Consider the following 115,343-nt stretch of genomic DNA (forward strand, 5'->3'; position numbering starts at 1 on the left):
GCGAATGGTCAGATGCAGGGAATGGCGCAGACTGGCGGACAGGATTCAACGCAATGGGCAGGACAGGCTGGACAGGCACATCAGGGGACAATGTCCAATCAAGGACAGACCAATTCGGGACAGAACTTTGGCCAGTCAATGCCAGCCAATGCGACGCAGGCGCAGCAGGAACAATTGGTTGGAGGACAGCAAAATAATTTTAGACAGGGCAATGTCAATGGTCAGATGCAACAGCCGGAGAATCTGTTTATCAACAATCAACCACATCGGTCTAGTGATTCGCGTATGTCACCGATTGAACAGCTGCAACGTCCGCAACAGGCTGCTATGCAACAAGCTAAAAATCAGCTGTTAAATCAGGTTATGGAAAATACGCCTCAAACTATGAATGTATTGCGGGATTTGGCGCAACTATTGCTTGATGATGGAAACGTCAATCAAAAAGATGCTTTGCTGTTAAAGAGTTTTGTTAATGGTAAGGAAGCACTACTTAATGCAAAGGAAGCTCAACAACTTCAGCAACTGATTCGTCTATGTCAGGCTAATGTACCTGCAACGATACAGCAGGCTGCTTTACAGCAAAATATTCCGGATCTTCCTCGGTTATGGGCTTTTATGCAGCTTTGCGATATCATCTATACACGAAATATGACTGCGCGACAGTTGAAAAAAGCCGGTAAAGATGTAGCTGCGTTTGTTCTTTCTATGCGTAATTCCATGGAAGGGGATAATCGTGCAGTTCCTGGACAACGCTCTTTGAACTTTATGATGCCCATGTATATGGGGGAAGAGAGCACGTATCCTTCTTATATCCATGTATATGATGAAAAACAGCCGGATCCGGAAACCGGTGAACTGAAAAAAGAAACCTGGTTGCGTTTGTGCGTGTTGACGGATAATATCGGAGCCGTGGAAATCACTTGCCGGGTCTATCAGGAAAATCAGTTGGATATGCGGCTGTTTTTCTCCAGCACGGAAATCGCAAATGAATTCCGGGCAGAGATGAATACTTTGCGTAACTCTTTAAGAGACAGCAAACTTAGATTGAAAGAAATAAAAGTCGGAGCTGCAGGTGAGCGTCGATTTATGTAATTTTACCATAACTGTCCTTGACACACGGACGATTGTGACATAAAATGATAGTGAAGGAACACTCAGGCAGGTGAACAGGAATGCAGAGACAACGGGTACCACTAAAAACAGAACCGGAAACAGATCCCAATGCCCCTCAGCAGGCGGTGGCGTTAAAATATGATATGGAGCAGGATTCTGCACCGCGAGTGGTAGCCAAAGGTCGCGGGCATGTAGCAGAAAATATAATGGCTGCTGCGCAGAAGAATGCGGTTCCTGTTTACCAGAACAAGACGTTGGTCAATATGCTTATGGCTTTAGAGATAGACCGTGAAATTCCACCGGAGCTTTATCGCACGATTGCCGAAGTTATGGCCTATGTATATCGTATTGACAAGAAAGCGAAAAAGAATCCGCCTGAGACGAACCGCTGATACAGTATGTTTGAAGAAGGGCAGACCATGAAGAATCAGATTCTGGGAAGTCAGGGAGAACAGGCTGCTGCAGATTTTTTGCAGCAGCAGGGTTATCGAATTTGTGCCCGTAATTTTCGCGTGCCTGTGGGAGAGATTGACATCATCGCCCGTCAGGGGGAAGTGTTGGCCTTTGTGGAGGTTAAGACCCGGCATAGTAATCGCTATGGAACTCCTGCGCAGGCAGTGAATTTTCGCAAACAAAAGAAAATAATTCAGACTGCTCAGTGGTTTTTACGGCAGAAACATTTAGAGGATAAGTGTTTCTGCCGTTTTGACGTGATAGAGGTTTATGCTTTGTCTACAGGAAAGTGGCAGGTAAGACATTTACCGGGAGCGTTTGAGTGCTGAAAAGTGGGGAGGGATTTGATGTTTGCACGGACTTTTGGGGCAACGACTTTGGGCGTAGACGGGCTGATTATTGACGTGGAAGTCGATTCAGCCGCGGGCTTGCCCGGCTTTGATATTGTAGGGCTGGCAGATGCCTTGGTAAAGGAAGCAAAAGAGCGGGTGCGTACGGCGATTCGCAATTCCGGGATTCAGCTGCGGCAGGAAAAGGTGACGATCAATCTGGCCCCAGCTGATGTGCGCAAAGACAGTTCTGGACTTGATTTGCCGATTGCTGTGGGGCTGCTCGCTGCTTACGGTCTGATTTCAGCAGAAACTTTGGATAAGTACCTTTTTGCAGCAGAACTTTCGCTAGAAGGAGAATGCCGTGGCATTCGGGGAATTCTGCCTATGGCGGTAAAGGCCAAGGAGGCAGGCTTTCAGGCGATGTTTGTCGCCCGTGATAATGCCAACGAAGCCCTGCTTGTAGATGGGCTGGAAGTTTATGCGGTAGACAATCTGGCACAACTGGTGGGCTTTTTGACTGGGCAGGAACGCTTGCTGCCGGTAAAGCCGCAAGCACCGATTCGGGAAGAACGGGAATTTGCCGATGATTTTGCTGATGTGCAGGGACAGTTTCAGGCGAAGCGGGCTTTGGAAATTGCCGCTGCTGGTGGGCACAATGTGCTGATGGTTGGTGCACCGGGCGCCGGCAAGACCATGCTGGCGCGGAGAATGGGGTCTATCCTGCCGCCAATGGGGACAGAGGAAAAATTGGAAGTTACCAAAATTTACAGTGTAGCGGGATTGCTGAAGGGCAGTGGCTTGATTGAGGAAAGGCCATTTCGCAGCCCGCATCATACGGCATCTATGGCGGCAATGATTGGTGGTGGCAGTGTGCCAAGACCGGGGGAGGTAACCCTGGCTCATCATGGTGTGTTGTTTTTGGATGAGCTTCCGGAATTCAATAAAAAAACATTAGAGGTACTCAGAGAACCAATAGAAGACCGAAAATTAACAATTTCCAGAGCAAATGCCTCCATAACATTTCCTTCCAGTTTTGTGTTAATTGCCTCGATGAATCCCTGTGTATGCGGATGGGCTCATGATGAAGAGCATGAATGTAAATGCACAGCCTATGAGATAAAACGGTATAAGCAGAAAATATCCGGGCCGCTGCTGGACAGAATGGATATACATCTTTGGGTGCCTCGCGTGAAATACGACGAACTTGCCGCAAGAAAACGGGCGGAATCTTCTGCGGAGATTCGTAAGCGGGTGGTTGCGGCGAGAAAAATCCAGTTGTCCAGGTTGAAAAAATATCATCTATTCTGTAATGCGCAGATGAATCATGCGCTTTTACAGAAACTCTGCGTATTGGAGCCGGCTGCTCAGCAGCTGTTGAAACAGGCTTTTCAGAAAATGGGCCTTTCCGCAAGGGCTTATGATCGGATTGTGAAGGTGGCTCGTACCATAGCGGATTTGGCCGGCGAGAAAAATATTCAGGCTGCACATATTGCGGAGGCCATACAACTGCGAAATGACCGATGTCTTGAGGTGTGAAAGACAAAAAATGCGTGACAAGGAGACAAGAACAGTGTACAATAAGTGTTGCTGTAAATTTATGCATTAAAAGTGAGGAAAAATACATGACATGGTTTAAGTTTGTAGCTGGTGCCTTGTTCGGCATGGGCATGTTCCTCTTTCCCGCAGGAGAAGGGGAGGGCTTTAGTACTCCGGTAGGCTTGCTGACGGAGTGGTTAGAGAAGCTGATTACCGCCAATGCACCGTGGTTCTTGTACCTGCTGGTGGCGTTTTCGGCACTGGGCGCGCTTGCCTGCCGGTTTTATACGCCGGAATTCATTGCCCGGCGCAAGTGGGCGGCAGGTTTGTTTGCTGTTTCCTGGCCATATCTTTTAACCCGCCTGGTGGCTTTAGCGGTGGTTATCTGTGTCGGTGGTGAAATCGGCCCGGAATGGATTCGGGGTGAGGATGTCGGCGGCAGCATGGTAGGGCTGTCGCGAACGCTGGTGGCGCTTGCCTTTTCCTTGAGTTTTGTCCTGCCGTTTTTGACGGACACGGGGATTATGGAGTTTACCGGCGTGCTCTTAAAGCCGGTTATCCGTCCGCTATTCCATGTGCCGGGACGGGCATCGGTTGACCTCATTGCCTCCTGGCTGGCTTCATCGAATACGGCGGTGCTCATCACGGCCGGTCAGTATAACAGCGGCTATTACAGTCGCCGGGAAGCGGCGACCATCATGACGAATTTTTCGCTGGTGTCCATTCCCTTCTGTATGGTAGTGGCCGGAACCCTGCATGTGGAAAAATATTTCCCGCTGCTGTATCTGACGGTAACGGCCGTAGGGCTGCTACTGGCGGTTATCGCGGTGCGCATTCCCCCGCTTTCAACGGTAGCGGAGGAATATCGCGGTGAACCGCAACTGCGGGAAGAAGTGCCGCAGGGCAATTCGCTCGTCAGTTGGGCCATTGCGGCGGCTTTGGAGCGGGCGGAGAAATTCCGTTTGTCGATTGCCGTAGGTGTGGGCCTGGAAATGGCTGTGGGGATTTTGTTTGACCTCATTCCCATCGTCATTGCCTGGGGAACCATCGGTACGCTGCTCGTCAATGAAACGCCCATTTTCCAATGGATAGCCTATCCCATGGGGCTTTATATGTGGGCAATTGGCATACCGGATGCATTCACATTGGCGCCGGCAACGCTGGTGGGCTTTATCGATATGTTTATCCCTGCCCTGATTACCAACCAGGATGCTGGCGAACAGATTCGTTTCTTTATTTCGGCACTGTCGCTCGTGCAGATTATCTATCTGACCGAGGTGGGCAGTATCATTGTCAAGAGTGATGTCGGGCTCGATATGAAACGGCTGTTCATTATCTTTTTGGAACGTACACTCATCGCCATTCCGCTGTTGTGGTTGGTGACGAAATTTTTTGTCGGTTAAAAGCATATTATAGAAGGAATTTTTTGTCTCCTTACAGAATACTACCATAATGGATTAAAGCATTACTGGAGGGAGCGCAAATGTTAGCCGACTGGAAAAAAAAATTTGCTAATATTGACGATGCTTTTGCGCCAGTTTTGGTTTGCCGGAGGCATGTTGACGATTTCGAAGTCCTGCATATTTCTGCAGGGCTTTGTCGTATGTTCAAAATGAGCCGCGAAGAACTCTATGACTTCTTTATGCTGCCGACAAATGAGCAGATACATCCGGACGATTTGGTACGCGTGTTGCGTATGGTGCAGCACGTTTTTCATCATCCGGAGGAGCTTATGCAGTTTACTTACCGCATGGTTCTGCCGCGCAAAAAAGATGAATATATCTGGCTTATGTCGACCATTTATGGCCGTAAATTAACCGATGGCTCGGTTTTGCAGTACATCGCGAGTATTGACATAACGGCTGAGCGGGAAGAACAGGAAAAACAGGCGGCGATTTTTACGCATACCAACGCCCTGTTGGAGCGGGTTTTGGCGACCACGCAGACGGCACTTTTTTGGAAAGATAAGGAAAGACGCTTTCAAGGGGCAAACAAAGCCTTTCTGGACTATTATGATTTTCCCTCGGAAGAGGTCATCCTGGGGAAGACCGATGAGGACATGGGCTGGCATGAGGACGAAGAACCCTTCAAAAGTGATGAGTGGCGTATCCTGCGGACGGGAGAATCGACTTACCGCGTCCGTGGAAAATGTATGAGTCATGGGGAAATGCGGGATATTGTCGCTAGTAAGAGCCCCTTGATTGAAAACGGTGAGATTGTCGGCCTGGTGGGCAGTTTTGAGGATGTGACCGATGAAACCCGCCATCAGGAGCAGGTCGAACAGCTCAATGAACAGCTGCGGCACGCACTCGACAAGGCGGAAAGTGCCAATCAGGCCAAGACGGCTTTTCTCTCCAATGTGAGTCATGATATGCGCACGCCGTTAAACGGCATTTTGGGCATTACCGAACTGGCGTTGAAGACCGACGATATCGAAAAGATACGGGGGTATCTGCAAAAAATCATGACGGCAGGTTCCCTGCTGAAGGATTTGATTAACGATACGTTGGAGCTTTCCCGGATTGGCAGCGGCAAGAAAAAGCTGGACTATGAGGTGGTGGAGGCAAGCTCCATGCTTGACCGCCTGATTACTTCCATTCGCTCGGCTGCTGAGCAGAATGGAGTCAATTTCCATGTGGATTTGCCCTTTGACGAACTGGGCTTTGTGCGCACAGACCGTTTGAAACTGTCCAAGGTACTGCTGAATCTCCTGTCCAATGCCGTAAAATTTACACCCAAGGGCGGTGATGTATGGCTCCTGGGCGAGGTGCTTTCCTGCGATGAGCACGAGGCGGCCTGTCGCTTTACGGTCAGGGACAATGGCGCAGGCATGAGCAAGGAATTTCTGCCCAAGATGTTTAATCCCTTTGAACAGGAAAATGCCCTGTCCGTGCAGGGCAAGCAGGGGACAGGACTGGGGCTTTCCATTGCGAAGGAGCTTTTGGATGTTTTGGGCGGTACGATTGCGGTGGAAAGTGAGAAGGGCAAGGGAACAACCTTTATCGTGGAGGTTCGTTTTGAGCGTACGGAACGTATTGGCGAGCAGACGGCTATAGAGACGGAAATGGTATGCCTGGATAATCGGCAGATTCTGGTCTGTGAGGATAATGAGCTGAATCGGGAAATCGTCACGACCATTTTGGAAATGCATAAATTAAAGGTAATCCATGCGGAAAATGGAGAACAGGGCGTTCAGCGCTTTATGGAATCCCCGGAATACAGCATTGAAGCAATCCTGATGGATATCCGGATGCCTGTGATGGATGGGCTGACGGCAGCGGCAAAGATACGGCAGTTAGAGCGGAAGGATGCCGCATTGGTGCCCATTATTGCCCTGTCGGCCAACGCCTTTCAGGAGGACGTGGAAGATTCGCGCAAAGCGGGTATGAATGACCATCTGACCAAGCCCATCGAGCCGGTTTTGCTTTTAAATTGCCTGCAGCGTCAAATCGGCAATTATGAAGCACAGCGAAGGGGGCGGTGATGATGGAGTTGAAACGTGAAGATATCAAAAGCTTGACGGCCATTTTCCCCGGCAACTGTGCTGTTTATAAGCTGAAGGAGAGGACGCTGGAATTTCTGATGTCCTCCGAGGGACTGGAAGAAGTAGGCCATCGTGTCGGCCGGGTGTTTTTAGCGGATGTGCAGCTCGATTTATGTGCGCGGATATTTCAGAACGACCGCCGTTTTTTGCGGGAGGCCGTGGAACAGGCATTAACGAAAGGTTCTGCCGAATGCGTTTACCGCATCGGGCATGAGGAGCGTGACGAATTTATCTGGGTGCATACTATTGTCAAATACATCGGTGAACTGGAGGATAGCCCTGTGCTGATTCTGACCTTCCGCGATGCGGCGGAAAGCAATCAGGCCCAGCTGGAACTCTTAGAGGATATGGACACCATTGTCTATGTCTGCGATGTGGAGACCCAGGAACTTTTATATGCCAATCGGTCGGCGGTCAGAAACAGCCAGCAGCAGAGCAGCTACAGCGGGCATAAATGCTATAATTACATGTTCGGCAAAAACTGTGTCTGTGAGGATTGCCAGTTAAAACATCTGCAAATGGACGGCAAGCAGGAACTCGTGCGTCACGACAGTGAAAATGACCGTTATCTGAATATCGAAAAGAAGGGCATCAGCTGGTATGGCCGCTTTGCCTGTGCGCATTTCATCAATGATGTGACGGAGAAAAAGCGCAATGAACGGATGCTCGCGATGGAGCGGGAAACAACCGCCAAGGCCGCCTTTGTGTCCAATGTGAGCCATGATATGCGCACGCCGCTCAACGGCATTTTGGGCTTTACGGAGCTGGCTATGCAGAGTACGGGCGATGATAAGCGCGCAGAATATCTGGAAAAAATCCGTACGACCGGCAAATTTATGCTGAATCTCATCAACGAAACGCTGGACTTAACGAAGATTACCAGCGGCAAACTCGAAGTCGAACCGGAAAACTGCAATATCCAGAACGTGTTGGACACCATTGTGGTGTCGGCCTATGCCAATGCGGAAGTCAAAGGCGTAGAATTCGTTACCGAACTGGAAGGTTTGCATTTTACGGATGTGTATGTGGATGTTTTGAAATTGCAGAAGGTCATCTTAAACCTGCTCTCCAATGCGGTGAAATACACGCCGGCAGGGGGAAAAGTTACGATGGTCATGGAAGGACCGCAGGATTTTGGCGAGGGCTATAACTGCCATATTGCCATTGTGGACACAGGGCTGGGCATGGAAAAAAGCTTTCTGCCCAAGTTGTTTGAGCCCTTTGCCCAGGAACGCAGCAAGCTCACGCGTAAGATAGAAGGGACAGGTTTAGGTATGTCAATTGTCAAGCAGCTGGTGGATTTATTGGGCGGTAAAATTACCGTGGACAGCGAACCGGGAAAGGGCACAAAGTTTGACCTTTGGCTGGATATCCCGCCGGGCAAGGAAGTGGATGCGGACGATACAGCTGCCAACAATTATCCGGAACTTGCCGGGATGAAGGTGCTGCTCTGTGAGGATAATGAAATCAACCGCGAATTGGTGTATAATCTGTTGGCGGTCTATGGCGTGGAAGTGCGCTGTGCTGCCGATGGGCAAAAAGGCGTGGCTATCTTTGCGGGTTCGCCAAAAGACAGCATTGATGTTATACTAATGGATGTGCGTATGCCCATTATGGATGGGCTGGAAGCCACCAGGGCTATCCGGGCCATGAGCCGCGAAGATGCCCGTTATGTGCCCATCTTTGGTTTGACCGGAGATGTGGATGAAGATTCGGTTGCAGAAGCCAAAGCGGCAGGTATGGATGACTGCTTGCCCAAGCCCGTGGATATTCCGCAATTGCTGGGAAAATTATCGGCGGCGCTGCATGCTAAGGGGGAAAAATAAAAAGTTCATGATTGTAATTGATAAACTGACCAAGAACTTTCCACATAAGGATAAACAGGGAAAGCAAACGGAAAAACTCGCTGTGGACGGACTGTCGCTTGCGGTTCGCCCCGGCGAGGTCTTTGGCCTGTTAGGACCAAATGGGGCAGGCAAGACCACGACTATCCGCATGCTGACCATGCAGCTAAAGCCCACCGCAGGCCGTATTGTCTATGGCGGGCGGGATATTTACAGCCCCGGTGAAGCCCAAAGGGTCAAGGATAGGATTGGGGTCGTACCTCAGCATGTGAATTTTGACCAGGATTTGACCGTGGGCGAAAATATGGAACTGCATGCCCGCCTGCACCATATGGAGCGGGCGGAGCGGCAGGCAAGGATTGCCGAGCTTCTAAATTATGTGGAACTTACCGATGTGATAAACGATAATGTGCGCCGCTTGTCCGGGGGAATGAAGCGGCGCTTGCTTATTGCCCGCGCACTTATCCATAAGCCGCAGATTCTCTTTATGGATGAACCAACGGTGGCCCTTGACCCACAAGTGCGGCGTCGTATCTGGGATTTGGTGCGTGGCCTTGCCCGCGATGGCGTGACGGTGTTTTTGACCACGCATTATATCGAGGAGGCCGAAAATCTCTGCCAGCGGGTGGCGATTCTCAATAAAGGCAAACTGTCTGCTTTAGACACTCCTGCGAATTTCAAAGAACAGCTGGGCAAATTCACGGTGGAATGGGATGGCGAAAATGGCCGGGAGTACCGCTTCTTTGGCGAAAAAGAAGCGGCGGCAGAGTTTGCCGGAAAGCAGGAGGCTTCAGGCGGCATCCTTATCCGGCCAACCAATTTGGAAGATGTTTTTATTGCCATTACCGGCTCTCGAATGTAATGGCAGTATTCCTATAATAGCGGAATGGGGAGTTTTAAACTCATAAGGCTTTATTCTTGACTAAGAGAAAAGGATGACGCCTTATGGGGTAAATTTATAATAGACTGAAAAATTGATAAAAATAAAAATTTTTTGCGTTAGGGGTGTATTTTTTTGAACAAATGTGGTACACTATAGATGTCGATAGGCAAGTGACCGGATATCCCACCGGTTTGCATTCGGAAACCTATCGGTCTCTTCTCTGGAAACATATCCCAGTTTCCAGTATCCCATTTCCTTACATCTTTTTAGAAAGAACCGGAGTCAGTGGAGTGATACCGGTTCTTTTGTTATGCAATTTTAGATAAATGTATAGCGGTGAAAAGGCTTCGACACCTTATGAAATAAGGTGGTTCGAGGCTTTTTGTTTTATAGTGAAGTGCTGCATTGGCTGTTCACATTCTCATGAATATTTTTCTCGCATGCAGGTATAATAAAGGCGAATGACGAAATAGTGCAAATAATGATATTGTTATGAGAAGAAGTCAGCATGGACATTCATGCTGACTTCTGTTGAAAGCAGAATGATAAGGCATAACATCGGGGAAAACTAAGGATTGGTGGAACGCAAGATTGGGAAGAAAGGAAGACTATCCATGAGTATGTACAGAAGATGGCTGCGGCATCGCCAGGCTGTAACGGCAGCTATGCTGGCAGGAATGTTGGCGGTTCCTGGGATAGTTTGCGCTACGGAAATAACTAAAAGTACCAATAGTAATACGGTGACACATGAGGGCAATGTCTATAAGGTGTTGGCAGATAAGATGCTGGATGCCAATACGGCCTTTAACCGTTTTTCGAAGTTCAATCTCAGTCAGGGGGATATTGCCAATCTCTATTTTGGTACCAATACCAGTGGGGCCGCTGCCCGGCTGATTAACATGGTGGATAATCCGGTGAATGTTGCTGGCATCGTCAATGCCCTGCAGGGGGGCAGGATTGGCGGTGATTTGCGCTTTATTGCTCCCGGTGGCATTGCCATTTCTTCTAGTGGTGTTATCAATGCGGGACAGGTAGGTCTTATTGTGCCCACGCAAGATTATTACAATAAGCTGCTTAACAATCCGTCGCTGATGACGGCAGCGAATTTCCTGAGTCCTGAGCATATAAAAAACGGTGAGGTGCCGCTGAATCTGGATGGTTCCATCACGGTAGCAGGTGCCATAAATACGGTGGATGGTATGACGTTGGCGGCGGCCAATATCGATTTGCAAAAGGACGCGAAACTGTACAGCAATAAAGTGGTGGACTATGCCGATTTGGTCAATGTGAAAGATGCAGCGGGCGAGGTTACCGTTAGTGCCGGATTGGATGGGAACCTTAAGTTGTCCAAGAGTGCGGCAGGAGATATTGTCATTGCCGCTGTGGCCGATGCCAAGAATACGGGGGAAGCCACCGAAGCATCACTGAATGACTCGTTGAAGTCCTGGCTGCAGACGACCGGGAAAAATATTTTTAAACCAGCCGGCTGGTCAGAGGAAAAGACTGTCAAAGCCCAGGTGACGATGAACAAAGGTGCAGACGTACACGCTGATGGTAATGTGGATGTTACGGCTACGGCTATGGCCAGCAATGTGAAACCGGAGGGGGAAGCAGCTGCTCCAGCAGCGAAGCCGTTGCTGGCCTTGCAGGCCAATATACAGCTGGATGGCGGGATAAGCGGTTCCCGGGTAAATATAGCGGCGGCTACTAAGGATCAGTATACCGTTGAAGTGGGGAAAGATGCGGATACGATTTTAGAGAAACTCAAAATCAATGAGATGCCTGTCTCTGCAGCCTATATGAGCCATAAAAACTCTGCCCGGGTGACGGTGGGCAAGGGGACAAACATCATCGCCAGCGGCGTTGATGTCACGAAACAGGTCGAAGGCGAGAATGTGACAACTAGTGCCCTTACCATCTCAGCCACAGGGGATTTCAATGCTCAGCTTACTGCCCAAGGAGAAAAGGAGAATGGAAATAATCAATTGGTGGCCCTTTCGGTGGCCAATTTTCAAAATACCGTTGAAGTCAGCGTAGATGGAAATCTGACAGCAGAAAACGGTTCGATAGCCATGTTTTCCACGGGTAATACCAATCTGACGGCCGCCAGCAGCAATAACGCCTCCGAACAGGATAAAAACGGCCTGAATCTAGCTGGCAATATGGTTGAAGGGGATACGTCTGCCCAGATGAATTTGGCCGCTTCTGCCCAGGTTAAAGCCGGTAATCTTGAGGCTGATGATGACGATGATGACGATGATGAGACACCGGGCCATATTACGGCAGCTGCTGAGGTCAACGAAAATCTGCATGTAACTGCCGACAGCAGTGTCAACGAAGGCGGTTTTGGCAGTTCGGCAATAAATTATGTGAAGGTCAGTGAAGATGCCCGGGTTATTGATGCTGCGCAACTGTCAGCTACGGGAGATATAACGATTAAAGCGACGGAAAATAATGATGAACGGGTGATTACGGCCAATGTTCCGCCGCAGGAGGATGAAGAAATCCAAATTTACAAACCGGTAGGTTTGGATTTTAATTTGAATATACAGGATAATCTGAAGTTGCCGGATTTGTACAGCAATTTAAATGTGGCTTTGACCGGGCTAGAGGTTCCCAATTCGGATTGGCCGTCTATCTTGTCTGTTTTGGGTAAGTATCTTACCGTAGGCGCCAGTGTCAATGTGGTGTCCGGTGACAGTCAGGCTTTGATTAAGATCACCAAGGACGCTTCCCTGAGTGCGAATGGGGAATTGTCGCTGCTGGCTCAGCAGTCTAATCCAGATGTACAGATAGGAGCTGCAGGTCTTATCAGTGCCGGCAGCAGCGGCCAGCAGAAAACAGCACTGCTCAATGCTGCCGTGTCCTATGTGGATATCACAAATAAGGCTGAGGTGAATATTGAAGATGGAACTGCTGGCAGTAATGATAACAATAAAAATGCCTACCTCAGGGGGGGCGATTCCATCAGTATTGATGCAGAGACCACCAGTGGCCATAGGCGGCTGGACAATACCATCGATAAAGTCAAGAAAATCAAGGATAGTCTGAAGGAGACTTTCTCGGCGAAAAAATGGGCAGACAGACGGCAGCATTTGGAAGATTTATATACGGCAATAGAGGAGCTGGAGCAGAATGATTGGGATCCCTTGGGGATTCAAACGGTGGTCAATCGGGCGGTGACCGTGTACAATGATTTGGGTGAAATGAAAACCGCTGGGGCAAATGTTGGCGTGGCCATGAGAGCCATCGCCGGCCTTACTACCCCTGCCAAGGTGGCCAATTATTTTGTGGACAGCGCTACCAGTTCCACAATGGAGCATGACCGGGAGAAAAAGACCTCCGAGGGAGGAAGTGCTGCGTCCTTGTCTCTGGCCGGGGCAGTTAATGTAAATCTATTGGCTGACCAGGCTGTTATAGGGATTGGCAAGGGTGCGAATATTGACGTAGATGGAGATTTAACGGCTCAGGCCAATATAAACAAGAAAGACATTGTGATGAACGGCCACCTTAAGCCTTCTGGAGCATCCTCCACGGCTGTGGGGGGCGTGGTGAATGTCTTCAATTCTCGTACCAGCAGCACTCTGGATTTGGCTGGAGCGCAGAATCTGCCAGTTAGTTTGATGGGAAAAAATGTGGCTCTGATGGCGACGAACGATACGGGACATTATTTGCTGAACGGCGGGGCAGGTTCAGCCGCCAATAAGTCCAATCAGACCGGGAATAACGATACTACTGCTGATACCAAGGCCTTGCAGGGCACCGTCAGCTATGTTGGCGGCGAGAGTGTGTCCAAGGTTTCCCTCAATAAAGATACGGTGGTAAAGGCAACCGGAAAGCAGACCAAGGCAGAAGTGCAGAAAGAAATTGACGCCGAATGGAAGAAAATGACCAAAAAGGAAAGAAAGGAAGAAGGTAAGAAGCAAGCCAAAGAACAGGGTGTAGTGGATATACAGGCGAAAAATACCGCTCAGGTTATCAATGCTGCAGGAGGCTTGGCTTATGGCAACGGTTCCATGGGGATTGGCGCTTCCGTGGCAGTGATGAATTTTGATACCAATACACTGGCTCAGGGCAGTGGGACGGTTGATGCACATGCTTTGAATCTGGCTGCACAGACGGATGGTTATGTACATGGCCTCAGTGTGGCTGGTGGTATTATTGAGCAGACGGATAATGGCAAATCCGGAGGCTCGTTGGCAAATTTTGCAGCGCAGGTCAGCGGCGGGTTCAGCAATTTCCTCCAATCCTATCAGTCCTTGTTCAATACCAATAATAATAACCTTTTGGGCGGCAGCCTGCAGACGCTGGAGAACAGCCAGGAAGATAAGGACGAGAAGGAGACGGGGCTGGGAAATCTGACTAGTGGTCAGACTATGCCCAGTTTTACGCTGGCTGGAGCCGGCAGTGTCTCCGTAAATCTAGGTAAAAATCAGACGCGTGCCCTGCTGGATACAGCCCAGGTCACCCTCAGGGATAACGGTAAGGACCGGAGTAAAAGTATGGATGCAGCCTGGCTTGATAACAAGGCGGCAGACAGTTTGTTCCACGGTGCCTGGAGCGGGGCAGCGGCTCTGGATTTCCAAAGCATCCGCCTGAAGAAAAACACCAAGGACTCTGCTGCCACAGTGGGCATTTCTGGGGCTGTGGCTGTCAATAAGGTAGACAGTGATGTGCTGGCACAGGTGAAAAACAGCAAAGTGTCCCTTTTGGATACAAAGGGGGACGTGGTTAATGCGGAAGGACAACTGTTGAATGTCGCGGAGAAGAAGGGTGCCTTGTTGGCTGGTGGTACGGCCATGGCGGTGTCTAAGGCCCGGAAAAACAGTTATAATTTCCAGGGGGCTGCATCCACTTCGGTAAATATTGCCACAAGTAATGTCAAGGCTGAGATGACGGGGAATAATGATATAACGGCGAAGAATGTGGAGAATACTGCTTTTGATACGGATACCCAGGTGACTGGGGGCGTCAATCTGTCCATTGCTGCCGGCGGCAAGGGGGCAACATCGGCTGGTGGGACGGTGTCCTTTGCCCAGCTCCAGAACAAAGTGGGGGCAGTTATCTCCGGCGGCACTTACAGCCTGACAGGGCGGCTGGCTAATGCTGCTGCTACCTCCATCACCCAGGTCGGGGGCGCAGTGGGCCTGTCTGTAGCCGCTCCTTCCGGTGGCAAGAGCTACGGCTTCCAGGGAGTAGTGTCCTATAATAAGCTGGTCAATAAGGACGAAGCCCTTATCGAAGGGGCCGATATCATGGCCAATGCCGTGGCGAATACGGCTCAGGATCAGGTAACGGGTGCATCTGAGGAATATAAGAAGTATGACCAGGAACTGGTCAATGCCAACGTAGATGTAAAAGGTGACAGCTACACCGATGAGATCAAACAGAAGAACAATGGCGATACCCTGACCGTCAACGAAAGCCTGAATAAGAGCAAATATGGCAACAAGATTATCACCGCCGCCTTTGGTCTGGCTACCTCCGGCAATGGTTCGGGATTGGCTTCCATGGTCATCAGCGATGTGGATAATGATTTTTCCGCTTTGGTCAAAGGCGGAAAACTTTCCGTGGGGAAGGATTCCAGCGGGGACAATGTGTTGGTGCGGGCATATTCCAATACGTTGGGGGTCAATACCGCTGCTGGGGCTGCAGGTTCCAGAAAGGGCTTTGGGGCCGCAGGTTCCCTGAGTCTCCAGCTCACGGATAATGATGTGACGGCTGGCATCGAGGGGACTGCGGTGCAGTCCCGTGGTGTTGCTGTTCAGTCAGGTACCGGGGCCAGCAATGTGAATGTGGCCGGACAGGTGAGCATTGCGGGTGGCACGGCTTTGGGCATGGCCATGGGCTATAATCTGTTGAATAATGATACTACGGCTTATACGAAGAATATCACTCTCAACGATGGGTTCAAGGTGGCGGCTCCTTTGGAGGTGACTGCTGACAATAAGGCCGCTGTCTATGCTGTTGGGGCAGGTGTGGGTATTTCCCGGGGACTGGGGATAAACGGTGCTTCCGCCATCAACCGGGGACATAACTCCACTGTGGCCAAGGTGGAAAATACCAAGACTTACCATACTTCCAGAGTCAATGTGAAGGCGGATGACAAGACCAGCAAGCTGGCCGTGGTGGGCAATGTCCAAGGGAGCGGCACGGCTGCTATTGGCGGTTCCTTCGTCTATAACGACATCGGTACGGCCAAGGAACGCCAAAAGACAATGGCGTCTTTGGTGAATTCCAATGTGGTTGGTGATACCACCGTCATGGCGAAAAACGACAGCGCGCTGACCACTGTGGGTGTAGGTGTTGGCTTGAGTACAGGTGTGGCCGCTGTTCAGGGGGCCGTTACGCTTACCAACATCAAACAGGATGTTGGGGCACTGGTATCCGGCTCTAATGTGAGTGGGGGAAATCTGGCTATTCAGGCGGCTAATAATGAGAAAATGCGCACGGTGGCAGCTGTCTTGTCGGCAAGCCGCAATGTGGCCATCGGTGCAGGTCTGGCCATCAATACGGACGATTCAACTGTGGCGGCTAAATTGTTGGGCGGCAAAGCTGAGGTCAAGAAACTGGATACAAGTGCTGCCAGCAATGCAGTCATCAATAATATTGCTGCCGGTGGTGGTGTGGCCCTGCAGGGGGCTGCTGTCGTGGGCTCGGTGGCCGTAAATACAATCAAGACCAGGACCAATGCGCTGGTAGGGGATAATGCCACGGTGACGGTTAACGGGGGCAGTGCCGTCGTAGCCGCCATGGGCGATGAGAGCATTAAAAATATCGTCGGTGTGGTTTCTGGTGCCGGGCAGGGAGCCGGTATCGGTGCAGCCGTGGCAAAGAACACCATTAGCAGCGATACCTCGGCCATTATCAGTGGTGATAACACAGTAGTCAAGGTGAGTAATGCCCAGGCAGTGAAGCTGAAGGACGGCCTTGCCAATACTGAGGGAGCCATTGCCGGAACATTGGCTTCGGCACCAAAGGATGGTAAAAACAAGAGCTCGGCAGCCGATGGTGAGAAGATTTTGGACTCTTATGCCAACTTGGCAGACAAGCGGATAGAAAATGCTTATAAGGGGCTGGTGGTATCTGCCTCTGGTACGCATACCATTAAATCCTTGTTGGCCAATGCCGGTTTAGCTGGTCAGGGTGTCGCGATAAATGGCACCTTTAATGTGAATGAAATTGGTGGCAGTACCCTGGCCAAAACGGATAAGGCCCGGCTGCTGGTAGAAGGGGATAATGATCTTGGTGTCATCGCACATGACTATACCAATGCTTATGGCATGGTGGGTACTGTAAGTGCTGCTGGTCAGGGCGTAGGCGCAGGTATGGGCAGTGATACGGCCACGGTCAACCGGAAGACAAAAGCGCAGATCAGCGGGCAGAAGCGTAGTGACGATGATATTCAGGCCAGAAGTCTGAGACTGGAAGCTGCGGCCTGGCAGGGGCTGGCTTCGCATGTGGCAGGACTTGGTTTTGCTGCTATGGGGGCTGGTATCATGAGCGGTACAGGGAGCTATACCCTTGCTTCGGAAACGGAAACCGCCATGGATAATGTCCGGGCAGGGCTCCGTGGAGCCTATTCCCAACAGGCAGAACATCATGGAAAATTGTACAGTGATGCCTATTCCCTGGGCCTGAGCGGACTAGGCGTGGGTGTAGGGGCAGGCGTAGCTGTAGTCAAGGAACAGAGCAAGGTGGATACGCTGGTCAACAATTCCATTTTATCCTTTACGTACAACGGAAACAGCACTATTCGAGCGCTGAATGACACGCGCTTGAACTATGAGCTCTATAATGCGGCTGTGGGCGGCATTGGCGGACTGGCTGGTTCCATTGGCGTGGCTAATGTAAACGATGATGTGACGACCAGATTTTTAAATAGCGAAATTGGCTGGAATAGTGAATTGGCTATTGCCGCCGAGAATAACATCAACTTCAACAATAAGGCCTTCACCGGCGCCGGCGGTTTGGCAGGCGTGGGAGTAGGTGCTGTGCTCAACACCATTGACAGCCGGGTGCAGACAGATATTGCGGGCAGCAGCTTGTATGCCCGGGGAACTTCTCTGACGGCAAAGGAAAACCGGAATATTGAACAGAGTGCCTATAATGCTTCAACCGGTGCTGCAGGTGCTTCGGCTAACGTGATGCTTACCAACGTAGGGCAGAAACTGGCCGATAGTTATGAATCGGCTGCCAACAAAGGAAAGGCCGCTGATGGTTCCAAGGTTGATGTCAAGGGGTTGCTGGACAGTGCAAATAAGGCTACGCAGGAAAACCAGCTGAAGGCGGAGGCTTCTCAGGGAAGGGCAGGAACTACTACTGCCGTTAAGGCAGCGACCGGCGGTCGGGATAGCGCAGGTGTAAGCCTTAAATTAGCCGATTCCTATGTGTATGGCCGTACGATATACAGTAGTTTGGGCAATATTAAGATGGCCAGCCAGGCCACGAACAATATCACCCAAAGCAATAAGGCGGTAAGTCTTGGTGGTGCAGTTATCAATGGTGCCGTGGGCATATTGAACAACGCTGGCCGCACGGCTGTAGATATCACCAATACCAGAGCAGTTGCGACGAGAAATATCGAAATCACGAATGGTGTTTCCGGGCAAAATACGCTGAATATTCGTCAGGGCAGTGCAGCTCTGACCGGGGCAGGTAGCATCGCCTATGCGGGTCTGGCGAATAATTCAGCCAATGGTATCAATATTGCAGGTAAGGAAAAACTGCTGGCAGAAAAAGGAAATATTAGCATAGAAAGCAAGGATGCGGTCAAATCCTCCGTGAACGCTATTGGCGTGACAGTAGGGGGGGCAGCAGTAGGCGCACTGGTAGCGGAAAACTCTGGCAAAGGCAGCAATACAGTTGCTATTAACAGCAATATGGAATCCATCGATAAGGAAGTAAGCATTCAGGCTCAGAGTGCGCCTGAGACGAAACTGACGGCCATGGCGGCCACGGGCAGCGGCTCCTTTGCCGGGCTGGGACTCAGCGCACAGTCTGAATACACGGGAAAGACCACTGTGGACGTTGGCCCAAAGACTTACCTTATAGGGGCCAATCTGAACATCAAAGCATACAGTGCTCCGAAGATTACTACCCAGGTGGGAACGGCTTCTTTAGGGCTTTTGACGGCACTATCGGGCACAGGCGTGAAGAATTCCATGGGTATCCAGAACAATCCTTATGTAACGCGGGTGAGTATTGGGGACAACAGTTCGTTGCTGGCATCAAAGGTGAACATTGAGAGCAACTGGCAGCCACAGCAGAAATTGGATCTCATATCGATGAGTGCCGGTATGGCAGCTGTCGGCGTAACCAAGGGGGTATTGGCGGCTTATGGGACAAATGATGTGCAGGTGGGCAAGTCTGCTTATGCGAATGACGCTGAACTATTGGTGAGTGGCAACACTGCGCTAAGCCAGGAAGGTCTGGTTGGTGGTATGTCGGCAGGCGGCCTGGCTTCCGGCAGCAATTTCCTGGAAACCGTGCGCAATGTCCGGAATACGGTGAATTTGGGCGGCATGAGCAATATGCAGAACAAAAAAATCCAGAATGTTATCGCTGGTTCGTACAACAGTCTGACGCAGACTCTTCGGGCTGTTGGCTATGGCGCCGGCTTTGCCACCATATCTCCGTTTACGGCGGTCATCAATGACCAGGAAAAACGGGAGACCAATATGGTTCTGAGCGGTGAATGGAATCTGTCTGGCTTTATGATGGCCAATGCACAGAATGCGGATGGCAATAACGCGCTGACTGTAGATGGCAAAAGTGCTGCTATGGTAGGGCTCAGCGGCGTGTCCATGACCCGTAATGCAGACAATACGGCTAAGGTACAGCTGAAGTCCGGCACCCGTGTCACCAGCGATAAGGAACAGTCCTATAACGCCAACAATGATCTGGCGGTCACGGAAACGCTGGAAGCTGCCGGTTATGGCGGTATCAATGGTTCGGGCAGCGAAATGAAGAATATAGGCAGCTATCGGACTAGCGTGGAAGTTGGGGAAGGTAACGGCAAAGGGGCTGTAGCTCTGACTGCCAATGGAGTAGAATCCGGTATCAGTATGGAAGCTTCCACCAACGGCACGGTAAATGCCAAAAATCAGCTGGAAGCAGGTGGCGCGGCCTCTTTGGTACGAGCCAGCAGCCAGCATGATTTCAATTATGATAACAACATCATTCTGCGCAATGCCAATCTGCTCAATAAAGGCAATTCTGCTAACATTGTCTTGGGGGCTGCAGACAATACAGCGCTGAATCTGATTACAGTGGGCAACATTCAGGGAGGTTTGGGCGGTAAGACTACGGCCATCACGGACAATAAACTGCAGCGCAGTGCCAAGGTTACCATCGTGGATAACAGCAGTCTTTTCAGCCAGGGCGAAATCAGCATGGCCGCAGGCGCCGATGCTGCTGGCCGGACGGGGAATCTTGACCTGTATGTTATGGCCGATGTGTACAATCGCACAGCCATACCCGTCAGCACCAAGCCGAGAATCACCAATAGCATGAAACAGGCCAATCAGGTGGATATTGGCAAAGGCAGCAAGGTTACTGCGGCCCGGGATATAAGTATTACGGCCAATACCGGCAAGGAAGGCCTGTTGGAATCTGCTTATGTCTATACGACTTATTCCAATAAGGCGAACAACAATCTCGTGTCCGTACTGCCCAATGAGAAGAACAGTGCGGAACAGCAGGATAATTTCGTGAATATCGCTGGGGAGGTCAATGCAGGTATCTATAATTCACTGGCTTTGGAAATCAACAGTGACCAGACGGTCGATATCATGGAAGGCAAAGACTGGTTTAAGGCTGATGGCGTTAAATTCGGCCAGCAGCAGACGGTCGATAATCCCTATTTCAAGGAATACAATGAACTGGTGAAGGCGCGCAAGACAGTTACAGACACTAATTTATCCAAATCCTATGATGCGGCGATAAATAGTCTCTTGCAGACTATGGCAGCCAAGGGCTATGCCCAGAAAAATGGCAGTGGCTATAACGTACTGGAGAAGGTTACGGTTAAGGCTACGGTGCTGCCCAATATCACCGTGTCCGGGGCCAATGTGGATGTCTATTCCCCCAGATTGACGGTGGGGGGCTCCCTTAAGGCCTTGGGGGCAAAGCGTATTTTCATTGTGGATAAAGGGAACAGCCGTCTGTTGGTAAATGATTTGGCATTGGCCAGTATAGGCGGTCAAGTAAGACTGAATGGCAAAAACTATAAGGCAGCCAATATCCAGTCATCTACCAATACCACTGCCCCCCTCCTTATGATTCAAAAGATAGCGGGTCAGGGCAATGAAGCTGACCTCCTGCTGCAGGGAAATCTGGTCAACAATGCCGGCAAGGTCAGCATTCGCAATGATGTTGGTGACATTCTGAACACAGGGACTATCTCTTCGGCCTATGCTACAGAAATCAGCGCGCCTAAGGGCAGCTATAGCCAGCAGGCCGGTAGTGCTAACCAGGTGATAGGGCTTGATCCGTTGGCCCCTTATACCTTTGGCAGTGAAATGTTTACTCGGGAACTCTATCTCTACCTGATGGAGCCTATAGCAAATAAGAGCGCGTATCGGGTGCTGAACCAGAGGGGGTACAGTGAGACCCACGATATTAGCAACTATGGCCAATATCTTATTGGTTGGGTGCATAACGTGTTCCAGCGTATGAAGAAGACGGAGGCTGGCCGGGCAGAGATTGCCAAGATTATGGGCCTCCCATATAGCCAGTTTGAGAAGAACTCCAAGGAACAGAATGCGGACATCCTTAGGAGAAAATATGCTTCCTTAACGAAGGAAGGCGCTATTGTGGCTGGCGGGGATGTGTCTATTGCGGCTGGTAATATCTTTGTGAACGGCCTTGTCCAAAGCGGTTACAGTTCCTATAGTACCGCCATTGATGCAGCAAAGGTGGCGGCTCTGGACAAACAGGTCCGCAAGGGCGTGTCCCTTACCGACAGCGATGTGTTGGGAAATGCCGACTATCTGGTAGATAGCGCCAGCGTCAAGGGCGGCAATGTCTGGAATGTTGATCTAAAGGCGTACGAAGGGATAATCAGTACTTATTACAATCCTTACACCGGTCATCTGTTGACGGCAGATACCGTGGTTAGGGGCGGTAATGTCTACCTTACCGGTAACGTCTACTCTACAATTCTGGGGGCAGGCCGGATTCTTTCCGCCAAAGGGGCGGCAGACCTGATGGTCAATGCGGAAAATCTGAACAAGGATCTCTATCTTGGTTCTATTGCCAATAACTATCGCAATGGCAATATCTTCATCAATGGAAAGCTGCAGACCGACAGATTCTATCGGCCAGAGAAAAATGCGGTGCTGCTCTGGGATATGAATGCGGGTGTTAACGTCAGACAAAATTATAGCTATAAGGTAGAGGTGAATTTCCATGATAAGAAGGTCGAAGACGGTAAGGAATCTGCCTTGCGGTACTTTGAGTTCCTGGGTAAGGGAGATGGATGGCCTGATGACAGGAAAAAGATAGAGAGTTTTTCTCTAACAGCATCCACAGATGTGAATCAACTTAAGAATATCAAGTCCTCTACTTTGCTGACAGATGATTGGAAGTGGACGCTCGGTAAGATGAGCATCGGTGAGGAGGAGGAACATAATTTAACCATTTCGCCGAACGATCCTAAGCCGTTCAAGGAAGTAAACCGTGGTTTTTGGAATGATGATTACCAGGTTTATAATTACAGCCGTACGCGTACGACTTCTTTAGAAAGCCGGTTTGGCATCAAGACAGACTATACAATTGATATGCAGACATTGACTTCTGCAAATGGTGGTTCTATCACCATCAAGGCTGGCGGCAATGTGGTTCTTACCAGCGACATTGCTGGGGCAGTAAAGGATGGCAAAGGGCTGGGCGATATTGGTATCCTTTCGCTGAATGGTGCCATCACGGCCGATGCGGGCAAGGTTATTACCGCCAATAAGCTGACCTTTAACAGCATGAAGGATATTGATGTGACCGTGAATGGTGCCAGCGGCAGTCCGATTGTCACAGGTGCTTCCCAGAACGGCAATGTTAGCATCACGGCCCAGGGCGGTCTGCTGGTGGATAATGTCATGGCCAAATCTGGTGGCAGGATAAACCTGACGGCAGAAGAGGACATCAAAGGAACAAATGATGGTTATCAGGGGGCCTTGACGGGAATGGAGATTAATCTCACCAGCAACAAAGGCACCATTGGCAGCGACAAGAAATATCTCAATGTAGAGTTGTTGGGCAATCAGGCTCGCGTCAATGCCGATGCCAGAGGCAATATCTATCTGGCGGCTCCGGAAGGTGACCTCAAAGTCGGCTATATCGTCAGTTCCGGCGGCGATGTGGGACTAAGAGCAAAAGGCAATATCATAGACGGTATTGGCACCAGCGGTGCTCTGTCTGACAGCCGGGATAAGGTGAATACCTGGCAGGCACTAGGAATTATCAGCGCCAAAGACCAGGACGACAGCAGTGTTGCAGCCGGCGCCGCCGAAAAGGCTGAACGCCTGGCCGGAGTCACTGGTCGATTGGAAACTCTGGGCTATGCCAACGGTAAGGACAAGGCGTACTATATCGGTATCGCCCGTATCTTTGCCAAGGATACTGAGGTGTTGAAACGCAAGGCTGCCTTTGAGGTCAAGGCGCAGAACATTACCGATGAGGCTGCCTATGAACGGCTTTTCCAGGAATACAGGCAGGAGCAGCAGGCTTGGTTTGATTCCGCTTATGCTGGTTTAAGCGAAGCGGAACGCGCGGCGGTCATGGAATATGGCCTTTTGGAAGCCAGCAGTGATTATGGGTTCTCCAAGAATCAGCTTCTCTATGCGATTCAGGACAGTATCGTAAACAGTACGCCGGGACAGATGGCAATCATTTCCAAGCCGAACATCAGTGCCCGGAATATCAGCCTCGATGCCGGCCAATCCGTGGGGTTCAAGGATAAGGCAGTTACTATTCAGGCCAAGGATATTGGCAACAAGGAAAACCTCCAAATCTTGTCGTTGGCCAAGGCTGGTGACCTTACCTGGGATGCAAATGGCAATGTAACGGTAGCACGTCACGTACCGCTGACGTTGGATATAAAGAAAGGCGGCAAACTCACCGTTAAAGATAGTCTTTCTACGTCGCTGGCAGGTACGGAGAACACCACCTTTGATTTTACTACAGGTTTTGGTCATAAAGATTACGATGTGAGCTTGATGACCGGCAATGGCATTTACCTGCCCTATGCAGATGCATCACGTATTATCGGGCGAAATGTTACGCTCTATGCTGGCTTGGGCAACATCGGCAGTCTGGACAATTACTTGCAGACCGGGATAGCGGGGGGCTTGGATGCCAATGCCGGTGGTTCGATCTTTATGAATAATGAAGGGGATTTGACCCTTGTTTCCGCTGTGGCAGGCGCCGACAGGCGCACGGTACTGGTGGGCTCCAATCAGGTTCAGCCTATTGCCGAAGATGAAACTGCAGGATTGTTCCTCAATACTACGGATAATATGTACATGAGTCAGGAGCGGGGCAAGGATATGGGGTACATCAGAGGTAACAGCATCAATCTCAGTGCTGGCAACAACCTGGGGACAGAGCAGGTTCCTCTTCGTATCTATACCAATGGTTCGGCTTTGAACCTGACCGGTAAGAATGCGTATTTCAGTGCGGTTGGGAATGGTGCTCCCTTGGCCATTAACCGTTATCGCCTGAGCAATCTGAATCTGAAGAATCCGGACCGCTTTATCTGGCAATTGGATCGTTCCGATACTTATTATACGGATATATACCGTTTTGAGCAGGCCGATTGGTGGCCGGATTCGGAATATGATCTGGATAGATGGGAAACGATGCTGGAAGCTGAAACGGACAATGGGGAACAAGCGGAAAAAATGAGGGAAAATAGTTATGTGAATATGGAGGAGGATGATAGTCAGCTGATTATCCAGCAGGAAAACGACGAAATGAAAATAACGAAAACAAAACAATCTTGATATATAATCTTTAATCTAAACCGCCCGAAGTCCTTCGCAGCTTAGCTGAGGGACTTCGGGCGAATTTATGTAAACGTTCACAAGGTTGAATTTTATAGACAATTATGATAAAATATGCAAGTCTTAAATGTTAAGGGAAATGCTTGGGGAGGGAGATAGTTTTTGCTATGGAGTGTTTCGAACGAATCAAAAAATTGAGCAATGCCTGGGAGCCGGAACTTTGCCGTCACTTTGTGGATAGAGATGAGCGGGTTTGCATGGAAATTTATCATACAGGCGCATTGGCACCGGAGAGGCATAGGATGTCAATGGCGCGGGCTACGGATTATATCAGTGGTATGGCTGCAGTTATGGATATCAAGAGTATGCTTAGAGATATTGACCATATCACCATTCGTAGTGCAGATGACAGCCGGATTATCTATCGTCTGACTACGCGGTTTGGTTATGCAGAAGAAGAATTCAAAGCAGTATAAATAGAAGCCTTTCCTTAGTGAAGGGCTTTTTCTTATGCAGGAATACTTTAGATTAGAACGAATATATTAGCACAGAATGAGTATTGGATGTGATTTTTTGCAGCTGACGGATGGAATACAATATGTAAAGGGAGTAGGTCCGAAGAAGAAGGCTGAGCTTAATCGCTTAGGTCTCTTTACGGTTTATGACTTGCTGACCTACTTTCCCCGTACTTATGAAGACCAGAGTGTACTGACGAAAATATCCGAGTTGCAGGCTGGTGAAAAAGCCACAGTGGCGGGCACCATCATGAATGTGTCAGAACGTCAGGGCGGACGGCGAGGAATGTCTATTCTTATGGCACTTATTGGCGATGGTACAGGAATTTTGCAGGTTACCTGGTTTAATCAGAAGTATCTTAAAAGTAAATTGAAAACAGGCAAAAAGGTCTTTGTTACGGGAAAGGCGGCGTATGCTTTTGGCGGGCGGGGGCAGTTTGCTATGAGCCAGTTGACGAGCTTTCAGATTCTCGATGAAGAGGATACACCGGAAAATATGACGGGGATTATGCCGGTTTATCCGGCTACGGAAAGGCTGAATCAGAAGTTTTTCCGCAAGCTGTTGCAGGGGCTGTTGGCAGCGGATTTGACGATAAATGAATTGATTCCCCAAAGCGTGGTTGCGCGCTATCGACTGCTATCCAGAAAGACAGCGTTGCACGATATTCATTTTCCGGCGGATTTTGCGGCGCTTAAGGCAGCTCGTAATCAGCTGGCCTTTGAGGAGCTTTATCTGATTCAGTGCGGACTTTTGCTCTTGAAGCGGCAGGCGCGGGAACACAGCCAGGGGATTCGCCATTTGCTTTCTAGTGAGTTAGTGGCAAAACTCCTAAAGTCCTTGCCATTTGCCCTGACCAATGACCAGCAGCGCACTTGGCAGGAAATTCAGCGGGATATGGAAAGCCCGTTGCCTATGCGTCGCCTGGTACAGGGCGATGTTGGCTCCGGCAAGACGGTTATTGCCATGCTGGCGCTCACTAAGACGGTGGAAAATGGCTATCAGGGAGCACTGATGGCACCAACGGAGATTTTGGCCAGCCAGCACTATGAAGGCTTTTGTCAGCAGTTAGCAAAGCTTGGGATTCGCGTTGGTTTTTTGTCGGGCAGGCTGACCAAGAAAAAGCGGGAGGAAATGTACGCGCAGATTGCCGGACATGAAGTGGATATTGTCATCGGCACCCATGCCTTGATTCAGGAAGGCGTGGAGTTTGCAAAACTCGGTCTGGTGGTAACGGACGAACAACATCGCTTTGGCATTGCCCAGCGGGCGGAGTTGGAGAAAAAGGGAAACCTTATGCCGGATGTGCTCGTTATGACGGCAACGCCGATTCCCCGCACGATGACGCTGACGGTCTATGGGGATTTGGATGTATCCCTTATCCAACAGTTGCCGCCGGGGCGTCAACCGATTCGCACCTTTGTGCGCAAACCGGACAGGCGAGAGCTGATCTATGACTATGTTCATCAGCAGTTAGCTGCAGGAAGACAGGCTTATGTGGTGTGCCCCCTAATTGAGCTGAATGAGGAAAGCGACTTGCCTTCGGCAGAGGAAGTCTATGATGAACTGCGCTATGGGATTTTCCACGATATGCCTTGCGGCCTTGTGCATGGGCGGATGAAGGCTGCTGACAAAGAGCAGGTCATGCAGGATTTCTACGACAATAAAATAAAGCTTTTGGTGTCGACTACGGTTATTGAAGTCGGTGTCAATGTGCCGAACGCCAGTATTATGGTGGTGGAGAATGCGGAGCGCTTTGGCCTGGCGCAGCTCCATCAGCTGCGCGGGCGCATTGGTCGTGGTCAGTATAAATCCTATTGTATCCTCGTGTCGGAAATGAAGACGGAAAATGCGCGGGAGCGTTTGAAAATCATGGCAGAAACCAGTGATGGTTTCAAACTCGCGGAGGAAGATTTGCGCCTGCGCGGGCCGGGGCAGTTCTTTGGCTCTATGCAGCATGGTTTGCCGGATTTAAAAGTGGCGGATGTTTTAAATGACATGGACATTCTGCTTAAAGCCCGGCAAGCAGCTCAGGAAACAGTGGCTAATCGCGAGGAACGACAGGATGTTTTGCCAATTTTGGCGTTGCAGTATAAGGAGCAGTTTGAAAATATTACAGATATCTAATGTATTTATGTCGAGAACATCTTGACATAACGCATAGACATAGTATACAATATTTCTAGCTTAAAACAGCATAGGAGGCGTGTGTTTTGGTAACAGTATTGGTGAATGGCGCATGCGGCCGTATGGGCCGGGCGGTATTGAAAGCCGTACAGGAAGCAGAGGATTTGCAGCTGGTTGGGGCTGTGGATATTGCCGGCGGCGCGGATTGTGGCGAGTTGGCTGGTCTGCCAAAAAGTGGTGTGCTGGTGGAGACGGATTTACAGGCGGCTCTGGAGCGTATTAAACCGGAGGTTATGATTGACTTTACCCGTCCGGATGTGGTCTTTGATAATGTTATGACCGCATTGAACGCGAAAGTCAGCCCGGTGGTTGGTACAACTGGCCTTAGTGATGAGCAGAAGGCAGAGATTAAGAAGCTGGCTGAAGAAAATGATACACCGGCCTTTATTGCGCCGAATTTTGCCATTGGGGCTGTGTTGATGATGGTTATGGCTAAGCAGGCGGCAAAGTATATGCCGGATGTGGAAATCATTGAACTTCACCACGACAATAAACTGGATGCTCCGTCTGGCACGGCTGTACAGACGGCGGCGATGATTGCCGAAGTCCGCGCCGAGCATAAGCAGGGGCATCCGGACGAAAAGGAAAAGATTGCCGGTGCCCGTGGTGCTGATTATGAGGGAATGCATATTCATAGTGTGCGTCTGCCCGGCTATGTAGCGCATCAGGAAGTTATCTTTGGTGGTCTGGGGCAGACCCTGACTATCCGCCATGATTCGTTGAATCGTGAGTCGTTTATGCCCGGCGTAGTGCTCGCGGCACAGAAGGTGCGCAGCCTTAAAGGGTTGACTGTAGGCTTGGATAAACTCTTGGAGTTTTAAGGCATAAAAAGAAAACGGCTTTTACAAGCGAAAGGAATGAATGTCGATGAAAAAGTATAATGTGGCAATTCTGGGCGCAACGGGTGCCGTAGGTCAGGAATTTTTAAATCTCATTGAGGAGCGCAATTTCCCGTTTGCTGATCTCAAAATGCTGGCTTCTAAGCGCAGCGCTGGCAAGAAAATCCAGTTTATGGGCAAGGAATATACCGTTGAGGAAGCCACGGTGGATTCCTTCAAGGATGTGGATATCGCCCTGTTCGCTGGTGGCAGTGCCAGCAAGGAATTTGCGCCTGCCGCTGTAAAAGCCGGTGCCGTGGTTATCGATAACTCCAGTACCTTCCGTATGGACCCGGAAGTTCCTCTGGTTGTGCCGGAAGTCAATCCGGAAGCCATTGCCCAGCACAAAGGCATTATCGCGAACCCGAACTGCTCGACCATCATCATGGTTATGGCGTTGAAGCCGCTTTATGATATCGCCAAGATTAAGCGTGTGGTCGTATCCACGTATCAGGCCGTATCCGGTGGCGGCAAGGAAGCTATGGCAGAACTCGAACAGCAAGTCGCGGATATCGTAGCAGGCAAGCCCGTTACAGCGAACATCCTGCCTGGTGCAGCCCTCAAGAAGCATTATCAGATTGCTTTCAACCTCCTGCCGCAGATTGATGTCTTCAAGGAAAACCTCTATACAAAAGAGGAAATGAAGATGATTGACGAGACAAAGAAAATCATGAGCGACAACGATATGCGCATTACGGCAACGACCATTCGTGTGCCGGTATACCGCAGCCATGCCGAGTCCGTCAATGTGGAATTCGAGGATGAAGTGAGCTTAGAGGCTGCCCGTAAGGCTCTCGAAGCATTCCCCGGCGTAGAAGTGGTGGATAACCCGGATGAACAGCTCTATCCGCAGCCGCTCGAAACCTCCGGCAAGAACGATGTTGCCGTTGGTCGTCTGCGTAAGGACTATTCCATCGAGCATGGTCTTAATATGTGGGTTTGCGGCGACCAGATTCGCAAAGGTGCCGCGCTCAATGCCCTGCAGATTGCTGAATACATGATTGAACACGATATGTTCTGATAAAAATTTCACAAATATGGCCAGCCGCCGTCAAGTCTTACTTGACGGCGGTTTCTTTTCGTGCTAACATAAGTCGTGGGGTATAATTGATACATAGTAGTACGATAAACTATGATTATAATTCATAATAACGATAACTTCATGTTATCATTGGCGATATAGGGTGTAATCATAGCTGTAGTTTATGAATAAGCATTACCCCATGTTAATAAAATCTGTTGCCGGAATCGAAGAAAGGAACTGGCAAGAAATAAGTTGGACATATTGCGCAGAATAAATTCATATATACAAGGCGGAGGAGGAAGACGTAGCGGTGCTACGCCGACCGACGACAACGCAGTATAGGTGAATTTAGGCAAGCAGGATGTCCGGGTTATTTCTGAACAGTTCCGCTGGTCGGCACTGATGAGGGAGGATTTTCCATGATTGATATTCTCGACCGCGTGCGCAACAAAGAGTTGCAGGAAAAGATTGTCACGGCGGAAGAAGCAGCAGCTTTTTTCAAAGAAGGCATGAATGTTGCAACCAGTGGTTTTACCGCTTCGGCCTATCCGAAGGCTATTCCGCTGGCACTGGCTGAACGGATGAAAAAAGAGCCGTTCACCATTAACCTCTGGACAGGCGCTTCTACTGGCCCTGAGCTGGATGAAGCATTGGCAAAGGTTCACGGTATCAAAAAACGCCTGCCTTACCAGACGGATAAGGACCTGCGCAATGAAATAAACGACGGTTCGGTGAATTATCTGGACTTGCATCTTTCCGAGTCGGCTCAGCTCAGCCGCTGCGGTTATCTCGGCAAAGTGGATGTGGCTATCGTTGAAGCTTGTGCGATTACGGAAGAAGGCAACATTATCCCGACGACTTCGCTGGGCAATGCGGCTTCCTATGTACAGAGCGCAGATACGGTTATCGTGGAAGTCAATACTTCTCAGCCGCTGGAACTGGAGGGTATGCATGATGTTTATACCCCGATGGACCCGCCCAATCGTCTGCCGATTCCCATCGTAAAGGCTACGGACCGTGTGGGTACGACATACATTCCCTGCACGCCGGACAAGATTAAATACATCGTTCCTTGCGATATTCCCGACCATACGCGTCCGCTCAAAGCAATCGATGATGATTCCCGCAAGATGAGCCAGTTCACACTGGATTTCCTCAAGAAGGAAGTAGAAGCTGGCCGCATGCCGAAGAACCTGCTGCCGCTGCAGTCTGGTGTAGGCAATGTAGCTAATGCTGTTATGGCTGGTTTCGTTGATTCGGACCTCAAGGATTTGACGGTTTACACCGAAGTTATTCAGGATGGCATGCTCGACCTCATTGATGCTGGCAAGCTCTTGATTGCTTCTGGTACGGCATTCAGCCCGTCTCCTGAAGGCATGGCCCGTTTCTATAAGGACGTAACCAAGTACAAGAAATACCTGTTGCTGCGTCCGGAAGAAATATCCAACAGCCCGGAAGTGGTGCACCGTCTGGGCGTTATCGCCATGAACACGGCCATCGAAGTGGACATTTACGGTAACGTAAACTCCACCCATATCACGGGTACCAAGATGATGAATGGTATCGGCGGCAGCGGCGACTTTGCCCGCAACGCTTATCTGACCATTTTCTATACGCCGTCTATTGCAAAAGACGGCAAGATTTCCGCAGTTGTTCCGATGTGCTCCCATATTGACCATACGGAACACGATGTGGATATCATCATTACGGAGCAGGGGATTGCAGATCTTCGTGGCAAGGCTCCTCGTGAGCGCGCGCTCGAAATCATCAATAACTGTGCCCATCCGGACTATCGTCCGATTCTGCTCGATTACTTCGAACGAGCAACCGAAGCAACCCATCATGCGAACACGCCACACATTCTTGAAGAGGCACTGTCCTTCCATGAACGCTTTGTGGCAACGGGCAGCATGAAAAAATAAGGTAGACTATATATAAAATATAAAAATAGAACTGTATGAATTGAATAGGAGGCAAATCCTAATGAGCACGGAAAAAATCCAGGCTGAGCTTGCAAAATACGAAGCCAGCGTAGAAAAAGCAGTAGCACGTTTCCCGGAACGCCCGCATCTTCCTGAGCAGCGCCTTTATACGCCGCTCGATATCAAGGGCGATGATTATGCGGATGAAATCAGCTTCCCAGGCGTTTATCCCTTCACCCGTGGCGTACAGCCCACGATGTACCGTGGCCGTTTCTGGACCATGCGTATGTATGCCGGCTTCTCCACGGCGGAAGAATCCAACAAGCGTTACCGCATGTTGATTGAAAATGGTGCTACGGGTCTTTCCTGTGCCTTCGACCTGCCGACTCAGATTGGTTACGATTCCACTGACCCAATTTCCGAAGGCGAAGTTGGTAAGGTTGGCGTAGCTATCGACTCTTTGGCCGATATGGAAACCCTCTTTGACCAGATTGACCTGGGCAAGGTTTCCACGTCCATGACGATCAATGCACCGGCATCTGTACTCCTTGCTATGTACATCGCTGTTGCTGAAAAGCAGGGCGTTCCTGCTGACCAGCTCCGTGGTACGATTCAGAATGATATTCTGAAGGAATACGCAGCCCGCGGCACGTATATCTTCCCTCCGCGCCCGTCCATGCGTCTGATTACGAATATCTTTGAATACTGCTCCCAGAATGTACCGAAATGGAACACCATTTCCATCTCCGGTTATCATATCCGTGAAGCAGGTTCCACGGCTGCACAGGAAATCGCTTTCACGATTGCCGATGGTATCGCATATTGCGAAGCTGCAATCAAAGCTGGCCTGAAGATTGATGATTTCGCCGGCCGTCTGTCCTTCTTCTGGAACGCACATAATAACGTGCTCGAAGAAGTGGCAAAATTCCGTGCTTCCCGCCGTATCTGGGCCAAGGTTATGAAGGAACGCTTCCATGCAGAAAAGGATAAATCCATGATGCTGCGTTTCCATACCCAGACCGCAGGTTCCATGCTGACGGCTCAGCAGCCCAACAACAACATCGTCCGTGTTGCTTTGCAGACGGCCGCAGCTGTTATGGGCGGCACGCAGTCCCTGCATACGAACTCCCGTGATGAAGCACTGGCTCTGCCGACGCAGGAATCCGTTACGATTGCTCTGCGTACGCAGCAGATTGTCGCTTACGAAAGCGGCTTGGCTGATGTTATCGACCCGCTGGCTGGTTCCTACTATGTAGAAGCTATGACGGACAAGATTGAAGCCGAAGCATGGGATTACATCAAGAAGATTGATGATATGGGCGGTGCTGTAGCTGCTATCGAAAAAGGCTATATCCAGAAAGAAATTCAGGATTCCGCTTATAAATGGCAGATGGATGTTGAATCCGGTGCCCGCACCATCGTTGGTGTCAACAAGTTCCAGATGGAAAACGAAGAACCTCCAAAAGACCTCCTGAAGGTTGATGAAGCTGTTGGCGAACGCCAGAAGGCCAAAGTCAATGCCATGAAGGAAAAACGCGACAACGAGGCTGTTAAAGCAGCTCTGGCTGACCTTAAGAAAGCCTGCCAGGACGAAAACGAAAACCTCATGCCGCACATTCTCGCCGCTGTTAAGACCTACGCAACGCTCGGTGAAATCTGCAATGTGATGCGTGAAGTCTTCGGTGAATACGAGGCACATGTAAGCCTGTAATCAACAGCGTAGTTTTAGCTTGGAGGAATACAAAATGGAAAAGAAAATCAGAGTTCTTGTTGCTAAACCGGGTCTTGATGGACATGACCGTGGTGCGAAAGTAGTTGCCCGCGCTCTGCGCGATGCTGGTTTTGAAGTTATCTATACGGGCCTGCGCCAGACTCCGGAACAGATTGCCGAAGCTGCCCTGCAGGAAGACGTCAATGTTGTTGCTATGAGCATCCTCTCCGGTGCACATGGCCATCTCTTCCCAAAAGTGGTTGACCTGGTACGCGGCAACGGCATGACCGATACCCTGATTATCGGCGGCGGTGTTATTCCCGATGGCGACATTCCGGCCCTCAAAGAAGCTGGTGTTGCTGAGGTATTTACGCCGGGCACGCCGACCAGCGATGTGGTCAACTTCATCAAGGAAAATGTAAAGCTCTAATCAATTAAGCAAGTAACTAGTGTTAGGAGGGGGAAGCTGCATAAGAAGGGCTTTCCTTCCTGACACTATTTTCTTGCAAAACAACCAAAACTACCGAGAGGTGGTGACAACTTGGATATAGCAAAAGAATTACTCAACGGCAATCGTCTGGCGTTATCCAAGGCGATTACAGCCATAGAAAACGAATATCCCGAAGCCACGGAAATCATGAAGGAAATCTATCCGCATACTGGCCATGCTTATGTTTTGGGCATCACCGGGCCACCGGGAGCCGGCAAGAGCACGCTTACGGATAAGATTACCCGTGCTTATCGGGCACAGGGCAAGACCGTAGGCATTGTAGCGGTAGACCCGACCAGCCCGTTTACTGGCGGCGCAATCCTTGGCGACCGTATCCGCATGAATGAACTGACACTTGACGCAGGAGTCTTTATCCGCAGTATGGGCACCCGTGGCAGTTTAGGGGGGCTTTCCCACAAGACTGCTGATGCTGTAAAGGCTATGGATGCTTTTGGAAAGGACATCATTATCGTTGAGACTGTCGGTGTAGGTCAGTCGGAAGTAGACATCGTCAAGGCTGCTGATACCACCATGGTGGTGCTTATCCCCGGTATGGGCGATGATATTCAGGCCATCAAGGCAGGGATCCTTGAAATCGGTGATTTGTACTGCATCAACAAGTCTGACCTCGACGGGGCAGATAAGCTGGTGCGGGAGATCAATATGATGCTGGATTTGGACAGCTTTATGACAGACTGGCGGCCGCCGATTACCAAGGTGATTGCCAGCCAGAATGAGGGCATCGAGGACTTAATCGGTACAGTAGAAAAGCACAGGGCGTATATCGAAGGCAATGGGGAACTGACCCGCCGCCGCACGAAGCGCACCCGAGATGAAATGCTCGATATCTTAAACAGCGGCATCAACAATTTTGTCAAAGGACAGATTGTGGACAGCGGCCGTTTAGATGAATACGTGGAAAAAATCCGTGCCCATGACACGGACCCCTATACCGTAGTAGGTGGTCTGATGGACGAGATGTTAAAAAAATAATTTACATATTTTAGGAGGTTGTGCATTATGTTTAAGGTATTAGGTGTAGACCATATTGGTATTGCTGTTGGTGACCTGAAAGAAGTCGGCTCCTTCTGGGGCGATATGCTCGGTCTGCCGAACAATGGTGAAGAAACTGTTGCAGAACAGAAAGTAACTACGGGCTTCTTCCCGACGCCGAACGGCAGTGAAATTGAACTCTTAGCTGCAACGGCTGATGATTCCCCGATTGCCAAGTTCATCGAAAAGAACGGCGGCCGCGGTGGCATTCAGCACATTGCCCTGCGTGTGGATAACCTCGAAGCAGCTTTGGCTGACCTCAAAGAAAAAGGCGTTCGTCTGATTGATGAAAAGCCGCGCAAAGGTGCTGGCGGCGCCAAGATTGCCTTCGTTCACCCGAAAGCCTCCCATGGTGTTCTGCTCGAACTTTGCCAGCGTGATTAATTGCAGCATTTACCAAAATTATTTATCACTAGGTAATAAAAACTTGCAATTTCCCGCCAAATAGTGCAAAATATATAGCGTAGAACACAAAAGCTAATTATATGAGGAGGTCTATAATGGCTACTGTTCAGGAAAAAATTGATTTAATGCATGCCAAAAAAGAACATATCATGCAGGGCGGCGGCGCAGCTCGTATAGCCAAGCAGCATGAAAAAGGCAAGCAGACAGCTCGTGAACGTATCGCAAAATTGTTTGATGAAGGTACTTTCGTTGAGCTGGATATGTTTATGAAACATCGTTGCACCAACTTCGGTCAGGAAAAGAAAGAACTGCCCGGCGAAGGTGTAGTAACTGGTTACGGTACGGTTGACGGCCGTCTGGTTTATGCTTATGCACAGGATTTCACCGTTGAAGGCGGTTCCCTGGGTGAAAAGCATGCACATAAAATTTGGAAGGTTATGGATCTGGCCATGAAGATGGGCGCTCCCTGTATCGGTATCAACGATTCCGGCGGTGCGCGCATTCAGGAAGCTGTAGATGCTCTGTCCGGTTATGGCGGTATCTTCTTCCGCAACACGGCAGCTTCCGGCGTTATCCCGCAGATTTCCGTAATCATGGGCCCCTGCGCAGGCGGCGCTGTTTACAGCCCGGCTATCACGGACTTTATCTACATGGTAAAGAACACGAGCCAGATGTTCATCACCGGTCCGGCCGTTATCAAATCCGTTACGGCAGAAGAAGTAACGGCTGAAGCTCTTGGCGGTGCTATGACTCACAACACCCGCAGCGGTGTGGCTCACTTTGCAGCTGAAGACGAAGATGACTGCATCAAGCAGATTCGTTACCTGCTGTCCTTCCTGCCGAGCAACAATATGGAAGATGCGCCAATTGTAGAGACTGGTGATGACCCAGATCGTCAGGATGAAAGCCTGAACACGGTTATCCCGGATAATCCGAATGCACCGTACGACATGAAGGACGTTATCCGTTCCATCGTCGATAATGGTGAATTCTACGAAGTGCATGAGCACTTTGCGACCAATATCATCTGCTGCTTTGCTCGTTTCGACGGCCGCAGCGTTGGTATTATCGCCAACCAGCCGAATGTCATGGCAGGCTGCCTGGATGTAGACGCTTCGGATAAATCCGCACGCTTCATCCGCTTCTGCGATGCCTTCAACATTCCGCTGGTCAACCTCGTTGACGTACCGGGCTTCCTGCCGGGCGTTGATCAGGAACACAATGGTATCATCCGCCATGGTGCCAAGATGCTGTACGCATACAGTGAAGCAACGGTTCCTAAGGTTACGGTTATTACCCGTAAGGCTTATGGTGGTTCCTACATCGCTATGTGCTGCCGTGAACTGGGCGCTGACCAGGTTATGGCTTGGCCGACTTCGGAAATTGCGGTTATGGGCCCGGCTGGTGCCGCGAACATCATCTTCCGCAAGGACCCGGACAAGGATGCCAAGACGGCAGAATATGTGGAAAACTTCGCTACGCCGTACGTTGCTGCTGAACGCGGCTATGTCGATATGGTTATCGAGCCGAAGGAAACCCGTCCGTACATCATTACGGCATTGAATGCACTGGCCAGCAAGCGTGAAGTTGGTCCGGCTAAGAAACACGGGTGCATTCCGCTCTAATTCGGAATTCGGAGGTTTTACCATGAAAACGGAAGCAAATGGCGCTTCGCCAGAAGTAGTGGCAGCAATTACCGCTGCTGTTCAGATGATGATGGGTAACAAGGTTGTCGCTGTGCGCATTAAGCGCAGCGATGTATGGGCACTGTCTGCCCGCGGCGGCCTGGCTCGTCCTTTCTAATCTTGTTACGAATATGATGGGGGAATAATTAATGAAAAAGTTCAATATCACCGTTAACGGCACGGCTTATGAAGTCGAAGTTGAAGAAGTAAAATCCGCTGTTGCAGCTCCGAAGGCAGCACCGGCTGCTCCGAAAGCAGCTCCGGCACCGGCTCCTGCAGCTCCCGCTGCACCGAAGAAGGCTGCTGTAGCCGCTGGCGCTGGTGAACATTCCATCGATGCTCCGATGCCGGGCAAAATCGTGAAGCTCGTTGCTTCCGAAGGCCAGGCTGTTAAAGCTGGCGAAACCCTGCTGATTCTCGAAGCCATGAAGATGCAGAATGAAATCGCCGCAGATGCTGACGGCGTTGTTAAGAGCTTCAACGTGGCTGCCGGCCAGAGCGTTAAAGCGCATGAATCCCTGGTTATCCTGGGCTAATCGCATACGTATAGACAAAAGAGCACTTCGGTGCTCTTTTGTATTGTTGCAAAATTTCACAAAAAACGTTATAATAAGACAGAGCAATAGTTTTCCGATTAAAACCAGGAGGCGATAATGATGAGCACTATTCTTTCTTATCAGGGGAAAACACCAACCATAGGTAAAGATGTATTCATGGCTCCTTCGGCTACGGTAGTAGGCGATGTGGAAATCGGCGAAGGCAGCAGAATCTGGTTTAATGCCGTGGTGCGCGGTGACTTCCAGAAAGTGACCATCGGCAAGAATTGTGATATTCAGGATAACAGCACCCTGCATGTGATGTTGGATGAACCGACAGAGATAGGCGATAATGTCATTATAGGTCACAATGCCGTGGTGCATGCCAGAAAAATCGGCAGCAACTGTCTTATTGGCATGGGCTCAATAATTTTAGGCCATACCGAGATTGGCGATAATGTGGTTATTGGTGCTGGCACCAAACTGACGCAGCATAAAAAGATTCCTTCCAATTCATTGGTTTACGGCAATCCGGCGGAGCTTATCCGTGCTCTGCGGGAAGATGAAATCGAAGCATTGAAGGCATCCGGGGAAAACTATCAGAAGGTTGCAGCTATCTATCAGGAAGAACTAGACAAAATAAAAGATAAATGAGCAAGGAGATACAGGAAACATGGAAAAGACTTTGGTACTGATTAAGCCGGACGCATTTGCCCTGCATTACAGCGGTGACATCATCAAGCGTTATGAACAGGAGGGCTTCCGCATTGTCGGCATGAAGCTCTTAAAGATGGACGAGCGGCTGGCATCCATTCATTATGCAGAGCATATCGGCCGTCCCTATTATGGGGATTTGGTGGGCTTTATGACGTCTGCTCCCTTGATTGCCCTTGTGCTGGAAGGGGAGAATGCTATTGCCCGCGTCCGTGAACTGCACGGCAAGACCAACCCGACAGAAGCTGCTGAAGGTACAATCCGCAAGCTCTATGCGACCAATGGCCGCCGCAATGCCGTACATGCTTCAGACAGCCCGGAAAGTGCCGAACGAGAGATTCATATTTTCTTCAATGAAACGGAAATTCTCGATGGTGAATACCATGTAATGGAATGATTTTTGGCATAGCCTCCATAAGGAGGCTATTTTCTTTGTGTAAATATGTATTTTCGTTTGAAATCCCCCCTGCATTTGTGGTATCATGGACAGTGACGGAATAAAGGGGGAGTGCGATCTTGCTGGTACTCACGCGAAAAGCAAATGAGGAAATAATGATTGGCGATAACATTATCGTAAATGTCGTCAAAGTCAGCGGAGGAAAAATCAAGTTTGGCATCACCGCACCACCGGAGGTTTCTATAAAACGCGAGGAAAACCCACAAAAATTTGCCGAGCGTGCTCAGGCGCGAGGTGCCGGTGAACATCATGGTGAAACCATTAAAGTTGACGGGCATGATTTTAGCAGACAGGCGGCTAAAGCTGCTTTAATATGAGGAGGAATTTTTCTTTATGAAGAGCGCAAAACCTATTTACACGATTGGTCATCGCAATCCGGATACGGATTCCATTTGTTCAGCGATTGGCTACGCGCATTTGAAACAGGCACTGGGGGAAAATGTTATTCCCGCCCGGGCTGGTAAGATCAATGCAGAAACTCGCTATGCCCTGGAGCATTTTCGGGTGGATAAGCCGTTGCTGCTGACGGATTTGTATCCGCGTGTAAAAGACGTTATGCTGGATAGCAAAATTGTAGTACGTCAGCATGATACCCTGCGCCGTTTGGGCGAGGTTATGCGTGAACATGATTTGCGATCTGTGCCCGTTACGGACAGCAAAGGCGTTATGGTCGGCATCGTGACGGTTTCTGACTTGGCAAAACGTTATTTCCAGGAACTGGGCATGCAGAATCTGGCCGATATGCGGGTTCGTTATCGTGATGTCATCGCCGCTACGGACAGCAAGGTATTGGTATCCGGCGAAGAAGGCGACTTCATTAAAGGCAATGTACGCATTGCCGCAGGTTCCATCAGCATGATAAAGAACATCATCGAAGAAAATGATGTGGTGCTCGTCGGCGATCGTCACGATGAAACCCTTATTGATATTGTAAATCAGGGCATTTCCTGCCTGGTAGTTACGGGCGATGGTCGTGTATCCGCTGATGTGATTGAAGCTGCAGAAGCCAAGGGCATGTTCGTGCTCTCCACGCCGTATGATACGTATACGGTTGCCCGCCTGATCAACCAGTGCGTGCCTATCCGCCGCATCATGCACGAAAATCCGGTATGCTTCAAGCCGCTCGATATGCTCTCCGATATCAAGGGCACGATGGATGAAACCAACTACCGCAATTATCCGGTTGTGGAAAATGGCAAGCTCGTTGGCGTTGTCAGCCGCGACAACCTGATGGTTCCGGAACGTGAACAGGTAATTCTTGTTGACCACAATGAACGCGGTCAGGCTGTTGAAGGTATCGAAGAAGCCAAGATTGTGGAAATCGTTGACCATCATCGTTTGGGCGGTATTCAGACCAGCGAACCGATTTTTACGCATGCTGAACCGGTGGGCTGCACGGCAACTATCGTGGCGAACATGCACTGGCAGAAGGATATCGACATTCCGGCATCTATTGCAGGTCTCCTGCTTTCCGCTATCATCTCCGATACGGTGCTCTTTAAGTCCCCGACTTGCACGGAATACGACAAGAAGACGGCACAGCGCCTGGCAGAAATCGCCGGCGTTGACATCAACGAATACGGCATGGAAATGCTCAAGGCCGGTTCCGGCATCGGTGATATGACGCCGTCGGAAATTGCCAAGAACGACCTCAAGGAATTCCAGATTGGCGATTATCGCATTATCGTCAGCCAGATTTCCGTAATGGATACCAAGGAAGTTATGGATCTCGAACCGCAGCTTATCGAAGCCATGACGAAAATCTGCGAACATGACGGCTTTGACATGAGCCTCGTCATGGTTACGGATATTCTCGAGGAAGCAACGTACCTGCTCTATGCCGGTTCGCCCAAGACCCTTATCGGCGAAGCCTTCAAGAAGGATGCCAGTGGTACGCATGTATATCTGCCCGGCGTCATGAGCCGCAAGAAGCAAATTATCCCGCCCCTTTCCGAAGCGGTTAAGTGCATTAGCAAATAAGCAGTAATGTGATTTTAGGATAGAAGCACCGTCCCTCAACGCAGTTGGGGGGCGGGCTTTCTGTCTTTGATGTAAGTAAGTGTGATATTTTTGGAGGTTATTTTGGATATTTTTGCAGGATTGAATCCCGCCCAAAAACAGGCGGTTGAACATACAGATGGGCCACTTCTCATCATGGCTGGTGCCGGTTCAGGCAAAACCAAGGTGCTGACTTGCAAGGTGGCAAATCTCTTGGCGAAAGGCGTATCGCCCTGGAGTATTTTGGCCATCACCTTTACCAACAAGGCCGCTACGGAAATGCGGGAGCGTGTCGACCGGATGATTGGTGAAGGAGCTAAGGATGTATGGCTTTCCACCTTCCATTCCTTCTGTGCGCGATTCCTGCGGCGGGAAGTAGAAGCTACGGGCATGTACAAGCGCAATTTTGTCATCTACGACAGCAGTGACAGTCAGGTGGTTATCAAGGATTGCTTGAAGGAACTTAACCTTGACCCGAAGCAGTATGCGCCCAGCTCCATTCAGAATGCCATTTCCAATGCCAAAAATCAGCTGATGGGCCCCAAGGCGATGGCCCGTGATGCGGATAATTTCTTCCAGCAGAAGGTGGCCGAGGTCTATGCGCTCTATGCCAAGAAATTGCGTACCAACAACGCTATGGACTTTGATGATTTGTTGATGGTATCGGTACTGTTGCTCGAAGAACATGAGGAAATCCGTGTCAAATATCAGAACCGCTTCAAGTACATTCTGGTGGACGAGTATCAGGATACCAACGGCGCGCAGTATCAACTGACCAAGATTCTCGCAGCCAAGCACCATAACCTCTGTGTCGTAGGTGATGCGGATCAGTCCATCTACGGCTGGCGTGGCGCAGATATCCGCAACATCATGGACTTTGAGGAAGATTATCCTGAAGCCCGCACCATCAAATTGGAGCAGAACTACCGTTCGACCAAAAACATTTTGGCGGCGGCCAATGCGGTGATTGAGCATAACATCAACCGCAAGAAGAAAGAGCTTTGGACGGAAAATGCCACGGGTGAAAAGCTCACTATCTATGAAGCAAGAGACGAACGTGATGAGGCGGAATTTATCGCCACAACCGTGATGAAGCAGAAGACCATCTTCAATGCTTCCTATGGCGATATGGCCGTGCTTTACCGCACCAATGCCCAGTCCCGCGTGGTCGAAGAAACCTTTATGCGCCGCGGCATTCCCTATACGATGGTGGGCGGCCTGAAATTCTATGACCGCAAGGAAATCAAGGATATTCTGGCCTATCTGCGGGTTATCTACAATCCGCTGGACACCGTAAGCCTGTTGCGCATCATCAATGTGCCCAAGCGCGGCTTGGGGGCTACGACCGTTGCCAAACTGGCAGATTATGCCGAGAATAACGGGCTGACGCTCTTTGACGTGATTTCGAGTGAAGAAACGTTGAGTCAGATTCCGGGCATTACAGCCAGAATCAAGAAACCCTTGGAACTGTTCTCCACGTTTATCTTCCAGTTTATGGGTTATCAGTCTAATATGCGCATTGATGACCTGATTGAGAAGGTGCTTGAAGAATCCGGTTATCTGCGGGAACTGCAGGAGGAAAAGAAGCCGGAGAACGAAAGCCGCATCGAAAACCTCAAGGAATTCGTAGGTGTGGCACGCGATTTCCAAAAGACGGAGGACAACCCCAATCTGGAAAACTTCCTGTCCACCCTGTCGCTGGTATCGGATATCGACAATGCAGAGATGGAAGATGACCGCATTACCTTGATGACCCTGCATTCGGCCAAAGGCTTGGAGTTCCCCACGGTGTTCATGGTCGGCATGGAGGAAGGACTCTTCCCGCATTCCCGCACATTGATGGACGATAATGAAATCGAGGAGGAGCGGCGCACCTGCTATGTGGGCATTACCCGCGCTCAGCGCAAGCTCTATCTGACCTGTGCCCATCAGCGCACGATTTATGGCAAGACGAGCATGTCCACGCCATCCCGTTTCCTGGACGAAATCCCTGAAGAATATACGGAACGGCTCGTGCCGCGTGTCAATGCCTACGGCTTTGCCAATGCCAACCATTATGGCGCCCAGCAGCGCAGCGGCACCATGACGTTCCGCCCGTCTGCCAGCCAGATGGGCAGTGGGGCAAACTTCTCCGATAAGGCGAAGTCGGCGCTCGAAGTCATGAACGCCATGCAGAAACGCGGAGTTAATGTTCAGCCTAAGACCGGTGTAATCCGTCCGGATACTTCCGTTAAGTGGAAGGTTGGCGATAAGGCCCAGCATGGTAAGTGGGGCGTAGGTACGGTGGTTTCTGTTAAAGGTGAAGGCGAAGAAGTCGAGCTGAAGATTGCGTTCCCGGGACAGGGCGTCAAAGGATTAATGCAGAAGTATGCGCCGATTAGTAAGGTTTGATATTTACATCGTTATGTAAAGGCGCCCGCCGCAGGGGGATAACTTTCCTTCGCTTAGACAGGCTTGTCAAACGCTGCGGAAAGCCATCCCCCTGCGGCGGGCTTATTGCTTATCATCAATTTGGATGTACAGCATTAAAAGCCTTCCCGAAAAATATTCAATTAAGAAGGTGATATCATGTCACAACAACTAACTCGTGAGGAGCATCTAGCTGCCATAAAAAAAGCTGACCGCGAGTACTATGAATTAGATGACCCCACGCTTGCCGATGAGGAATATGATGCCCTGCGCAGGGAGTATATCGACAAATATGGTGTCGAGGATTTGAACTATGTTCCTGGTTCGGCGGCGGGCGATTTTGATAAGTTCAACCATCCTAATCCGGTTACTTCGTTGAGTAAGTGGACAAAAGGTGTGGACAGTGAAGATGACTTAGCTAAGAAAGTGGAAGAACTCTGGCCGGTTATCATGCAGCCGAAGTTTGACGGACTTACGGTAGTGGCCTATCCGAATGCAGATGGTTCTTGCCGGTTTGTTACTCGCGGTTTGGGCGGGCGGATTGGTGAGGTTTTGCCGAACTTTATCAGCAAGTATGAGGGCAAAGGCGTTAACAATAGCGGTTTTGCAATTCGGGGCGAAGTGTATATTACACCGGAAAATTTCGCGAAGATGAATGACGTGCTAACGGCTGAAGGCAATGAGCCAATGAAGAATATGCGCAATGCGGCGGCCGGGATTTTGCGTCGCAAGGAGCGCAGCCCGTTTGTGGATTATTTGAGTTATGTCTGCTATGAGATTCCCGGGGAAGACATTACGCCGCTGGCGGCCAGGGAGATTATCAGTCGGGAAACGGCATTTACGGCTACGGATATGGTGCAATTAAAAGCGCCGGAAACGGCTTTGGCGGAAATTGAAGCCTATTACGAGAACCTAAAGACGGAAAATGCTGTACCCATTGACGGTATTGTCATCAAAAGCGGTCAGGAAAACAGTCTGGAAAAGTTTGGCTTTACGGCGCATCATCCCCGCAATGGTTTTGCTTATAAAGCGCTATCGGAGAAATTCGTCACTGTGGTGCGGGATGTCATCTGGCAGATGGGCCGACGTAAGGCTACGCCGGTAGCTATTGTAGACCCTGTGGAAATAGATGGGGCTACCGTTACGCGGGCATCACTTCACAATGCGGCCATGATTAAGGAGCTTGGGCTTACCATTGGCGCTACAGTGGAAATTCACAAGGCCAACGAAATCATTCCCCAGATTACCCGCGTTTTGGAACCGGGAACGGAGGAAATCACTCTGGCGGTTTGTCCGTCCTGCGGAGAGCCTTTGGAAGAAGTCAACGGTCAGCAGTTCTGCAACAATCCTGTCTGTGATGAGCGCATTGCGCAGGACATTGCTTTTGTGGGCGGTAAAGATGTGCTGAATATTGATGGCTTATCCATTGAAACGGCCCGCAAGATGGTGGCGTACTGGAAGGAAAATCATCCTGAAGAAAGACCTGCGTATACCATTATGTTTGCGTTTACCAAAGATATGCTCATGGACCTGGAAGGCTTTGCCGAAAAATCCGCGGAAAAACTCTATGGTGGTATTCAAGCGGCCAGTCGCAATGTGGAACTGCCTCGTTTTATCAAGGCGCTTTGCTTGCCGGGCATTGGTACGGATGTAGGCAAGATTCTGGCCGATGAATTTGGCAGCCTCGATAATGTACTGCAAAAACTGGCAGAAGAACCGTCCCCACAGGAAATGCTGCAGGAGATTAACGGCATTGGCCCCAAGACCGCAGAAGTGGTATCGTCAGCAGAATTTTCGCTGGCAGTAAAGAACCTGCAGCAGTATGTAAGCATTGCCGCTTACGAAAAGCAGGAAGTGCCGACTGGTGATTTTGCAGGCAAGATTTTTGTCCTGACCGGTAAAATGGCGCAGCCCCGCAGCTATTATGTGGAGCTTATCGAAAAGGCCGGCGGCAAGGAAGGAAAATCCGTCAGCGGCAAGACCGATTATCTGGTTATTCAGGATGTAAACAGCACAAGTTCTAAAGCCGTCAAAGCGCGGGAGATGGGAACAAAGCTAATAAGCCCGGAAGAATTGGTGAAACTCCTATCCTAAAAGAGAAAATTTTCCATACAATGCCAGTGGTTCACTCCATCTTATAAAAAAGCGATTTGACCAATCAGATTTTTGAATGGTCAAATCGCTTTTTTGTATGCAATGTTTATCCCTGGAGGCTTTTAGCAGATAAAATAAAGTTATAAATAATTATAAAATATTCTTGATCATATTACAACTTATTGATATAATAGTATTGAGGTGATGAACTTGGAATACTATACTATCAACAAGTTTGCTAAAATCATCGGAGTCACTCCGCAAACCCTGAGAAATTGGGACAGGAGTGGAAAACTCCATCCTCATCACACTTCGTCAAACGGCTACAGATATTACTCAGAAGACCAATTAAATGCTGTGACGGGCATTCAAACAGCTCCTAAAAAAGTTATCGGCTATTGCAGAGTATCAAGTCCCAAGCAAAAAGATGACCTTGAACGGCAGGTCGATAACTTGAGAACATATCTGTATGCCCAAGGGCAGCCCTTTGAAATAATCATTGACGTTGGTTCTGGAATCAATTACAAGAAGAAAGGTTTACAAGACCTTATTCGCAAGATTGAGTCTAATCAGGCCGAGAAGGTAGTTATCCTTTATAAGGACAGGCTTTTACGCTTGGGTTTTGAGCTTATCGAAACTATTGCCGCTATACATGGCTGCAAGATAGAAATAGTCGATACTACTCAAAAGAGCGAGCAACAAGAACTTGTCGAGGACTTGGTGCAAATAATTACAGTGTTTAGCTGTAAGCTCCAAGGAAAACAGGCACACAAGGCGAAGAAGATGATTCAGGAATTAGTGGGTGGTGATTCAGATGATAAAGTCGGTCAGGATACGGCTGTTGCCGAACAACAAACAGAAAACTAAACTGTTTCAGTTTGCGGGAGCTTCAAGATTTGCCTATAACTGGGCTTTAGATAAGCAAATGGATAATTTCAGGGAAGGTAGAAAACTTCAAAGTGATTATGACCTTCGTAAAGAATTCACTGTTCTGCGAAATTCAGGAGAAAAACCTTGGTTGCTGGACATATCCAACAATGTCACCAAGCAGGCTATCAAGGATTTGTGCATAGCATATAAGAACTTCTTTCGTAAACAAAAACAAGCTGGCTATGTCAAATATTCACCAAAGAAGCTGTCACATTTTGCTCGCATCGACAGGAAACCAACAGTCTACGATATGAACGGACACCCAAAATTCAGAAGCAAAAAGAATGGCGACTTCCGTTTCTATCAGGACAATGTAAAGATTCAGTTCACCAATACACATGTCAAACTGGAGAGTATTGCGGGCAGCAAGAAAAAGAACCGCCAACGGCTCAACTGGATAAGGCTTGCTGAAAAGGGCAGAATTCCTGTTGGTATGAAATACACCCAACCGCGAATAACTTTTGATGGTGAAAACTGGTGGCTGGGAATTGGCTTTGTAGTCAAGCATAAACTAAAGCCAATGCGAGGACTGAAATTTGTCCGCAAACAGCCGAAACGTTCCTATACCGAAGGCGTAGGCATAGACTTAGGCATCAAGGACTTAGCGATAATCTCGGACTCCACAGTAGTCAAAAATATCAATAAGTCCCATACAATAAGGAAACTCAAGAAGAAAAGACGCAGGTTGCAGCGTCAGATATCGCGAAAATACCAGATGAATAAGAAAGGAGATAGTTACTGTAAAACAAGCAACCTTATAAAAAGTGAAAAACGACTTTTACGAATCAACCACAGGCTGGCTAACATCAGGGCTAATCATGTACATCAGGCGACGAGAATAATTATAAACCGAAAGCCAAGGTTTATATGCCTTGAAGACCTGAATGTGCAGGGCATGATGAAGAATAAGCACCTGTCTGAAAAAGTTCAGGAACAGAATTTTTATGAATTCCGCAGGCAGATTGAATACAAGGCACAGTGGGCAAGAATTCCCGTGGTTATTGCTGACCGCTGGTACCCTAGTTCTAAGACTTGTATTGAATGCGGATATGTAAATAAAGACCTGAAGCTGTCAGACAGGACATATGTCTGTCCCGTCTGTGGCAATGTGATAGACCGTGACTTCCAAGCATCGTTGAATCTCAAACGCTATGGGGAAGCGGAGCTATCCAAATCTGCAAGCTGACACCAACAAGTCAATGCAGATATGTACCGATTCGTTAGTCGGGAATTTAAGCCTCTGGAGCGTTATATCAAACGTGAGTAGTCTGTTCTTCGGGACGGCAAAAGCGGACGCGGTGAATGAGGAATGGAACATAAAAGTTAACTTTCTACGGAAGGTTTATGGCTTTTTATAAGTTTTCAGTAACGGGAATCAAGGGCGGAAAACATCTTTATGCTGATTGATGATTTCCCCCATAAGCATTTTGCCCCATACATCCGGATGGAGCCCATCGATGGAAAATTTGGTATCCATAACTGTGTGGGTGGGGTCGTAGAAGTATGGTTCAAGGTCGATGAAATGGGGCTGGCTGCGTATCCAGTTGTTTACCTGTTGGAGTTTTGTCGCCCAGCGCTTGTCCGTGGGGGTATGAAAGGCAAACTGGATATTAGCAGGATTGATGGGCATCAGGGTGAGGAAAATTGGACGGATATCATTGGCTTCACATTTTTGCCGAATAGCGTCCAAATCGTTGATAATGATTTCCGGCTGGAGATTCGATGCCCGCAGGCTGTTGGTGCCGGTGAGGATCAAGAGATTTTTGGGCCTGAAGGGCAGAACATCCTGCTCAAAGCGCTGCAGGGTCATGGTGGAGGTATCGCCGCTGCGCCCTAAGTTCAGGCAGGGAAAGTCAAAATACGTGGTGTAACTGTATTCAAGTGCGGCGGGGGAGTTGGATACGGCACCGCCACCGTGGGTAATGCTGTCCCCAAGAACCGCAATGGGCACACGTTCCGGCTGCTGTTTGACGATAAAATGAGCGGTATCAGACCAGACGCCTACGGGATTGCCAGCCTTGTCCACTCCCCGTACCCGCCAGTAATAATCGCCGGCATAGGGACGAGCGTATTCATCATAACAGGCAGTGGAGGAATCAACTACTTTGCGCCAGGCGGCATCCGCAGTCGGCACAGTGTCGTTTTCGGCTGCTGGTGGATGAATCATCAGCTCTACCTCATAGCGTTCGATATTGTGCAAAGGTATCCATTGGTAGACCGGATAGATGGGCATTTCAAAATTGGGCATTTGATCATATTCATTCAACAGGGGATGGTTAGGCCATGGCAGGCTGACGTCAATATAGAGCTCTTCCGTGGGAGAAAACTCTCCAATAGGCTGATGATGAATATCCAGCGCGCGCACCCGCCAGTAAATAAATTTGCGATTGGCATATTTTTGCAGATCTGCCTGCCAGCCGTTGGTGAAAATCAGCTGTGTGCTTTCTAAATGGTTGTTTTTATCTGCAGCAGTGCCGCCTTCCTGTGCAGGTTTGCCTGCCAGCAGTTCCACTTCATAACAGACTGCGTTGGGAACAGAGTGCCAAACGAGGAACGGCATGAGACTGGCGGGATGTTCCTCACCGTAATGGGAAATTACAGACGGACTTACAGGCTGTTTGGTATGCAATGGATTCTGAATGGGCTGGGAAGGATTGGTAAGCTGACCAAATATGCCATAGGCAGTTATCCGGTAATTCATGGGAATGGCACTGGATGGCACATGGAAAGACGCATTCATGGTATATTCGCTACCCCAGAATTTTTGTGCTGGTTCTCCTTCGACCAAACCTGTGGTAGGAGAGTAGGATTCTACTTTGTAGAAACATGGATAAGGCAACGGGTCCCAGGAAAGGGTAAGCTTACCGTCCTGCTCGTCAAAGGAGGCTGTAAGCTCTTTTGAACGCAGGTCGAGAAGATCGGTTTTCTCTGCCATATAAGCTGACAAAATGGTAAAACCAAGTATAATCAGCGTAAACAACAAAAATTTCTTCATGAAAATAACACCAACATTAACAGGATTTTCTTGCATAATCTATAATATAATAATTAGTATAGCATACTTTTGAGGTGATGTGGAAATGAAAAAGCAAGGTTTGGTAATCGTACATACCGGAAATGGCAAGGGCAAGACCACTGCTGCACTAGGGCTGGCTATCCGTGCCTGGGGTGATGGCTTCCGGGTTTTGATCCTGCAATTCATCAAGGGCGGCTGCACTTATGGTGAGCTGAAAACGATAGAAACACTAAAAAATATCGATGACCGCATAGAAATTGACCAGGGCGGTTTGGGCTTTACCAACAAGGGGCCAACGACACAGGAAGAACATAAGGCCGCAGCACAGGAAACGCTCAAGCGTGCCAAAGAAGAAATTCAAAGCGGCAAATGGGATTTGATTATTTTGGATGAAATCAACTATGCTGTGAAATATGAGTTGATTGCAGAAAATGATATGCTTGAACTCCTTGACTTGCGTCCGGAAGATTTGCATTTGGTGATGACCGGCCGGGATGCAGCTGATTCTCTCGTGGAGCGGGCGGATCTGGTCACGGAGATGAAGGAGATAAAACATCCTTACCAAAAAGGCATTAAGGCACAGAAAGGAATCGAGTTTTAACATTTATCTTGCAAAAAGAGCTGTAAAGTTGTAAACTTGTAACTATATTCGTATCTTGATACTTAGGAGAGTGGAAGAATGATTAGCGATAATGTAAAAAAAGGCGCTACCCGTTGTGCGCATCGTTCCCTGTTTCATGCTAATGGCTATGGCCCGGAGGATTTGAATAAGCCCCTGATTGGTATTTGTAACTCCTTCAATGAGATAATTCCCGGCCATATTCATCTGCGGGAAATTGCAGAAGCTGCCAAACTGGGTGTAGCTGCCGCTGGCGGTACGCCGATTGAATTCCCGGCCATTGGCGTTTGCGATGGTATCGCCATGGGACATACGGGCATGAAATATTCGCTGGCGAGCCGCGAACTTATCGCTGATTCCGTGGAAGCGGTAACGATGGCTTCCGGCTTTGACGCGCTGATTCTGATTCCAAACTGCGATAAGGTTGTACCGGGTATGTTGATGGCAGCAGCCCGCCTGAATATCCCCGCTGTTGTGGTATCCGGCGGCCCCATGCTGCCGGGGCGTTATAAAGGCCATGATGTCAGCGTCAGCCAGGCCTTTGAAGCAGCCGGCAAATTTGCCGCTGGCGATATGACCGCTGAAGAAATGGAAGATTTGGAAGCAAAATGCTGCCCGGGCTGCGGCTCCTGCGCAGGGCTCTTTACCGCCAATACCATGAACTCCCTGTCGGAAGTGCTCGGCATGGCACTGCCGGGCAACGGCACGATTCCTGCCGCCTATACCGGCGGCCGCCGTCTGCTGGCCAAACGTGCCGGCGCTGTGGTGATGGAACTCTTGAAGAAAAACATTCGCCCCCGCGATATTCTGACTAAGAAGGCTTTTGAAAATGCCATCACCGTGGATATGGCGATTGGCGGTTCTTCCAATACGGTACTGCACCTCACGGCCATTGCCCATGAAGCAGGCATAGAGATTCCGGCACCGCTCTTTGATGAGATTTCCCGCCGTACGCCATATATTGCCAAACTCAGTCCGGCCGGCAAACATCATATGGTTGACCTCAACGAAGCGGGCGGCATTTCAGCCGTGATGAATGAATTATCCAAGAAAAATCTCATTCATTTGGATGCGCTGACCGTTACAGGCACTATGGGGGATCGAATCAAGAATACGCCGGTGGAAGACAACACGGTGATTCATTCCGTGGAAAGTCCATATCGTCCGGAAGGCGGCATTGCCGTGCTCAAGGGCAACTTGGCACCCGATTATGCCGTGGTCAAGGCATCGGCAGTGGCAGAAGATATGCTGACCTACACCGGCAAGGCAAAATGCTACAACTCGGAACCGGAAGCCTGCGATGCTATCATGAATGGTGAAATCCATGATGGGGATGTTGTGGTCATCCGCTACGAAGGCCCCAAGGGCGGCCCGGGGATGCAGGAAATGCTCAATCCGACCGCCGTTATCACAGGTCGTGGCCTTAAAGTCGGCCTCATTACCGACGGCCGTTTCAGCGGTGCCAGCCAGGGGGCCTGCGTAGGCCATGTATCCCCGGAAGCTATGGAAGGCGGGCCGATTGCGCTCATTGAAGATGGGGATGAAATCACCATCGATATTCCGAACCGCAAGCTCGAACTCAATGTCAGTGATGAAGTGCTCGCAGAGCGCCGCGCTAACTGGCAGAAGCCGGAACCCAAAATCAAGCATGGGTATTTGGCACGGTATGCGCGGATGACTACTTCGGCTAGTACTGGGGCAGTTGTGAAGTAATTTAAGTTAACATCGTTATATACAAGGCGCCCGGCGGCTGATAATACTTTTCCTTCGCCATAGACAAGCTTGTCAAAAGCTGCGGAAAAGCATCATCAGCCGCCGGGCTTAGTATTTGTATTACATGGTTTGTGGTTAACATCGATATGCATGGTCGCCCGGTGGGCTGGTAATATTTTTCCTTCGCCATAGACAAGCTTGTCTAAGCAGACGAAAGTTATTGCCTCTCCCTCCCTCCGCCTTTCTAGACGAATTTTCTCAATAAACAGGATGGCTCTGCGGTTGACAGGATTGGGTGCCCGTCATATAATAAATTAGTTACTATAAAAAGATGAAATAGCAAAGGGGCGTTTAACATGGCAGATAAAAAGGTCATGCTGACCGAAGATGGTTATAATAAACTGGTAGAAAAACTGAACTACTTGAAAAGTGTCCGCCGTATCGAAGTGGCAGAGCGTTTGAAAGCCGCTATCGCACTGGGGGACCTTTCGGAAAACTCCGAGTACGATGATGCGAAAAACGAACAGGCCTTCCTCGAAGGTGAAATTCAGGATTTGGAAGCCAAAATCCGCAACTCCGATATCATCAAGGCTGGTTCCGGTGATGTAGTGCAGATGGGTTCCAAAGTTACCGTAGTGGATTTGGAATTTGCTGAAGACGGCCCGGAGACCTTCATGCTCGTAGGTTCCACGGAAGCTGACCCGGATGAAGGCAAGATTTCCAACGAATCCCCGCTCGGTCAGGCGCTCCTCGGCCAGAAGGTTGGCGCTGTAGTAGATGTTCACGCTCCGGCTGGCATCATCAAATACGAAATCAAGGAAATTCTGATTTAATTTTAGATACATATAGATGGGAGATTTTGCATAAATGGCAGAAAACAAGCAGAATCAGCAGGCTCCTGTAGAGGACCTGAATGAGATGATGAAGGTTCGCCGCGAAAAGATGGAAGCCTTCAAGGAAATGGGCGTGGCTCCCTTTGGTCACCGCTTTGATGTGACGGCTTACGCGGCAGACATCAAGAAGGACAATGACCATCTCGAAGGGGACGAAGAAGGCCCGGAAGTATTCATCGCTGGCCGACTCATGGCTATCCGCGGCCACGGCAAGGCATCCTTCTGCACGCTGAATGACCGCACGGGCAATATTCAGGTGTATTTCAAGATTGATGTACTGGGCGAAGAAAAGTACAAAGGCCAGTTCCGCCGTCTCGATATTGGCGATATCATCGGTATCCGTGGCGTGGTGTTCAAGACCCATCGCGGTGAAGTTACCGTGCGCGTAGAAGATTTTGACCTGCTCTCCAAATCCCTGCGCCCGCTGCCGGAAAAATTCCATGGCCTGCAGGACGTGGATATCCGCTATCGTCAGCGTTACCTCGATCTGATTGTCAATCAGGATGTGCGTGAAACGTTCCGCCGTCGCACGAAGACCATCAACTCCATCCGTGAGTATCTGGATGAACGCGGCTATCTGGAAGTGGAAACGCCGGTTCTGTCCACCATCGCCGGTGGTGCAGCAGCCCGTCCGTTCATCACGCATCACAACACGCTGGACATTGACCTCTACCTGCGTATCGCTACGGAACTGAACCTCAAGCGCCTGATTGTCGGCGGCCTTGACCGCGTATACGAAATCGGTCGTATCTTCCGCAATGAGGGTATGGACGTACGTCACAATCCGGAATTCACTTCCATTGAATTCTATCAGGCTTTTGCGGATTACACGGATATGATGGATTTGACCGAAGGTATTGTCGTTAATGCTGCCCAGAAAGTGCTCGGTACTTCCGTAATCAATTATCAGGGCGTGGAAATCGACCTCTCCAAGGTTAAGCGCATCAGCATGAACGATGCCGTTAAGGAAGCTACAGGCAAGGACTTCATGGCTTGCGAAACCGTAGAAGAGGCCCGCAAACTAGCTGATGAAATTGGCGTTCCTTATGAAGAACGTCATGGCATCGGTGGCATCTTGAATCAGGCTTTCGAGGAAAAGGTTGAAGAAACCCTGATGCAGCCGACCTTCATCACGGGCCATCCGACGGAGATTTCTCCGCTGGCTAAGCGCAATGCAGAAGACCCGCGCATTACCGACCGTTTCGAATTCTTCATCTATGGCCGCGAACTGGCCAATGGCTTTACCGAGCTTAACGACCCCATCGACCAGAAGGGCCGTTTCGAAGACCAGCTCAAACAGCGTGAAGCCGGTGACGATGAAGCCCATGGCATGGACGAAGACTTCGTTATGGCTTTGGAATACGGTCTCCCGCCAACGGGTGGCGTAGGTATCGGTATCGACCGTCTGGTTATGTTCCTGACGGATGCCGCATCCATCCGCGATGTACTCCTGTTCCCGACCATGAAGCCGCTGGCTGACTGATGGTTAACTGAATAGAAAATAAAGTTGACGCTTTTTGTGAATCTGTCTATAATAAAGATGTATTCATAAAAAGCGTCTTTTTTTGAGGTGATTCTATGTTGAGAGAAAATGCAATAGACCTGCCGAAAGCTGGTTTTTCCGTACAGGATATGACCCGCATGGCCATCTGTCTAGCTTTTTGCTGTGTGACAGCTTTTATTACCTTTCCATTGCCCTTTACACCGGGGCTGGTTACGGCCTTGACCATCGGCATTTCTTTGACGGCTTTGGTGCTGCCGCCGAAATTGGCGTTTATCACCATTGCTGCGTATTTATTCCTCGGAGCAGTGGGACTGCCGATTTATCCCGGCGGTGTAGGTGGCTTAGGGCGTTTGATGGGCCCGACAGCCGGTTTTTACTTTGGCTGGCCAATCGTCTGCTTTTTGCAAAGTTATTTCAAGGGGCAGGAAGCAACCTTCCTCCGTTATGCCCTGGTAACGGTACTGATTGGTGTGCCGCTGACCTATGTGGGCGGTCTTATCTCCATGATGGTGGTACTGAAAGTGGGTTTCTACGAAGGACTGATGCTGGCTGTTGTCCCGTTCCTCTTTGGTGATGTGCTAAAAGCTCTGCTAGCAGCCTGGCTGGGCGTGAAGGTCAACCAGATAATAAAACGATAAATAAAAAGCGAATAGCAGCTTAAGGACTGCGATGAATGAGAAATCATTTGTCGCAGTCCTTTTTTTGTATACATAGTGCAAAATGCAACGTAAAATCCTATTTATAATTTTAGGTGCAAATTCTAAAATTATACTTGCTATTATATGGTGCAAATGATAATATAATAAAGTGTGTAAAGGAAAGGAAGAAAATGATGTTCAAAATCCAGCAGAATGAACAAACGGTAAACAAAACGTTTCGTCTGCCTGTGAGACTTATAGAGGAATTAACACAGGTGGCAGCAGAAGAAAAAATATCTGTAAATAATCTAGTGCGGCAATGCTGTGAATATGCACTAAATAATATGAATGCAGATAGCAGAAAGGAATTATATGACATTGACAGCGGAAAAGAGTAATCAATGTATACGTCAAAGACTACGTCCTTATTTGTCACCATTAATCTTTATGGCAGCCGATTATACAGCTGTCATATTGACCGGTCAGTTGTCCAACAGCATTTATGACCTGTCAATTGACCCTAGTTATATCTATCTGTGGTTGCCTGTGACATTTTTAATCTTTTTAGCGCAGGCGAGAGCATATGCTACCATGCAGCCCATTATCTATACCGTAAGAAATATTTTCTATGCGAGCACATACGGTCTTATCGCTTATATTGTTGCCTTGTACTTCTTCACGGACTGGATGGCGGCGCGTTCCTTCTTTGTTGTATTTTGGCTGGTTTTACTGATAACACTCTACATCGAACGGTTGCTGATCAGCCTATGGCTGAAACACAGCCATCATCTGTATGAAGATGTGATTTTCGTAGGGGCAGGCAAAACGGCTGAACGAGCTTTGCACTACTTTCAGGATGATTTGGGGTATCGGTACCATGTTATTGGCTTCTTGGACGATAATCCGATTTCTGACAAAATCCCCAATAAATACAAGCTGCTGGGAAAAATCAACGAAGCAGAGAAAATCGTGGAAAACAGCCATGTACAGAACGTAATCATCACGGCCCCGGGGATGGAGCGTGACAAACTACAGCAGCTCATAACCACCGTCCAGCCCCATGTACGCAATCTGTCCTATGTGCCGGATTTGATTGGCACACCAATGGCAGGAGTAGAAGCGCAGTCACTGTTCAGTGAAGAAATCCTTATGCTTCATATGAAAAACAATCTTGCCTTGCGGCGCAACCGGATTTATAAACGTTTATTTGATTTGATACTCAGTGTTGTCGGCGGCATTGCCATTAGTCCGATACTGCTGTTCCTGGCAATATGCATAAAACTGGATTCAAAAGGCGATATATTCTACAATGCAGACCGCATTGGTAAAGATGGCAAGAATTTCAAGTGCTATAAATTCCGTTCTATGTATATCAACGGTGATGAAATTCTCAACAATTATCTGGACAAGAATCCGGAAGCCGCTGCGGAATGGAAGGAATACGCCAAACTTCGTGATTATGATCCGCGGGTTACTAAGGCCGGCACATGGATGCGTAAATACAGCCTTGATGAACTGCCACAGATACTCAATGTCATAAAGGGCGATATGAGTCTTGTAGGGCCAAGACCATACTTGCCACGAGAAAAAGAAGATATTGGCGAGGAACTCAGTACCATAACCATGAGTATGCCCGGAATCACCGGTTATTGGCAGGTAAGCGGCAGAAACGATGTCAGCTTTCAGGAACGGGTTACCATGGACGCATGGTATGTAAGAAACTGGTCGGTATGGCTGGATATCATGTATTTGGCCAAAACATTCACAGCAGTAATATTCGGCAAAGGAGCTTATTGATTTGAATATAAAAATTATGGTCGCTGCGCATAAACCATACTGGATGCCGGAAGATTCTGTATATCTTCCTATTCATGTTGGCAAGGAAGGAAAAGCAGATATTGGTTATCAAGGGGATAACACAGGCGATAACATCAGCAAAAAAAATCCCAACTATTGTGAACTGACAGCAATTTATTGGGCGTGGAAGAATTTGGATGCGGATTATATTGGCTTAGTTCATTATCGTCGTTATTTTACCAAAAAAGAAGTTCGTAGTGTGGAAGGAAAGAGGAAACAGGTTTTATCGTCTAAGGATTGGGAAAGCATCTTAAAAAAGATGCCTGTAGTAGTACCGGGGAAACGTAAATATTATGTTGAGTCTAACCGTTCACATTATATCCATGCCCATCATGCTGAGGGATTGGAAGAATTAGAACGGATTATCCATGAACAATATCCGGAATATGTGCCTGCAATGGAAAAAGTGATGAACCGCACTTGGGCACATATGTTCAATATGTTCGTTATGGACAAGAAACACTACGATGCCTATTGTGAATGGATGTTTGCGATACTGGCAGAAATAGAGAAAAACGTAGACATTAGCACATACTCGGCCTATGAAGCCCGCATTTATGGCTTTGTCAGCGAACTGATGCTCGATATTTGGTTGGAGAAGAATCAGTTGGCTTATGTTGAGCAAAATGTATCTTTTATGGAAAAACAAAATTGGCTGAAAAAAGGCGGGAAATTCCTGGCTAGGAAAATCGGCCTCTGCCGTGCGTGAATAGTATAGACAATGGGAGATGAAACCTGTGGAAAAAGAAGAACAGATAGATATCGGTAAAATCTGGCAGATTATGAAAGACCGCAAGAAAGTCTGTGGAGTAATCATTGGCGGTTGTACGGCAATTTCGTTAGTAGCTGCGTTGGTTTGGCCGCCAATATACGAATCAACGACAACGGTACAGACTCGTGTAACTGGTGCAGGTGTAAGCGGGGCATCCGCAGCTGCGGCAGCCTTAGGTTTTGGAAGCAGTTCGCCATCACTATCCTATGTGGAATTGATGAAATCCAATACCGTTCTGCAACCGATTATTGATGAATTAGATTGGGATGAAGATGAAAAAAAATTTCTCACACCAGAAGGGTTTGCAAAAAAAAATCTGCAGATAGAAAACACTAAGCAGACAAACCTTATCAAGGTAACGGCTAAGGGCAAAACGCCGGAAGAAGCCCAAATGATATCGCAGCATGTTGTGGATAACTTCCTCGTCATGATGACCGATATGAACAAGGAAACCCAGAGCCTGTTGGTACAGTTCTTGAACGATCGTGTAGAGGTGGCAAAAAAAGAAGCCGAGGAGGCAAGAAATAAGTTTGCTATGTATCAGAAGGAACATGGCATTTACAGCCCAGATGAACAGGCCAAAATTGCCGTAAACAAAATGAATGCCTTTGACGAAGCTATTGGCAATATGCGCGTTCAGCAACAGGCTAATCAGGCCAAGGTGGACAGTGCGGCAGCACAATTAGGCGATATTAATGCCAACAGTCAGAGCCTAAAAATCAACGACAATGCCAACGTTCAAAACTTGCGGTCAAAGATTATTGCTGCTGAGGTAGATTTGGTCGGTTTGCGTCAGCAGTATACGGAAGAAAATCCGAATGTAATCAAGGCCGAGGAAAAACTGACAGCCTTGAAGCAGAATCTGACGCAGGAAGTAAATGCCTTGGTAGCATCCAAATATACAACGATTAATCCTACGCAGGAATCTCTGATAAAAGATCAGGTAAATGCACAGGTGGCCATAGAGGTATCCAAGGCCAGTGAACAGGCAGTTGCCAAACGTCGCGATGAAAAGGCAAAAGAACTGGATAACTTTCCGCAGGAAGTACAGGAATATATGAATCTCCAGCGCGACACGACCATTAAGGAAGGTATCTATACAGACCTAATTAAACAGATGGAAAACAACAAAATCCGACAGGCCATGGATTCCATGGATATTCAGGTGGTGGATAAAGCGAATTTACCTTTTAAAGAAATTCCTGTATGGCCGAGAAAGAAAGTTATAACAGCGACAGGTTTTGCTTTTGGCTGTTTGTTGACAATTGCCTATAGTCTACTGATTTACAGGCGGGAAAATTACTAAGTTAAAGGATATATAATGTCAAGAATAAAAAATGATAAAATTGCAGTATTTGATTTGGATGATACATTGTATCAAGGTAATTCTCATTTTCTATGCTTAAATGAATTTTATAAAACGAAGATATTTACATCTATTATTGCACGGTGCTTTTGTAAATTTTTTCCAATAGCATACTTACGGTTTGCCAATTATTTATACGATAAAATCCCCTATGAATATAGAAGTACATTCAAATTGCCTTATAGGAACGAAGTTATAAAGCTCTTTAAAAAGAAGCAGAAGACAGGCTATCAAATGTTGATTCTATCAAATGCACCTATTGAGTTATTGAAAACAGCAGCTAATGAACTGCATGTGGACTATTTGAAGGCTGGCATAGGAGAGAAATCACGCTGCTTACATGCTGAATTTGAATATCAAGAATTATTTGTTTGCACGGATAATATGACTGATATTGATCTGCTAAATATTGCCAATGAAGCAGTGATTACATGTCGTCCAAGTAAAAGGGGATTTTTTACTAAACGTGTAAAATGTAAAAACTATAAATTTATTGAGGATGTTTGTGATAATGAAGTGTAAAAATAGATGGCTAGACTACTATATACCACTTAGGTGGACGTTCGCCACAAGATACATAAATATCATAAATATCATAAACATCGCAACTTTTTTCATAATAGATGCATTTCCAAGTTTATATGTTGTGGCAATTTTTTCGAATGGTAAATGGGAAAATTTACTGTATTGGTGTTTGGCGTTCTTTACATTATTTTGTTTTTATGAGTGCGGTTATATTTTTAATGAAGGAGTGTGTGTACGCTTCGAGAAAAATCCAACGATACGCATACCAGAACCATTTTTTTCAGATATACTGCATCATTTAGAGAATTTGATTACGATTCGATTAGTAATAGGTACAGTTTTTAGTTGGATATTGCTTAATAAATTTCCAGAAAATACTAATCTATATATAGCTTTGGTATTGCTATTGTTGGTGGTATATAGTATCCATAACTTTTATCGTGGTATTATCAATATTGTCACAATGCCGTTGGAGGTGCTTTTGAAATATCTGATACCAATATCTGTATTTGTAAAAATAGATGAAATATGTCAAGCATTGATTATTGTTATGTTGGTTGTTGTGGTGGTTAGAACTGTTGAGTATGCATCTAAAAAGAAATATGTTTCTTGGATAAGAGTAACCAGGAATGTTGATGTATTTCGGATTAAGTATTATATAGTTATTAATATCATATTGGGAATGCTGGCATATAAAGATGTTGTACCAGTGGCAGCTTGTGGCCTATCACTGTTATTTTTACTTTATCGTATAGGATCATATATAGCTATAAAACGTTTGCAAAGTGTAATCACAGTGATAAATAACAGCAGAAAAATGCATGGAACAGATAAGTAGGGATTAGATTTATGATACGTGTATTGGAAGTAAATGTTGATGATAAAGGTTTTGGCGGTGTTTTTGCTTTTGTTATGAACGTGATGAGGACTATAGATAATAATAAATTTGTATTAGATATAGCTGCTTTTGAGCCTTTTGAAAAATATGAGCATAAGAACGAGATAAATTCATATGGTGGTAAAGTATATGAGTGTTACGGCAATGGAAATTTTATTGTCAAGCAGTGGAATACATGTTGTAATTTTTATGGTCTGCTAAGAAAGGAACAATATGCAGTTATACATATTCATTCTGATGTAGGCTATAAGCTTTTGTTATATGGCTTAATCGGAAAAGCTGCTGGTGTAAAAAATATTATTGTCCATTCACATTCTAGTGGGGTGGAAGGAAGATTACGTTGGCTTAAGAGTGGCCTGCAGAAAATAGCAAAACCACTTTTATCAAGACAGAATTTCAACAAGCTTGCATGCTCAAAATTGGCTTCGAAGTGGATGTATACAGATGATGCTCAATCTGGTGTGCAAATAATTACTAATGGTATTTGTTTGAATAAATATCGCTATAATCCTCAAAAACAACAGAAAATGAGAGAAAGTCTAGGAATAAAACCTGAAGATAAGGTGATTGGTACTGTAGCTAGATTTTCTTTTCAAAAAAATCCTGAAAAATTATTAGAAGTGTTTAATGAATTACTTAAAAAAGATAATAAATATAAACTGCTTTGGGTCGGAGAAGGTCCTTTGAAGGATGATATAGTAGAGCAGGCAAGAAAACTAGATATACATAATAGAATTATCTTTTATGGTACATCTGATAAAGTTTATGAATTGTATCAAGCTATAGATGTGTTTGTGATGACATCACGCTTTGAAGGTTTGGGGATTGTAGTAATAGAAGCTCAAGCTGCTGGTTGTCCATGTGTGTGTGCGGATACTATTCCGGCTGAGGCTGTTTTAAGCCATGAGTATTATTCAGTTCCATTAGATGCGGAAGTTGATGAATGGATAAAAAAAATAGCAATAGCTTGTGGAAATAGTAAAAATAGTAAGACTGAAAAGCATTGTTTGGAAAAATATGATATTAATCATACTGTAATGATGTTAGAAGATATATATGTAAATGGATAGGTGGTTAAATAATGCCTATTTTTTCTTTATTACTATTATTTGTTTTGTGTTGCATATTTAATAGCTCTAAATCAAAAATCGATAAATATTATGATCTCTTTACGTTGGCTTGTGTTTTTAGAATATATTGGTTCCAAGGATACTTTTTAAAAATAGGAGATAAAGAGATTGCTAATCTTGGAGCGGTAGTTGAAGTTGTTTTAACTATATATGCATTATATTTATTATTTATAAAGAATATAACAATAAAAGAATCGTATCTAAAAATTTTTATATTCTTTGCTGCAGTGAATATTTTGGGGATATTTTTGGAAATAGCGTTTCCTTATGATGGTTTATTACTGCCTGAACAGACTAAGGGGTTGGATTGGGATGCATTGGTTTCTGGTAAATGCAACATGTATCATTATTATCCTACAATTTCTGATTATATTAAACCATATGCGTCATTGATACAGTTCGGATTAAATGTAATAATATTTAAAAATGTATATAATGAAGAGAAGTTTATCTATTCATTTATGAGAGTTATTAAGCTTATAAAGTTTGGTGTATATTATGGCCTTTTTGAATTTTTTTGCAAAAATGTTATAGGAAATTTAACTTTAACATATGATATTTCCTCGATACTTGTTGGCGTAAATGAAGTTTCTGTGTATACGAAGGCATTTATGAAAAATGGTCTATATACATTGCAGGGATTAACACGTGAACCTTCGCATTTTAATTGTTTCTTGTTCTCTTTTTTACTTTTAACAATGTTGGGAGATGCAGTGTTAAAAAATAACAGTAAATATGTAAAAATGAAAACGTACGGGAGTGTTAGTACCTTTATTGCGGTATTCTTACTGCTGTTTTCAGGAGGTTTTTCGGCAGTTTGGTATTTGTGGGTATTATTCATGAGTTACATCGTATTGAAATTTAACAATAAGAAGATAAAAATAAATTATTTAGGAATGAAGTTTATTTTATCTTTTCTGTTACTACTTTCTTTGCTAGGAGTGTTGATTTATGTAATATTACAAAATGATTATTTTTACAATCGTATACAAGATGCGTTTGTCATATTTGACTATATCATTGATGCAGATAGTGCTGCTGGAATAGCTATTATGATGGGGAATAGTGAAGGGGCAGGTTCTACGGTAGCAAGGTTTTTTAGCTCGTATGTAGGTGTACTAGTTTTTCTTGATAGACCGTTGTTTGGCTTAGGGTATAGTTTGCAGTTTATGCATAATTTTTCCATTTATTTCTTAGCTAATATGGGGATTATAGGTGTTTTATCTATGTATAGATTAATGGCAAGTTCGGATTGTTGTTCTAGAAAATTTGACATGTTATTATTGTTCACTGTTTTTATTATTGGGGGGATTCCTATTACTATAGCTCCTTTAGGTCTTTCAATGCACTGGCTTCTTTTTTTTGAAGCTACGCCGTTGTATAAAAAACGATAATATGGATTGGTGTAGATTAAATGATATATGTGTGTGTGTTAAATTATAACAATGTGGAAGATACATTGGCGTGTTTGGATTCGTTACAAAAATTAACATATATTGAATATCGTATATTGATTGTAGATAATAATTCAAGAGATCGATCAAGTGAAATATTACAGCAATATGCGGATGAATATCCTGAATCTGTGAAATTCTTTTCATTGAATATTAATAGAGGATATGCTGCGGGAAATAATATGGCATTACGATATGCAATGAGTCAAGGCGATATGGAATATTGTTGGATACTAAATAATGATACATTGGTTGATCCGAATTCTTTGACTTGGTTAGTTGAGTATATGAAGAAGCATCAAGATGTAGGAATTTGTGGTTCTAAATTGATTTATTCATGGGACAGAACAAAAATACAAGGCTATGGAGGAAAGTATAATCCATGGCTTTCGATTTCTGATACGATTAAGGAGGAAGAGTGTATCGATAAAATTGATTTTGTGATAGGTGCTTCTGTTTTTGTGAGAAAATCTTTTTTAGAAGATATAGGACTAATGTGTGAAGATTATTTTTTGTATTTTGAAGAACTTGATTGGAAAAAGAGAGCTGAAGGAAAATATAAAATTTCATGTGAACCACGCAGTATAGTTTATCATAAGGAAGGCGCAACAATAGGCGTTGATAAAAAAAGCGGTTCGCAACGCAAATCTGAAATAGCAGATTACTTTGAGATGCGTAATCGATTATTATTTACATATCGTTTTTATCCATATTGTTTACCTACAGTATATGTAGTGTCTTTGATAAAGATATTAAATAGATTGCGTCGGCAACAATATAGACGTGCATTTTCATTTGTTAAATTGTTATTTGGTATTCGTGATAGCAAATTTGAATCGAATATATAATTTTTTATTTGTTATATTCTTAGGGGATTTTATATGTGTATGAAAAATAAAATTGTGGTATTAGGGCAACGTGGAGAACCAATACCAGCGGTGAATGGTGGTGCTGTTTCGACATTAATGCAGTTATTGATTGAAGAAAATGAGAAAGAAGGCTTTTTAGATTTAATAGTCATAAGTAGTTATAATTATGAAGCAAAAATTAAATCTAGTAAATATAAGCGAACTAAGTTCATCTATATTAATGAAGATAGTATTATACTCAAAATTGTTTTTCATTTATTAAGAGATTTGGGAAAGATAATCCCAAAATTAAGGAAGTGTATAAATACTAATTACTTATGGCAAGCATATTGCTATTTGAAAAAAATGAAAGATATTGATTGGGTGGTCGTGGAAGAAGGAAAACAGATTTTGGGATATTGGCAATTTAAACAGTTGCCTATGAAGACAGCTTATCATAGTCATTTATATGAAATCCCTGATGAATTTCCACTTTACGATCGTATTATTACAGTTAGCTCGTTTTGCAGTAAACCATGGCTTAGGTTTTTTTCTTCGAGCCAGGTAAAAGTGTGCTGTAATGCTATTCAAGAATATTTTTTTTCTGATTCGAAAAACGAGAAAAAAAGAGAAAGTTTACGAAGAGAGTTGGGCTATACAGATAATGATATTTTAGTGTTATATATAGGACGTATAAAAGCTATTAAAGGAGTTAGAGAACTATCGCAAGCTGTTTTGTTAAGTAAAGATAATCGTATAAAGTTATTGCTTATTGGTAGTTCGGAATTTGCTGGTTCTAAAATAACAGAGTATGAGGAATACATAGATAAGTTGGCGGAGGAATCAAATGGAAGAATTAGACATATAGGTTATTTACCTAATCAAGAAATATGTAATTTTTCTAAAATTTCTGATATACAATGCGTACCATCTATGGGAGAGGAAGCAGCGGGGTTAGTAGCGATTGAAGCTATGGCTATGGGCTTGCCATTGATTGTTACGAAATCTGGAGGATTGGTTGAATATGTTTCAAAAGAATGTGCTGTAATCCTAGAACGAAATGATGATATTGTAAATAATATTAAAAATGCTATTGAAGACCTTGCTGATGATACAGCGAAAAGGGAAAAAATGGGGAAAGTAGGAAAAGAAAGAGCAAAACAATTTACAAGGAAGGAATTTTATCGAAATTTTATAAAAACGTTGGAGGATTAGTAATTGTGAAAATTGGAACATTAACATTTCATCGTGCAAGAAATTATGGGGCGATTTTGCAGTGTTATGCATTGCAAAAAGCATTGGAGAAACTTGATTATGAATCAGAGGTGTTGGATTATGATTGTAGAGCAGTTTCTGCTGGGTATGATTTGGTTTTGATGAATTCAACAGTGGATTTCATAAAATCTATTCTTCGCTTACCAATGACTTATATAAAAAATAAAAAATTTAAACGTTTTAGCGAAAGGTATATAAATATTAGCAGACCTTTGCTGAAATCAGAATTAGTAAATGTCGCAGAAGAATATGATGCTGTCATAACAGGGAGTGATCAAGTATGGAACTATAGATTATCAGATAGTGATAGTGCATATTTTTTAGATTTTATACCAGATAAAAATAAAAGGTTATCCTATGGAGCAAGTTTTGGTATAAAAAATATTCCCAAGGAAAAAGAGTATTTTTATCGGAAAAATCTTGCGGGTATGGGAAAAATTCTTGTGCGAGAGAAAACTGGTGAAATGCTCGTAAAAAAGATTTCTGGATGTGATGCTTGTTCAGTATTAGACCCAGTGTTTTTATTGTCTGTTAGCGATTGGAAAAAGATTATGCCTCTAAATAAGAAGAGAGGATATATTTTTGTGTATATGCCAGGAGAACATACTCTGAAGGTAGCACAAAATTTAGCTTCAAAAAAAAATTTACAAATTGTTCACTGTGCTTATGATAAATCATTTCTTAATCCACAGCGAAATATAGGAGATATAAGATTGTCTTTGGGCCCAGATGAATTCTTATCTTTGATTAATGGTGCTGATTATGTAGTGACTGGAAGCTTTCATGCAACAGCTTTTTCTCTGATATTACAGAAGAAGTTCTTCGTGGAAATTCCGCAAAATGTTGGGTCACGCATTATAGATTTGTTGGATACTTTTGGTTTGCAGAATCGTGTTTTTAGTGCGGATGTATTGTTGGAGGATACAGATATACCGTGGGATGAAGTGATGCAAAAAATGTATAAGTTGCGAGAAGATTCTTTGTTATGCTTAAAGAAATCGATAGAGGAATCTGTGCATGATTAAGAAATGCTGTAGTCGATATAAACAGTTGCCTATTCCAGTAAAAGCCTCGTTATGGTTTGTAATATGCGCTATTCTACAAAAGGGAATAGGTACCATTACTACGCCAATTTTTACGCGAATTATGACACCAAATGAATTTGGACAATTTAATGTGTTTACTTCATGGCAAGGAATCATTAGTGTATTTGTGACAATGAACCTTTATGGTGGCGTTTTTGCACAAGGCGTGGTGAAATTTGCGAAGGAGCGAGCTGTATTTGTATCGACTTTACAGGGGTTATGCTTAGCTCTTTGCGTTTTATGGTCTGTTATATATCTGTTGGCAGAAAGTTTTTGGAATCAGATATTTGGTTTAACTACAGTGCAAATGATGTCTATGCTACTGATTATATGGCTAAGTGCGGTATGGGGATTTTGGTCTATGACACAAAGGGTTGATTTCCTTTATCGCAAGGTGGTAAAAATTTCTCTTATCATGTCGATTTTGACACCAGCGTTAGGAATATTCATGGTGCTCAATGCTGATGATAAGGTAACGGCAAGAATCCTCAGTATGGTAATTGTTCAACTGTTGTTATATACAGGGCTGTTTTTAAAACAGATGCACCAAGGGAAGACATTTTGTTCTAAACGGTATTGGCGGTATGCATTGGCATTTAATATTCCCTTGATTCCGCATTATTTATCAGGGGTGGTTTTATCTAGCTCAGACAGAATAATGATTCAGCAGATGGTAGGGGCTGCAGAAGCAGGTATTTATAGTCTAGGATGTTCGGTGGCTCTAGTGATGTCTTTGTTTAATAGTTCATTATTACAGACGTTAGAGCCTTGGTTGTATCGAAAAATAAGTGAGGGAAAAATCTTAGATATTCCTCCAGTGGCGTATACATCGTTTGTGTTGATTGCTGGCTTGAATATAATTTTGATTGCCTTTGCTCCGGAGCTAGTGGCTATTTTTGCTCCGCCAGCATATTATGAAGCCATTTGGATAATTCCGCCGGTGACAATAGGGGTGTATTTTACTTTTACCTATAGCTTTTTTGCGACGTTTGAATTCTATTTTGAGAAGACACGCTTTATCGCTATAGCTACAGTGGCGGGAGCAGTAGTGAATCTTGGATTGAACTATTTGTTGATTCCGTATTTTGGGTATGTAACGGCTGGTTATACAACGATGATATGCTATATTATTTATGCGGTTAGCCACTATATTTTTATGCAACGGGTGGTTCGTGAGAAGTTCGCTAGTGTAAAAATATATAACCTGCCGACTATAGCGGGAATAACAATATTTTTCATGGTTATGGCAGCAATATTTGCGTTTACCTATGAGAAAATGATAGTCCGGTATAGTTTTTTGCTGATAATATTGGCTTTCTGCTATATTAAGCGACAATTGGTCATAGATAAAGTACATGTAATTTTGTTGGCGAGAAAACAGGTTAAGGAGTAGTGTTATGCGTATAAAAGATTATTTGAAACGTGTTTTTAAATATATTGTTAAGGGCGTGCCAGTAATGCATACTACGGCTAAAATAGTGACGATTTCTCCAGATGAGCAATTAAAAGGGCGCCGTGTGTTAATTACTGGCGGTGCTACAGGAATTGGTCTTGCTATTGCGAAGAAGTGTGCAACGGAAGGTGCGCAGGTGCTAATTACTTCTCGCAATGAGGCAAAACTACAAACAGCTTGTAAACAAATTGGTGAAAAAGCACAATATCTTGTCTGGGATGTCCGCAATGTGGCTGCTTTTGAGAATTTGCTGAAAAAGACTGAGGATATGCTAGGAGGAAAAGTTGACTCGCTGATAAGCAATGCGGGGGTTTCTTTGCATGAAGGTGATTTCCGATATGTGACGGAGGCAGGCTGGAATCAGCAGATGGATACAAATCTCAAGGGAAATTACTTTCTGGTGAAGGAATTTATTGCCTACGTGGAGAAAGCGGGGACAAATTATGGCAATATTGTCGTGATTACCTCAGATCGTGGGATGCGCCCCGATGATATACCTTATGGTTTGACAAAAGTGGCATCGAACAGTTTTGTACGAGGCATTGGTCAGAAGGTGATTGAGAAAGGCATCCGTCTGAATGCCGTAGCTCCGGGGATAACCTGTTCTGAGTTAACGGGGTATAAAGATGATGAAAACTTATATCTGGATAGAGTTCCAGGAAAGCGATTGTTCTTGGGTGAAGAAGTAGCCAATGTGGTTCATTTCCTGCTGACAGATGCTTCTGCAGCAATTGCTGGAGAGATAATAAATTGTGATCAGGGATTTTACAATGGTCGTTGGTAAGGAGAGTTTTTCATGGAAAAGCACTATACAGTGGAACGTAACACACAAATGTTGATTTATTTGATGAAAAAATACGATATCAAAAAAGTGGTTGCTAGTCCGGGAACTACAAATCTCTGTCTAATGGGGAGCATACAGAATGACTCTTATTTCGAGATTTATTCAGCAGCAGATGAACGCTCTGCTGCCTATATGGCTGTCGGACTTGCAGAGGAAAGTGGTGAGATTGTAGCATTGTCCTGTACGGGAGCAACTGCTTCCCGTAATTATGTACCGGCATTAACAGAGGCATTTTATAGACATATTCCTGTATTGGCAATAACAGCTGCCCAGCCTATGATACGTGCAGGCCATTTGGTGCCACAATTCTTGGACAGGAGCATGCAGATGGAGGACCTTGTAAAGTATAGTCTGCAGCTTCAGCCTGTAAGTACGGATGAAGAAGAATGGGGCTATGGAGTGAAAATCAATGAAGCATTGATGGAACTTACACGTAATGGCGGTGGTCCTGTGCATATCAATCTGATTACCATGTATAGCACAGATTTCTCTGTCAAGGAGTTGCCCCCAGTTAAGCGCTTGTATCGTCATTTGCTGACAGATGAATTGCCGGAAATCAAGGCTAGACGCGTAGCAATTTTCGTTGGAGCACATTCTAGATGGTCAAAGGATTTGACTGAAGCTGTGGATGCCTTTTGTGAACATTACAATGCGGTGGTGTTCATGGATAGAAGCAGTAATTATAACGGCAAATATGGTTTTTTATACAATCTTGTTTCTGATCAGCAGATGTATAATTCATCGGTATTAAATGTGGAACTCGCTATTGATATAGGAAACATTTCAGGGGCTTATGGTCGTCTAAATCCAGCTGCGGTATGGCGTGTCCACCCGGATGGTGTACTGCGGGATAGATTTCGCAAATTGACGCGTGAATTTGCGATGGAAGAGTTAGATTTTTTTAAGGCTTATGTTGCTAAAAGGCTAGATATGCCTGAGAATGAATATTATCAGGCATGTTGTGCTGAAAATGAAATACTCAAAGAAAAGGCTCCTGATGTCCCTTTTTCGAATGTTTGGACGGCTCAGAAATTAAGCTCCATACTTCCAGCGCATAGTGTCTTACATTTAGGTATCCTGAATTCTCTAAGATCATGGAATTTAGTCATGTTAAATAAGGAAATCGATTGTTATGCTAATACTGGTGGGTTTGGTATTGATGGTTGCGTTTCGACTTTGATTGGCGCTTCACTGGCTAATCCGCAAAAAATTTATTTTGGTGTTGTGGGAGATTTGGCTTTTTTTTATGATATGAATTCTCTAGGGAATCGTCATGTGGGCAATAATGTGCGCCTGATGGTGGTTAATAATGGACGTGGCACGGAGTTTCGGAATTATTGGCATCCTGCTGAGCGTTTTGGTGACAGTGCTGACGCGTATATGGCGGCTGCTGGTCACTATGGTGCGAAGTCGCCAACTTTATTGAAGCACTATGCTAAAGATTTGGGTTTTAAATACCTTAGTGCAAGCAATAAAGAAGAATTCAAAGCATCTATGGATGAATTTGTTTCGTCGGTTATCGGTGATAAGCCGATACTATTGGAGATATTTACGGATAGTAAAGATGAGAGTGACGCGCTCTATCGAATGAGACATATTGAAAAATCAGCTAAACTAGCTGCAAAACAGGCTTTGCGTAATACCATCACAGATACAGTTGGTGAACATGGGGTGCACTTATTGAAAAAAATGCTGAGAAAAGAGTGAGCATTTTGAGATGGAAGAGTACGTTGAAAGCGGCGATAAAATATGTTATCTTAATGGCCAAAGAAGAGGAAATCCTGCTTGTGATTGAAAGAATACATTCCGGTCAGGAATTGAAAGGAAAAACAGCATTAGGGCGTGTTGAAAGATTACATAATCCAATATACATGTATTTCTAAAAACGAGAATCTTTTCTTTTTCCATAAAAAAAATAGGTAACCTCCCCTATAATGAATTTGACGAAATATCCAGAAAAGGGGGATTACCTATGTCAGATTCATTATATACAATCCATGAGTCATATGCAAGATACAGTTTAACTGATGAGGCATACGAGAAAATACAGGAATATTTGCCAAAAGAAAAAAACAACTGGCAGACCTAGTATGGATGAACGCCTTTTTCTAGATGCATTGATTTTTATTGTGCGTGAAGGATGCAGCTGGCAAAGTATCCTCGCAGCATATGGAAAATGGAATTCCATTTACAAGAAATTTAGGCCGTAGGAATCTCAAAAGATTTTCCAAAGAATTTATTTTTGCTTAATGGGATTATGTGACCCAAACGCAGATGGTCTTGTCCTTATCGAGCAGATTTACTATGCCATTTCCAGAGACAATACCTCGAACAAAGCCCATCAGCATGCTGCCGGAGCCCGTAAATTGGAAATGGTGACATTTGAGCTTACGGGTGGACAGGTTCATGATTCAAAAATGGCAATTTCGCTGTTAGAAGCAGCGAATTTAGCATTTGTGTACTTCAATGCAGACATGGCATATGGAAACAAGAAAATACGTGAATACATTAAATTTCTTGAAGCAGATATGGCGTGCTCCAACAAGTCCAATGCCAAAATTATTTACAAACTTAAATAAGGTGAGCCGTGCTTGCTGGTGTGAACGCTCTTCTGGGCATAATCACCGGACTCATTAACGCCAGGGTCTACACCTGCGAAAGCGGTCAATTGGCTGCGCTTGCTGAATTTATGTATATCGCCAATCTCGGCAATGAGCTGAGGGCCAAGGGTCGTTCCTACGCCGAACATTGACATAACAACAGGATATTCTGGCAGTTTGGAAGCTAGGCTATTCATTTGCTGACGAAGTTCCTCTACGGCCTTTGAAATAGCATTGAGCTGGGTTACAGCCTGCTGGACAAACAGCTTAGTCATGTCGTCCTTGGCTAGAATGGGAATCAGCTCCTGCGAGGCGTTATAGATTTCGGCAGGTTTGTCAGGCTGGAAAATGTAGCCGCGCTTTTTGCACCATTTCTGATATTTTTCCGTAAAGGATTTGAGGCTGATATTACAGACACAATCCACATGCCAGAATTTCTCAATGAAGTCAACCCATTTCTCGCTGCCGTCAGGACGCTTGGGACTGGTGAAAAACTTGTTGGCTCCCGGATAGGTTTCGTCCATCAAGGCTATAAGGTTATTTTTGTAGGCCGTCTGTTGCTTTTGGTAGAAGCTCATCTGACGGTTCATGATTTTTAGCTGTGCGCGTATATTATCCATAGCTGTATATTGACGCAGCATATACCATTTGTCAAGGGCGAAGCGGCTGATTTTCTTAGCATCTGCCTTGTCGGTTTTTACACGGCGTAAAGAGTTGTTATCGAAATCCTTGATGAGCTTGGGATTCACGGCACTGACGAACAAGCCGGCACCAGAAAGCCAGCGGATCATAGGTTCGTAGTAGCGTCCTGTGTGCTCCAAAACCACACGGCATTCTCCGTCTAAAGTATTTAAATAGTTTACGAGGTCGTTCATGCCGCTCTTGGTGTGACGCACCTCAAAAGGTTTGGCTACTGTCTTACCCAGAGGCTCTAACACGGCCACCGTGCTTCTGCCTTTCGAGACATCAATTCCTACTGCGTACATGTGCATCGCTCCTTAAGATAGAATCGCAATGGTTTACCATACACCTCATTGCCGATTCAATCTCCTGTGGGTTGACACGGACGCATCTGGAAAGATAGCCCAACCTGCATAAATCGAACAGCTGGAAATGAGAAGATGGAAGACAGACTTTCTAACGGACATGTAAGTCCTGGGACAATACCGTCTACTCCATTACCTCACTATTTTACCAGCTTAGACAACAAGGTGGTTAGGAACGGTAGCTACCCGTTACTAATCCATAACTATATTGTAGGAGGACAATATAAAGGGCGTAACGTTGTGGAAAGATACTTTCAAAAGCTAAAATATTATCGCCGAATCGCAACACGCTACGATAAATTGGCTTGCGTTTACCAAGCCTTTATATACATTGCATCAGTTTTGATAAAAATAGGAAACCAGACAAGAGAAAGCACTCTAAAGACAATGTGTGCCATAAATGTAAAAAAGTTTATTGGCAGGTTTTTCAACACACCCTAATAAAATGGAAGCATTTTTTATGACAAAAATAATGAGTCAAGATAAAAGGTTATTTGACCATTTATCTTGACTCGTTAGGTAATCAGCGGATTTGCTGAGCTAGTTCTGCGACACGTTCGGGGCTGAGATTAGTGTAGGTGATGATTTTTTCGATCGGTTCATTGAAGCGCAGCATTTTCATAGCTGTATCTGTTGCCATTTCATTACGACCAGTTGCTATGCCTTCGGCGCGTCCTTCGGCGCGTCCTTCATCCTGAAGTGTTTGCATTATTTTACACATGGTGTTAACCCCCTCTTTTTTATGCTTGAAAAAGTCGGCACGTTCAGCCAGTTCTAGATAGTGCATTTTGGCTGGGTCATGGCAGAAGAAGTCTTGCATGAGCAGACCAAATGCATCCGTGCCCCTGTAAGCACCATTTACATATGCCGTATGAGCGGCATCGTCAAAGGGCTGATTTACTTCTTTGATGATGTGGTCAATGTGGTACATGGGACACATTTTGCCGAAGATATCATTTTCGGTGATAAAGATAACCCAGACTTCGGGGAAGTCCTTGTACTTAGTGCCTTTGTTGATTTCCCGTGAATCGATAAGGCTGTGATTGAAGCGGGCACGTTTGGGATTAGCACCTTCGTCGGCACGCTGAATTTCCACGTTGTAGATTTTGCCGGTACTGTCTACAGCAATAACATCGAATCTTGCGCTGCGCCCATAAAGATTTTGCGCAGAACGCTGAGTGACAACTTCTTTCACAATGATGTCATCACGGTTGAAGAAAACACGGAGCAATAGTTGCATACATGTATTACTGCCGTCAAAACAGACATCGAAGAAAGTATCGTCAATTAAGCGGAATTGTTCAATGAGTTCCAGATACTTCTTGGGCGGATCGAATTCGAGCATGCCCATATCACATCATCCTTTCTATACATTATAACATGGGATGGGGTTGATAAGAACACTATTCTGAAAATATTTGTTTTCATGGATAGTATAACATAAATTTGAATTTTTGTACATTGAGAATGGATTCTACTGTTGGAGGTATGTATATGTATGATTATTTAATTGTAGGTAGCGGTCTGTTTGGTGCTGTATTTGCTTATGAAGCAAAAAAGGCTGGCAAATCTGTGTTGGTGCTTGAGCGCCGCAATCATGTTGGCGGCAATATTTATTGTGAGGAAAAGGACGGCATCAATGTGCACAAGTATGGTGCCCATATTTTCCATACGTCCTATAAGGATGTGTGGGAGTATGTGAATCAGTTTGTGGAATTCAATAACTATGTGAATTCGCCGGTGGCCAATTACAAGGGAGAACTATACAATCTTCCGTTTAATATGAACACCTTTGCCAAACTTTGGGGGATTGTAACACCGGCTGAGGCTGCGGCCAAGATTGCAGAGCAGCGTACGGCAATCAAGGGCGAACCGCATAATCTGGAAGAACAGGCGATATCGCTTGTGGGTACGGATATCTATACGAAGCTCATTAAAGGCTACACAGAAAAGCAGTGGGGGCGCAGTTGTACGGAACTGCCGGCGTTTATCATCAAGCGTCTGCCGGTGCGTTATACCTTTGACAATAACTATTTCAATGACCGCTATCAAGGGATTCCGGTTGGGGGCTATAACAAGTTGATTGATGCTCTCCTTGATGGGATTGAGGTACGTACTGGCGTAGATTATAATGAATCCCGCCCTGAATATGAAGGAATGGCACGTAAGGTCGTTTATACCGGCCCTGTGGATGCATATTTTGCTTACAAACTTGGACAGCTGGAATATCGTGGCCTGCGTTTTAAGACAGAACGGCTGGAAAAAGTCAATCATCAGGGCGTAGCCGTTATGAACTATACGGAACGCGAAATCCCTTATACCCGTGTGATTGAGCATAAGCACTTTGAGTTTGGCACGCAGCCGGTTACCTATATAACAAAGGAATATCCGGCAGATTGGCAGCCGGGAGAGGAAGCATACTATCCGGTGAACAATGAGCGCAATCAGAAGTTGTACCAGCAGTATGCAGAACTGGCCGCCAAGGAAGAAAATGTAATTTTCGGTGGGCGTTTGGCTGAATATAAGTATTATGACATGGATGATGTGATAAAAAGTGCCTTAGAGTGTGCAGGCAGAGAATTGCAGTAATTAAGAATTATGGGGGATAATCATGTTTAACATATTAAGGCCAGTAGTGCAGGAAATGCGCCCATGGCAATGGACGAAAAATATGCTGGTTTACGCAGCCTTGCTGTTTAGTGGAACTTTGTTTGCTGAAGATAAGTTTATATTAACTACTGCAGCGTTTATGGCTTTTTGCCTGGCTAGTAGTGGTGTATATTTTGTTAATGATATTGCTGATGTAGAGAAAGACAGACTGAATCCAAAAAAATGTAAACGTCCTATAGCAGCAGGGAAAATCAACATACCTGTAGCGTATTTTTTAGCGGTAATTTTATTTGCTGGAGGATGTTTGATTTCTTATGCTCTAAATGAAAATTGTTTTTTTCTTTTGGCAGCATATATATTGATAAATATTGGCTACACTTTTCGCCTAAAACATGTGGTTATAATTGATGTTATGATTATTGCTGCGGGCTTTGTTTTACGTGCGATAATGGGAGCAGTGGTAATTGGGCTGAATATGACGATATGGTTTTTACTGTGTGTTATGTTTTTATCCTTGTTCTTGGCATTGGGAAAAAGAAGGCACGAATTAGCTGCAGTGGAAGATAGTTCACTGGTTGAGGGACGCAAAGTTTTGCAATTTTATAGCCTTGAACTCATTGATCAGCTTATGACTATTGTAACGGCTGCGTTGTTGATATGCTATGCGTTATTTACGGTGGATAGCAACACCCAAAATCATGAGAGTATGGTAATAACCATACCGCTTGCATTGTATGGAATGTTTTATTACCTGTATGTTGTACGTGTAAAAAATGGTGGCGGCGCACCAGATGAAGCCTTATATAAGGAAAAACCAATTTTAATGATTGTCTTATTGTATTTTATAAGTATTGTTTTTATTCGTAATATGTGATGGTAAAACTATGAATTTGATTAATTTTATCCTTATATTGGTAAGTGTTTTGTTAAATTCTGCAGCCCAGCTATTGCTAAAACAGGGAATGAATCTTATTGGAAGTGTTCCTCTAGATGCTGGTAGTGTAATGCTCATGATTTTTAAGGCTGCTATAAATCCATATATATTGGTGGGGATTATTTGTTATGTAGCTAGCTTTCCTTTATGGCTGGTAGTATTATCAAAGGTGGAGGTTAGTGTTGCTTTTCCGTTTTTAAGCTTAGGATATATTGTTGCAGCTTTTGTGGGATATTTCTTTATGGGAGAAACATTAAGTGCTTATAAAATAGCAGGAATTTTAACTATTTGTTTAGGCATAGGCTTTATGTTTAAAGCATAGGAGAGATATAATGATATACATTTTTATGCCATTTATTGCCTGGGTAACAGCTGGCGGTATAAAATTTGCGATTAATTTTTTTCGCTTTGGCAGACAAGCTAAAAAAATGATTGGGTATGGAGGCTTTCCTAGTACACATACAACAATTATGTCATCTGTTGTTTTTCTGACGGGATTTAAGGAAGGTTTTTGTACACCTTTATTTTCATTAGGCTTGGGCGCGTTATTGATTTTAATCATAGATGCGCATGGTTTGAGACGTAAGGTAGGGGAACAGGCAAAAATATTAAATACAATACAGAAAAAACAAGTATTAAGGGAACGTATGGGGCATAGTTGGTTAGAGATTTGTGGTGGCTTAGTGCTTGGGGGATTATTGGCCTGTGGTGCAGAGGTTTTAACAGGAGGGTTTTAAGGGTGGATGTGAAAGAAAAATTAGGAAAAAGCGAATATATTATAGCTTTATATTTACTTTACGCAGTATGGCTTATATATAATATCTCCTTTATTACACCTATGGCAGATGATTGGCGTTGTGCGGCAGCTCCTTATCACAATGACGGTACATGGTATCGTGTATTGCCGTTTACATTTGGGAATCCTTTCTGGAGACCTTTTGAGGGACTTTTGGGATATTTTTTAGGTGAAAATCCTTTTTTGTTTCCATATCTTAATCAGGGATTGGTTGTTATTGGTCACTTATTGTTGATGGTTTTATTGTATAATGGATTAAAACAATATACGGGTAACAATAATGCTGCGTTAGGTGCAACCGCTATTTTTGCGTTATCACCAGCTACAGTAGGAACGACGTCACAAATGGATGCAATTAATCAATGCTGGACGTTGTTATGTGGCGTCATAGCGACGAAATTGTTTATAGAAGGGAATTATTATGGTAAAAAGAAGTATATAATGTTTTATCTCTTTTTCGCTATGTGTGCTGTTTTATTCAAAGAGAATGGTATTTGTTGGTTTTTGGTTCCTGTATTTTTGTGTATAATCAATGACTATATTAGTGGGGAAAATAGAATTTGGCATTTATTAAAAGGATATAAAGAGAAGATAGTATTAGGTATAGTAGGCTCTATAGCATATTTTGTTATTAGATTTTCCCTTCAAGGGAGTATTTCCTTGGGGGGAGGTGGTCGTTACGCCGTGCAAGTTTCAGTTATAGATATTATTAAAAATAATATAATTATATTTGGTTCATCAATGACAACGATAGATAGCTTGGCTGTGTTTATGAAGCCACATTCATGGGGGATTATAGTAATTACAACTATCGTGACAATTTTATCATGGAAATATCTTATAGAGGCGATTATAAAGTTCAAACGAGAATATAATCTAATGACGATAATATTGCTGTTTCTAGTTGCTATTTATATTAATCTGCCATTGACTATCATGCCACATGTATCAGAAATGAGTGCGTATCAAGCGGTTTTTGTATTTGCTTTTTTTATTGGAATGGTCTGGAAATATGTTCAAATTGATAAATGGTCGAAATTAACATTGGGAATGCTGTTGATATGCATGCTTTCTGTTAGTACACATAAATTTATGGTAACACAAGCTTATGCGGAAAACGTGCGGATTGGCAAACAGCAATATCAGGATTGTTTTATAAATATACCTCGAACTGTTTTAATATTTTACGTTGATGATGTTCCGCTAGAATATTCCACTTATATGCAACCATTGGGACATGGATTGGAACAGGGACGTGCTTTTCGTAGTGATTGGAATTGGCTGGATTTAGATAAGAATGGGAAAATTATCTATTGTAAATCTGTTGATGAAATAGATTATGAAATTAATAATTATGATGAGTATGATACTGTGTTTATACAATATCAATCGGGAAGAGTCGTATTATTAAGAAATTGATTTTATAAAAACATAAAATTGAATCTTATGAGGAGATAGATTATCATGTTTTATAAAGTTCGGAAAGCAGTAATTCCAGCGGCTGGTTTTGGCACAAGGTTTTTACCGGCTACTAAAGCTACGCCAAAAGAAATGTTGCCGATTGTGGATAAGCCGACGATTCAATATATCGTGGAGGAAGCACTGGCCAGTGGAATTGAGGAAATCCTGATTATCAGCGGCCATGCCAAGCGGGCGATTGAAGACCATTTTGATTCGGCACCAGCTTTGGAAATGGAACTGGAGCGTAAAGGGAAAGACGCATTATTGCAGGTCGTGCGGGAAACGGCAGCCATTAAGATTCATTACATCCGCCAGCGGGAAATGAAGGGATTAGGGGATGCTATTCTGTGCGCCAAGGCATTTATGGAAGGGGAACCCTTTGCTGTGCTGCTCGGGGATGATGTGGTCTATAACGAATCGGGCAGACCGGCACTGCGCCAGTTGATAGACGTTTATGAAGCAACTGGTGGTTCGGTGCTTGGCTGTCAGACGGTGCCGCAGGAAAAGGTTTCTTCCTATGGCATTGTGGATGGTTCTGCAACAGATAATCCGCGTATGCTTAAGGTGCTGGATATGGTGGAGAAGCCGACTGTAGAGGAAGCGCCCAGCCGGATGGCGGTATTGGGGCGTTATGTGATTACGCCGCAGATATTCTCCATTTTGGAAAATACCCTGCCGGGCAAGGGCGGTGAGATTCAGCTTACCGATGCCCTGCGGGTACTGGCACATCGTGAACCGGTTTATGCCTATGATTTCGAGGGCATCCGTTATGATGTAGGTGACAAGCTGGGCTTCCTGAAGGCTACAGTAGAATATGCTTTGCGTCGTCCAGATTTGGGACTAAGTTTTAAGAAATATCTTCAGGAACTCGATGTAGAAGACTAAAATCGAATCATGCTTATTAATTTTGCGAGTCGATTTGACTCGTCAAATGGCATTTGCAGACAATTCAATGTCATCAAGGAGTTGATAATTTCAATGAGACCAAAGATAAAAAAGGGGATTGTTCTGGCTGGTGGCTCAGGAACGCGTTTATATCCTTTGACAAAGGTAGTCTCCAAGCAACTGATGCCTGTCTACGACAAACCAATGATTTATTATCCACTGAGCACGTTGATGTTAGCGGGTATCAAGGACATCTTGATTATCACCACACCTCAGGACAATGAATCCTTTAAGAAATTGCTCGGAGATGGCAGTCAGCTGGGAATCAACATATCCTATGCTGTACAGCCTAGTCCGGACGGCTTGGCGCAGGCGTTTATCATTGGTGAGAAATTTATCAATGGGGAAGGCTGTGCGTTGGTGCTAGGAGATAATATTTACTATGGCTCGGATTTGGCACAGTCAGTACAGCGTGCCGCAGCAATGGAAGATGGTGCTACGGTCTTTGCTTATTATGTGTCCGACCCGGAACGCTATGGCGTAGTGGAGTTTGATGAACATGGCCACGCGTTGAGTTTGAAAGAAAAACCAGCACAGCCCAAGTCTAATTATGCGGTAACTGGTCTGTATTTTTACGACAAGGATATTGTCGATGTAGCAAAATCCATCAAACCTTCGGCTCGTGGTGAACTGGAAATCACGGATGTTAACAAGGTTTATCTGGAACGCGGCAAGTTGCAGGTGGAGAAGATGCGCCGCGGCTATGCATGGCTGGACACTGGCACGCATGAATCTTTGCTGGATGCGGCATCTTTTGTACGGACGATTCAGGCGCGGCAGGGGTTGAAGATTGCCTGTCTTGAGGAAATTGCTTATCGTATGGGCTATATTGATGCGGCACAGGTGGAGCGCTTGGCGCAGCCTTTGCTGAAGAATGAATATGGCAAATATCTTATCCGCATGATTCGGGAATAAAGGAGTTTTTGGTGGGCATGAAAGTTATTGAAACAAGTATACCGGGTGTGCTGATTATTGAGACGGATGTGTTTGGTGACCATCGCGGTTATTTTACGGAAACGTACAACAAGCCAAAGTATGAAGCGTTGGGCATTACGAATGATTTTGTGCAGGACAATATGAGTTTTTCGGCACAGAAAGGGACGTTGCGCGGCCTGCATTGGCAGAATCCGCCTTATGCGCAGGCGAAATTGGTTTCCTGCTCCAAGGGCAGAGTTATCGATGTGGCAGTGGATATCCGTAAGGGCAGCCCGACTTTTGGAAAATGGGTATCCGTAGAACTCAGTGCAGAAAATCATCGTCAGTTCCTGATTCCGCGTGGCTTTGCGCATGGTTTCCTGACGTTGACGGACGAGGTGGAATTTCGCTATAAATGCGATAATGTCTACAACAAAGCCTCGGAAGGCGGCATGCGTTATGATGCGCCGGAGGTAAATGTGGACTGGGGCTCTTTGTTGGCTGGCATTGACCCCGTGCTCAGTGAGAAAGATACGACCGGTCCGACTTTGTCCGACAGTGATAATCAGTTTGTATATGGGGAGAATTGTTGATATGAAAATTGTTGTAACAGGCGGTGCCGGTTTTATCGGTGGAAACTTTGTTTATTATATGCTGAAAAAACGTCCGGAAGATACGATTATCTGCCTGGATAAGTTGACCTATGCGGGTAATATGGAAACCATGGCTGAGGCTATGAAAAATGATCGGTTTATGTTTGTACGCGCAGATATCGCTGACCGCAAAGCGGTATATGAGCTGTTTGAAACGGAAAAGCCGGATGTTATCGTTAACTTTGCGGCGGAATCGCATGTAGACCGTTCGATTGAAAATCCGGAGATTTTCCTGCAGACCAATGTTATTGGCACGAGTGTACTGCTCGATGCCTGCCGCAAGTATGGGATTAAGCGGTATCATCAGGTTTCTACGGATGAAGTCTATGGTGATTTGCCGCTCGATAGACCGGATTTGTTCTTTACGGAGACAACGAATCTGCATACGTCCAGCCCGTATTCGGCATCCAAGGCTTCGGCGGATTTGTTGGTGATGGCTTATCACCGTACCTACAAGGTGCCGGTAACGATTTCCCGCTGCTCGAATAACTACGGCCCCTTCCATTTCCCGGAGAAGCTGATTCCTCTGATGATTATCAATGCGTTGGCGGATAAGAAGCTGCCGGTATATGGTGACGGCCTCAATGTTCGTGATTGGCTCTATGTGGAAGACCACTGTGCGGCCATCAATCTTATTTTAGAGAAGGGCAAAGTCGGTGAGGTTTATAACATTGGCGGCCATAATGAACGGGCTAATATCGATGTGGTCAAGACAATCCTCAAACAGCTGGGCAAGGGTGAAGATTTGATTGAATACGTTGGTGACCGCAAAGGCCATGACCGCCGTTACGCCATTGATCCGACTAAGATTCACAATGAACTGGGCTGGCTGCCGGAAACGAAATTCGAAGATGGCATAAAGGCTACGGTACAGTGGTATTTGGATAATCGCCAGTGGTGGGAGAACATCATCAGTGGTGATTACCAGGATTATTATGAACGTATGTATGGAATGGATTCCGAAAAATAAAGGTAAACGGAACACCACCTGAGGTATCCCATATACGAAAAGAACCTAGGATGATAATATTTTCTTATGGTAAAATTAGTATATATATGATAAAATGTTAGTCGTAAGTTGATTTATTCACATATTTTTAACTGCATAAGAGGGAACAGGTGCAAGCCGGCGCACATCCGGCTGCTGAAAAGAGAAGCTGGTTAAAGGCCAGCACGGTCCCGCCACTGTAAGGGGAGCGAACCTGCATAGTTAAGTCACTGGAAGTTATGCTTTTGGGAAGGCGCAGGCAAGCGATGAACCGAGTCAGGAGAACTGCCTGTTTGACAATCACCGTAGCAGCTGTTGGGAGGCTGCTGAACCTGCGAGCGATGGGAAGGGGATTTCGTCTGTTGAGATGGAAGCATCTTTCTGCGCTTTTTTGCAGAGAGGTGCTTTTTCTTATGCAGGGGAGTATTTAGGGAGGTTTTTTATTTATGAAAAACTGGCAGAAAATGTTAGCAGCAGCTATTGCCTGCGGGGCAGCGTTCTCCGCAAGCTATGTACCGGCAGAAGCAGCTTATCAGCTCAATGAGGAAGTCAAGGCTCCGACCAAGGCACTCAAGCAGGCTTCGGAAATCGGTGTGCTGAAGAATGAAAACCCGGCTATGGCTAACCTGGCCAACAAGGATGCCATTGTGGTGATGACCTTTGGTACGACGTTCAAGGATACCCGCGCTAAGACCATTGATGCTACGGTAAAGGCAATTCAGGCTAAGCATCCGAATACCAAGGTGGTAACGGCTTATACTTCCCATATCATCATTGATCGTGTAAAGAAGAACGAAGGCATCAGCTACCCGACGCCGGAAGAAGCTTTGGAACAGCTGAAAAAAGAAGGCTACACCCGCGTAGCTTTGGCAACGCTGGATGTAATTCCGGGCATGGAATACAATTATGACCTGGGTGTATACCACAATTACAAAGACCAGTTCAAGAAGATGACGCTGGGCACTTCCCTGATGTACTGGCAAGGGCAGGAAGAACAGGCTGACGATGTCGCAGAGACCATCAAGGCGCTGTCCACCCAGTTCCCCAAGCAGGGCAAGGAAGATGCTATCCTGATTATGGCTCATGGCACGCCGCAGGTTTCCAACGCTTACTATTCTGTAATTCAGGCTAAACTCGACGAAGCTGGTTACAAGAATGTTTACGTTTACACGGTAGAAGGCTGGCCGAACCTTGAAACGGTTATGCCGAAGCTCCAGAAGAACGGTATCAAGCATGTTACGCTCATGCCGATGATGATGGTTGCCGGTGACCATGCCAACAACGATATGGCTGGTGCTGAGGAAGATTCCCATAAATCCATTCTGGAAAAGGCTGGCTACAAGGTTGATGCCTACATTCATGGTATTGGCGAAAACAAGGCCATCCGTGACCTCTATGTAAAACGGGCTGAAGATGCCTGGAACGCTCTCGAAAAATAAGATTTTACCATATTCATCTATTTTTATCTATATTCATCGCTGTGTTAAGCCGTCTGCCCCGCCTGAACGTTTGGGGCGGGCGGCTTAAACATACTTAGGATTATTTGACAGGTGCTAGTCAGCATAGTATGATAGGCTAAGTAACTATTATATGGAGGTTTTGATTCATGAGTGGAATCTTTTATGGTATCGGCGTAGGCCCTGGCGACCCGGAACTTTTGACGGTAAAGGCAATCAAGGCCATTGAAAAGGTCGATGTGCTGATTGCGCCTAAGACGGAGAAGAAGGACGGCAGTGTGGCGCTGACGGTGGCCAAACCCTATCTCAAAAAAGATGTGGAAATCGTCTATCAGGTATTCCCTATGGTGAAGGGCTTTGCGGAAAACAGCACCGATGCCTGGGAATCCAACAAGCAGGAGATTTTGGAACTGCTGCGGGCAGGCAAAAACGTAGCTTTCCTGACCATCGGCGACCCCATGTTCTACAGTACCTATATCTATGTGTTCCGCCTGCTCGAAAATGAAGGCGTGGACATTCAGACCATTCCCGGCATTCCGGCTTTCGCCGCTATTGGCAGCCAGCTGGGCTATCCGATTGTGGAAGGGGACGATGTGCTCTCGATTATTCCGGCTACAGCCAGTCCGGAAAAGGTGGAAAAGGCCATGCAGGCAGCGGATAATGTGGTGCTCATGAAGGTCTACAAGAACTTCGAGGAAGTAGCCGATATGCTGGATAAGAATGAAATGGCTGAACAGGCGGTACTCGTAAGCCGTGCTGGACTCGATGATGAGAAAATCATCTACAATGTTCTGGCGCATAAGAAGGACAAGCTGAACTATCTCTCCACGATTTTGACGCGTAAAAAATAATAGGGGATGATATTATGAAGCGTCAGCTAAGTGTATTGCTGGCAGCTATGCTCGCAATGGTCATGCTGTTGGCTGGCTGCGGGCAGGAAAAGCCACAGGCGACTGATTCTGCGAACTTTGCTGTGGTGACGGATGATTTAGGCCGCACCGTGGAACTCAAGGCAAAGCCTGCCCGTATCGTGGTGACTTCTGCATCTTTTTTGGAACCTTTGGAAGCTGTGGGTGGTGCTGATTTAGTAGTGGGCCGTCCTGATTCTAAGACGAAGATGCCGGATTATGCCAAAGATATTGCCAGTGTGGGCAAGGTTTATCAGATTGATACGGAAAAGGTACTGGCCTGCCAGCCGGATTTGGTCATCATCAACAAGGGCATGAATGAAAAGCTTGTAGATGCCATGGAGAAGAGCGGCATTAAGACGCTGGTGCTGGATATGAAAAGCTATGAGGATGTAAAGAGGGAAGTCGTGACACTTGCTGAAGTAACCGGCAGCCCGGAAAAAGGCCAGCAGCTGGTTAAGGATATGGACGATAAAATTGCTGCAGTTAAGAACAGCATGCCGCAAGGCACGCGGCAGATTTCCATTATCCACAGTACTAGTCAGGGGCTGACGGTTCAGCTCGATGGCAGTATCGCAGGCTCCGTGGCTAAGATGCTGGGCTGGGAAAATGTTGCCAGTGGCAGCAAGCCTCTGGAGAAGAACCCTGATGCCGCACCTTACAGCATGGAAACGCTCGTAGCGCAGAATCCGGAAATCATCTTTGTGACCAGTATGGGCAAGCTGGAAGCCATCAAGGCCAGCATGGAAGAAACCATGCAAGGCCCGGCCTGGCAGAGTATCCCTGCCGTGAAGAACAAGCAGGTTTATTATCTGCCGCAGGAACTATTCCTGCTCAGCCCCGGTATTCACTATCCTGAGGCAGTGGCCACAATGGCTAAATGTGTTTATCCGGACGTGAAGTAAAGGACAAAATAATGGAACATGCAGATTTTTCTGCAGGCAGGAAACGGCGGACGCTGATGCTCATAGCGTTGGCCGCTTTTGCCTGTTTAGGGTTACTGATCAGTGTTGGGAAAGGGTCTGTGGATATTCCACTGGCGGAGATAACCGGTTTTCTGCTCGGGGCAGGCAATAGCCCGCATGGGCAGATTATCTATAATATCCGTCTGCCCCGCAGTATTGTGGCAGCATTGGTGGGGATAAATCTTGCTCTTTCCGGAGTGATTTTGCAGGCGGTGATGAAAAATCCGCTGGCAGACCCGCATATTATCGGTATATCTTCCGGGGCCGGGCTGCTGGGGATTCTCGTTATGCTGGCTTTCCCAGGTTTTGGTTATCTGGTGACGCCGGCTGCCTTTGTCGGCGCTATGGGTGCGGCCCTGCTTATTTACATATTGGCCTGGAAAAATGGGATTCGCCCTATTCGAATAATTTTGGCTGGTGTGGCCGTGTCGGCGTTTTTGAGTGCGGGAATTTCAGCACTGTTAATTTTCTATAGTGACCGTGTACATAGTGCTTTGATGTGGATGGTGGGCGGCCTGTCGGCCCGCAGCTGGCCACAGGTGGAAATGCTCTGGCCTTATACGTTACTCTGTACTGTGCTGGCACTGTTTGCTGCGCGGCATTTGAATATTCTGCAGCTGGGTGATGAACTGGCCAAGGGATTAGGCTTGCGGGTGGGATTGACGAGAATCCTGCTGTCGGCACTTGCGGCCTTACTTGCTGCCAGCGCGGTGTCCGTGGTGGGGCTGCTGGGCTTTGTGGGGCTTATCGTACCGCATACGGCACGGCTTCTGGTCGGCTCGGATTATCGTGTGCTGCTGCCTGCGACGCTTTTGCTCGGGGCAGGCACCGTGACATTCTGTGATACCATTGCCCGTACCATCGTAGCGCCTGTGGAACTGCCGGTGGGGATTATCATGGCAGTGATGGGAGCGCCCTTTTTCCTGTATCTCTTAAGGAGGGAGTTATGATGGAACTGGAAGTGCGTGCGCTGAAGGTTGCTATCGATGGCAAGGAAATTCTCCATGGCATATCAGCAGCATTTTCTGCTGGTCGTCGTACAGCCATCATCGGCCCGAATGGGGCAGGTAAGTCCACCCTGCTCAAGGCTTTGGCGGCAATCAATACCGATTATGAGGGTGAAGTTTTGCTGGCTGGTCAGGAAATCCGGACAATGGGTCGCAAGGAGATCGCCAAAAAAATCGGCATTCTGCCGCAAGGCGCTGCAGCTCCGCCGGATACTACAGTGCATCAGTTGGTAGACTATGGCAGATTTCCTTATCGCGGCTTATTTTCCCGTGATGCGAAGGCAGACCGGGAAGTGGTGGAATGGGCCATGACGGCTACCCATGTGGAGCAGCTAGCTAATCGACAGGTACAGACCTTATCCGGAGGGGAGCGGCAAAGGGTATTCCTCGCTATGGTGCTTGCCCAGCAACCGGAGATACTCTTGCTCGATGAACCGACTACTTATCTGGACATTGCCCATCAATTAGAGGTGATGGAGATTGTGGAGCGGCTGAATCGCGATTACCATATGACCATCATCATGGTGTTGCACGATATCAATCATGCCCTGCAATATGCCGATGAAATCATCATTGTAAAAGATGGTGCGCTAAAAGCACAGGGCTTGCCGGCTGAAGTAATGACGGTGGACAGCCTGGCTGCAACCTTCGGGGTAAAGGCCGATATTTTTGTCAACAGTCAGGGGAAAAAGGTGCTGTCACCAATAGAATTAGTCAAATAAAACAGCAGGCGGCTGGCTGGTCATTCGACCGGTCAGCCGCCTGCTGTTTAAATCATTTTTTCTACCTGCTCCTTGGGGATAAGGCCGATGGATTCACTGACTTTTTCGCCATTTTTGAATACCAGTAATGTTGGTATGCTCATGATGCCGAATTGGGCAGAGAGTTCCTGCTGTTCGTCTACATTGATCTTGCCGACTTTGATGTTGGGATTTTCATTTGCTACTTCATCGACAATCGGGGAGAGCATCCGGCAGGGGCCGCACCAGTCTGCCCAAAAGTCGACGAGTACAGTGCCTTTATAATCCAGCACTTCGGATTTGAAATTATCTTTGGTAATGATTGTTGTTGCCATTTTTATATTCCTCCTGCGTGAACGGTTTTCTTATTGCCTTTATTATAGCAGGGGAGGGGTAGCTTTTATGTGACTCGCTCACAGTGGATTTTTGGGCAGCAAAAAAGCCAGCAACCGAAGTTACTGGCTTGACCTTTCAATGGTCGGGATGACAGGATTCGAACCTGCGGCCTCTTCGTCCCGAACGAAGCGCGCTACCAAACTGTGCCACATCCCGCAATCACAAGAAATATTATACGCATTTAACCTGTGATTGTCAACACTTTTTTTTAAGATTTTTGAAAAAGAAGCGAAAAAGTTATTGAAAGGTTATTTGCGATGGTTTTTGAGGAAGTTTTCAATGCGGTTGAGGGCTTCCGAAATCTTGTCGATGGCCGTTGCATAGGAACAGCGTACATGTCCTTCACCGCAGGCACCAAAGGCGCTGCCGGGGACGAGGGCTACATGCTCGGTGGTGAGCAGTTTTTCGGCGAACTCGTCGGAGGTGTAGCCTGTGGATTTGATGGAGGGGAAGATGTAGAAAGCGCCTTTCGGCTCAAAGCATTCTAGCCCCATCTTGGTCAGACCGTCATAAATCAGACGGCGGCGGCGGTCATATTCGGCCACCATTTTCTTCATGTACTTTTCGCCATGGCGCAGGGCTTCTACGGCTGCAACCTGAGCCGTGATGGGCGCACAGAGCATAGTGTACTGATGGATCTTGGTCATGGCGGCAATCACTGTGGGATTGCCCAGGGCATAGCCGATGCGCCAGCCGGTCATGGCATAGGCTTTGGAAAAGCCGTTTAGGAGAATAGTGCGGTCCTTCATGCGGGGCAGGGAGGAGAAGCACACATGTTCTTCATCACCATAGGTCAAATCGCCATAGATTTCATCGGAAATCACGATGAGGTCGTGTTTTTCAGCAAAATCGGCAATGGCTTCCAAATCCTTGCGGGTCATAATGGCACCGGTGGGGTTGTTGGGATAGCCAATCAGCAGGGCTTTGGTTTTGCCGGTGACATGTTCTTCAAGCTCTGCCGGGGTGATGCGGAATTCGTTCTCGATTTTTGCCGGTACTGCCACGGGCACGCCGCCTGCCAAAATCGTGCAGGCCTGATAGGATACGTAGCAGGGTTCGGGAATCAGTACTTCATCACCGGGAGCGAGAATAGCGCGCATAGCGATATCTAATGCTTCACTGACACCGACAGTGACCAGGACTTCGGTGTTTGGTTCATAATCTACAGCATAACGGCGCTGGAAGAGGTTTACGATTTCCTGACGCAGCTCCGGCATACCACGGTTGGCGGTATAGGATGTGTAGCCCTGCTCCAGTCCATATACGCAGCTTTCGCGGATGGACCAGGGAGTGACGAAGTCCGGCTCGCCGACGCCGAGGGAGATAACATCGTCCATCTGGGCGGCAATGTCGAAGAATTTGCGGATGCCGGACGGGGCAATGGCGTTGACGCCGGGGGAGAGTCGTTTATCCCAGTTCATCGTATCGGCCATCAGGGGGACACCACCAATCTGCGGTCACGTTCTTCATCGTTGATGATGACGCCGTCTTTTTTGTAAGGTTTCAGCATGAAGTGGCTGCGGGTGGCCGTAACGCCCTCGATGGTGGCTAGTCGCGTGGCAACGAAGTTGGCTACATCGTTGAGGGACTTTCCTTCAATAATAACCAGAAGGTCAAAGCTGCCGCTCATGAGGTAGACGGTGCGTACTTCATCGAAGCGGTAAATGCGCTCGGCAATGGCATCAAAGCCAACTTCCCGCTGGGGAGTCAGGTTGATTTCGATAATGGCCGTTACGGTTTCATCACCGAATTTTTCCCAGTTGATCAATGTATTATAGGAAAGAATTATCTTGTTCTTCTCTAAATCCTTGATGTTCTTTTCGACTTCATACTCACTGCGTTTGAGCATAGATGCCAGCTCGCCTACAGGACGGCGTGCATCATGTTCCAGTAGTTCCAATAGTTCTCTCATGTATAAACCCCTTTCCATTGAATCATATGCAACAATTATATCATAATTCCTTGCATAATACAGCCGTTTTAGGTAAAATGTGTATGGAAGATATTTTTCTTTACAATGTATGATAGGGAGAGGGTTGCGTAATGATTATCGGCAGTATGGATACATTAGATGAAAATCATGTAGATTATCCGGCGATTATCAAGAAAGCGCTTGACTTTTTGCGAAGCAATGATTTTACGCAGATGGAGGATGGGAAGTACCCCATTGAAGGCGATAAATGTTTTGCCAATGTGCAGCGTTATCTTACTCGTCCGGAGGAAGACTGCAAACCGGAAACCCATTGTAAATATGTAGACATTCAGTTTATGGCTGAAGGTGAGGAGTTTATGGGATGGTGCCCATTAAGCCCTGACCTTGAGGAATGTGCTCCCTATGATGCTGAGCGTGATGTGACGTTTTATAAGGCCCTGGTTCCCGATAGCAGCATTGTGCTGTCGCCGGGGTGTTTTGCCGTGCTTTATCCTGAGGACGTTCACCGTCCGCAGGCGGCAGTAAATGGTGTGTCCGGCAAGGTGACGAAGGTTGTCGTTAAGGTGGCCGTTGACAGTTTGTGATATACAGGCATAGAGACCCTGATGGTATGGGTCTCTATGCCTGTTTGTCTATATAGCTTTATGTACTTATTATTTAGTGTCTGGAGGAAAAGAGAATTCATGACTGTAAGAAGAATTTTCGTGGAAAAGCGACAGGGGTATTTTGATATTCCCGCTCAGCAGCTGTGTGATGACCTTAAGGAGACATTTCGCCTGGACGAATTGAAAGCCGTCCGCATTATCCGGCGTTATGACATTGAGGGGCTTAGCGATGAGGAATATGCTGCGGTGAAGAATGTCGTTTTCTCCGAACCGCCGGTAGATGTTGTCTATGAGGAAAAGCTGCCCAAATTCACCAATTCCCGGGTTTTTGCTGTGGAATTCTTGCCGGGGCAGTATGATCAGACAGCGGATTCAGCTGCGCAGTGCGTGCAGCTGATCACGCAGAAGGAGCGTCCGGAAATCCGCGCAGCCAAGGTCATTGTCATTGTGGGCAATATTGATATGGAGACCTTTGAGAAAATCAAGGCTTATTGCATCAATAAGGTGGAAAGCCGGGAAGCAAGTCTCGCCAAACCGGAAACACTGGTCAGTGAATATGAAGAACCTGCTGATGTTGAAGTGCTGGAAACCTTCAACAGCTTGGATGCTGAATCTTTGCAGGATTTTTGGCAGTCCCATGGTTTTGCGATGAGCCTTGCGGATATGGCTTTTTGCCAGATCTATTTCCGGGATACGGAAAAGCGTCCTCCAACCATTACGGAATTAAGAGTTATTGACACGTATTGGTCTGATCATTGCCGTCATACAACGTTCACTACAGCAGTGGATGAGGTAAGTATTGAAGATGGCTATTATAAGCCCAGCATAGCTAAGGCTTATGATAAATACCTGCAGGACCGGGAAAAACTCTATGCCGGAGAAAATCGTGATGTTACGCTGATGGATATTGCCGTTATCGGCATGAAGGCCCTGCGCAAGGAAGGCAAACTGGACGATCTGGATAAGTCTGAAGAAATCAATGCTTGCAGTATTGTGGTCGAGGCGGATATCAATGGTAAGCCTGAGGAATGGCTGGTGATGTTCAAGAATGAGACGCACAATCACCCCACGGAAATTGAGCCTTTTGGCGGGGCAGCTACCTGTCTGGGCGGCGCTATCCGTGACCCGCTGTCTGGCCGTTCCTATGTCTATCAGGCTATGCGCGTGACTGGTGCGGCTGACCCGCGCCGCCTGTTGAAGGATACCCTGCCGGGAAAACTGCCGCAGAAGAAGATTACCCTGGGGGCTGCAGCAGGTTACAGCTCTTACGGCAACCAGATTGGTCTTGCTACAGGGCAGGTACGGGAAGTATACCATGAAGGTTACATGGCAAAGCGCATGGAAATCGGTGCGGTTATCGCGGCTGCACCCAAGGAAAATGTGGTGCGTGAGGTTCCTGCCGCTGGCGATATTGTGGTATTGGTCGGCGGCCGTACGGGTCGTGATGGCTGCGGCGGTGCAACGGGCTCTTCCAAGGAACATACGGAAGAATCTTTGACTTCCTGCGGTGCTGAAGTACAGAAGGGCAATCCGCCTACGGAGCGCAAGATTCAGCGGCTGTTCCGCAATCCTGTGGTCAGCCGTATGATCAAGCGGTGCAATGACTTTGGTGCTGGCGGTGTAGCGGTAGCTATCGGGGAATTGGCTCCGGGGCTTACCATCAATCTGGATGCAGTAAAGAAGAAGTACAAGGGACTTGATGGTACGGAACTGGCTATCTCCGAATCGCAGGAACGTATGGCCGTGGTTATCCGTCCTGAGCATTTGGAAAAATTTGCCAGACTGGCTGGTGAAGAAAATCTTGAGGCAACCAAGGTGGCTGTTATTACCGCAGAACCGCGTCTTATTATGAAGTGGCGGGGCAAGGCGATTGTGCAGATGAACCGGAAATTCCTGGATACCAATGGTGTACGTCAGCATGTAAAGGCAAAGATAACCTGCCCCGATGAATACAGCCGTTATCTGCGGCAGATGCCTGCTGCTATTGGTGTAGAGAAGAAGAGCTTGGAGCAAAGCTGGCTGGCCAATCTCAAGGATTTGAATGTTTGCAGCCAAAAGGGGCTGGCGGAGCGTTTTGACTCGACTATTGGCGGCAATACGGTTTTGATGCCTTTCGGTGGCCGTCGTCAGCTGACACCGGCGGAGGGCATGGTTGCCAAACTGCCCGTGGAAGGTGCAGAAACCACGACGGCAACGGCAATGACCTTTGGCCTGAATCCGGCGCTGACGGAATGGAGCCCGTTCCATGGTGCACTCTATGCCGTGGTGGAAGCTGCGGCCAAGATGGTAGCCTTAGGCGGCCGAGCAGATAAGATTCGCCTGACCTTCCAGGAATATTTCGAGAGTCTGGGCAAGGATGAAGAAAAATGGGGCAAGCCTTTTGCCGCACTCTTGGGGGCGCTTTGGGCACAGCATGAACTGGAAATTCCAGCCATTGGCGGCAAGGATTCCATGTCAGGAACTTTTGAGGATATTCATGTGCCGCCAACGCTGGCAGCCTTTGCGGTTACGACGATGAAAGCCGCAGATGCCGTTTCCCCGGAATTCAAATATCCCGGCAACAAGGTCTATTTGGTACCGGCTGTTAAGGACGAACAGGATTTGCCTGATTTTGCCAAGCTGCGGAAAAACTGGTCTTTGGTTACGGATTTGATCGAGAAACATCGTGTATTTGCTGCACAGAGTATCGGTGTGGGCGGTATCGCGGCGGCAGTATCCAAGATGGTTCTGGGAAATGGCGTTGGCTTTAAGTTCACGCAGCCCATGAAAAAGGAACAGCTCTTTGTTCCCGACTATGGTGCTTTGCTACTGGAGGTTGCTGAGTCTGAGAAATTGGATGAACTGCTGAAGAGTGCTGGCTGCCATTTGCTTGGTGAAACCACTGCTGGCCCTAGCGTAGTCTGCGATGAAACGGTTATCATGCTGGCCGATATTGAAACGGCATATACCCAGCCTTTGGAGAAGATTTTCCCCACGCAGGTGAAACAGTACAGCAAAGACCGGGCCATTGATATGACCTATAAGCAGGGCAATGTGATCAAGAATCAGATAAAAATTGCCAGACCCAAGGTGTTTATTCCGGTATTCCCGGGAACGAACTGTGAATACGATTCTGCACGTGCCTGGCAGCGGGCTGGTGCAGAGGCGGAAACATTGGTAGTCCGAAATCTTACGCCGAGCGCCGTTGAAGAATCGGTGGAAGCCATTGTCAAGGGCATCAAGAAAGCCAATATCATCATGCTGCCGGGGGGGTTCAGCGGCGGCGATGAACCGGACGGTTCCGGCAAGTTTATTGCGGCTATGTTCCGCAACCCACGCATCAAGGAGGAAGTGCATAAACTGCTCTTTAAACGGGATGGTTTGATGCTCGGTATCTGCAACGGATTCCAGGCTTTAATCAAACTGGGACTTGTTCCATACGGAGAAATTCGTGATTTGGTAGACAGTTCGCCAACTTTGACGTATAATAACATAGGTAGGCATGTTTCCTGCATGGTCAAGACCAAAGTGGTATCCAATCAGTCGCCCTGGTTCAACAACGTAGAGGTAGGCGATATTCATACCATTGCGGTTTCCCATGGTGAGGGACGTTTCGTGGCGGACAAGGAAATCCTTGCCCGGATGCGGGTGCGTGGTCAGATTGCTACGCAGTATGTGGATGACAACGAGAACCCGTCCCTGTATATTCCCTTTAATCCCAACGGTTCGGTGAGCGCGGTTGAGGGCATTACGAGTCCGGATGGTCGTGTACTCGGCAAGATGGGCCATTCGGAGCGCATCGGCAAAAATGTTGCCTGCAACGTGCCGGGCGAAAAAGACCAGCAGTTATTTGAAGCTGGCGTAGCTTATTACAGTTGATTATTAAATAAATAACAGGTATGCGGTCGGTCTATTTATAGCTGACCGCATTTACCTATTGAATAGGAGGTATTCATTTTGGTAGGGATTGTTGTGGTATCCCATAATGCCAAATTAGCAGAGGGCATTAAAGAAATGGCTGAGATGATGGCGCATGGCGTGCAGATTGCCGTGGCAGGAGGCCTGGATGGCGGCATCATGGGTACAAGTTATGAGAAAATCAGTGAAGCCGTGGAATTCGTCTGTGGCCGTGATGGGGCTGTCGTGATTATGGACATGGGCAGCGCGATTATGACGACGGAGCTCGTGTTGGAAAATCTCAAAGATGATGCTGTGCGCATGGCGGACTGCCCGCTTTTGGAAGGTACCATGCGGGCGGCTGTAGTAGCGGCCAATGGCGGCAGTTTGGAAGAAGTGGTCGAGGCTGCGGAATCGACCTGCGGTCAGAAGAAGTTAGCGTGACTTAGTTACGGCCAAGTATTGACAGGTCATCTATAATATTTAATAGAAAGCCATTTTCAATAGGAGGCTGGTATTATTCTGTTCAAAACGTTAACCAAAGAGGACAAAAATTTATTAGATAAGTATTATCGCGGCGGTTATTATGAAAACTCTCATTTTAACTTTACGAATCTCTTCATGTGGCGCAAGCCCTATCATGTGCAGATTTGTGAAGAAGAGGGCGTACTTTACCTGACCTGTGAATGGGATGGTGTATTGCAGGCACTGCAGCCGGTCTGTCCGCAGGAGAAGTGGAATGAGGCGGTAGAGAAGCTGCGTGCATATTTTGCGCAACAGGAAAAAACGCTGCTGTTCACCGGTGTGGAGAAGAATTTTGCCGATTTTTTGGCAGAAGCGTATGCCGGACAGTTTGCAATTGAGTCTGACCGGGATAATTATGATTATGTGTATTTGGCAGATAAGCTGATAACCCTTGCCGGACGCAAGCTGCATTCCAAGAAAAATCATTTGAATGCCTTTCGCAAGTTGTATCCGGAAGCGGAATATATGCAGATAACGCCGGAAATCCTGCCTGCCTGCCGCGCTGAGCTGGAAAAATGGTATGCCTCGCATATCGAAGCCATGCCGGATTCGCAGTTTATTCCCTGGGAACGGGATGCAATCTTGGAGCTTTTTGCGGATTGGGATTATTTCCAGCTCAAGGGTGGGGCTATCTGCTTAGATGGCCGTATCATTGCCTTTACCTTCGGTGAACAGCTCAACAGCGATTCTGTGGTAGTACATGTAGAAAAAGCTGACCCCAATATCCGGGGCGCATATCCGGCCATCAATCAGGGCTTTATTGAGCATGAATGGAGCGGCATGACCTATATCAACCGCGAGGAGGATATGGGGGAGGAAGGGCTGCGGAAGGCCAAGGAATCTTACAAGCCGGAGAAGATGATTGAAAAGTATAATGCGAAACTAATCGCAGGTTAATGGACCAGAGGTGAACAGTTCTTTTGCAGCAGGCATTAGAGAAAAAAATTATTTTTCAGGACAATCATGAAGCCTTCGCTCTTTTGGGCGAAGGCGATGAGTTTTTACAGGTGTTTCGCAGTGAATTCGACTGCCAGTTTATCAGCCGGGGCACGCAGATGGAAATCTTGGGCGAAGGTGCGCAGGTAGAGATGGCAGCCAAGGTGCTGGAGGAACTTTTGTACCTGCATCGTCAGGGCACGACCATCACCATGCATGAGGTGCGCTATGGTATTGGTCTTGTAAAGGGCGGCAAAGGGGAAGCCTTGCATACCCTGTTTGGCGATACGATTCTCGTCACGGCGCGGGGACGTCATGTGCGTCCCAAGACCTTGGGGCAGCGGCGTTATTTGGACACGATTCGTCATAATTCCATTACCTTCGGCATTGGTCCTGCCGGTACCGGCAAGACGTATTTGGCTGTGGTGATGGCGGTAGCTGCACTTAGAAATCGTGAAGTGCGCAAGATTATCCTGACGCGTCCAGCGGTGGAAGCCGGAGAACGATTGGGCTTTTTGCCCGGTGATCTGCAGGATAAGGTTGACCCCTACCTGCGGCCCCTCTATGATGCCCTGCAGGATATCTTGGGTCAGGATACCTATACCAAATTCATGGCCAAGGGCTTTATCGAGATTGCGCCGCTGGCGTACATGCGTGGGCGGACGTTGGAAGATGCCTTTATTATTTTGGACGAAGCACAGAATACCACGGACAAGCAGATGAAGATGTTTTTGACCCGTCTGGGCTTTGGTTCGCGTATGGTCGTAACCGGCGATTTGGGGCAGGTGGATTTGCCCCGCGGCGTGACCTCAGGTCTTAGGGAAGCGGCCAAGGTGCTGGAAGATGTCAAAGGTGTGGGGATTGTGCGTCTGGCACCGCTGGACGTAATTCGTCATGAAGTAGTCACCCGGATTGTCGAGGCTTATGGTGCTTACGAGGAAAAGCGCAAAGCCGAAAAAGAGAAAGCGAAGCAGGAAAAGTAACATGGAAATCATCATCAGCAATGAACCTGAGGAGCTCACCGTTCCGCAGGAATATATCGAGAATATCCGCACGGCCATTGAAACGGTGGGGCGGCTTTATGGCGTAGAGGACAGCGAAGTCAGCGTGACGCTCACCGATAATGAGCACATTCATGTGATTAACCGTGAGTACCGCGGCGTTGACCGCCCTACAGATGTCATCTCCTTTGCTTTCAACGAAAGTGAGGAGCCGGAAGTCGTGGGCGGAAGTTCCGTCAATATGCTTGGGGATTTGATTATCTCCCTGGAGCGGGCGGAAGAACAGGCTGCCGATTATGGTCATAGTGTACGCCGGGAAGTGGCGTTCCTGACGGTTCATGGCATGCTGCACCTTTTGGGCTATGACCATATGGAAGACGAAGAACGGGAAGAAATGGAAGCGGAACAGCGTTTCGTCATGGATAAATTAGGCATTAGCAGAGATTGAGGAAAGAGGCATATATGGAGCAGAAGATGAAATCCGGCTTTATCGCCGTTATTGGCAGACCGAATGTGGGAAAGTCCACGCTTATAAACACCCTGATTGGGCAGAAAATCGCCATCATGAGCGATAAGCCGCAGACGACCAGAAACCGTATCCTGTGCATTCTGACTCAGCCGGATGCTCAGATTGTCTTTTTGGACACGCCGGGCATTCATAAGCCCAAGCATAAACTCGGTGAGTATATGGTCAAGGCTGCCGAAGGCACCCTGCGGGAAGTGGACGCTATCTTCTTTGTGGTCGATGCTACGGAAAAGATGGGGCCGGGGGAACATTATATTTTAGAGCGCCTGCAGGCAACGAAACGGCCGGTAATTCTCGTCGTCAATAAGCTGGATCTGATTGAACGGGAGCAGGCCCTGCCCATCATCTCGAACTATACTTCCAAGTATGAGTTCGCCGGGGTGGTGCCCATTTCGGCTAAAGAAGAAATGAATCTGGACAGCCTGCTGACCGAAGCGAAAAAATATCTGCCGGAAGGGCCGCAGTATTATCCGGAGGATATGGTCACTGACCAGCCGGAACGTTTGATTGTGGCTGAACTTATCCGCGAAAAGGCCCTGCAGCTCACGCGTGATGAGATTCCGCACGCCATTGCCGTGGATGTGGATGAAATGACCACCCGTCCCAATGATGATGTCTATATCCGCGCGACCATCTATGTGGAACGCGATTCGCAGAAGGGCATTGTCATTGGTGCCAAGGGGGCTATGCTCAAGGAAATCGGCGCACTGGCCCGCACGGATATTCAGAATCTCTTAGGCTCCAAGGTATTCCTTGACCTTTGGGTTAAGGTCAAGAAGGATTGGCGTGACCGTGACGGTATCCTGCGCAATTTCGGCTTTGGTGATGAGCGATGAAGGAAAGCTTTTCCAAGCGCTTTTCACGCCGTTTTATCAACGGCCTGATTATTCTGGTGCCGCTGGCCATTACCATTTTTGTGGTGTTGGAGACGCTGCACTTTACCGAAGGGATTCTAGGCAAGCATCTGCCTTTTTATTTTCCCGGCATGGGGATTATCACCGTGTTACTGGTGATTTATCTGACGGGCTGGGCGTCCACCTATTGGGCAGCCCGCCGTCTGATTCATATTGGGGAGACACTGCTGGGCAAGATCCCGGTAATCAAGTTTATCTATAACAGCGTCAAGCACTTGTCCACGGCGGTATTTGAATCCAACAATATGTTTGACCATGTGGTGCTCGTGCCTTTTCATCAGTCACAGGCTTTGGGATTCATCATGGCGGATGTGCCTCAGACCTTGAAGGATAAGCTCGGTGATGATTACGTCTGTGTCTTTGTGCCCTGGAGTCTCAACATGACTTCAGGGACAAATCTATTTGTCAAAAAAAGCGATGTGACCTATTTGGATATCAGCAGTGAATCGGCCCTGCAGTACATGCTGACGGCAGGTGCTGTTATGCCTAAGCGCATCAGCGATACGCCGAAAGAAGAGGAGAAGAAGTAATGGCCAGTTATCAGACTGCCGCTGTTGTGCTCGGTTCCAAAAACTGGGGCGAAGCGGATAAGATGATGACCCTCTTTACCTATGACCGCGGCCTTGTAGAGGCCGCGGCTTTTGGCTGCCGCCGTCCGCGAAGTCCCTTGGCGGCTGGCATGCAGATGTTTTCAAGCATTGAGGTGCAGCTCTCCGAGGGTAAACGGGTGGATACGGTACGCCAGTGCACACTAAAGAAGCACTATAAAAAGCTTACCGAGGATTTGGAGGTCATGGCCTATGGCAGTTTTGTGGCCGAATTTTTGCGGGAGTTTTTACCCTTAGGGCAGCCTGAGCCGCAGATGTTTGCCCGCCTGCTCTATATCCTCGATTCCTTTGAAGTGCGCAATCCCCGCGTTACGGCCCTTATGGCGGTGATTCAGTTGCTCGAATTTACCGGCATGCAGCTCCATTTCGAGCATTGTCTGCATTGTGGGGCACCTGTGGACGGGGAGGCTTATTTAAGCTTTAATGCAGGCGGGGTTCTCTGCGCTGATTGCCGTGAACCAGGTGCAGAGCTTTTGCCGGATAGCTTGCGCAGGTTCATTCTTGAATTGCGGGATTATGACTGGGAAAATCCTCCGGAACTCAGGATAACAGGTGCGCAGCTGATGCAGGCGGAAAATCTTTTTTTGACGTATTTGCAGAATTTGTTGGGGAAGCCCTTGAAATCGCTGGCTTTTATTCAACAGTTGTAGGTTTATCAGGAGGTGTGACTTTTGGCTAAAATCCGTGATGTAGCGAAGGAAGCCGGGGTATCTGTAGGAACGGTTTCCATGGTGCTGAATCATGCGGACTACGGTTCACCGGCGATTCGGGAAAAGGTGCAGGCGGCAGTGAAGAAATTGCAGTATGTGCCTAGTGAGATGGCACGTAATTTGTCGCTTAAACGCACGATGACGGTGGGGATTATTGTACCTACTGTAGCCCATCCGTTCTTTGCTGAACTGGTGGAGGCATTAGAGGAATCCCTATATCATTTGGGCTACAAGACCATGCTTTGCTGTACGCGGCAAAAGGAAAATGCGGAACATGTATTTATTGATATGCTGCAGCGGCAGAATATGGATGGCATTATCATGGGGGCGCATTCGCTGGATACGTCCATCTATGAAGGGATAAAGCAGCCCATTATTGCTTTTGACCGTTACTTAAGTCCGGATATTCCCGTGGTACACGCTGACCATGTATTGGGGGGAAAACTGGCGGCACAAGCTTTTTTGCAGCATGACTGTCATCATATCGTGGAGATTTCCGGTTCGCAGAAGGTCAAGACACCGGCAGGGGAATACCATCAGGCCTTCAATGAAGTTATGCAGGCTCATGGGGTGCGCACGGATATTGTATCTCTGCCGTGGAATGCTTTTGGTTTCAAGGAATCGCTGGAACTGGCAGAGCAAATATTTGCCGATTACAGCGATGTGGACGGCATACTGGGGTCGGATATATCGGTGTCCAGTTGTCTGGAAGTGGCTGTGCGGCGTGGAATAAAGGTGCCGGAGCAGTTGAAATTAGTCGCTTATGATGGTACGTATATTACGCAGAACGGCATTTGCCGGCTTACGGCAGTGCGCCAGCCGATTTTGGCGTTAGCAGAAGCAGCTGCTAAAAAGATTGTTGCTATGATAAATGGCCAACAGGATAATCTGCCACTGGTGTTTCCGCCGTCATTGCTGCCTGGGGAAACCTGTTAGTATAGGCAGTCCAGCTGTTGAGAAACAGCGAAGATGTAGAATTGTCAGAATTAAATTATTAAAAAATATATTACAAACCCATTGACAATCGGCGCAAATAAGTCTAAAATACTTTTTGAACCGGTTCATTGAACCGGTTCAAAAAGAGAAAGCAAGATAATCTTGATGAAACAAGGGAGCGCATGTTTATGAAAAAGCCAATACCAATTACAAATCAGAGGTACCGTTTGGGATACCACTTAATGACTCCGGGTGGATGGATGAATGACCCGAATGGTTTTTCTTTTTTCAAAGGTTGGTATCATATATTTTATCAGTATTATCCGTATGAAGCCCAATGGGGGCCGATGCATTGGGGACATGCCCGCAGCCGTGATTTAATCCACTGGGAGACATTGCCTGTAGCATTGGAACCGGATGCGAATGAGAATGGCTGCTTCTCCGGCAGTGCTGTGGTTTATGATGATAAGTTATGGCTTATCTATACAGGCCATCATACGCCGAATGCTGTTGATCCGGAAGATTTCTATCAGGACCAGAGAGTTGCCTGGAGCGAGGATGGCATAAACTTCACGAAATATGGTGCTAATCCAGTATTGAAAACGCCGGCAGGCAATACCAAACACTTCCGTGACCCGAAGGTCTGGCAGGAAGGTGACACCTTCTACATGGTATTAGGAAGTCAGGATCTGGATGGTCTTGGCCGGGCACTGATTTACAGCTCCAAGGATTTACTACACTGGGAACTCACAACGGAATTGAGCAAGGCTAAGAGCAAGGAAACGGAAGGCTATATGTGGGAATGCCCTGATTTCTTCCATTTAGATGGCAAGGACATCCTGCTAATGTCTCCGCAAGGGCTGGAAGCCGACGGCGACCGCTTCCGTAATCTGAATCAGACGGGCTATCTGATGGGCAATGTTGTGGATAAGAAGCTGCAGCACGATGGCTTTGTGGAAATCGATAATGGTCATGATTTCTATGCAACGCAAACGATGTTGACGCCAGACGGGCGGCGCGTTATGATTGCATGGATGAACGCTTGGGATTCGCCCATGCCGGAAATTGAAGATGGCTGGGCCGGAGCCTTGACGCTGCCGCGTGAACTGTCGGTAAAAGATGGCCGGGTTCTGCAGAAACCAATCCGGGAACTTACGGGTCTGCGCCAGGAAGTGCTGCTTGATGGCGCGCTGGAAGTTGAACGTGATTACAAACTGGGCCATCTGGCAGAGCTGGAACTGACGTTCACGGAAAAGGCAGAAGGTGTATTGCTCCTGTTGACCGATGGCGATAAGAGCCTGCAGCTCAGTTTGGAGGCCGGCGGACGTTTCGTAATCAACCGCAACACGAAAGATGGCGAACGGGCAGCGGTATTACGCACCGGCGAACCGCTGAAACTGCAAATCTTCATCGACAGAAGTTCGGCAGAAATATTTGTTGCTGACGGAGAACTGACGTTTACCGAGCGCATCTACTGGGAAAATGATGTAAATTGCCGCTTGCTGACCAAGGCTGCTAATCAGGTTAAGGCTTGGCGGCTGGAGAGCGAATGTAATCAGTATTGATTGAAAGAAGCCTAAAGGGGACGATAATCATGCAGAACATTTTTACGAAAGCTTTACGGAATCCGTTTTATCGGACGGGTTCACTGGAAATTCTCTTATTCTTTGCCGGTTGGGGGATTTGGTGGTCCTTCTTCCAGATTTGGCTGACGACAAAACAGGGCTTTACGGGAGCCCAGGTCGGTACGATTTACACGTTTGGTTCGGCTGTAGCGTTAGTACTGATGTTTGTTTATGGTTCGCTGCAGGATAAGCTGGGGCTGAAAAAACACCTGCTGATTGCGATGGTTGCCTGCCAGGTCATGTTGGCACCGTTCTTTACCTGGGTATATGTGCCCATGCTGGAAAGCAATTTCTATGTCGGTGCCATGGTTGGTGCGGTGTATCTGGCCGTAGCATACCTCGCGGCCTGCCCGGTCTTTGAGGCCGTGACGGAACGACTCAGCCGCCGCTACAGCTTCGAGTATGGACAGGCCCGTGCCTGGGGTTCCTTTGGTTATGCAATGTCAGCTCTGGCCGCAGGTTTCCTCTTTACGATCAATCCATATCTGGTATTCTGGACTGGTTCGGCGGTATCGGCAGTCCTCTTGGCAGTGCTGCTGCTCATGAAGCCCGAAAACAAGGAAGCAAATATCGCTGCCTATGAGAACAGCGAGGAACGCGATAAGGCGGTAAAATCTCCCTCACTTAAGGAAATCATTCAGGTCTTCGGTATCTTTGATGTTTGGAAAATCATTATCTTTGTTATCCTGAGCTGGACGTTCTATACCGTATTTGACCAGCAGATGTTCCCTGAATTCTTCACGCGTTTCTTTGCTACCCCGGAAGAAGGTCAGCAGGCTTATGGTATCCTGAACTCTGTACAGGTATTTTTGGAATTCCTGATGATGGGACTGGTGCCGGTGCTGATGAAGAAAATCGGCGTGCGCAATGCATTGCTCTTGGGCTGCCTCATTATGATCTGCCGTATCGGCGGCTGCGGCTTGGCTTCGACTCCGCTGGGGATTGGTCTGATAAAACTTCTGCATGCTCCGGAAACGGCACTCTTTGTGCTGGCAATCTTCCGCTATTTCACTTTGCATTTTGATACCCGTGTATCTGCTACCCTCTATATGGTCGGCTTCCAAATTGCAGCATCTGTGGGCGGCATTATCTTCTCCGTACCGCTGGGCAGCCTGCGTGACAGCATTGGTTATCAGAGCACGTTCCTGACGATTGCCGGAATTGTCCTGGTGGCAACCGTATATGCCTTCTGTATTTTGAAAAAGGATGACCGCGATGTAGAAGGTCAGCCGTTGGAAGCGTAAATAATTGGTGATGAAGGAAGCGTTACTGAAATATGGAAAATCAGCAGCGCTTCCTTTTTTGGAGGGAGACAGCATAATGAAGAAGAAACTACTGATGGGCGGCTTGCTGCCGGCACTGGTAATGAGCACATGCGGCGTAGCCGGAGCACAGCCGGCAGCCATGGATACGCTGACGGCTATGGAACAGAATCCGGACGCGGGAAGTCAAATTAAAACTTCAACGGAACCGGTAACACAGGAATCTCTGCAGGAGATGCGCAGGCAGCTGGAGGAGCAGCTGAAGCAGGCGCAGGAACTGCAGAACAGACTGAATGCCCAGCTAAACAGTCTGGATCAACGGGTGAACAAGGTGGAGAAAAAGACCAATGACCCGCGGCTGAACCTCTATGGTTATGCACGGCTGAGATATAATAAGCATCAATTTGCTAACTATACGAAAAAAGCCGACCAGCAGCTGTATGTCAATTTCTACACGGATTATCATATCAATGACAAGTGGTCCATCAAAAGCGAGATGGAGATAAACAATAATGTCACAGATAATACAATTAACGGGGATTCGGATAGCTTAAAAGCCTGGCAGGCTTACGCTGAGGGACACTTTGGCGATGCTTCGGTGAAACTGGGCAAATTCTGGCTCGGTTCTCCCTATCTCATGACCATGGATGAAAAGGTGAACGGTTTCCAGGTGAACTGGGGAACACCGCTTAAGTGGGGCAGGGCGCAGTTAACCTTAAGTGCAGGCAATACCTTCACTAAGCAGGGAACTTTAGCCTATAAATCCGATGGTAATCTGCTTTCCTGGAATGATCCAGCCAATAGCAAGGATTTTCGCGTGGTATCCATGATGGGCACGATACCTGTAGCTAAAAATACAAATCTTGTATTCCATTATGGTGATACGAAGGATCGTAAGAACGACTATAGGATGAAGATGCGTTCAGTAGGCTTTGACACCAAGCTGAATCGTGACTTGAAGCTTTCAGCAGCTATAGCAAAGTCAGATGCAGACTTTGCCAATAAATCACATATGATTAAGCTCCAATATAAAGAGGCAAGGCCGGATATACCAGGTTCCTACGATATATATGTCAAAAAGTATCTGCAGCGGATACACACCGGTCTTGATAAACTGTTCTATGATGATATTGCCTATCCAACGGATATTACTTACGATGACGGCATGCCGGGAGGTTATTGGGACAATCGCGTCACTGAGTTTAATGGTCTGCGCGTAGGCGTCGACCTGGTACCGGTCAAGAATTCCAAATTGATGCTGAATTACACTTTTGGCGATATGGGGGGAACAATTCGTCCTGACGGAGACAAATATTCCTGGACCGGCAAGAAATATGACTATAGCTTCTTCCGCGCCGAGTGGCAGTTCTTCTTTTAAGTATGTCAGTGAAAGGATATGGTTTGGCAATGAAAAAGAAAAAAATCCTGGCTGCGGTATTGGCCGCAACCAGTATCTATTGGGGAGCAGGCACAGAGGATGCCAGCGCCTACCAGTCGATTTTCCCGAATACGGGCTACAGCTGGGTGGGAGATCCCATGCCCTTCTATGACGGTGAAAACTTCCGCATCTTTTATCTGGAGGATTTACGGGACGGCGATATGGGCTTCCATCCTTGGAGCCTCATGACCACCAAGGATTTCACGGACTATCACAATGACAGCCGTGTCATCCCCTATGTCAATGAGGAATTTGCCCCGGACGGAGCCTTGGGTACTGGCTCTGTGGTGCAGGATAAGGAGGGGCTCTACCATGCTTTCTACACCGGTTTTAACTGGCGCACCACCCCTAGAGAGCATATCATGCATGCCATCAGCCGGGATTTGGTCAGCTGGCAGAAAATACCGGAGGATTCCTTTCAGGGCAGTAAACCCTATATCTATGATGATACTTTTCGTGACCCCAATGTGTTCTACAATGAGGACTACGGTGAGTACTGGATGCTCATCACCACCCGCAGTCAGGCAGCCCGGGGGGTGATTGCCCTTTATACATCCAAGGATCTTAAAAAGTGGGAAAATCAGGGGGTACTCTTTGACAACGATATGGGCAGTGACTGCAATATGGAATGCCCAACCCTGGTGAAATACGGCGACTATTGGTACCTGACATTTTCTGACCAGTGGCCGAGTCGTGTGGTGCATTATCGTATGGCCAAGGATTCCAAGGGCCCCTTTGTGAAGCCTGAGCGCGATTCCTTCGATGCCAGCGGCTTCTATGCCGGCAAGCTGGCTGCGGGGGAAGGCAATCTTTATCTGACAGGGTGGACACCCACCAAGTGGGATAAGGATGACAGAAAGCCAACGGATTGGGCCGGCAATATGGTAACGCATCAGCTCAAACAGCGTGAGGATGGAACCCTATATCCGGTGCCCGTGACGAAGGTTACGGAGCGTTTGAATAAGAACGAAGTGTTAAAGCCAGTCACGCAGCGCGGTGATGTGACAGCTGAAGGACAGAATTATCATTTCGGCGGCAAAGGTTACGCCGATGTGGTAATGCCCAGACTAAATGGCATCAAGAAAATCACCGGGCATTTTACACCTGCCAACCAACAGGGAAAATTCGGTTTGATGTTTAATGTCGGCCCAAATCAGACGGGTTCGCTGAATTTGGTTTTTGACCAGGAAAAACAGCAGGTAGGTTTCTATAACACCGATACCGGCAGCATCAACAAGGCAAAACCGGAACTTTCCGTACCGGTCAGCTTCCAGCCGGGCGAAAGTTATGATTTTACCCTGCTCATCGATGGCACCGTAGCTGTGCTTTACATCAACGATCAAATGGCACTCAGCACGCGCATGTATGCTCTGCCCGAGCATCAATGGGGGATTTTCTCCAGCGATAGTGAGGTTTCCCTGACCAATCTGCAAAGCAATACCCTTTAATTGAAAAACACCTGAAGTCACCGTTTGCCCATGACTTCAGGTGTTTTTATTGTTTTGCCTGCAGGGCGGCAATCTTATGCCGCAGTTCGATTTCATTTAAGGCCATCAAAAATTCGATGCCGTAGATAATGAAACTGACGATAAATTTAAACCATACAAACAGGGCGAACAGACCAAAGAGCGAGCCGTAGGCGATGCCCATGCTGGGAATCAAGGTCATACACCAGCTGTAGATTCCGGTGGCGGCAAGCCATAAAAAGGTGACCAAAAGGGCTGTGATGAAGGCTTGCCGAAAGGGCGGAGTATAAGAATGCGGGGCGAAAATATAGAAAAAGGTAAGCCAGACAACCAGTACCACAAAGGGGAGGAATACGCGCAGGAAAAACCATAATCCGAGAAAGAAATTGGGAAAATGGAGACTGTCATTTAAGTAATTGACTAAAGAATTGCCGAAGACGGGCAGTCCCAGGGAGAGGAAAATCACGACCATAAGACCGAAGGTAAAGACAATGCCTTTAGCGTATACCAGAATATTATGACGGTCGTCCCGGGCCATGGCTTCGGTATGGGCATAGTCCAGACTATCGGTGGCTCTGGTCAGAATTACGAGTCCCTGGACGAAACTGTACAGGGAGAACAGGCCGGTCACCCACATCCACAAGGTGCTGCGGCTGCCCATAATGCGCGTGATATCGCCCATCAGGGGGCCTGCCATCCGTTCCGGCAGGTAATGGGCAGCCATTCCATAAAGGGCATCTACCTGCGGAGCCATGACGAAAAGCATCAGATTTACGGTAAAGACCAGAAAAGGCAGAAAGCCCAAAAGAAAATAGTAGGTGGTGCCTGAGGCCATATCAAACCAGCTGGAAATGCGGTGATAGTCTATGAAACGCTGGTAGAAGAAATAAATGGTCTCCCAAAGGGGCGTAAGCCTTTTCAGCAGGCCCTGAATCAGTTTATCCATAAAATCTCACCTTGCTTATGATTTTTCCAATAGTATACCATAAAGCAGCTTATTTGGGACCGGACTATAGTATTTTTCTTGATTTAGTAGAACATAGCATTGATAATCATCATTAACTGCTGGTATATATGAAAAAGTATTAGAAAAAATAGAAGGAATTTCTGACTCTGCGTAGAAGACTAATTTATTAAAAATACATGAGAAAAAATGTACAATGAAAGGGGAGAGTGTTTATGTTGGAATCAAAACAAGCTGGATTTTCGTTGATTTCGGTTCTGGTGGCAGTTGCCATCATCGGTGTTATGGCAGCCATTGCTGTTCCGAAGTTTACGGGAACGATCATGACGGCTAACACGGCGAAAATTCAAAGTGATTTAACTACTTTAGATGCGGCGATTGCCGTTTATGAACTGCAAAAGGGACATGAACCGGCAAATATTGAGGATTTAAAAGAGTATGTTCAGGATTTTGGCAGTTTGAAACCGCCTAAGGGAAAGTGCAAATTGAAAGATGGTTCAGAGGTTTCTTTTGATGGCAAGGAGTACAGCCTGCGCAAAAGCGATGCGAAGACTGGTGAAGGTGCACGGGCTGTTTGTGATAACCACACGGCAGGTGAGTTCGGATATGATAAGTAAACGATATGGGGAAGTTCCCACGCATTTTGACTGGGCCATGTGGCTGGATGTGCAGGGCATTTGGTGCGCTTTGATGCTGCCGATTATTTTGTGGGCGTGGTCATTGTCTTTGGGGGAATTTTGTTCGTTGCTGGTTATGGCAAGTGTGCTCGTGCTAATTGCGATTTATGATATCCTTTATGGATTGATTTATGACCAGCTGGTTTTGTCTTTGCTGTTGCTTAGCGTGATGCCTTTGTTTTTAGGGCATCTTGAGCCGGCAGATGCCTGTATTGGCGCTCTGCTGGGCAGCGGACTGTTAGGAGGTTTGCGTTATTTATCCCATGGTGGTCTGGGGCTGGGCGATGTAAAATTGGCTGTTCCGTTAGGTGCGTGGCTGGGCTGGGAGGACTTGCTGCTATGCCTGCTGTTGGCAGCTGTGATGGGACTGATTTACGGTGGCTGGCTGTATCTACGTCATCGTCTGCAGAGGCAGACACCCTTGCCCTTTGGCCCGTTTCTGGCTTGGGGGGCGCTGGCCGCCTTTGGCTGGGGAAATCCGATAAGGGCATGTGTGGAGGCCGGTTTATGCTGGTAAGGGAACGACAGGCAGGATTCATGCTGGGAGAAGTTTTGCTGGTTCTGGCGCTGCTGATGATTATCGGTGCTCATGCCGTGCCACAGGCGGCAAAATTCTTTCGGCAGACAGCGGTAGAATATGAAGCCGAAAAGTTGCTTTCGACGATCCGCTATTGTCAGAATCTGAGCCGGACTACAGCAGATAATGCCTGGGGATATGGTGCAAAGAATCCCAATAAGCGTGATATTTATTTGCAGTTATCTGCAGAGGGAAATCAAATTTTTGCAGGTGAGGGGGATATTATCGTCAGTCATAATTATCTGCCGCAGGTGAATGTGGTAAAAGTCTATCAGGAAAATGGTAAAAACCATTATGATGACCTGGTTAATTTGGCGTTTAATGCCAATGGGCAGCCCAAATCGCTGGGAAAAAATATGATGACGATTTTGATTTATTATCAGGGATATCCTGCTGAAGGGCAAAAAATCATGATTAGCAAAGGGGGACGAATTCGCATGGAGCGTGGTAATGATGAACCGTGATAAACAGGCAGGTTTTTTTCTATGGGAAACCATTTTGCTGAGTCTTTTTGTGCTGACTATGGCAGCGGCAGCAGGGCTTTATGTGCGGGTGGCACAGTTGCAGGGAGCAGCTGCGGCAGAAGTGCGTGCGGATTATTTGGCACGGGCACAGATTTCCTATTCACAGGCTGTGCTGGATAAAGACGGATATCTTCCCACGCAGATGGCTTATTGGGGCGATGCACAGGATTTGGTGCAAAATGATACGGAATATATGGTCAGCGGGGAGGCGGCAGCTGATGATAAGGGACTTTGGCAATTGCTGGTTACGGTTACCTGGGAGGCAAATGGCCGGACGGGGCGGCAGGAGTACAGACGCTGCCTGGCAAGACACAAATGAAGCAGGATTTGTGTTGGGGGAGACACTGATTGCACTGCCGATGCTGGTTATATTGATGATGGCGATGACGGGGATTTTTATGTTCTGCATGCGTGCTTATTTTTATCATCTGGCTGATGGGGAATTGGTGCAGGAAATACAGTCAGCCTTTGTGCGTGTGGTAGAAGATGCCCTGGCGGGAAAGGCCATTGAGCGGAGCGGCCGTCAAAGTCCGGGGTTTGATATCATCAGCCGCCAGAATCCCTTGTATCGTGACAGTGTTCCGGATAATCTGGTCACACAAAGCTACTGGCTGCACAATATGGCGGGGCTGGTTAAGCTGGTTCGCAGCAGTGATGATGCACCGCTTACGGGGGATCATACTCTGGCAAGGATAACCATTGTAGAATTTTCTGCAGAAAAAGATGAAAAATATCCGGGAGTATATAAACTGCGTTTGACCGGGAAGAGTGAGATGACAAAACATGAATATACCATGTGCACAGCAGTTTATTTGCCACCATTGTGAAGTCCAGCGGCAGCAGGGCATGATTTCCTTGGTAGCACTTGTACTGCTGTTGATTATGGTCTTTATGGGGCGGGGCTTGGTTTATTTTCAGCAGCAGGGGGCAATGAACAGCTATTCATTCCGTCAGGAAATGCAGCTGCGTCTGGCAGCAGAAAGCATGGTAGAAAAACAGTGGTTATCCCTGCAAAATGATGACAGCAGGCTGCAGGATTTGCAGCCGGATACCATGCTTCTGTTAGATAAGGGAAATCATGAAGGGGTGGATTATACCGTTTTTGCCCGCGAATGGGGTGGGAAGGTTTATCTTATCGCGACAACTTTTCGACGGAATACAGCTATTGAGAAAATCATAGAACCGCATGTTATGGTCAAAGGCATGCTGGCAAAGGAGGGGGAGCATTATGCATGGCGGGGCTGGGCTCCTTAAGAAATTCGTTTATCAGACGGACAGGGACTTTATCGTGGCAGCACCAAAAGATGGTGGCTGCACCTTGCAAAAATATGTTTGTGATGACGAGGGCTGGCAGCTAAGTGCAGAAAGTGTTCTCTGCGCTTCGGGCTTGGCTGATGACGTGCCGGAAGCTTCATTTTCGCTGGATTTAAGAGAGACAGCAGAACAAACGGCAATGGAAATTGCCCGTAAAGGCTGGCAGGAGATTCCGCTTTTGTTCGTTGTGCCGGAGAATGAGCAATTGAGCTATGTCTTAAATCTGCCTCCCGGACTGACTGTATCCCAGCAGCAGGAGGCAGCCTACTGGGAGATGGATGACAAACTGCTGGCACAGGGATTAAGTGTGGAAAATTTTACCTGTGTTTACCATACAGAAGACGGAGGGGAAGGCCGCTGTACGATTACAGGGGTTCGTCAGGGATATTTGCAGGAAATAGAGGAAGCCTTTGCTCAGGAGGAACTGCAGCTGGCAGATATCATTCCTGCTTCCGGCGGTATGGTTTATCTAAACAGCAGACAGCGGGAAATGGCTGGTTTTAAGAGGCGTTCGGGAGCCGGGCTGGCCGTCAGACGCATTTTGGCCGGATGGTTTGTTTTTTGGCTGGTAATGGGGATGATTGTGCTGTGTGTGGATTTTTTTCATTACCAACTGGCCAGTGATTTAGCAGCTAAACAGCAAAGTGAGTTAGCTGGATTAGCGTCTGAGCAGCAGGAAATGCAGACGCTGGTGGCAGAAGCAGGGGCGATTGATGACCGGGAGAAAAAAATACAGGCATTGAATCGTCCGGGGATTTCCTGGTATAGCTTGCTGGTGCATTTAGGTGCGAATACAACGCAGGGGGTATCGCTTACCGGGATAAATGTCCGCAATGATGGACAGCAGCTTTATTTGGAGGGGCAGGCAGTAGATTATGATTGCCTGGCAGAGTTTATTGGTCAATGTGAAGCGGACAAGGCATTTTTCACACACGGGGTAATGCTGCAGGAATCGACTATGGTCAAGGGCCGGAATGGTGAGCCGGATACGGTGAAATTTTCGGCAGCGGTAAATTGGGAGTCGGAAGATGATGGAAAGATTGCTGAGGAAAATCAGGGCAGGCAGTAAAGACAAAGGCTATGTGATCATACTGACTTTAGCAGGAACTTTGGCTGGAGGCTTGCTGTTCTATTTTTTTCTGCATAAACCGCTGCTGGCGGCTGCTGAGGATTGCAACCGGCAGGCAGCGGAATCGGTTCGGGAAGTCACGGCGGTTACCAATTTTCAGAATGCTCATCTGAATATGAAGGAATATCGGGCCGAATTGAAAAAACGTGAACAGCGTGTTATGCAGTATCTGCCGGAAAATATGTCGCAGGGAGAGTTTATCCTGTATTTGGAGCGGCTGGCTATGCGAAGCAAAATGGAATTGCAGATGGTCAATCCGCAAAAAAGTGAGCTTCAGGGAGATGTTTTCTGCTTGCCGTTAAAATTGAAGCTTACAGGCAGTTACTTCTGTTTGCTGAAATTCCTGCAAGGCTTACAGGAGGGGGAGAGATTGGCTGTAGTAAAAAATATGTCCATCGAAGCAAAAGAGAATAGGTTGAGTGTGACGATGCTGCTTGATATTTATGCTGTGCCTGTTAAATAGACAAAAATCCGATATAGAGAACTTGCTTTATACACAATGATACATTAAACTATACATAAATGTGAAAAATTGCTACGATGAGGTGTATAGTATGAGCGAGTTGCGTTTTATGACGGCGGGCGAGTCCCATGGGCCGAGACTTACGGCGATTTTGGAGGGCCTGCCGGCCGGGCTGAAGCTGCATAAGGAGGATATTGACCGGGAACTAGCCCGCCGACAGCAGGGGTATGGCCGTGGGGGGCGCATGAAGATTGAGACGGACAAGGTGGAAGTCCTCTCCGGCATGCGCTTTAACGAGACATTGGGCGGCCCGCTGACCCTGCAGGTGATCAACAAGGATTTTGCCAACTGGAACGGCCGCATGGCCGCCTTTGGTGAGCCGGAAGGCGAAAAGGTCACGGCAGCCCGTCCCGGTCATGCGGATTTGACGGGGATTTTGAAATATGATCGTGAAGATGTGCGGGATATACTGGAGCGTTCGAGTGCCCGCGAAACCACCATGCGGGTGGCCGTAGGTGCGGTCTGCAAGGCTTTTCTGCGAGAACTCGGTATAAAAGTCGTTTCCCATGTGACCAATATCGGCGGTGTGGCCGTTGACCCGTCAAAAATTGACCGGTCAGCGATTGGCACAGAAAATGGTTCTGAACTCAACTGCTATGATAGTGAGGCCGAAGTGCAGATGAAAGCCCGCATTGACGAAGCCAAGGCCGCAGGCGATACCTTAGGTGGAATTTTTGAAGTCATTGTACAGGGCGCACCTGTTGGTTTAGGCAGTCATATTCAGTGGGATAGACGGTTAGATGCCCGCTTGTCCGGCGCCATGATGTCCATTCAGGCCATCAAGGGCGTGGAGATTGGCGCAGGGTTCGAGTGCGCCGTTCTTCCCGGCAGTCAGATTCATGATGAAATCTATCTTGAAGAGGACAGGATTCAGCGCAAAACCAACCGGGCGGGCGGACTTGAAGGCGGCATGACTAATGGCGAAGATATCATCGTGCGGGCGGCCATGAAGCCGATTCCGACCTTGATGACACCGCTGAAGTCCATTGATATTGAAAGCCGCGAAGCAGTGCTGGCTTGCAAGGAGCGCAGCGATACCTGTGCGGTATCGGCGGCGTCGGTCGTGGGCGAGGCTATGGTTGCCTTTGTTATCGCGCAGGCCGTTTGTGAGAAATTCGGCAGTGATGCGATGGTGGATTTGAAAGCCGCAATCGATGCCTATAATCAGCGCATTGGAAAGGATTGGTGCGCGCATGCGTAATGTGATTTTAATCGGCTTTATGGGAACGGGCAAATCCAGCACAGGGAAAATGCTCGCCCAGCGGCTAGGCTGTGCCTTTATCGATATGGATAATAAAATCGAAGAAGAAGCTGGACTAAGCATTCCCGAAATCTTTGTTAAGTTTGGAGAAGGCCATTTCCGTCAGCTCGAACATGAGCTGGCGGTAAGACTCTCCAAGCGGCGCAATGCGGTGATTTCCACCGGCGGCGGTACGGTAAAGAATCCGGCCAATGTGGAGGCGTTAAAATCCAGTGGGGTAATGGTCTGCTTAAAAGCCGATGTCGATACGGTGCTCGAACGCACCAAAAGCCGCGGCACCCGCCCGGTACTCGACCGCGCAGATGATGGCGACCGCCGTCAGGCTGTGGAAAAATTGTTAAAGGAGCGGGAATCGCTTTATCAGCAGGCCGATTTTTCCGTCGATACCAGTGAATTATCGCCCCTGCAGGTGGTGGAAGTCATCACCAAAACATTAAAGACAAGAGGTGTGCTGCATGCGTAAGGTACGGGTGGATTTAGGCGAAAAGAGTTACGATATCGTTATCGGTTACGATATCGGTCAGGAGATTGTCGATTTTGTCAAGGGGGCAGGTTACAGTAAAAAGGCGCTGCTTGTTACCGATACGCATGTAGGCCCGTTGTATGGAAAACAGGTACAGCAGCTGTTAGCCGAAGCTGGCCTGGAAGCGGCACTCATGCAGATACCGGCAGGCGAAAGCTCCAAGAATCTCACCGTGGCCAATGACCTCTTTACGCGGGCCATTGAACTGGGTCTTGACCGCAAATCACCGGTCTTTGCCTTAGGTGGCGGTGTAGTCGGTGATTTGGCGGGCTTTGTCGCCGCAACCTATATGCGCGGCGTGCCCTTTGTGCAGCTTCCCACCAGCCTGCTGGCACAGGTGGATTCCAGCGTCGGCGGTAAGGTGGCGGTCAATCATGAACTGGGCAAGAACCTTATCGGGGCGTTCTACCAGCCGCAGGCTGTCTTTATGGAACTCAATTATATGAAGACTCTGCCACAGCGGGAAATCTACACGGGGCTTGGCGAAATCATCAAATACGGTATTATCTATGATGCAGATTTCTTTGCTTTCTTAGAGGCAAACAGGGAACAGGTGCTGGCCTTGGAGCCGGAGGCTTTGGTACATATGATTGCCCGCTCCTGTGAGATAAAGGCCGCCGTGGTCAGCGAGGACGAAAAAGAAGCCGGATTGCGCCGGATTCTGAACTTCGGCCATACCATCGCCCATGCCATAGAAAAGGAAACCGGCTATGTGCGCTATAATCATGGCGAGGCCGTGGCAACAGGTATGGTGGGTGCAGCTAACGTCAGCTGGGAACTGGGGCTTATCGGCGAAACGGAATACAACCGCGTGCGGGAGATGATTGCGCGTTATAATCTGCCCTTGCAGGCCGCAGGCGTAACCGTAGATGCCATGTACGCCGATATCTTCCATGACAAGAAAACCGTGGGCGGCAAAGTGACCTGGGTACTTATGGAAAAAATCGGTCAGGTCATCTGCCGCAATGATGTGCCGGCAGATGTGGTCAAAAAGGCCATGGAGGCCGTGCGTGCCTAAAAAGATGGCAGAGCGTGTAAAGTTTAGCGCATTACGTGCGAAGAATGGCAATCGCCGTTGACTTTTCGCGGGGTTAATGTGATAATTAGAAGCAGTAAGATGAATGTGAATGGAACTTTTTAATTTACATGGGAGGCTTTTTCATGAAAAAAACGATTTTTCGTGGCGCAGGTGTAGCCATCATTACGCCGTATACGGAAGATGGCATTAACTTTGACGAGCTGGGACGGATTATTGATGACCAGATAAAAAATCATACGGATGCCATCATCATCACCGGTACTACGGGTGAATCCGCAACGATGAGCGATGCAGAACATCGTGCAGCCATCAAATTTGCTGTCGACCATGTAAAGGGGCGCGTGCCGGTAATCGCCGGTACCGGCTCCAATGAAACCAGCTATGCAGTGGAGCTTTCCAAATATGCGGAAAGCGTGGGCGCGGATGCCCTGCTGGTGGTAACGCCGTATTACAATAAATGCACGCAGAAAGGCCTTATCGCCCATTACACGGCGATTGCCGATGCGGTGAACATCCCCATTATCCTCTATGATGTGCCTTCCCGTACGGGCGTGGCAATTGCAACGTCCACCTATGTGGAACTGGCTAAGCATCCCAATATCGTGGCCGTAAAAGAAGCCAATGGCGACCTGTCGAAGATTCTGCGTCTGCGCGCGGCTGTCGGCGATGATTTGGTAATCTATTCCGGCAATGACGACCAGATAGTGCCGATTCTTTCCTTGGGTGGTCAGGGCGTAATCTCTGTACTTTCCAACGTGGCACCGCAGCAGACTCATGATATGTGTCAGGCCTTCTTTGATGGCGATACGAAAAAAGCCGAAAAAATGCAGGTGGAATATGCTGACCTCATCGATGCGCTGTTCTGCGAGGTCAACCCGATTCCCGTCAAGGTTGCCATGCGCAAGCTCGGCTATGCCGCAGGCCCCCTGCGCATGCCGCTGTCGGAGATGGAACCCCAGCACGAAAAACAGCTGGAAGATGCTCTGCGCAACCATGGTTTGATCAAGTAAGAAATTTTACACCGCCTTCCCCAAGGGGGAAGGCTTTTTCTCGTTTAGAAAGGGATTTATATATGCACGGAGTTTTTGATATTGTCGGGCCGGTGATGATTGGCCCGTCCAGTTCCCATACGGCAGGTGCTGTGCGCTTGGGGTTGATGGCGCGGAAAATTTTGGGCGAAGAAGCGGTGCGGGCGGAAATCAACCTGCATGGCTCCTTTGCCCGTACCTATCGCGGGCATGGTACGGATAAGGCCTTGATTGCCGGCATCTTGGGCTTTGCCCCGGAGGACGAACGCATTCGCGAGGCTTTGCAGATTGCCCGTGACCATGGTTTGGAATTCAGCTTTCAGACGGTGAATCTCGAAGAAGCACACCCCAATACGGCCGTTATTTACCTTGTGGGCCGTTCCGGACGTACAGCCAGAGTCCGTGGCGCATCGGTGGGCGGCGGCAATATCATGATTTCTAATATCGATGGCTATCAGGTAGAACTGACCGGACAATATCCTGCCCTCATCACCATACACCATGACTGCCCCGGTGTGATCACCCGCGTTACGCAGATACTGGCCCATGCGGCGGTCAATATCGCCTTTATGCGGGTGTCCCGTCAGAACCGCGGCGAAACCGCCATGATGATTATGGAACTGGACGAGGAACCGGCGGCAACGGTTATCGAAGAGTGCCAGCAGGCGGATAATGTGGAATACGCCTTTGCCATTCCCGCCATTTGATTTGAGGAGCAGTACCTATGATTAACTTTAATAATATCGAAGAATTGATTGTCCTGGCCGAGGAAGCAGGGACTTCCCTGCATGAAATCGTCATCAAACGGGAAATGCAGGACAGCCAAAAATCGCGGGCAGAAATCATGCTCTCCATGCAGACGAATTGGCAGGTCATGCAGGCATCCATTGAGCGGGGCATCAAAAACACGGAAAAATCCCTGAGCGGCCTTACCGGCGGTGATGCCAAAAAACTCTATGCCTACCGTCAGCGTGGCTATATGGGGCAGGAGGTTTTAAGTGCCGCCGCCTATGCGGTGGGCATCAGCGAAGTCAATGCGGTCATGGGCCGTATCGTCGCCTGCCCAACTGCCGGTTCCTGCGGCATCGTGCCGGCCGCGCTCTATGCAGCAAAGATGGAACGCAATGTATCCGATCAGGCTATTGTAAACGCCCTCTTTACCGCCGCAGGTATTGGTATGGTCATTGATCAGAATGCCTCCATTGCCGGAGCAGCAGGCGGCTGTCAGGCAGAATGCGGCACAGCAGCAGGTATGGCGGCAGCGGCTTTGGTAGAACTTGCCGGCGGCAGCCCACGGCAAATCGGCAATGCCGTGGCATTGTCCATCAAAAACTTGCTGGGCTTGGTCTGCGACCCCGTAGCCGGTCTCGTAGAAGTCCCCTGCGTCAAACGCAACGGCTTT

At 47.3% G+C, this 115,343-nt stretch carries 98 protein-coding genes, 1 tRNA gene, 3 pseudogenes and 1 riboswitch (1 of these 103 running past the window's edge); of the genes and pseudogenes, 94 read left to right on the forward strand and 8 right to left on the reverse strand.

Annotated features, from left to right (window positions below; translation table 11 throughout):
- The 29 genes and pseudogenes from G598_RS17020 to G598_RS0104215 form a co-directional block, all read left to right on the forward strand.
- A pseudogene (locus G598_RS17020) lies at positions 1-1,092 on the forward strand (hypothetical protein); the annotation flags it as partial.
- An 80-nt stretch (positions 1,093-1,172) separates the two neighbouring features.
- Positions 1,173-1,505 (forward strand): EscU/YscU/HrcU family type III secretion system export apparatus switch protein, encoded by a 333-nt coding sequence (locus tag G598_RS0104080; protein WP_026765857.1) that lies wholly within the window; start codon positions 1,173-1,175, stop codon positions 1,503-1,505.
- A gap of 27 nt (positions 1,506-1,532) precedes the next feature.
- Entirely contained in the window at positions 1,533-1,895 is a 363-nt protein-coding gene (locus G598_RS0104085; protein ID WP_026765858.1) for a YraN family protein, read from the forward strand.
- 18 nt (positions 1,896-1,913) lie between these two features.
- Positions 1,914-3,434: a YifB family Mg chelatase-like AAA ATPase gene (locus G598_RS0104090; RefSeq protein WP_026765859.1), complete on the forward strand. Its 1,521-nt coding sequence runs from the start codon at positions 1,914-1,916 to the stop codon at positions 3,432-3,434.
- Between the two features lie 86 nt (positions 3,435-3,520).
- Positions 3,521-4,837 (forward strand): YjiH family protein, encoded by a 1,317-nt coding sequence (locus tag G598_RS0104095; protein WP_051179922.1) that lies wholly within the window; start codon positions 3,521-3,523, stop codon positions 4,835-4,837.
- An 80-nt stretch (positions 4,838-4,917) separates the two neighbouring features.
- A complete protein-coding gene (locus G598_RS18480) occupies positions 4,918-6,918 on the forward strand; it encodes a PAS domain-containing hybrid sensor histidine kinase/response regulator (protein WP_051179924.1) in 2,001 nt (666 codons plus the stop codon).
- Positions 6,918-8,804, forward strand: a complete 1,887-nt coding sequence (locus G598_RS18485; protein WP_080656939.1) for an ATP-binding response regulator — start codon at positions 6,918-6,920, stop codon at positions 8,802-8,804. Before G598_RS18480 ends, G598_RS18485 begins: the two co-directional genes overlap by 1 nt.
- A gap of 7 nt (positions 8,805-8,811) precedes the next feature.
- A complete protein-coding gene (locus G598_RS0104110) occupies positions 8,812-9,684 on the forward strand; it encodes an ABC transporter ATP-binding protein (protein WP_026765861.1) in 873 nt (290 codons plus the stop codon).
- 635 nt (positions 9,685-10,319) lie between these two features.
- A complete protein-coding gene (locus G598_RS0104115) occupies positions 10,320-24,704 on the forward strand; it encodes a leukotoxin LktA family filamentous adhesin (RefSeq protein ID WP_026765862.1) in 14,385 nt (4,794 codons plus the stop codon).
- 167 nt (positions 24,705-24,871) lie between these two features.
- Positions 24,872-25,180 carry a hypothetical protein gene (locus G598_RS0104120; protein WP_026765863.1) on the forward strand — a complete coding sequence of 103 codons (309 nt, stop codon included), beginning with the start codon at positions 24,872-24,874 and terminating at the stop codon, positions 25,178-25,180.
- Positions 25,181-25,256: 76 nt separating this feature from the next.
- Positions 25,257-27,344 (forward strand): ATP-dependent DNA helicase RecG, encoded by a 2,088-nt coding sequence (recG, locus tag G598_RS0104125; protein ID WP_245582751.1) that lies wholly within the window; start codon positions 25,257-25,259, stop codon positions 27,342-27,344.
- A gap of 86 nt (positions 27,345-27,430) precedes the next feature.
- A complete protein-coding gene (gene dapB, locus G598_RS0104130) occupies positions 27,431-28,225 on the forward strand; it encodes a 4-hydroxy-tetrahydrodipicolinate reductase (protein ID WP_037363208.1) in 795 nt (264 codons plus the stop codon).
- 46 nt (positions 28,226-28,271) lie between these two features.
- Positions 28,272-29,303 carry an aspartate-semialdehyde dehydrogenase gene (locus G598_RS0104135; protein WP_026765866.1) on the forward strand — a complete coding sequence of 344 codons (1,032 nt, stop codon included), beginning with the start codon at positions 28,272-28,274 and terminating at the stop codon, positions 29,301-29,303.
- Positions 29,304-29,725: 422 nt separating this feature from the next.
- Complete coding sequence (locus G598_RS0104140; protein ID WP_026765867.1) at positions 29,726-31,228, forward strand: acetyl-CoA hydrolase/transferase family protein; 1,503 nt, start codon at positions 29,726-29,728, stop codon at positions 31,226-31,228.
- A 61-nt stretch (positions 31,229-31,289) separates the two neighbouring features.
- Positions 31,290-32,939: an acyl-CoA mutase large subunit family protein gene (locus G598_RS0104145; RefSeq protein ID WP_026760912.1), complete on the forward strand. Its 1,650-nt coding sequence runs from the start codon at positions 31,290-31,292 to the stop codon at positions 32,937-32,939.
- 34 nt (positions 32,940-32,973) lie between these two features.
- On the forward strand, positions 32,974-33,369 hold the full coding sequence (locus G598_RS0104150) for a cobalamin B12-binding domain-containing protein (protein ID WP_026765868.1): 396 nt from the start codon (positions 32,974-32,976) through the stop codon (positions 33,367-33,369).
- A gap of 111 nt (positions 33,370-33,480) precedes the next feature.
- Entirely contained in the window at positions 33,481-34,422 is a 942-nt protein-coding gene (meaB, locus tag G598_RS0104155; RefSeq protein WP_026765869.1) for a methylmalonyl Co-A mutase-associated GTPase MeaB, read from the forward strand.
- A gap of 27 nt (positions 34,423-34,449) precedes the next feature.
- On the forward strand, positions 34,450-34,866 hold the full coding sequence (gene mce / locus G598_RS0104160; RefSeq protein ID WP_026765870.1) for a methylmalonyl-CoA epimerase: 417 nt from the start codon (positions 34,450-34,452) through the stop codon (positions 34,864-34,866).
- Between the two features lie 116 nt (positions 34,867-34,982).
- On the forward strand, positions 34,983-36,512 hold the full coding sequence (mmdA, locus tag G598_RS0104165; RefSeq protein WP_026765871.1) for a methylmalonyl-CoA decarboxylase subunit alpha: 1,530 nt from the start codon (positions 34,983-34,985) through the stop codon (positions 36,510-36,512).
- 22 nt (positions 36,513-36,534) lie between these two features.
- Positions 36,535-36,690 carry a hypothetical protein gene (locus G598_RS0104170; RefSeq protein ID WP_026765872.1) on the forward strand — a complete coding sequence of 52 codons (156 nt, stop codon included), beginning with the start codon at positions 36,535-36,537 and terminating at the stop codon, positions 36,688-36,690.
- Positions 36,691-36,721: 31 nt separating this feature from the next.
- Positions 36,722-37,108: a biotin/lipoyl-containing protein gene (locus G598_RS0104175; RefSeq protein WP_026760906.1), complete on the forward strand. Its 387-nt coding sequence runs from the start codon at positions 36,722-36,724 to the stop codon at positions 37,106-37,108.
- Positions 37,109-37,225: 117 nt separating this feature from the next.
- Positions 37,226-37,762 (forward strand): gamma carbonic anhydrase family protein, encoded by a 537-nt coding sequence (locus tag G598_RS0104180; RefSeq protein WP_026765873.1) that lies wholly within the window; start codon positions 37,226-37,228, stop codon positions 37,760-37,762.
- Positions 37,763-37,781: 19 nt separating this feature from the next.
- A complete protein-coding gene (gene ndk / locus G598_RS0104185) occupies positions 37,782-38,219 on the forward strand; it encodes a nucleoside-diphosphate kinase (protein ID WP_026765874.1) in 438 nt (145 codons plus the stop codon).
- Positions 38,220-38,338: 119 nt separating this feature from the next.
- A complete protein-coding gene (locus G598_RS17035; RefSeq protein WP_051179930.1) occupies positions 38,339-38,596 on the forward strand; it encodes a carbon storage regulator in 258 nt (85 codons plus the stop codon).
- A gap of 16 nt (positions 38,597-38,612) precedes the next feature.
- Entirely contained in the window at positions 38,613-40,259 is a 1,647-nt protein-coding gene (locus G598_RS0104195; RefSeq protein ID WP_026765875.1) for a putative manganese-dependent inorganic diphosphatase, read from the forward strand.
- Between the two features lie 102 nt (positions 40,260-40,361).
- Positions 40,362-42,668: a DNA helicase PcrA gene (gene pcrA / locus G598_RS0104200; RefSeq protein WP_026765876.1), complete on the forward strand. Its 2,307-nt coding sequence runs from the start codon at positions 40,362-40,364 to the stop codon at positions 42,666-42,668.
- Between the two features lie 177 nt (positions 42,669-42,845).
- Positions 42,846-44,780 carry a BRCT domain-containing protein gene (locus G598_RS0104205; protein ID WP_026765877.1) on the forward strand — a complete coding sequence of 645 codons (1,935 nt, stop codon included), beginning with the start codon at positions 42,846-42,848 and terminating at the stop codon, positions 44,778-44,780.
- Between the two features lie 210 nt (positions 44,781-44,990).
- Positions 44,991-45,647, forward strand: a complete 657-nt coding sequence (locus tag G598_RS0104210; RefSeq protein ID WP_026765878.1) for an IS607 family transposase — start codon at positions 44,991-44,993, stop codon at positions 45,645-45,647.
- Positions 45,595-46,896: an RNA-guided endonuclease InsQ/TnpB family protein gene (locus G598_RS0104215; protein ID WP_026765879.1), complete on the forward strand. Its 1,302-nt coding sequence runs from the start codon at positions 45,595-45,597 to the stop codon at positions 46,894-46,896. Before G598_RS0104210 ends, G598_RS0104215 begins: the two co-directional genes overlap by 53 nt.
- Before the next feature lie 189 nt (positions 46,897-47,085).
- Here the strand turns inward: G598_RS0104215 and G598_RS0104220 are convergent, their stop codons facing one another.
- Positions 47,086-48,705 (reverse strand): SGNH/GDSL hydrolase family protein, encoded by a 1,620-nt coding sequence (locus tag G598_RS0104220; protein ID WP_026765880.1) that lies wholly within the window; start codon positions 48,703-48,705, stop codon positions 47,086-47,088.
- Positions 48,706-48,790: 85 nt separating this feature from the next.
- Between G598_RS0104220 and cobO the strand changes: the two genes are divergently transcribed.
- The 22 genes from cobO to G598_RS20020 all read left to right on the forward strand — a co-directional run bounded on the left by cobO (position 48,791) and on the right by G598_RS20020 (position 70,179).
- Entirely contained in the window at positions 48,791-49,327 is a 537-nt protein-coding gene (gene cobO, locus G598_RS0104225) for a cob(I)yrinic acid a,c-diamide adenosyltransferase (protein ID WP_026765881.1), read from the forward strand.
- A 78-nt stretch (positions 49,328-49,405) separates the two neighbouring features.
- Positions 49,406-51,058 carry a dihydroxy-acid dehydratase gene (gene ilvD / locus G598_RS0104230; protein ID WP_026765882.1) on the forward strand — a complete coding sequence of 551 codons (1,653 nt, stop codon included), beginning with the start codon at positions 49,406-49,408 and terminating at the stop codon, positions 51,056-51,058.
- A gap of 356 nt (positions 51,059-51,414) precedes the next feature.
- Positions 51,415-51,891, forward strand: coding sequence for a transcription elongation factor GreA (gene greA, locus G598_RS0104235; RefSeq protein ID WP_026765883.1), 477 nt, complete (start codon positions 51,415-51,417; stop codon positions 51,889-51,891).
- Between the two features lie 34 nt (positions 51,892-51,925).
- Positions 51,926-53,434, forward strand: coding sequence for a lysine--tRNA ligase (gene lysS, locus G598_RS0104240; protein WP_026765884.1), 1,509 nt, complete (start codon positions 51,926-51,928; stop codon positions 53,432-53,434).
- Between the two features lie 95 nt (positions 53,435-53,529).
- A complete protein-coding gene (locus G598_RS0104245; RefSeq protein WP_051179932.1) occupies positions 53,530-54,093 on the forward strand; it encodes a biotin transporter BioY in 564 nt (187 codons plus the stop codon).
- Between the two features lie 191 nt (positions 54,094-54,284).
- Entirely contained in the window at positions 54,285-54,491 is a 207-nt protein-coding gene (locus G598_RS17045) for a hypothetical protein (RefSeq protein WP_245582752.1), read from the forward strand.
- A 49-nt stretch (positions 54,492-54,540) separates the two neighbouring features.
- Positions 54,541-55,890 carry an undecaprenyl-phosphate galactose phosphotransferase WbaP gene (wbaP, locus tag G598_RS0104255; protein ID WP_245582753.1) on the forward strand — a complete coding sequence of 450 codons (1,350 nt, stop codon included), beginning with the start codon at positions 54,541-54,543 and terminating at the stop codon, positions 55,888-55,890.
- 1 nt (position 55,891) lies between these two features.
- The gene (locus G598_RS0104260; RefSeq protein ID WP_026765887.1) at positions 55,892-56,659 is read left to right on the forward strand and encodes a DUF4422 domain-containing protein; all 768 of its coding nucleotides are present in this window, start codon (positions 55,892-55,894) and stop codon (positions 56,657-56,659) included.
- A 19-nt stretch (positions 56,660-56,678) separates the two neighbouring features.
- Positions 56,679-58,028: a GumC family protein gene (locus tag G598_RS0104265; RefSeq protein WP_037363217.1), complete on the forward strand. Its 1,350-nt coding sequence runs from the start codon at positions 56,679-56,681 to the stop codon at positions 58,026-58,028.
- Positions 58,029-58,043: 15 nt separating this feature from the next.
- On the forward strand, positions 58,044-58,610 hold the full coding sequence (locus G598_RS0104270; protein WP_026765889.1) for an HAD family hydrolase: 567 nt from the start codon (positions 58,044-58,046) through the stop codon (positions 58,608-58,610).
- A 124-nt stretch (positions 58,611-58,734) separates the two neighbouring features.
- Positions 58,735-59,451 (forward strand): hypothetical protein, encoded by a 717-nt coding sequence (locus G598_RS0104275; protein WP_157833267.1) that lies wholly within the window; start codon positions 58,735-58,737, stop codon positions 59,449-59,451.
- A gap of 11 nt (positions 59,452-59,462) precedes the next feature.
- Entirely contained in the window at positions 59,463-60,581 is a 1,119-nt protein-coding gene (locus tag G598_RS0104280) for a glycosyltransferase (protein ID WP_026765891.1), read from the forward strand.
- Positions 60,582-60,592: 11 nt separating this feature from the next.
- Positions 60,593-62,035, forward strand: a complete 1,443-nt coding sequence (locus G598_RS0104285) for a hypothetical protein (RefSeq protein ID WP_026765892.1) — start codon at positions 60,593-60,595, stop codon at positions 62,033-62,035.
- 20 nt (positions 62,036-62,055) lie between these two features.
- The gene (locus tag G598_RS0104290; protein ID WP_026765893.1) at positions 62,056-62,943 is read left to right on the forward strand and encodes a glycosyltransferase family 2 protein; all 888 of its coding nucleotides are present in this window, start codon (positions 62,056-62,058) and stop codon (positions 62,941-62,943) included.
- 39 nt (positions 62,944-62,982) lie between these two features.
- Positions 62,983-64,158, forward strand: coding sequence for a glycosyltransferase family 4 protein (locus G598_RS0104295; RefSeq protein ID WP_157833270.1), 1,176 nt, complete (start codon positions 62,983-62,985; stop codon positions 64,156-64,158).
- A 5-nt stretch (positions 64,159-64,163) separates the two neighbouring features.
- Complete coding sequence (locus G598_RS0104300) at positions 64,164-65,243, forward strand: polysaccharide pyruvyl transferase family protein (RefSeq protein ID WP_026765895.1); 1,080 nt, start codon at positions 64,164-64,166, stop codon at positions 65,241-65,243.
- Positions 65,236-66,696, forward strand: a complete 1,461-nt coding sequence (locus G598_RS0104305; RefSeq protein ID WP_026765896.1) for a lipopolysaccharide biosynthesis protein — start codon at positions 65,236-65,238, stop codon at positions 66,694-66,696. The genes G598_RS0104300 and G598_RS0104305 overlap by 8 nt, the downstream gene beginning before the upstream one ends.
- Positions 66,697-66,700: 4 nt before the next feature.
- Positions 66,701-67,540, forward strand: coding sequence for an SDR family NAD(P)-dependent oxidoreductase (locus tag G598_RS0104310; RefSeq protein ID WP_026765897.1), 840 nt, complete (start codon positions 66,701-66,703; stop codon positions 67,538-67,540).
- A 12-nt stretch (positions 67,541-67,552) separates the two neighbouring features.
- Positions 67,553-69,307, forward strand: coding sequence for a thiamine pyrophosphate-binding protein (locus tag G598_RS0104315; protein ID WP_026765898.1), 1,755 nt, complete (start codon positions 67,553-67,555; stop codon positions 69,305-69,307).
- A gap of 53 nt (positions 69,308-69,360) precedes the next feature.
- Positions 69,361-69,483 carry a hypothetical protein gene (locus G598_RS20340; RefSeq protein WP_272867095.1) on the forward strand — a complete coding sequence of 41 codons (123 nt, stop codon included), beginning with the start codon at positions 69,361-69,363 and terminating at the stop codon, positions 69,481-69,483.
- Positions 69,484-69,627: 144 nt separating this feature from the next.
- Positions 69,628-69,810: a transposase gene (locus tag G598_RS20420; protein WP_080656941.1), complete on the forward strand. Its 183-nt coding sequence runs from the start codon at positions 69,628-69,630 to the stop codon at positions 69,808-69,810.
- A gap of 39 nt (positions 69,811-69,849) precedes the next feature.
- Entirely contained in the window at positions 69,850-70,179 is a 330-nt protein-coding gene (locus tag G598_RS20020) for a transposase (protein WP_037363222.1), read from the forward strand.
- Here the strand turns inward: G598_RS20020 and G598_RS17055 are convergent.
- On the reverse strand, positions 70,164-71,186 hold the full coding sequence (locus G598_RS17055) for an IS110 family RNA-guided transposase (RefSeq protein ID WP_245582755.1): 1,023 nt from the start codon (positions 71,184-71,186) through the stop codon (positions 70,164-70,166). The two genes, G598_RS20020 and G598_RS17055, sit on opposite strands and share 16 nt — an antisense overlap.
- Before the next feature lie 312 nt (positions 71,187-71,498).
- Here G598_RS17055 and G598_RS20425 point away from each other — a divergent pair.
- A pseudogene (locus tag G598_RS20425) lies at positions 71,499-71,594 on the forward strand (IS5-like element ISLpl3 family transposase); the annotation flags it as partial.
- A 175-nt stretch (positions 71,595-71,769) separates the two neighbouring features.
- Here G598_RS20425 and G598_RS0104345 read toward each other — a convergent pair.
- On the reverse strand, positions 71,770-72,591 hold the full coding sequence (locus G598_RS0104345; RefSeq protein WP_245582756.1) for a PD-(D/E)XK nuclease family transposase: 822 nt from the start codon (positions 72,589-72,591) through the stop codon (positions 71,770-71,772).
- A gap of 149 nt (positions 72,592-72,740) precedes the next feature.
- On the opposite strand from G598_RS0104345, the gene glf reads away from it, so the two are divergent.
- The 14 genes from glf to G598_RS0104415 all read left to right on the forward strand — a co-directional run bounded on the left by glf (position 72,741) and on the right by G598_RS0104415 (position 85,607).
- Positions 72,741-73,835 carry a UDP-galactopyranose mutase gene (glf, locus tag G598_RS0104350; protein ID WP_026765900.1) on the forward strand — a complete coding sequence of 365 codons (1,095 nt, stop codon included), beginning with the start codon at positions 72,741-72,743 and terminating at the stop codon, positions 73,833-73,835.
- 22 nt (positions 73,836-73,857) lie between these two features.
- Positions 73,858-74,730, forward strand: coding sequence for a decaprenyl-phosphate phosphoribosyltransferase (locus G598_RS0104355; protein ID WP_051179937.1), 873 nt, complete (start codon positions 73,858-73,860; stop codon positions 74,728-74,730).
- Positions 74,731-74,740: 10 nt separating this feature from the next.
- Positions 74,741-75,112, forward strand: coding sequence for an EamA family transporter (locus G598_RS0104360; RefSeq protein WP_026765902.1), 372 nt, complete (start codon positions 74,741-74,743; stop codon positions 75,110-75,112).
- Between the two features lie 10 nt (positions 75,113-75,122).
- Complete coding sequence (locus tag G598_RS0104365; RefSeq protein ID WP_026765903.1) at positions 75,123-75,527, forward strand: divergent PAP2 family protein; 405 nt, start codon at positions 75,123-75,125, stop codon at positions 75,525-75,527.
- Between the two features lie 2 nt (positions 75,528-75,529).
- A complete protein-coding gene (locus G598_RS0104370) occupies positions 75,530-77,005 on the forward strand; it encodes a hypothetical protein (protein ID WP_026765904.1) in 1,476 nt (491 codons plus the stop codon).
- Positions 77,006-77,050: 45 nt separating this feature from the next.
- Positions 77,051-77,932, forward strand: a complete 882-nt coding sequence (gene galU / locus G598_RS0104375) for a UTP--glucose-1-phosphate uridylyltransferase GalU (protein ID WP_037363226.1) — start codon at positions 77,051-77,053, stop codon at positions 77,930-77,932.
- A 93-nt stretch (positions 77,933-78,025) separates the two neighbouring features.
- The gene (rfbA, locus tag G598_RS0104380) at positions 78,026-78,907 is read left to right on the forward strand and encodes a glucose-1-phosphate thymidylyltransferase RfbA (RefSeq protein ID WP_026765906.1); all 882 of its coding nucleotides are present in this window, start codon (positions 78,026-78,028) and stop codon (positions 78,905-78,907) included.
- Between the two features lie 17 nt (positions 78,908-78,924).
- Positions 78,925-79,500 carry a dTDP-4-dehydrorhamnose 3,5-epimerase gene (rfbC, locus tag G598_RS0104385; RefSeq protein WP_026765907.1) on the forward strand — a complete coding sequence of 192 codons (576 nt, stop codon included), beginning with the start codon at positions 78,925-78,927 and terminating at the stop codon, positions 79,498-79,500.
- Between the two features lies 1 nt (position 79,501).
- The gene (gene rfbB, locus G598_RS0104390; RefSeq protein ID WP_026765908.1) at positions 79,502-80,530 is read left to right on the forward strand and encodes a dTDP-glucose 4,6-dehydratase; all 1,029 of its coding nucleotides are present in this window, start codon (positions 79,502-79,504) and stop codon (positions 80,528-80,530) included.
- A 130-nt stretch (positions 80,531-80,660) separates the two neighbouring features.
- Positions 80,661-80,855: riboswitch (cobalamin riboswitch) on the forward strand.
- A 139-nt stretch (positions 80,856-80,994) separates the two neighbouring features.
- Complete coding sequence (locus tag G598_RS0104395; RefSeq protein WP_026765909.1) at positions 80,995-81,987, forward strand: sirohydrochlorin cobaltochelatase; 993 nt, start codon at positions 80,995-80,997, stop codon at positions 81,985-81,987.
- Positions 81,988-82,154: 167 nt separating this feature from the next.
- A complete protein-coding gene (gene cobI / locus G598_RS0104400; protein ID WP_026765910.1) occupies positions 82,155-82,856 on the forward strand; it encodes a precorrin-2 C(20)-methyltransferase in 702 nt (233 codons plus the stop codon).
- Between the two features lie 14 nt (positions 82,857-82,870).
- Complete coding sequence (locus G598_RS0104405; protein ID WP_026765911.1) at positions 82,871-83,818, forward strand: ABC transporter substrate-binding protein; 948 nt, start codon at positions 82,871-82,873, stop codon at positions 83,816-83,818.
- Positions 83,819-83,874: 56 nt separating this feature from the next.
- On the forward strand, positions 83,875-84,828 hold the full coding sequence (locus G598_RS0104410) for a FecCD family ABC transporter permease (protein ID WP_102012083.1): 954 nt from the start codon (positions 83,875-83,877) through the stop codon (positions 84,826-84,828).
- Positions 84,828-85,607: an ABC transporter ATP-binding protein gene (locus tag G598_RS0104415; protein ID WP_026765913.1), complete on the forward strand. Its 780-nt coding sequence runs from the start codon at positions 84,828-84,830 to the stop codon at positions 85,605-85,607. The genes G598_RS0104410 and G598_RS0104415 overlap by 1 nt, the downstream gene beginning before the upstream one ends.
- Before the next feature lie 47 nt (positions 85,608-85,654).
- On the opposite strand, the pseudogene trxA reads toward G598_RS0104415, so the two are convergent.
- The 4 genes and pseudogenes from trxA to G598_RS0104435 all read right to left on the reverse strand — a co-directional run.
- A pseudogene (gene trxA, locus G598_RS0104420) lies at positions 85,655-85,975 on the reverse strand (thioredoxin); the annotation flags it as partial.
- A 125-nt stretch (positions 85,976-86,100) separates the two neighbouring features.
- Positions 86,101-86,177, reverse strand: a tRNA-Pro gene (locus G598_RS0104425).
- Between the two features lie 92 nt (positions 86,178-86,269).
- The gene (locus G598_RS0104430; RefSeq protein ID WP_026765915.1) at positions 86,270-87,442 is read right to left on the reverse strand and encodes an aminotransferase class I/II-fold pyridoxal phosphate-dependent enzyme; all 1,173 of its coding nucleotides are present in this window, start codon (positions 87,440-87,442) and stop codon (positions 86,270-86,272) included.
- 11 nt (positions 87,443-87,453) lie between these two features.
- Positions 87,454-87,933 carry an Lrp/AsnC family transcriptional regulator gene (locus tag G598_RS0104435; RefSeq protein WP_026765916.1) on the reverse strand — a complete coding sequence of 160 codons (480 nt, stop codon included), beginning with the start codon at positions 87,931-87,933 and terminating at the stop codon, positions 87,454-87,456.
- Positions 87,934-88,064: 131 nt separating this feature from the next.
- Here G598_RS0104435 and G598_RS0104440 point away from each other — a divergent pair, with 131 nt between their 5' ends.
- The 14 genes from G598_RS0104440 (at position 88,065) to G598_RS17065 (ending at position 104,364) form a co-directional block, all read left to right on the forward strand.
- Positions 88,065-88,538, forward strand: coding sequence for a NanQ anomerase/TabA/YiaL family protein (locus tag G598_RS0104440; RefSeq protein WP_026765917.1), 474 nt, complete (start codon positions 88,065-88,067; stop codon positions 88,536-88,538).
- 99 nt (positions 88,539-88,637) lie between these two features.
- A complete protein-coding gene (locus G598_RS0104445; RefSeq protein ID WP_026765918.1) occupies positions 88,638-92,417 on the forward strand; it encodes a phosphoribosylformylglycinamidine synthase in 3,780 nt (1,259 codons plus the stop codon).
- Positions 92,418-92,495: 78 nt separating this feature from the next.
- A complete protein-coding gene (gene dhaM / locus G598_RS0104450; RefSeq protein ID WP_026765919.1) occupies positions 92,496-92,879 on the forward strand; it encodes a dihydroxyacetone kinase phosphoryl donor subunit DhaM in 384 nt (127 codons plus the stop codon).
- A gap of 72 nt (positions 92,880-92,951) precedes the next feature.
- Positions 92,952-93,857: a DUF2156 domain-containing protein gene (locus G598_RS0104455; protein WP_026765920.1), complete on the forward strand. Its 906-nt coding sequence runs from the start codon at positions 92,952-92,954 to the stop codon at positions 93,855-93,857.
- Positions 93,858-93,880: 23 nt separating this feature from the next.
- Entirely contained in the window at positions 93,881-94,879 is a 999-nt protein-coding gene (locus tag G598_RS0104460) for a PhoH family protein (RefSeq protein ID WP_026765921.1), read from the forward strand.
- Position 94,880: 1 nt separating this feature from the next.
- On the forward strand, positions 94,881-95,345 hold the full coding sequence (ybeY, locus tag G598_RS0104465; RefSeq protein WP_026765922.1) for an rRNA maturation RNase YbeY: 465 nt from the start codon (positions 94,881-94,883) through the stop codon (positions 95,343-95,345).
- Positions 95,346-95,359: 14 nt separating this feature from the next.
- A complete protein-coding gene (gene era / locus G598_RS0104470; RefSeq protein WP_014424115.1) occupies positions 95,360-96,259 on the forward strand; it encodes a GTPase Era in 900 nt (299 codons plus the stop codon).
- Positions 96,256-96,867, forward strand: coding sequence for a DUF502 domain-containing protein (locus G598_RS0104475; RefSeq protein WP_026765923.1), 612 nt, complete (start codon positions 96,256-96,258; stop codon positions 96,865-96,867). The genes era and G598_RS0104475 overlap by 4 nt, the downstream gene beginning before the upstream one ends.
- Complete coding sequence (gene recO, locus G598_RS0104480) at positions 96,867-97,595, forward strand: DNA repair protein RecO (protein WP_026765924.1); 729 nt, start codon at positions 96,867-96,869, stop codon at positions 97,593-97,595. The genes G598_RS0104475 and recO overlap by 1 nt, the downstream gene beginning before the upstream one ends.
- A gap of 21 nt (positions 97,596-97,616) precedes the next feature.
- On the forward strand, positions 97,617-98,591 hold the full coding sequence (locus tag G598_RS0104485) for a LacI family DNA-binding transcriptional regulator (protein ID WP_026765925.1): 975 nt from the start codon (positions 97,617-97,619) through the stop codon (positions 98,589-98,591).
- Between the two features lie 188 nt (positions 98,592-98,779).
- On the forward strand, positions 98,780-100,156 hold the full coding sequence (locus G598_RS0104490; protein WP_026765926.1) for a glycoside hydrolase family 32 protein: 1,377 nt from the start codon (positions 98,780-98,782) through the stop codon (positions 100,154-100,156).
- A 29-nt stretch (positions 100,157-100,185) separates the two neighbouring features.
- On the forward strand, positions 100,186-101,460 hold the full coding sequence (locus G598_RS0104495; protein WP_026765927.1) for an oligosaccharide MFS transporter: 1,275 nt from the start codon (positions 100,186-100,188) through the stop codon (positions 101,458-101,460).
- Between the two features lie 76 nt (positions 101,461-101,536).
- Positions 101,537-102,856, forward strand: a complete 1,320-nt coding sequence (locus tag G598_RS0104500; RefSeq protein ID WP_080656944.1) for a hypothetical protein — start codon at positions 101,537-101,539, stop codon at positions 102,854-102,856.
- Positions 102,857-102,885: 29 nt separating this feature from the next.
- Positions 102,886-104,364 carry a glycoside hydrolase family 32 protein gene (locus G598_RS17065; RefSeq protein WP_071837948.1) on the forward strand — a complete coding sequence of 493 codons (1,479 nt, stop codon included), beginning with the start codon at positions 102,886-102,888 and terminating at the stop codon, positions 104,362-104,364.
- Between the two features lie 46 nt (positions 104,365-104,410).
- Here G598_RS17065 and G598_RS0104510 read toward each other — a convergent pair whose 3' ends face one another.
- Complete coding sequence (locus G598_RS0104510; RefSeq protein WP_026765930.1) at positions 104,411-105,328, reverse strand: YihY/virulence factor BrkB family protein; 918 nt, start codon at positions 105,326-105,328, stop codon at positions 104,411-104,413.
- Between the two features lie 233 nt (positions 105,329-105,561).
- Between G598_RS0104510 and G598_RS0104515 the strand changes: the two genes are divergently transcribed.
- The 14 genes from G598_RS0104515 to sdaAA all read left to right on the forward strand — a co-directional run.
- Positions 105,562-105,963, forward strand: a complete 402-nt coding sequence (locus G598_RS0104515) for a competence type IV pilus major pilin ComGC (protein ID WP_026765931.1) — start codon at positions 105,562-105,564, stop codon at positions 105,961-105,963.
- Positions 105,953-106,540, forward strand: coding sequence for a prepilin peptidase (locus G598_RS17070; protein WP_051179939.1), 588 nt, complete (start codon positions 105,953-105,955; stop codon positions 106,538-106,540). The genes G598_RS0104515 and G598_RS17070 overlap by 11 nt, the downstream gene beginning before the upstream one ends.
- The gene (locus tag G598_RS0104525; RefSeq protein ID WP_026765932.1) at positions 106,531-107,064 is read left to right on the forward strand and encodes a hypothetical protein; all 534 of its coding nucleotides are present in this window, start codon (positions 106,531-106,533) and stop codon (positions 107,062-107,064) included. Before G598_RS17070 ends, G598_RS0104525 begins: the two co-directional genes overlap by 10 nt.
- Positions 107,051-107,443, forward strand: coding sequence for a hypothetical protein (locus G598_RS0104530; protein ID WP_026765933.1), 393 nt, complete (start codon positions 107,051-107,053; stop codon positions 107,441-107,443). The genes G598_RS0104525 and G598_RS0104530 overlap by 14 nt, the downstream gene beginning before the upstream one ends.
- 40 nt (positions 107,444-107,483) lie before the next feature.
- Positions 107,484-107,951 (forward strand): hypothetical protein, encoded by a 468-nt coding sequence (locus G598_RS0104535; protein WP_211221494.1) that lies wholly within the window; start codon positions 107,484-107,486, stop codon positions 107,949-107,951.
- On the forward strand, positions 107,908-108,378 hold the full coding sequence (locus tag G598_RS0104540; RefSeq protein ID WP_157833272.1) for a hypothetical protein: 471 nt from the start codon (positions 107,908-107,910) through the stop codon (positions 108,376-108,378). Before G598_RS0104535 ends, G598_RS0104540 begins: the two co-directional genes overlap by 44 nt.
- On the forward strand, positions 108,353-109,507 hold the full coding sequence (locus tag G598_RS0104545) for a PilN domain-containing protein (protein WP_026765936.1): 1,155 nt from the start codon (positions 108,353-108,355) through the stop codon (positions 109,505-109,507). The genes G598_RS0104540 and G598_RS0104545 overlap by 26 nt, the downstream gene beginning before the upstream one ends.
- Entirely contained in the window at positions 109,467-110,030 is a 564-nt protein-coding gene (locus G598_RS0104550) for a type IV pilus inner membrane component PilO (RefSeq protein ID WP_026765937.1), read from the forward strand. Before G598_RS0104545 ends, G598_RS0104550 begins: the two co-directional genes overlap by 41 nt.
- A gap of 91 nt (positions 110,031-110,121) precedes the next feature.
- Positions 110,122-111,291: a chorismate synthase gene (gene aroC / locus G598_RS0104555; RefSeq protein ID WP_026765938.1), complete on the forward strand. Its 1,170-nt coding sequence runs from the start codon at positions 110,122-110,124 to the stop codon at positions 111,289-111,291.
- On the forward strand, positions 111,284-111,814 hold the full coding sequence (locus G598_RS0104560; protein WP_026765939.1) for a shikimate kinase: 531 nt from the start codon (positions 111,284-111,286) through the stop codon (positions 111,812-111,814). The genes aroC and G598_RS0104560 overlap by 8 nt, the downstream gene beginning before the upstream one ends.
- On the forward strand, positions 111,807-112,892 hold the full coding sequence (gene aroB, locus G598_RS0104565) for a 3-dehydroquinate synthase (RefSeq protein ID WP_026765940.1): 1,086 nt from the start codon (positions 111,807-111,809) through the stop codon (positions 112,890-112,892). The genes G598_RS0104560 and aroB overlap by 8 nt, the downstream gene beginning before the upstream one ends.
- Before the next feature lie 143 nt (positions 112,893-113,035).
- The gene (gene dapA, locus G598_RS0104570) at positions 113,036-113,923 is read left to right on the forward strand and encodes a 4-hydroxy-tetrahydrodipicolinate synthase (RefSeq protein ID WP_026765941.1); all 888 of its coding nucleotides are present in this window, start codon (positions 113,036-113,038) and stop codon (positions 113,921-113,923) included.
- 62 nt (positions 113,924-113,985) lie between these two features.
- Entirely contained in the window at positions 113,986-114,648 is a 663-nt protein-coding gene (sdaAB, locus tag G598_RS0104575; protein ID WP_026765942.1) for an L-serine ammonia-lyase, iron-sulfur-dependent subunit beta, read from the forward strand.
- A gap of 17 nt (positions 114,649-114,665) precedes the next feature.
- Positions 114,666-115,343: the 5' portion of an L-serine ammonia-lyase, iron-sulfur-dependent, subunit alpha gene (gene sdaAA / locus G598_RS0104580; protein WP_037363230.1), read on the forward strand. Its footprint extends 192 nt past the window's final position; 678 of the gene's 870 nt are visible here — the first part of the coding sequence; the start codon lies at positions 114,666-114,668; its stop codon lies beyond the right edge, outside the window.

It is taken from the genome of Selenomonas ruminantium subsp. ruminantium ATCC 12561 (assembly GCF_000424065.1).
Lineage (GTDB): Bacteria > Bacillota > Negativicutes > Selenomonadales > Selenomonadaceae > Selenomonas_A > Selenomonas_A ruminantium.

Excerpts from the sequence above, each read along its gene's own strand:
- G598_RS0104435 (WP_026765916.1), bottom strand. The coding sequence starts at position 87,933 with ATGAGAGAACTATTGGAACTACTGGAACATGATGCACGCCGTCCTGTA.
- aroB (WP_026765940.1), top strand. The coding sequence starts at position 111,807 with ATGCGTAAGGTACGGGTGGATTTAGGCGAAAAGAGTTACGATATCGTT.
- recG (WP_245582751.1), top strand. The coding sequence starts at position 25,257 with ATGAGTATTGGATGTGATTTTTTGCAGCTGACGGATGGAATACAATAT.
- G598_RS0104475 (WP_026765923.1), top strand. The coding sequence starts at position 96,256 with ATGAAGGAAAGCTTTTCCAAGCGCTTTTCACGCCGTTTTATCAACGGC.
- G598_RS0104440 (WP_026765917.1), top strand. The coding sequence starts at position 88,065 with ATGATTATCGGCAGTATGGATACATTAGATGAAAATCATGTAGATTAT.
- G598_RS0104365 (WP_026765903.1), top strand. The coding sequence starts at position 75,123 with ATGATATACATTTTTATGCCATTTATTGCCTGGGTAACAGCTGGCGGT.
- G598_RS17045 (WP_245582752.1), top strand. The coding sequence starts at position 54,285 with ATGATGTTCAAAATCCAGCAGAATGAACAAACGGTAAACAAAACGTTT.
- G598_RS20020 (WP_037363222.1), top strand. The coding sequence starts at position 69,850 with ATGGGATTATGTGACCCAAACGCAGATGGTCTTGTCCTTATCGAGCAG.
- G598_RS0104195 (WP_026765875.1), top strand. The coding sequence starts at position 38,613 with ATGAAGAGCGCAAAACCTATTTACACGATTGGTCATCGCAATCCGGAT.
- G598_RS0104135 (WP_026765866.1), top strand. The coding sequence starts at position 28,272 with ATGAAAAAGTATAATGTGGCAATTCTGGGCGCAACGGGTGCCGTAGGT.
- mmdA (WP_026765871.1), top strand. The coding sequence starts at position 34,983 with ATGGCTACTGTTCAGGAAAAAATTGATTTAATGCATGCCAAAAAAGAA.
- G598_RS0104495 (WP_026765927.1), top strand. The coding sequence starts at position 100,186 with ATGCAGAACATTTTTACGAAAGCTTTACGGAATCCGTTTTATCGGACG.
- G598_RS0104540 (WP_157833272.1), top strand. The coding sequence starts at position 107,908 with ATGAATATACCATGTGCACAGCAGTTTATTTGCCACCATTGTGAAGTC.
- G598_RS0104535 (WP_211221494.1), top strand. The coding sequence starts at position 107,484 with ATGCTGGTTATATTGATGATGGCGATGACGGGGATTTTTATGTTCTGC.
- G598_RS0104215 (WP_026765879.1), top strand. The coding sequence starts at position 45,595 with ATGATAAAGTCGGTCAGGATACGGCTGTTGCCGAACAACAAACAGAAA.
- mce (WP_026765870.1), top strand. The coding sequence starts at position 34,450 with ATGTTTAAGGTATTAGGTGTAGACCATATTGGTATTGCTGTTGGTGAC.
- G598_RS0104545 (WP_026765936.1), top strand. The coding sequence starts at position 108,353 with ATGCATGGCGGGGCTGGGCTCCTTAAGAAATTCGTTTATCAGACGGAC.
- G598_RS0104205 (WP_026765877.1), top strand. The coding sequence starts at position 42,846 with ATGTCACAACAACTAACTCGTGAGGAGCATCTAGCTGCCATAAAAAAA.
- G598_RS0104245 (WP_051179932.1), top strand. The coding sequence starts at position 53,530 with ATGTTGAGAGAAAATGCAATAGACCTGCCGAAAGCTGGTTTTTCCGTA.
- ndk (WP_026765874.1), top strand. The coding sequence starts at position 37,782 with ATGGAAAAGACTTTGGTACTGATTAAGCCGGACGCATTTGCCCTGCAT.
- G598_RS0104110 (WP_026765861.1), top strand. The coding sequence starts at position 8,812 with ATGATTGTAATTGATAAACTGACCAAGAACTTTCCACATAAGGATAAA.
- G598_RS20420 (WP_080656941.1), top strand. The coding sequence starts at position 69,628 with ATGAGGCATACGAGAAAATACAGGAATATTTGCCAAAAGAAAAAAACA.
- G598_RS0104345 (WP_245582756.1), bottom strand. The coding sequence starts at position 72,591 with ATGCTCGAATTCGATCCGCCCAAGAAGTATCTGGAACTCATTGAACAA.
- G598_RS18480 (WP_051179924.1), top strand. The coding sequence starts at position 4,918 with ATGTTAGCCGACTGGAAAAAAAAATTTGCTAATATTGACGATGCTTTT.
- G598_RS0104415 (WP_026765913.1), top strand. The coding sequence starts at position 84,828 with ATGGAACTGGAAGTGCGTGCGCTGAAGGTTGCTATCGATGGCAAGGAA.
- G598_RS0104405 (WP_026765911.1), top strand. The coding sequence starts at position 82,871 with ATGAAGCGTCAGCTAAGTGTATTGCTGGCAGCTATGCTCGCAATGGTC.
- G598_RS0104170 (WP_026765872.1), top strand. The coding sequence starts at position 36,535 with ATGAAAACGGAAGCAAATGGCGCTTCGCCAGAAGTAGTGGCAGCAATT.
- rfbB (WP_026765908.1), top strand. The coding sequence starts at position 79,502 with ATGAAAATTGTTGTAACAGGCGGTGCCGGTTTTATCGGTGGAAACTTT.
- G598_RS0104525 (WP_026765932.1), top strand. The coding sequence starts at position 106,531 with ATGCTGGTAAGGGAACGACAGGCAGGATTCATGCTGGGAGAAGTTTTG.
- G598_RS0104410 (WP_102012083.1), top strand. The coding sequence starts at position 83,875 with ATGCTCATAGCGTTGGCCGCTTTTGCCTGTTTAGGGTTACTGATCAGT.
- G598_RS0104120 (WP_026765863.1), top strand. The coding sequence starts at position 24,872 with ATGGAGTGTTTCGAACGAATCAAAAAATTGAGCAATGCCTGGGAGCCG.
- G598_RS0104285 (WP_026765892.1), top strand. The coding sequence starts at position 60,593 with ATGCCTATTTTTTCTTTATTACTATTATTTGTTTTGTGTTGCATATTT.
- lysS (WP_026765884.1), top strand. The coding sequence starts at position 51,926 with ATGGCAGAAAACAAGCAGAATCAGCAGGCTCCTGTAGAGGACCTGAAT.
- G598_RS0104295 (WP_157833270.1), top strand. The coding sequence starts at position 62,983 with ATGAAAAATAAAATTGTGGTATTAGGGCAACGTGGAGAACCAATACCA.
- G598_RS18485 (WP_080656939.1), top strand. The coding sequence starts at position 6,918 with ATGATGGAGTTGAAACGTGAAGATATCAAAAGCTTGACGGCCATTTTC.
- rfbA (WP_026765906.1), top strand. The coding sequence starts at position 78,026 with ATGAGACCAAAGATAAAAAAGGGGATTGTTCTGGCTGGTGGCTCAGGA.
- recO (WP_026765924.1), top strand. The coding sequence starts at position 96,867 with ATGGCCAGTTATCAGACTGCCGCTGTTGTGCTCGGTTCCAAAAACTGG.
- G598_RS0104180 (WP_026765873.1), top strand. The coding sequence starts at position 37,226 with ATGATGAGCACTATTCTTTCTTATCAGGGGAAAACACCAACCATAGGT.
- G598_RS0104085 (WP_026765858.1), top strand. The coding sequence starts at position 1,533 with ATGAAGAATCAGATTCTGGGAAGTCAGGGAGAACAGGCTGCTGCAGAT.
- galU (WP_037363226.1), top strand. The coding sequence starts at position 77,051 with ATGTTTTATAAAGTTCGGAAAGCAGTAATTCCAGCGGCTGGTTTTGGC.
- cobI (WP_026765910.1), top strand. The coding sequence starts at position 82,155 with ATGAGTGGAATCTTTTATGGTATCGGCGTAGGCCCTGGCGACCCGGAA.
- G598_RS17065 (WP_071837948.1), top strand. The coding sequence starts at position 102,886 with ATGAAAAAGAAAAAAATCCTGGCTGCGGTATTGGCCGCAACCAGTATC.
- G598_RS0104315 (WP_026765898.1), top strand. The coding sequence starts at position 67,553 with ATGGAAAAGCACTATACAGTGGAACGTAACACACAAATGTTGATTTAT.
- G598_RS0104355 (WP_051179937.1), top strand. The coding sequence starts at position 73,858 with ATGTTTAACATATTAAGGCCAGTAGTGCAGGAAATGCGCCCATGGCAA.
- ybeY (WP_026765922.1), top strand. The coding sequence starts at position 94,881 with ATGGAAATCATCATCAGCAATGAACCTGAGGAGCTCACCGTTCCGCAG.
- G598_RS0104430 (WP_026765915.1), bottom strand. The coding sequence starts at position 87,442 with ATGAACTGGGATAAACGACTCTCCCCCGGCGTCAACGCCATTGCCCCG.
- G598_RS0104140 (WP_026765867.1), top strand. The coding sequence starts at position 29,726 with ATGATTGATATTCTCGACCGCGTGCGCAACAAAGAGTTGCAGGAAAAG.
- G598_RS20340 (WP_272867095.1), top strand. The coding sequence starts at position 69,361 with ATGGCCAAAGAAGAGGAAATCCTGCTTGTGATTGAAAGAATACATTCC.
- G598_RS0104280 (WP_026765891.1), top strand. The coding sequence starts at position 59,463 with ATGATACGTGTATTGGAAGTAAATGTTGATGATAAAGGTTTTGGCGGT.
- G598_RS0104560 (WP_026765939.1), top strand. The coding sequence starts at position 111,284 with ATGCGTAATGTGATTTTAATCGGCTTTATGGGAACGGGCAAATCCAGC.
- G598_RS0104095 (WP_051179922.1), top strand. The coding sequence starts at position 3,521 with ATGACATGGTTTAAGTTTGTAGCTGGTGCCTTGTTCGGCATGGGCATG.
- G598_RS0104530 (WP_026765933.1), top strand. The coding sequence starts at position 107,051 with ATGATGAACCGTGATAAACAGGCAGGTTTTTTTCTATGGGAAACCATT.
- ilvD (WP_026765882.1), top strand. The coding sequence starts at position 49,406 with ATGATTAGCGATAATGTAAAAAAAGGCGCTACCCGTTGTGCGCATCGT.
- rfbC (WP_026765907.1), top strand. The coding sequence starts at position 78,925 with ATGAAAGTTATTGAAACAAGTATACCGGGTGTGCTGATTATTGAGACG.
- glf (WP_026765900.1), top strand. The coding sequence starts at position 72,741 with ATGTATGATTATTTAATTGTAGGTAGCGGTCTGTTTGGTGCTGTATTT.
- G598_RS0104265 (WP_037363217.1), top strand. The coding sequence starts at position 56,679 with ATGAAACCTGTGGAAAAAGAAGAACAGATAGATATCGGTAAAATCTGG.
- G598_RS0104445 (WP_026765918.1), top strand. The coding sequence starts at position 88,638 with ATGACTGTAAGAAGAATTTTCGTGGAAAAGCGACAGGGGTATTTTGAT.
- G598_RS0104270 (WP_026765889.1), top strand. The coding sequence starts at position 58,044 with ATGTCAAGAATAAAAAATGATAAAATTGCAGTATTTGATTTGGATGAT.
- G598_RS0104090 (WP_026765859.1), top strand. The coding sequence starts at position 1,914 with ATGTTTGCACGGACTTTTGGGGCAACGACTTTGGGCGTAGACGGGCTG.
- G598_RS0104550 (WP_026765937.1), top strand. The coding sequence starts at position 109,467 with ATGATGGAAAGATTGCTGAGGAAAATCAGGGCAGGCAGTAAAGACAAA.
- G598_RS0104490 (WP_026765926.1), top strand. The coding sequence starts at position 98,780 with ATGAAAAAGCCAATACCAATTACAAATCAGAGGTACCGTTTGGGATAC.
- sdaAB (WP_026765942.1), top strand. The coding sequence starts at position 113,986 with ATGCACGGAGTTTTTGATATTGTCGGGCCGGTGATGATTGGCCCGTCC.
- G598_RS0104510 (WP_026765930.1), bottom strand. The coding sequence starts at position 105,328 with ATGGATAAACTGATTCAGGGCCTGCTGAAAAGGCTTACGCCCCTTTGG.
- aroC (WP_026765938.1), top strand. The coding sequence starts at position 110,122 with ATGAGCGAGTTGCGTTTTATGACGGCGGGCGAGTCCCATGGGCCGAGA.
- G598_RS0104500 (WP_080656944.1), top strand. The coding sequence starts at position 101,537 with ATGAAGAAGAAACTACTGATGGGCGGCTTGCTGCCGGCACTGGTAATG.
- era (WP_014424115.1), top strand. The coding sequence starts at position 95,360 with ATGGAGCAGAAGATGAAATCCGGCTTTATCGCCGTTATTGGCAGACCG.
- G598_RS0104515 (WP_026765931.1), top strand. The coding sequence starts at position 105,562 with ATGTTGGAATCAAAACAAGCTGGATTTTCGTTGATTTCGGTTCTGGTG.
- greA (WP_026765883.1), top strand. The coding sequence starts at position 51,415 with ATGGCAGATAAAAAGGTCATGCTGACCGAAGATGGTTATAATAAACTG.
- G598_RS0104150 (WP_026765868.1), top strand. The coding sequence starts at position 32,974 with ATGGAAAAGAAAATCAGAGTTCTTGTTGCTAAACCGGGTCTTGATGGA.
- G598_RS0104360 (WP_026765902.1), top strand. The coding sequence starts at position 74,741 with ATGAATTTGATTAATTTTATCCTTATATTGGTAAGTGTTTTGTTAAAT.
- G598_RS0104080 (WP_026765857.1), top strand. The coding sequence starts at position 1,173 with ATGCAGAGACAACGGGTACCACTAAAAACAGAACCGGAAACAGATCCC.
- G598_RS0104290 (WP_026765893.1), top strand. The coding sequence starts at position 62,056 with ATGATATATGTGTGTGTGTTAAATTATAACAATGTGGAAGATACATTG.
- G598_RS0104310 (WP_026765897.1), top strand. The coding sequence starts at position 66,701 with ATGCGTATAAAAGATTATTTGAAACGTGTTTTTAAATATATTGTTAAG.
- wbaP (WP_245582753.1), top strand. The coding sequence starts at position 54,541 with ATGGCAGCCGATTATACAGCTGTCATATTGACCGGTCAGTTGTCCAAC.
- G598_RS0104305 (WP_026765896.1), top strand. The coding sequence starts at position 65,236 with ATGATTAAGAAATGCTGTAGTCGATATAAACAGTTGCCTATTCCAGTA.
- G598_RS0104220 (WP_026765880.1), bottom strand. The coding sequence starts at position 48,705 with ATGAAGAAATTTTTGTTGTTTACGCTGATTATACTTGGTTTTACCATT.
- G598_RS0104115 (WP_026765862.1), top strand. The coding sequence starts at position 10,320 with ATGAGTATGTACAGAAGATGGCTGCGGCATCGCCAGGCTGTAACGGCA.
- G598_RS0104145 (WP_026760912.1), top strand. The coding sequence starts at position 31,290 with ATGAGCACGGAAAAAATCCAGGCTGAGCTTGCAAAATACGAAGCCAGC.
- dapA (WP_026765941.1), top strand. The coding sequence starts at position 113,036 with ATGAAAAAAACGATTTTTCGTGGCGCAGGTGTAGCCATCATTACGCCG.
- G598_RS17070 (WP_051179939.1), top strand. The coding sequence starts at position 105,953 with ATGATAAGTAAACGATATGGGGAAGTTCCCACGCATTTTGACTGGGCC.
- cobO (WP_026765881.1), top strand. The coding sequence starts at position 48,791 with ATGAAAAAGCAAGGTTTGGTAATCGTACATACCGGAAATGGCAAGGGC.
- G598_RS0104175 (WP_026760906.1), top strand. The coding sequence starts at position 36,722 with ATGAAAAAGTTCAATATCACCGTTAACGGCACGGCTTATGAAGTCGAA.
- G598_RS0104395 (WP_026765909.1), top strand. The coding sequence starts at position 80,995 with ATGAAAAACTGGCAGAAAATGTTAGCAGCAGCTATTGCCTGCGGGGCA.
- G598_RS17055 (WP_245582755.1), bottom strand. The coding sequence starts at position 71,186 with ATGTACGCAGTAGGAATTGATGTCTCGAAAGGCAGAAGCACGGTGGCC.